A 115,343-nucleotide genomic window follows, 5' to 3' on the forward strand; every position below is an offset into this window, starting at 1 on the left:
TACTTCCGATGGTTCTGTATCATTTGGATCTGTTTCCAAAATAGCTACTTTAGATTGTTTTGGATAATAGCCAACTTGTGAAACTTGAACAATAGGCTTGTAAGTCCAATTCGGGATGACATTTGGAGAAACAACAATATCAATAACCCTTTTTCCAGAAGTAGCAGCAATAGGAGCACGGATAATAAACCATCCATTATTATGATTGATTCTTCCATCCCATAAAGCAATATCTTCTAAATTAGACTGAATACTTACTCTTGACAAATCGCTTTCGGGCGCAATTGTAATTTTTTTTCCTTTATATAAAGGGGCTCCAAGATTCTGTCCATCCATTTGTGATTGAAGGGGTCCATAAGGAGAATGAGTAAAAATGCCGAAATTTCCATCACATATATAAGATTTTCCAAACAGATCGCCCGGAAACAATTCAATGTTGAAACCAATTTTCCCTAACCATTTTGCATCAACCTCATTATCCAAATCAACTGTAATTCGGAAATTATTTCCTTCTGTAGGCGTTACATTTACTTTATATTTCAACTTCAAATCCGGATAATCTATCGGATTAAAACCAATACGATTTTTAGATTCGTCCGGATAAGATAAAGTCTGAGAAATTGTATTTGAACCCGAATCTATCTTTTTTTCAACTTCTTTAGGTACAGGTGACCATTGTCCAGGCGAAATTTCTAAACGCAAATCTCCATTTGCCATAACGCGTTCACCATGCTGAATCATTGTAACACCGGTTTGATGGCCGTCGGGATAAATATCATCAAAGACGGTTACATCCAGGCCGCGAGCAGAAAAATAACCTTTTGGATGAAGCTTTAAGTTTTGTGCCTCCATTTTTATTTGAAGCATTACAGTCAGTAATATAAAAACAACAAGAGTTTTGTTTTTCATTATTCTTTTAGATTATTTTGATTCGTATTTTATAGTGAGTGTAAATGATTGAATGTTAATTTTTTGAAGGGTAAAATGATAACATTGAACTTGTAAATGTAGTTTGATACTAATAATCAGAATAACAAATTTGAAGCATAATATAGTACAAATGGTGTCTTATTCATCTTCGAAGATTGAATTATAAAAAGATCAACTTTTCATTAACTATTTTATTGAAGAGTACTTTATTTAGATTTTAATTTTATGATGATTTGGTAAAATTTAAATAAATTTTATCTTTGACTTTGAAATGCTCCAACAAACACTAAAAAAATGGTTGAACCAATTTAAGCAGTACTTTTTTACGTACAGCAACGGCTTCTATCATCTTCCTTACAGCAGTAAAACTCCAGAAGATCTTGTGGAGAGTTTAGCTAATTACCCCTTTATGAAGCATGATAGAGTAAAACAGAGTGTTTACGCTAATACGCCATTTTGTTCGGGAGGCTTCAATTATCAAAAATTAGAAGAAGGACTTTGGGTTATTTATTCTAAAATGAAATATAAAACTAATGTAGCTTTTGACCTCGTTTATGATGACCCGGCAGAAATGAAAATTGAGGATAAAGGCTACTATATGCTTAGTCTTAATAATGTTACAAGTCAGCCAATAATCGATCTGAAAATTTGTGAAAAGCAATTATGTTTTGCAAATTATAGCTGGACATTCTTTAAGCCAAAAGAACGCAATTGCGATGTAAATTTTAAAGGAGCAAATAACAAATACATCACTTTGTATTTTAATGAAGAATGGCTGCAAAAAAACTTGCTTCAAAATAGTTTGTTCTCAGAAGCTGGATTGGATAAATTTATAAGGTCTGATCAGCCTTATATTGCCTGGCCTGTTGATGAGAAGGATGAGCTGGTGAAAAACTTTGGTATTTTTGATGAGGTTATGAATATGAATAATGAAGCCAGTCATATTGATTTTCTTCAGTTTAAACTCTGTACTTTAAATCTTATTTTCGGTTTTTTAAGAACTTGTAGAGATCAGCAAGTGTTTGAAAAACATTTTGCAATTGATTATGAAAATAAATTCAGCATCAATAAAGTTGAAAATTATTTGACGAGCAATCTGTATGATAAATTTCCTGGAATTGATTTCCTGGCTGAAAAATTTAAAATTTCAGAAAGCAAGCTTAAGTCTGAATTTAAGCAGTTTTTTGGAAAACCAATCTACAAATATTTCCAGGAAAAACAGATGATACTGGCTAAAGAACTTATTATCGAAAACAAACTTTTGATAAAAGAGATTTCGTATAAGTTTGGTTACGAAAACACCAGTAAATTTACTGCAGCGTTTAAAAAATGTAACGGTATTCTGCCATCTGAACTGCAAAAACAGGAATTTGATATTGCAGTTTAAAATCTAATTTTTTCTTTTCTTATTTTTTTCTTCCCAAAAAAAACTTTTTGGGCTATAGATTTTCTTGATCAAAACTTTTTGGAGTGCTTTTGAGCTTGTTCGCTTATCTAATTTTGTGTACAAATTAAACTAACCCCAAAATATGAAGAAAAAATTACTTTTAATTTTCACATTTTCAATTATTATTTTTGTTTCATCCAGTATGTTTGGACAAATGAGAGTTGATTTAACTAAGACAGACATAACTTCTCTTTCGTCAACTGGTTCGATTACTGCTAATATAGTTGATGGACTTTATCCTCCTTACACTTATTCTTGGTCAAATGGAGAAGCTACTCAAACAATATCTAATTTAAGTGCAGGATATTATTCAGTAACTGTAACAGATTCACATTATAATATTGCTTATGCAAATATATCCATAGGACAATGTTCTGGGAAAGAAAAAGCAATAGCAGTACAAACAAATGCCTCTTGCGCAGGAGCAGCAACTGGCTCGGCAACTGTCGCAGTTAAAGGAGGTTCAGGGAATTATAGTTATAGTTGGAACACACCAACAGTAAAAACTACACAATCGGTAACTGGGCTCTTGGCAGGAACCTATACGGTAACTGTAACAGACAATCAAACACATTGCACAACGACAGGCAGTGTTGATATTATTTTAGGTGCTACAACTCCGGTAGGTGATGCTTCCGTTTATGGTAATAATATTTGGAATGTGTATGCTTGGAATAGGGGAGTTGTTAGTAGAAGTGCATGGGGACAGGATTATTCGGGTTATTTTACAGCTAATACTTTAAGTTTTAATTCTGAAGATTATTTTGAAGATTATGATGTCCCATCTTCAGTTGCGGGTTATCAAGGATGTAGGGTAAATGGTGATGATCATTCTTGGAGTGCAAAAAGGCAAGGATTTCCATGCGGATATTATAAAATCGATATACCAATGCATGATGATTGGGTGAGATTATATATTGATGGTGTTTTAGTTTTTGGTGATGACAATTGTTGTGAATCGCATGCAAAGGTTTGGGAAGGTTTTTTAGATAGTAACAGTAGAGTTGAATTCCAAATTGCTGAAGATAAAGGTCAGTCTAGAGGAAATATTCAATTCACTATGATTCAGCCTACAGCAGTCATTACCAATGTATCATGCAATGGTGGAAGTAATGGCGCGATCACTTTACCAAGTCAAACAAATGGAACATATACCTATAATTGGGGTGACGGCATAACAACAAAAGATAGAACAGGACTAGTAGCAGGAGATTATACGTTAACTATTACCAGTCCAAATGGTTGCGCAAAAACTAATACATATACAATTTCGCAGCCCGATCCTATTACCATTGTTCCATCGCAATCTGATATATCTTACATTGGTGGAAGAGAAGGTTATGCTCGTGCGGTGGTAACCGGAGGAAAGGGACCATATTCTTATTCATGGTCACCATCTGTACCAATTGCAATTGGTGGAGAAGCTTATTATCTTGGCGCAGGAACGTATACAGTAACCGTCACGGATACAAATAATTGTACAGCCACACATAGTTTTACTATTACAGAACCAGAAGTACTTGAAGCAACATTAGTTTCGCAACATAATATTGACTGTAATGGAGCAAATACAGGATCAATAACAATAAACGCAACTGGTGGAACAGCCCCATATTCATATTATTGGTATCATTCAGGCGCAAATAGTGCAACAGCTTCTGGTCTTTATGCTGGAACCTACACAGTATTTGTTTACGATGCAAATTCTAATTCAGTAACTAAAAGCTTTACAATTACAGAACCAAATCTTCTAACTGCAACATCAGTAGCTCAAACAAATGTTGCTTGTCATGGAGCATTGACGGGATCAGCAACTGTAAGTGCAAGCGGAGGAACAGGAACTTACAGATATTCATGGTCGCCTTCTGGTGGAAGTGATGCAACAGCTTCAGGACTTTCTGCGGGGAATTATACCGTAACCGTGACTGATGATAACAATTGTACAGCTATGCAGAGTTTTACTATTACAGAACCTGATGCTATCGTTATTACTCCGTCACAAACAAATTTAAGTTGCAAAGGGAGTGCTAATGGTTCAGCTAGTGCAATTATAACAGGAGGTGCAGGAAGCTATACCTATCAATGGTCTCCTTCGGGTGGAACAAATGCCTCAGCAACAGGGCTTACTGCAGGAACCTACACGGTTACAGTGACCGATAGAAATGCATGTACTGCTACGCAAAGTTTTACTATCACAGAACCAGATGTACTTGTAGCGTCAAAAGGTTCTCAGACAAATATTGCTAGTCGTGGAACAGCGACAGGATCGGCAACAGTAAATGTGATCGGAGGAACAGGCCCATATTATTATTCATGGGCTCCATCTGGCGGAACTTCAGCAACAGCAACGGGGCTTACTGCAGGAACTTATACAGTAACAGTGACCGATGATAATACATGTACTGCAACACAGAGTTTTACTATTACAGAACCAGATGAACTTATAGCATCGAAAGTCTCTCAGACAAATATTGCCTGTCATGGAGCGGCGACAGGATCAGCAACAGTGAGTGTAACTGGAGGAACAGGTTTATATTCTTATTCTTGGTCACCTTCTGGCGGAACTTCAGCAACAGCCACAGGTCTTAGTGTTGGAATTTATACAGTTACAGTGACCGATGCCAATGCATCTACAGCAACGCAAAGTTTTACTATCATAGAACCAGACGCACTTGTAATATCGCAAGGTTTTCAGACTAATATTGCCTGTCATGGAGCAAATAATGGATCAGCAACAGTAAGTATTAGTGGAGGAACAGGAGCATATACTTATTCTTGGTCACCATCTGGAGGAACTTCAGCAACAGCAACAGGGCTTGGAGCAGGAACCTACACGGTAACCGTTACTGATGCAAATTTGTGCACAGCAACACAGAGTTTTACAATTACAGAACCAACCAAGCTTACAGCAACAGCAGGAGCTCAGACAAATATTGCCTGCAATGGAGCAAAAACAGGATCAGCGACAGTGAGCGTAAGCGGAGGAACAGGAGCATACACTTATTCTTGGTCACCTTCTGGCGGAACTTCAGCGACTGCAACAGGGCTTGGGGCAGGAACTTATACAGTGACTATAACTGATGCAAATTTATGTACAGCAACACAGAGTTTTACAATCATAGAACCAAATATCCTTGCAGCGACAGCAGTTGCCCAAACAAATGTTGGTTGTCACGGAGCTGCCACAGGATCAGCAACAGTGAGCGCGACTGGAGGAACAGGAGTATATTCTTATTCATGGTCTCCATCTGGTGGAACTTCTGCAACAGCTTCAGGGCTTAGTGCAGGAACATACACAGTAACAGTAACCGATGCAAATAATTGCACAGTGACTCAAAGTTTTATTATCACAGAACCTACCAACATATTAACAGCTTCTCAAGGAACAATTGTCAATGTAAATTGTCACGGAGAAGCAACCGGCTCAGCTACTGTAAATGTAACTGGAGGAACTGGTTCTTACTCTTATTCTTGGTCACCTTCTGGAGGAACAGGAGCTACAGCTTCAGGATTAGCTTTCGGAACTTATACAGTAACGGTAACCGACAGTAATGGATGTACAACAACTCAAGGTTTTACTATCACAGAACCAGCATCAAGTCTTTCAGCGACAACAGCATCAGTTGGAGTTAGTTGTTTTGGCGGAGGAAATGGCAGCGCAAGTGTAAGCGTATCAGGAGGAAGTCCAAATTATACATACTCATGGTCTCCCTTTGGCGGAACTTCAGCAACGGCAACAGGACTTAGTGCCGGAGATTATACTTGTACAATAACAGACTCAAAAGGGTGTACATTGACAAAAACTGTTACTGTTGCAACTCCGGCTAAAATATCTGGTACGATAACAAAAGTAGATGTTTCGTGTAATGGAGGAACAAATGGTTCTGCAACTGTAACTGCTTCTGGTGGAGCTGGTTCATATTCTTATTCTTGGTCACCTACTGGAGGTAATGCTGCTACTGCATCAGGACTTTCTAAAGGAAATTATACCGTAACAATTCAGGATGGAAATACATGTGTATACATAGCTAGCGTCACGATAGACGAGCCATCTGTTTTAACAGCATCAATTTCTCATACAGATATATTATGTAATGGTGGAGCAACCGGAACAGCAACAGTAGTTCCTTCAGGCGGTACAGGTACATATTCTTATTTATGGTCACCTTCGGGCGGTACTGCAGCAACTGCAACTGGTCTGGCAACAGGAACCTACAGCTGTAAAATTACCGATTCTAATGGTTGTTTCGTAACTAGATCAATCAGAATTGATGAGCCTGCAGTCTTAAGTGCTACAACAAGTCAAATAGATGCAACCTGCATGTCGGCTGGACAAGCAGCTGTTAATGTTAGTGGAGGTGTAGGTCCTTATACTTATTTATGGTCACCTTCTGGCCAAACAACAGCAATAGTAACGGGATTAAATAATGGCAGCCATTCATGCCTAATTACAGATAGTAATGGATGTACAATTACTAAAACCTTTTTAATTAATACAACCAACACCTTAACTGCTACAGCAAGTAAAAACGATATTTTATGTAATGGCACCAACACGGGTTCTGCTTCGGTAGTTCCATCTGGAGCACCAGGTCCTTTTACTTATGTTTGGGCACCAACTGGTGGTTCAAGCAATACTGCAAGCAATCTAGCAGCAGGTAATTATAGTGTTACGATAACTTCTGCGAATGGCTGTTCGATTGTAAAAAACTTTATAATTACAGAATCTTCTGCATTAACAGTTACTCCATCTCAAACTAACTTATTATGTAATGGAGCAAATACAGGATCAGCAAGCGTAAGTGTAAGCGGAGGAACGGGATCTTATACTTATGCGTGGGCTCCTTCTGGCGGAACTGCAGCAACAGCAACAGGTCTTAGCGCCGGAACTTATACAGTAACCGTTACCGATACAAATTCTTGTACAGCAACGCAGAGTTTTACAATTACAGAGTCAAATGTTCTTACAGCAACAGCAGTTTCTCAAACAAATATTGCTTGTAACGGAGCAAATACAGGATCAGCTACAGTTAGCGTAAGTGGAGGAAAAGCGGGATACAGTTATTCTTGGGCTCCATCTGGAGGAAATTCAGCAACGGCAACAGGGCTTAGCGCCGGAACTTATACAGTAACCGTTACCGATACAAATTCTTGTACAGCAACGCAGAGTTTTACAATTACAGAGCCAAATGTTCTTACAGCAACAGCAGTTTCTCAAACAAATATTGCTTGTAACGGAGCAAATACAGGATCAGCTACAGTTGGCGTAAGCGGAGGAAAACCAGGATATAGTTATTCTTGGTCCCCATCTGGAGGAAATTCGGAAACAGCAACAGGACTTAGTGCAGGAACTTATATAGTAACTGTTACCGATGCAAATTCTTGCACCGCAACTCAAAGTTTTACAATTACAGAGCCAAATGTTCTTACAGCAACAGCCGTTTCTCAAACAAATATCGCTTGTCACGGAGCAAATACAGGATCAGCTACAGTTGGCGTAAGCGGAGGAAAATCAGGATATACTTATGCGTGGGCTCCATTTGGTGGAAATTCTGCAACAGCAACAGGACTTAGTGCTGGAACTTATACAGTAACCGTTACCGATGCAAATTCTTGTACAGCAACGCAGAGTTTTACTATAACTGAACCAGCATTACTTGAAGCTATTACTTCAAAAACGAATGTATCTTGCTATAGTGGAAATGATGGAACCGCATCTGTAAATGTCAGCGGAGGAAAAGGAGTTTATACTTACTTATGGTCGCCGAAAGGAGGAAATGAATCCACTGCAAGCGGACTTACAGCAGGAACCTATTCTGTAACCATTACTGATGCAAATTCTTGCTCAATCTCAAAAACAGTAGTAATTGAAGAACCTGCGCCTTTTGTAGTAAATACTTTGGCTGCAAGAAATATAACGGTTTCCGGAGCGGTAATTTCTGGAACAATTTCTTCGGAAAATAATGATGGAAAATGTTTGACAGAAACAGGATTTGTTTATTCGCTTAAATCAAATCCGCTGCTAACAGATAATAAAATTATTGCTGGCAGTTCATTAGGATCAATTACCTCAACGCTGACTAATTTAAAAGGAAATACAATTTATTATGTAAGGACTTATGCGATAAACAGTAATGGATTTGTTGCTTACGGAAATGAAGTTAGTTTTACTACAGATAAATACACTCTTTTCATTACTGCATCGGCTGAACATAAAAAGGTATTTGGTACAACTGACCCAGTTTTTAAATATACGGTATCAGGATTTGCAAATGGCGATACAAATGATATTATAACAGGAAATCTTTCAAGAGAAATTGGTGAAAATGCTGGAAAATACAAAATTAATGCGGGAACAATTGATGCTGGCAAAAATTATAAAATTGTTTTTGAAAACGCGGTTTTTGAAATCACTAAAGCAGATCAGATAATATCTTGGAATCAAGATTTACAATTTGGTTGTGAAAGCGAAAACAACATAAATCTTAATGCAGAATCAAACAGTGGATTGCCAATAACTTATTCGGTCGCGAATAGTAATATCGCTGAGGTTTCAGGCAATAATTTAGCGATAAAAAATTCGGGAAGTACTTCAATTACAGCATTTCAGATTGGAGATCAAAATCATAATCCAGCTGTGGCGGTTATAAAATCTATAGAAGTTACACAGGGCGGACTTATAACGCAGCATTGGTCTGATGTTCTTTTCTTTGATAATAAAAATAAAGATTTTGTTTCTTGGCAATGGTATAAAAACGGAACAGCGATCTCGGGTGCGACTCGACAGTATTTCAACGAAAATCAAGCTTTAAATGGCGCTTATTATGTTATTGCTACAGATAAAGATGGAAACAAAATTAAATCTTGTTTGTTTGAAATAACTGGGAAAGTGTTTTCAAATAATATCAAAATATATCCTAATCCGGTAAAAGCGTCTACTGAATTTACTTTAGAATGTAATTTTAGTGAAGCACAACTTAAAAGTGCTACTATTGATATTTTTGATATAAACGGAAAATTGATTCAGACTGTTTCTAATATAAAAACTCAGAATCAGATAATTGCGCCTTCACAAACTGCGATTTATGTTGTTGCGCTTACTTTATCAAATGGTGAGCAAAAAACAATTAATCTGTTGGTAAAGTAAAGTGAGTTTTAATTTATAATCAATGAAAATGAAAATCAAAATAGCAGCCGGGATATTCTTATTATATAGTTCTATACAAGCGCAAGAAATTAATATGAAACTTAGCGGAGGCCCATCGGGAATTCTTTATGAAAGCTCTGCAGGAAATGGCGATATAAAAGTCGGTGGGGGTTTAGGTGTTGGATATACTTATTTCCTTAATAAGCATTGGGGAATCAATACAGGTGTTGAGGTTCTTTACAATCAAAATAGTTTTAAATTGAATGAAGGAACAACAATCAATTCGAATGAAATTGATGATCAGATGTCGGCATTCGAATATAGAGTGACGCCAAAAAATTATCAGGAAAAACAGCATTTTATTTCTTTGGCAATTCCAGTTCTTTTACAATACAGAACTCTAATTTCAAGCCAATCACAATGGTATTTGGGTTTTGGTGGAAAAGTTTTATTTCCAGGAAAACAAACCATAAAAGCTTCTGCTGATGAATTACAGTTAAGTGGTTATTATCCAGATATGGATCTTCTTGTTGAAAATTTGCCTTCACACGGATTTGGAAAAGTCAACAATTGGCAGGATAAAACATCAGCAGATCTTAAAACTTCATTGTTAGTAAGTTTAGAAACAGGTTTAACTTTCAAACTAAAAGAAAATCTACAGCTTTATACTGGTATTTTTGCTGATTACGGCTTTTCTGATTTAGCAAAAAATACTGAAAATACGAACATCGTTTTGTATGACCCAAACGGAATTGAAAATACGCAAGCAAATGGTGTTTCAGGAAATAAAACATTAGTGCAAAAGAGTAATTATTTTTCTGCTGGACTACAAGTCAAATTCGGGTTTTCATTTAAAAAAGCGAAAGAGAATTAGAAATAAGAAATTAGTAATAAATACTTGAAAAATAAAAGGTGCTGTTTCGTAATGAAACGCACCTTTTGTTTTTATTATAAAAGTATTTTTTACATAGGAGTTAATAATATGCCATTGGCGAAAGTTTTCTATTTTTCAGATTATATAGCACTAATCTTTATAGAACTCGTTTTATCGTTAAAACTTCCCAAACAGCTATTGTTCCCTGTTATTACAACAGATTCTCCTCCAAAATTATCATTCTGATACATTGTAATTTTGTATCCACTTTCTAAACGAACAGAAGACAAATCATCATTTACAATACCGTATGATTTTAGCTGAGCCAATGTATAATTCCCTGCAGGCAAAGCAATCGCATAACCTGTGTAATTACAATTTTGGTAAACAGTTACAATACCTCCCGCCGAAGTATTATATTTATTATCAGTGTAAATACGTGATAAATTGCCAACACCATCAAAATAATTATCCGCTAATTTTGCAGGATCCGTTGCAAATTCTCCACCTTGTACAATGGCATCATTTCCATCGTCCCATGCCCACGGAGCATTAGCTCCACCAGTTTTAAAATCATTTCCTTTAAATCCTCCAGCCGGGCTTGAAAATAATTCTGTATTAAATCGCTGGTCCCATAATCCTCCGTTTTCAAAAATATCGACAAGTTTGTATTCTACATAATTATCATAATTATCAGCAGGTATTTGCGCGACTCCGCTTGCTGAAGGATAATATATAATTCCATCTCCATCTATATCATGTTGTGGCCACGCTTTAAGACTATGTCCTTTAGAATCTTGTGCTGTAATAGGATGTAATTCACCATTATAATCTCTCATTTGTAAAGTTCCATCAACACTTTCCAATCCGCTAACGTAAGCACTTCCAGATGGTACATAAGAAAAGAAATCGGAATGACTTACAGTAACTGCTCCTTTTAAGGCACCATAAGTTGAACCATTTTTTTCAATAATCATCAATACACCTTCTAAATCATTTTCATGTTGGTCTAATGAGTATAAAAATGGATTATCTGTCCAGTCACGCGGGTGAAAGAAAGCATAAGTAATAAACCAGTGAGTATTTGATTCTACTACAGAATAATAGCAATGAGCAGCTAATGAATTGGCATAAGCAGGAAGATTGTTCCAGTTGTTTTCGCCATTCCAGTCATTATCATAAGTAATAGCAGTCAGGTAATCAGATTTTCCGCCTTCGGCATAAGTTCCTGTAGCGTCTACATCTTGGTAATGAATTGGAGCCCATCTTCTGGCCAAATCAGAACTTGCTGCTGTACTTAGTTTTTTTGTAAAGTTTTGCTGTTGTTTTACCACAGCAGTAGTTTCTGTTTCATTTAATGTCGTTTCCTCACAGGAGAACGTAATAGCCGACAGCATAATAGCTAAAGCTGTACTTAACATCTTTTTTGGATTCTGTTTTTTCATAATTCTAGTTTTAATTGTTTATAACATATTTAAATTCATGGATTTTGATAAATCATTTAATAGCAATAATCAACTGAGAAATAAAAATAATCACCAGCAGAAGGAACTTTATTTTCTGAAAAATTTATCGATAGAATGTCTTGTTTTGAATTATAATTCTTACTACTTGTAAGTACTATAAAAGAGAAATCGTACTATTTGAGTTGTATTATAATACCATTAACAAAAAGTTAATAAGAAAAAGAAGAATGTTGTTGCTGAGATAACCCAAAAGAAGTAGATGTGTATGGTTATATCTTTGATATTGTAGTGATTAAGATATGTTATGAATAAATTAAATTATAGTTAACTGCTTGTCTGCCTTTACATTTTAAATTATTAATTCTCAAATTTACAACTGTATTAAAAGCAGCAATCAATTTATATTTATTCAACGTGCAAAACTATCTTATACCTTCAGAAATCTCCTGGCTTTCTTTCAATGACTGTATTTTGGGTGAGGCAGATGATCCAAGTAATTCATTATATGAAAGAATAAAATTTTTAGCCATTCATTCGTCTAATTTGGATGAATTTTTCAGAGTAAAAATCAGAAAACTGCTAATCAAAAATTCAAAAAAGAATAAAGAGCTTCTCGCTAAAATCTTAACTGAAGTAAATCTCCAACAGAATAGATTCGGAGCAATCTGGAATACTTCGATATTACCAGAATTAGAAGCTAATAATATTATCTATTATGAAAATCAAGAACTCTTAAGTGAACATTTACAGGAGATTGAATATTATTTTAAAAGTATTATTTTGTCTTATATTCAGGTAATTTATATTTCAGTAAATCAGCCTAAAACTTATTTTTTAAATAATCGAAGTTTATACTTTTTAGTAAAATTAAAAGATACTTCGGGTAATGATAATTATGCTTATTTAAATATTCCTTCGGATAAACTCGATCGCTATAAACAATTGCAAAGTCAGGGAGACACGCATTATATTATTTCGATTGACACTATAATAAAACATTGTTTGTCGCTCATATTTCCTACTGGAAAAGTTATTTCCTGTAATGCAATTAAATTAAACCGCGATGAAAATTATCTGATAGAAGACGAAAACTCAGGAGATTTAATAGCAAAGATTGAAGCAAAAATTGAAGAACGAAAACGTGGTTCATCGACAAGATTTTTGTACGATTCGAATATGGATACTGAAACAATTTCAGTATGCAAAAAAGCTTTCCGACTTAAAAAAGAGGAAATGATACAAGGAGGAAGTCATCATAATCTTTATGATTTATTCAAGTTTCCAAATCCAGTTAAACCGAATCTTCAAGGCGCAAACTATCCGGGTCTTAAACATCTTCCTTTTGAAAGCAGCAAATCTATTTTTGAAATTATTAATAAAGAAAATCAATTGTTACACTTTCCGTATCAATCGTATTATTGTGTACTTCAGTTTTTTAATCAGGCGGCAATCAATAGAAATGTTCTTGAGATAAAAATTACTTTATATCGCATCTCATCAGATTCGTTAATTGCAAATGCCTTGATAAGTGCGGCAAAAAATGGTAAAAAAGTTACTGTTTTTGTTGAAGTAAAAGCGCGTTTTGATGAATATAATAATTTATTCTGGTCCCGAGAAATGAAAAATGCTGGCATAAAAATCATTCAGAGTATGCCGAATTTAAAAGTTCATGCTAAAGTTGCAATGGTTACAATGAAGGATAAATACGGAAATAAAAAACACTTTAGTTATTTGTCGACCGGAAATTTTAATGAAAGTACAGCAAATATTTATTCGGATTTTGGATTCTTTACAGCAGAAAAAAAATACGCAGATGATTTAAAGACAGTCTTTGCATTTTTGAAATCCAAGAAAAAAACAGCTGCACCAAAACATATTTTAGCCGCAGGTTTTAATATGAAAGATAAATTAATAGAATTAATAGATAACGAAATCAACAATAAAAAAGAAGGCAAAGAAGCTTATATCTTTTTAAAGGTAAATGGAGTTGATGAAAAAGATATTATTGATAAACTTATTGAAGCAAGCAAAGCAGGTGTAGATGTTATAATGATAGTGCGCGGAATTTGCACGTTATTACCGGGAATTAAAAATGTATCAGAAAATATAGAAATCTATCGCATTGTAGATATGTTTTTAGAACATTCGAGAATCTACAAATTTGCCAATAATGGCGATGAAAAAATATATTTATCATCTGCAGATATGTTAAGTCGAAACTTAAACCGAAGAATAGAGGTTGCTTTTCCTTTATCTGATGAAAAACACATTGCTGCAATTAATACTATAATTCGATTACAATTAGAAGACAATACAAAAAGGAGAATTATAAACAGCGAAGGAAAAAATGAAATGGATATTCAAAATTTAGATGAGCCGAGGCGCGCACAGACCGAAATTTATAATTGGATTGCTGAGGCCAATAATGAATAACGCCAAGAGAATATTTAAGCTTAATTTCTGCAGAAGCATTAGCTCTCTAAAAGGATTTTACGGTTTCTTTGAGAATTAAATCTTCTGGTGCGAATTTTTATTCTTTTTATCTGAATTAGGCAGTCGCTAATAAGATTTTTTATTTCAGCATAAGAAACATTATGAACTGAAGCGATATTATTTTTTATTCCGTCAACATAATTTTCTGCGGTTAACAAATCTCTTTCAAGATTTTTTAAAATATTGCTTTTTATGTTTTTACTTTTCTTATAGTAGTAAATGCAATTATGAAGATCTTCTATTTGTCCTTAAAGATCAAATACGGCATTTTTTGAAATAGCGCGTCTGTAATAATTTAAAAATTTCAGAGGATTATCTTCAATTACTTTGTCAAAATCTTCAATTGCTTTGTAGTGATAATCTAATTTTTGAAAGCATTTAGCCCTAAGTTCATATACCGAAATATCGAATCCGGAGCTTACGGCAATATCAAGATGGAGTATGGCATCATGAAATTTGCTGGCTAAATAAAGTTGTCTTCCCTTTTTTAAATCAATCAGATCTTGAGTAGGATTTGACTTTGATAATTTACTTTTAAACTGCATTCCTAAATTGACAAACCATTTCATATACTAACATTTTAGATGGTTGAAGCGCTCAGATCGTAAATCAAAGCTGAAGATTAGGGGGGAGCTAAAGTTAAATAAAATTTTGATATACAGTTGTTTATAATGTATTTTGTTGATAAAAAATTAGTCGGAATATTGCCCAGTCCAGTTTTTTAAAGGGATTATGAGGATAATTAATTGTCAAAAAAATAACATTTATCTACTTGCAGTTTGTACTTTTGCGTTTATGAATGATAATTTTATAAATGAATATTTTGGCATAGGAATACAAAATGGTAAAACACCTGAAAACTTGGGTGTTTTGTGGAGATCGGCCCAAAATTTAGGTGCTACTTTTATATTTACCATAGGTAATCGGTATGCTAAACAAGCTTGCGATACTCATGATGCGGTAAAGGCAATTCCTTATTTCCATTATGAAACTTTTGAAGCTTTTTTCGAAAATTTGCCAAAGGGAGCACGTTTGGTTGGTGTTGAATTATCTGAAAATGCGTCTGATTTAGAAACCTTTGAACATCCAAGACGTTGCGTTTATTTATTAGGAGCAGAAGATCATGGTTTGTCTAAAAAAGCAATGGATAAATGTCATCATTTAGTAAAATTTAAATCTGAAAAAAGTTTAAATGTGGCTGTGGCGGGAACGATTATTATGTATGACAGAAATTTGCCTAAACCTCGTTCTTAGAATAAAACAATCTAGAAATCATCTTTGATCTAGAAAAACGAGCAATTAAAGAAAGATTATTTACTTCCTGATGCAGAACAGATAAAATAGTATATGATTATGAAGGAATCTATTGCTTTGTGCTGAATATTTTATAGAGTTATTTTTGAATAAAAATAACTCTAAAATTGCCATTTTTATTTTAAGGAGTTTCTGCCATACGTTTAGATAGTATTATAGTTGTTCTTCTGCTCTCATCGTTAGAAGAAACTTTTTTTAATGGATGTCCAGCATACAATTCATATTCAGGAATAGTGTTTCTTGTAAATTGTACTTTTTCTACACTAATAATCTGATCGGGAATATTTGCGCCATACCATAGTGAATCTCCTTTTTGTTTCCAGGTAACTTCATATAAAACAGCTCCGTTAGGATAAGAACTGTCTGCTTTTATTTTTGCATGCTGAAAAGCAATTTTATTGCCATATAAAGTTGACATAGTTGCTTTATTCGGATTTATAGAAAATGTAATGGGTGATAATAATAAAGGGTTTTCAGGCAGCGCATCTAATGCAGATACAGAAGCTTTTTCATTGAGATTATCTTTATTGTTTCCTTTACATCCAGAAAGTAAAATAATAAGTGCGATTATGATAGAATGAATTGGTTTCATAATTATTTGTTTTTGTTGTAGATATTGAATTTATTGATATCAAGATGCAGTGGAGTAGTAAAAACGTAATCATTGTTTTTAACAGGATTATGACAAGAAATGCATTCCTGATCAAAGTTGGCGTTATGGCCGTACGGTTTTAAGTCATTTCCTTTCCATCTTGCCCATCCCCATCCTTTTGTAGTTTCATATTTTTTTGCATCTTTTATCATAAATTCAACCTGAATGAATGCCCCGGCAGATACAGTTCCATCGGCTTCTGTTTTTTGTTTCCAGGCTGTTTTTGCAAAAATTGCACCATCGGGCCAAGGATTAGTTTGATGTTCTGCTATAGCTTTTACGGCAATTTCGTTTCCATAAATGATGCGCATACTGCCATTATCAAAGCGATCTGATGTACTAACAGCTTTCCAGTTTCTAAAATCGGGTATGTATTGAATTTTATTTAGTGTAGGTTTAACTTTAGTATAATCTGTTATTTTTTTATTTGGAAGTATTTTTTCAACATCTTTTGGAGTAGAAATAGGCAGAATTTCCTGATTTGGTTTTCGGGCTGCTATCGTTGTTAAATAATTCTTCAGAACTTCAATGGAACTATCGTCTAATTTGGCAGAAGGATGAAGAGCCGTATAACTTTTGATTGGCATTTCACCCGATAGTATTTTATTAAAAGCGTAATAAAGTGTAGCACTTTGCTTTGGCTTTTCTAATTTATCCCAATCCGAAAAATTCAACGCTTTTCGACCATCTTTAATATGAGAAGCTACTATAAAATTTGCAGGCGTAATTTTATCAAACCAGGCAAGATTTACGGTGTTAGAATGACAGTCAAAACAAGAGTTTCTTAAAATAGTATTTACTTCTGCAGGAACGTTAGTTAAGTCCTTTGTTGGTGTACTATATTCAATTTTTTCAGGTTTCCAAAATTGTAAAGCAATAAATACTAGCAGTAAAATTGCGAAGATTTTAAGTCCTTTTTTCATTTGTTTTATTTTTAGATGAAATAAATAATCAATTCAAAATTAGGCCTAATCCCAGTGCTTAAAAGATTTAATTGGTTCAAAGGGGATTTTTTGATCTTGAAGCCGAAATAGTAAAAGCTAAATAAATTGCTTATTTTAGCCTAAGTAAAATTTTCTAAACAGGTTTCATTTTAAGGACTATAAATTTACATGAAAAAAGCACGCCTTTATACTTTGACACTTACAGGCATTAGTATTGTTGTTCTAATTATTAGTTTGATTTCTTCCAGTTATCTTTATTTGTCTGCCAAAGAAAAGTTGTGTAATAGTAAATTAGAATCGGGCGAGAGGGAAGTTCGGGAAATTTCACGTCTTTTAGAACAGCAACTTCGCAGCGGATTGTCTAAAGATCAGGTAATTCATAATCTTCAGTTAAGTATTGAAAATACAGATATAAAGAGTGATTTCATTTGTATGTACAATCAAAAAGGAATTGAACTCTGCCATCCTAATCCGGCGTTAATTGGGATTAAAATCCAAGAGAATAATTCTCAGGTAAATGGAATAAGCAATCAAGAGTTTAAACCGTTAAGTACCGTTTTGGAACAAGGAGAAAAAATAGGAGGGATACGTACATTTCCAAATGATCCAAAAAGAAAATCGGAAATAATAAATATAAATCCCGTTGCAGGAACAGACTGGATGGTGGCTTCGCATGCTAACCTGGCTGTTTTAGAAGAAGAATTATCAGATTTGTATCTGCAGTTTGTTGTGAGTCTGTTTTTAAGTACAATATTTATAAGTGTTTGCTGCTACTTAATGATTCGACTTATTTATAGAAAATATGAAAGAGTTTTTGATCTTGAAAAAGAGGATTTGAATTACAAGGTAAATGAGCTCCAGATCTTGAATTTACAGTTAAATTCAAATCAGCAGAAATTACAAAATCTCGCAGATAACACTATTATAAATGATACATCAAAAGAGTCTGAAATTCCAAAGAAAAGAATTCTTACTTATCATAAAGATGAATTGATAAAATTAGATATAGAAGAGATTGCTTATATTTTACTGGATACCGGAATTACTTATATCTATACTTTTGACAATCGTCAGTTTAACAGCAATAACAGCCTTGATGAAGTTATGAAATGGCTTGATCAAACTACTTTTTACAGAGCAAACAGGCAGTTTATAGTCAATATAGGCTCTATTAGCAGTATATTACTTTATGGAAAAAATCAGTTGAAACTAATTATAAAACCAGATCCCAAAATAGACATTATCATCAGTAAAAATAAAGTATCGGAATTTAAAAACTGGCTCGATCAATAAATTGTATAAACTAATTCTATTCAGATATATTTAAATTTCTTCTTTGTTGGCTGATGCTGGAAATTTTTTAATAATTAACTTCCTAAGCCTTTCTTGGTTTTCATCTCCCCAATTACCTAACAGGCTATTTCACAGGAGCAGAATATGTAATCGATGGTGGCACAATTCCAACAATTTAATTAATTGAATTTTTAGTTTAAAGCCAATTAGTTTGAGGGCGATACAATTTTATGAGCCGATTTAAATCAGATTTAGTTTTACAGATAAACTTTTTAAATCCTGTTCTAAAGAGCGAATAGTGGCCTGCAGTTCATTTAGCATATTAGCTCTGGAATATAAATCGTCAGCGTTGTAAATTCCGCCATCATAAAAGAAAAGTTTTTCGGTTTCAGCATCTATTTTTCCATCAAAATTGTATTGCAGCCATCTGTTTTTAATACTTTCCTGCAAATCATTTTTTCCAGAATTACTAAATTGTTTTTCGTTTAGTATCGCCCAAATAGATCTAGGATATGCACCGTTAGAATTGTCATTGAACCAAATATTTCTTAGCAGATTTCTCTGCAGTTTTAAGTTGATTTTTTTTCCTTTAGGAGAAATAGTCATTGCTCCTAATCCTGCGCTTAATAATCCGCCACTTACACCTACAATATTACTGGAATTATTGTTTTTTATTAAAACAGTTGCTACAGTTGTCAATGCGCCTATTGTAACTGAAGCTACAGTAAGATTTTTGGTTTTTTTGTTATTGATACTGTTAACATAATCGGCTAATTTATTGATGCGCTCGCCATTACAGTCTAATTCTGAAGCGAGCGCATTTATTTCGATACCGGTAAGAATTAAGCGGTCAGTAATTTTTTGTTTTAAAACCAGTTTTTTTAAAGTATCTTTTTTTATTTGGAGATATTCTGTCAAATAAGTTTCAATACCAATAGCATTGCTGATTAGGATATCATGTTGGGATAGATTAGCATTTAATATACTGTCTTGTTTGGGTAATTTATTTTGAGAAACTTCTAGTTTAGAATAATCATAATCAATTGTAGGCTGGCAGTAATTGCTAGTCAGATATTCAATTTTTGGGCTATTTAAAACAGTTGAACAAGAACAGGCAAGAGCGGTTACAAACAATACAATAAATATTTTTAGTTGTTTCATGTTGACTTTGTTTTAACCCTAAAAATACGAATTAACTTTTTATTGCTGTCAGTCAAATTCTGAAGATATTCAAACCCTAGCGGGTAGGCAATTTCTCCAACTGAATTATTAGTATTTTAAAGTATATTCTTAGCTTCTTCAATCAAAAAATAACGAATATGATCGTGTGCATTCATTCCAGTTTCTTTTGTCACGATTTTATCCCAAGTTCACTTTCTGGCTTGTCTGTATTTTATAAAATTTATTGGAAGACAATAAAAACAAACAATAAAATGTGTTGACTGATTTCTTGAACTACATTAACTTTTTGATGTACGCCACCGGTTAGCTTTGCAGAAAATTAAACACATGAAAAAAATATTAGTAATTAACTCAAGTCCTCGTGATGGAAGATCACGCAGCAGAAAACTTGCGAATACGTTTGTTGAAATCTGGAAAAAGCAAGCACCTTATACGTCAATAACCTATAGAGATTTAGCATCGACTAATGTTCCACATGTCAGTGAAACTTGGATTGCTGCAGCATTTAGACCAGAGAACGATAGAACAGAAGCTGAAATTGAAGCATTAAAATTAAGTAAGGAACTTATTATTGAGTTAAAAGAGGCTGATGTAATTGTTCTTGCAGCTCCAATGTATAATTGGACAATTACCAGCTCTCTCAAAGCTTATATTGATCAGGTTTTAAGAGTAAACGAAACATGGAAACTTAATACCGAAGATCTCTCAAATCCTTACATTGGTTTGTTAAAAAATAAAACCGTATTCTTATTAACCTCTAGAGGAGCTCAAGGATACGAAAAAGGGGAGTACAATGAGCATATGAATTTTCAAACTCCTTATCTGAAGATGGTTTTCAACATTATTGGAATAACAGATATTCAGGAAATTACAGTTGATGGCGAAGCATATGGCCCAGAAGCAATTGAACTTGCAATCGAAAAATCAAATGCAAAGGTTACAAGTTTAATAGAAAGATATTTTTACAGCCATTAAGATTCATTCGGTATTTTCAATTTAATCAAAACACCGCCTAATATTCAAAATTATAAGCAATTAAAAAAACGAGTTGAAGCATTGTTTATAAAAGCTTTAACTCGTTTTTTTGTTTTCAATTATTTTGTTACTCTATTTTCCTGATACAGATAAGCTTTAATAGCTTGTTACAAGGAGTAGGCTTGTAATGTCTTTCTTGCCCATTTTCCCCAGTCTTTCAAAGCATCCAAAAGTATTTTGTTTAGTCCTTTATTGTCAGCAGGTTTGCCTTTAATTGGTGGAGCTAAATCTTTGTCAGAAACTGGGATTTCTGTAACTTTTGTAGCAAACCATGTCATATTTTCATGTGGCATGGCCAATCCTAAAATTGTTCCGGGTAAGCCTGTAAAAGATTCAGGGCCACCAGCAAATGGAATTTGAATTGTGTAATAGGCAACAACATAAACAGAATCAAGAACTATAGCATTTGCTCTGCGACATTCATAACCTGCAATTTCTCTTGTTTCATCGGTAATTTTCCAGTCAATTTTTCGTAAACTATCTTTAACTAAGTATAAATCATCGTAAACGTTTTTTTGGGTTATGCTGGTTTGGGTATCTAAATCTGTGGCGATAATATTTTTTAAATTAGCCATAGCATCATCTGCAATCCAACTGTTGTTGCTTGGTGATTCATTGGTTTCAGCCCATTTGTATAAACTTTTGTTTTTTGAAAAGGTGAGTGTACTTTTTGTAGTTTTAAATTGTGGATTGTTTTTTTTATAACTTTCAAAAGCTAGTTTATAATAACTCTCTGTTTCTCCTTTTATTTTTTTTGTAATCAAAGCATACGTATTTGATTTTTTCTCAAATTCGATTACGCCATTTTGTACAAAGTGGTCATTTTGTGCAAAAGTATTGCAGCTTGTCAATACAATTATTAAAATTAAGATGTGATTTATTAGTGTTTTCATGGTTTTAGTTTTGTTTAATTTCTCCTCCGCCCATTTTGCTGAAATCCCAGCTTACAGAGAACATAAAGTATCTTTGGATAGTTGTATAAGTGCTTTGGCTGATATTTCCATTGAATGCAGTTCGATTAAATCCTACATTTTGGTTCAAAAGATCTCGTCCCGTTATAGAAACTCTTAAATTATCTGATTTTAAGAACTTTTTGGTGATAGATGCATTCCAAATAAAACGTTCAAAACTTTCCTTAATCACTTGCGTTTTTCCATTGTATTGATAATTACCATCTGAGCTAATTTCTAATTTGAAAGGCAATTGTACGCTGGTCCAAAAATTTCCATTAAAGCCCCAACCATTACTATCGCTATTTTCGTTGATGCTTGCATCAGCAACATTGTAAGTAGGTCCGAAGCTAGCATTCAAATTATATTTTTTTTCTTTATTTTTTGATAAGTCTAAATGAAAGGAATAAGTTGAATTTTTAGTCTGATTCAGTTTTGTATTGATGTAATTATAGTTTACATTTTTGTTGGCGCTTAAACCAATTCCTGCGTTCAAGTCGATGGCTTTGATTGTTCTGCCAAAATTACCATTCAAATAATAACTTGTTGAAGCTTTGTCTTTTAGGTTTACAAATTGAGAAATACTTTGTCCTCTGTCATTTGTAATCACATTACTTATTATTGGATTCAGCGTAAAATTATACGATCCGTTAATCGAAAAATATTGATTGCTAAGTACTTTATACGAATAATAATTTCCTCTAAAACTGTTTTTAAAAGAAGGATCTAAATTTGGATTACCCAAAATCGTATTTAATGGGTTTTGATTATTTGGTATCGGTTGTATTTGTTCTAATGTTGGCTGATCGTTGTTTCCGTTATACGACAAACGTAGTGATTCCCTTTGTTTAAAATTATATTGATAGCTTATTTGAGGCATATAGTTGACAAATTTTCGATCAAAAGAACTATCTCTATAAACATCATATTGCTTAAAGTTTACACCACTAAATTTAGAACCAATAGTAAAAACAGTTTTGTTTTTTTTGTAATTAAAAATCGCTCCAAGTTGGTTTATCGTTTGGTCTAATTGATAATTATTACTAAAGATGGAATCCAGAACATTATAATCGCCATTTGGAGATTGATTAAAAGATTTACGATCAGATTTTCCGTTACTGATGTTGAATCCATAATTAAGAATTAGAGATAGACTTTTGGATAACGGTTCGGTATAGATTAAATTTGATTTAAAAGCTGTATTCTTAATATTATTGACTTTGTTTTGATCGACTACTTTAGTGCTATCTGGACTAATTACGGCTGGTGTAAAAAATTCAGCTCTGGAATTTAAATAACCATCACTTTTGCTATCTGTACTTGATTGACTTAAATTAAGAGATAATGTTCGGCCTTTTTTCTTTAATCTTTTGGTTAATAAAGTGTTGAAATTAAATGTTTTATCATCAACATCGTTTGTAGTTGTCTGTTTCAAATTATTCAATTGGTTACCTTGTTCGTCAGTACCTTTTCGCATTTCTGCTTCACTTGAATTACTCTTTTTAAATAATCCATCTACATTTAATTTTAAAGTTAAAGTAGTATCAATTTTAATTTCATACGCTAGATCAAGTTTATTTTTAGTCATGTTTTTCTCAAAATTCTTGTCTGAAGTATTATAAATACTGCTATTACTTAAATTTTGCTGGTTAATATCATTGCGATTTCCTGAAAGTTTGATATCGCCAATTTTATAATTTACATTGATAGATTCTTTATCGTTGTTCCATTTATTGTCAAAATGTATTCCGCCAGTTTGAGCTACTGGAATTCCTTCACCATTAAATTGTCCATCCCAACTGTCAAATTCGTCATTTCCGGTGTTTGTAAAGTAAATACCGCCGTCATCACTTACTTGATAACTATTTTGACCATATTTATCTTTATCTCCCCATCCTAATCCTACTTGTCCTGTGTTGCCTAAAATACCATAAGCGGCTAATTTTTTCTTATCCCAAAACTTATTAAACATGGCTTGACCTTTGTAAAAATTATCAGTTCCTCCTCCGAGTTCTACTTTCCCGAAATAACCATTTTTTTTGTCTTCTTTAAGTTTAACATTCAGGGTTTTGGTTTTCTGACCATCATCAATTCCTGTAAAAGCGGCTTGATCACTTTTTTTGTCGTACAATTGTACTTTATCAACCATATCTGCACGTAGATTTTTTGTAACTAAAGTGGGATCATCACCAAAAAATTCTTCCCCATCAACTAAAACTTTGGTCACAGTTTCGCCTTGAGCGGTAATTTTTCCATCCTTATCAATTTGTATTCCGGGGAATTGTTTTATCAGATCTTCCACTTTTGCATTAGGTTCTATTTTAAATGCTCTTGGATCAAATTCTAACGTATCTCCTTTGATTTTCATGGCGGCTCTGTTGCCTTTGATGATTATTTCGGATAGTATTTTTCCTCTATCTTCCAAATTAATTTTACCATAATCCTTGATTAGCTTTGTGGAATCAATAGAAAATTGATCTACAAAATCAGCATATTTAGGATAAGAAACCAGTAAAATAAACTTACCGGCTTTAATATTATTCAACTCAAAATAGCCATTTTCTTTGGCTCGGGTAAATTTTACTAAAATGGAATCTTTTGCTCTTAACAAAGAGACTGATGCTTTCGTTAAAGTAGAATGGTTTATGGTATCGGTTACATATCCTTTAACTGTGCCTGATGTTTGTGCCTGTAAAATATTTGATAAAAATAGAAAGCAACATAATAATAGAATTGTTTGTCTCATTAATTGGTTATGGTTTTTTAAAAAAGAGGCATAATAATTCTAGTCTATTTTTTAAGAAATAGAAATAAAATGCACTTGTTTCGTGATTTGTTTTTGGTTATGGAGTTAGAAGATTGTAGATTCTATAATAGAAATTGAAATAGCACTTTTTTATAAAGGTTTGCTGAAGAATAGTGATTTGATTTTATGAAATTCATAATTTTTTTGTGAGGTTTTGATTGTTGATGGCTTAAATTTTAACGATTTTAATTGGCAATCGTTGGTATAATAGTTAAATGTTAACATGGTTCAAATCTAAATAAAAATAATACAATGTAAGAAAGGACTTCACTTTTTTTTAACATAATTAATTATTAACAATCTTGTTTTTTGCCAATATCTTTCAACGTTAGGCTGATTTTAAATTCTAGAGTGGAGATTCGTGTATGTTGATTATGATTACGTATTGATTATCTGCAGATTAAACATGTAAAAAGTCAAACAGGGTATTTCTAATTTTGCTGGATTTCTTGTTTGTAAAAGCTTCATGCACCACGAATTTGCAATAAAACTTTAAGTACTAAATTTTTAGGGCTACTTTATAAAATTCTTTTGATTAACGGCTCTAGGTGTACTTTTCAAGTAGTATCTCAAATGTATTTAGTGCGCTTAAAAAATGAAAAATTCATTTCTGGGAGTTAAATTAACTTCAGGTGAAATTATTTGTATTAAAAATAAAACATTTTAATTATCATTGTCATCAAACATTGTGTTTTTGTGTCCACGTTTAGGCATGAACTCCAGTGTCTCTATGTGCCATCATTTGGCCACGAAATAATATTTTTTGCATCTCAGTTTTTCGAGGTACAAACAAGGTACAAATTTAATCAAAACATCGCCCAATATCCAAAAGTAAAAGCAATTAAAAAACGAGTTAAAATATTGCTTATCAATATCTTAACTCGTTTTTTTATTCTTGTTTTGTGATGTTTTGTTGCTCTATTTGCCGATGCAGAAATTAGCAGTCCAGTGTTTTATGGGGGTTTACAGATTTCGAGGTACAAGAAAAATGCAAATCTGAACAAAATATCACGAAATAAAAACAAACAAATTTTTATCTATTATTTCCATTGAAAATAACTTTTATTAATTTGTTATAATTTTCTCTAAGAACACATTAATCCAGTGGTTGAAACAAATGTATAAAATATAAGATACATTAAAATATATAAACAACAGTTTATATATTTTAATGTATTCCTTCCACGATAATTTGTAGACTATCTTTATTATTTAATTCAACAATTACCTTCCTTTCAAGTATCAATCTGTATAATAGATAATTATTCTGTTCAAAGTTATCTTAATTCTTTCGTAAGATCTCCAACAATTGTTTTCTTGAAAAAGGAGATCATCAATCATATATTAAAAAACAATTTAAATTGTTAAGTTATTGATTTTATTGCTGTTAATATTTGAATTTCTTTTGGCAAATACTACTAAATATTATAAAATGAGGAAAACCGTAAAGATAAAATAAAATCCTTTTGTTTATTTGCGTCCGAATTTTAACGAAGCATTAACAACTGTTTATTACTGTCAAAATAGCATGCAAAATCAGATAAACAAATTAAATATGAATAAAATTACTTTTCTGCTTTCCTTTTTTATTATTCAACAGGCTTTTTCGCAAAATACATTTCCTCCAACAGGTAATGTTGGTATAGGTACAACAACCCCTGATGTTAAACTCAATGTAGTAGGAAATATAAATATTGATAATGTTGACTGGGCCACAGACAATGAATTAAGAATTCGTGAAGGAGGTAGTAATAGCTATGGGGCATTTTTCAAGTATGGCTTAAATGATATATTAGCAATTGGGACAAGACATATTGATATAGATTATCCAGCAATGCAAATTTCAAGAGGTTCATTGAATACATTATTTAATGGGAATGTCGGTATTGGAATAGCAAATCCTTCTATGAAACTTGAAGTAATTGGAAATGAAAATTTAAATTTTGATGCTGCTGGTTTTTTTAATGCAAAATCATTTGGTAACGTAAATGACAAATGTGAAACTAGAATTAATCTTGGTAAAATAGAAGGCAACATCAGACGATCGATGGGGGCAATTGGAGCATTTCCATCAAACAATACCGACTCTTCAAATGGTATTTTAGCATTTTACACCAGAGAATCCGCATCACTTTTGGAAAGACTTAGAATAATAGCTAATGGGAATGTTGGAATTGGCTTATCCAACCCAACAAACAAACTTGACGTCAACGGCACAATCCATTCCAAAGAAGTAAAAGTTGATATGAACGGCTGGTCAGATTTTGTTTTCAAAAAAGATTATGATTTACCAACACTAGAGGAAGTTGAAAAACATATTGCAGAAAAAGGTCATTTAGAAAATATTCCATCAGAGGAAGAAGTTTTGAAAAATGGAATTAATCTCGGAGAAATGAATACTAAGCTTTTACAGAAGATTGAGGAATTGACACTTTATATGATTGAATTAAAAAAAGAGAATATGGAATTAAAAAATCAAAATGAAAGTTTCAAAGTTGTGTTTGAAAGACTTTCAAAAATTGAAGAGAAATTAAAATAAAGATTTATATGAAACTTAGATTAGCCATTATTACAACATTATATTTTGCTTTAAATGCGAATGCCCAAATCTATACACCTACTGGAATTATTCAAGGAACATCTGGCAATAATAGTGTTGGCATTGGTACAAATACTCCAACATCGAAATTAGATGTTTTAGGTACTATTAAAAGTTACGAAGGGACTCAACTAGGACAGCCAATAGGATCATCACAATTGATCAATGAAATTGGAGGGAGTTGTGGAATAGCTAATAAGATGTTAAATAGATTATGGCTTTATAGAGATAATGCTTCGGATTCCAATTGGTGGACAACAAGATTTCATGACGGAATTTCTATTGATGGAACTTACTCAACACCACAAAACAATACAAAAACTTGGTGGGAAAGAGATCCATATGATAATATTCAATCATGGGGTGATGGAGCTAATACATATTTTACAATCAATAAAGGTAAAATGGGAGTAGGAACTTCCGCTCCTGAATCTAAATTAAGTATTTACTCAACTTATGCAGAAGGATGGAATTCAGGACTTGAATTACTCAGGGAAGATGGAGGTAAAGGTTGGATTGTAGTTGACTCTGATGGAATGAAATTTAGAACTCCTGTTGATGGAGATGGTTATTATTTTAGAGATAATGATAATAATACATCATTTTTTGTTGCTGATGGTGGGAGCGTTGGGATTGGAACAACAAGTCCATCACAGAAATTAGAAGTGAATGGTAATGGTTTATTTCAAGGAGCAATAATTAGCTCTAAAAGTAGTAATGAAGGAGGGCAAATACAAATTAAAAATCCTTCTAAAACTTTAAATGGGACTGCCAATACATGGACTATTTATAATATGACAGGAGTATATGGGAATAGTTTGCAATTTTATGCTTATGATAACATAGGTTGTGTCAGCGGAGGTTTATGTGCAAGTCGTTTTACTATAATGGATAGTGGCAATATTGGAATTGGGATAAATAATCCAACAAATAAACTAGACGTCAACGGAACAATTCATTCCAAAGAAGTAAAAGTTGATATGAACGGCTGGTCAGATTTTGTTTTCAAAAAAGATTATGATTTACCAACACTAGAGGAAGTTGAAAAACATATTGCAGAAAAAGGTCATTTAGAAAATATTCCATCAGAGGAAGAAGTTTTGAAAAATGGAATTAATCTCGGAGAAATGAATACTAAGCTTTTACAGAAGATTGAGGAATTGACATTGTACATGATTAAAATAAAAAAAGAGAATATGGAAATGAAAAGCAAGCAAACAGAATTAGAAAACACTATTAAGGAATTAAAATTTAAGATAAAATAATGAAAAAAATAGTAATTATTGCGGCTCTTTTGATTCTAAAAAATAGTTTCGCTCAACAGATTTTAGATGGTTTTTCTCCAATTATTAATGATTTTACCACTCCACTAAAATCTGGTGTTTATACTGGAGACAAGGTTGTAGGTAAAGTTCCCGATGTAACTAGCGATTGGAATCATTTGTTTGTCATAAGACATAGTAATCAAACAAATAATTATCAACTGCAGATAGGATCCTCTTATAGTGCAAACGACAGATTGTTTTTTAGAAAAATTGGTGTCAATAGTTTATCATCTCTAAACCCTTCTTGGACAGAATTGGCTACAAGAGGAGCCAATTTATTTAATGGAAATCAGACAATAAATGGGAATTTAGATTTTTTTAATTACACAAACAAAATTGTTGGGTTTGGTGATCCTAATAACTATTACATTGGTTATTTTCCTGTTACGGGGTCTGCAGGCTTAGATATACATTTTTATGGTGGTATAAGGTTTGGAGATGCTACAAGTAATAGTGTTGTGCAAATTGTTAACGGAAAAGTTGGGATAGGCATAACTAACCCTAATAATAAACTAGATGTCAACGGTACAATCCATTCCAAAGAAGTAAAAGTTGATATGAACGACTGGTCCGATTTTGTATTCAAAAAAGATTACGCTTTACCAACACTAGATGAAGTTGAAAAACATATAGCTGAAAAAGGTCATTTAGAGAATATTCCAAGTGAAGAAGAAGTTTTGAAAAATGGAATTAATCTGGGAGAAATGAATTCCAAACTTTTGCAGAAAATTGAGGAATTGACTTTATATATAATACAGCAAGAGAAGAAATATTCTTCACAATCTGAAGAAATCGAAGCATTGAAAAAGAAAAACAAAAATTTTGAAGAAATATTTGAACGTCTTTCTAAAATTGAATCTCATATAATTAAAACTACAAATTATGAAAAATAAGTTGATTTTTATTGTTTCACTAATTTTAACTGTATCAGTTAACGCACAAATTTACACTCCTTCAGGTACTATTCAAGGAGCATCGGGAAGTAATAACATAGGAATTGGAACTAGTACTCCATCTACTAAATTAGATGTTTTAGGGACAGTAAAAATTCAATCTTCAAATTCAAATTATGATGAAAATTTAAGATTGCTTCCATCTCTCACGAGTGATTATTCTAGTATTGTTTTAGGTGCTGTTAATGGTATTTCTGGAACAGGAATTGGACAATGGACTCTTATTAGATATCCTGCAGCAAATAATTACATGTTCAGTTTGCGATATAATTCAACTGACTTTTTGAATGTTTTAAATAATGGAAATGTTGGTATTGGTATAACAAATCCAAATGCAAAACTTGTGGTTTTGGGAAACTCTGCAGTTTATGGCGATTTTGAATCATATTCAGGCACAACTGTTAATAATGTTTTACCAAATGGCAAAGAACCCACACTTGTCATTAGCGAAAAGCCAACAGGTACACCTCCTACAGTTGGAGGCAAAGTTACCTATCGTGGGGGAATTAGTTTTGGCCGTGGAGGCCCTGGCATTTATTCTGTAAATTATAACCCGGCAGGTAGTGATTACTACGGAGATATTCGTTTTCAAACAACATACTGGAACGGTTCAGGTTACAACAATGCTGATCGAATGGTTATTAATATTGAGGGTAATGTGGGTATTGGGACAATAAACCCAGCAAACAAGCTAGACGTAAACGGAACCATTCATTCTAAAGAAGTAAAAATAGACATGAACGGCTGGTCAGATTTTGTATTCAAAAAGGATTATGATTTACCGACACTTCAAGAAGTTGAAAAGCATATTACAGAAAAAGGTCATTTAGAAAACATTCCAAGCGAAGAAGAAGTTTTGAAAAATGGAATTAATCTAGGAGAAATGAATTCCAAACTTCTTCAGAAAATCGAAGAGCTTACCTTATATATGATTGAACAGAATAAAACTATTGAAGAATTAAAACAAGAAATAAAAAATATTAAATCAAAAATTTAATGAAAAAAATAATTACTCTTCTATTGTTTGGAATTTGTTTTTTATCAAGCGCACAACAAAAAATAACTTTTGGGTATGATTCGGCCGGAAATCAATTGACTCGCACTCTATGTTTAAGCGGATGCACTTCAAAGCCTACCAAGGCAGTAAAGGAAATCGAGGCCCTTACAGATGAGGATATGCTGAAATTTTCACAAGAGGATGTCATTTCGTATTATCCAAATCCTGTAAAAGAGGAACTCTACTTAAAATGGCAGCTTACCAATGATAATTATGTAAGCTCGATTCAGATTTTTTCTGTATCGGGACAGCAGCTGAGAACTTATCAGTTGACCAACTATAATGAAAGCCAGAATATTCCTTTTCAGGAATTGCCATCTGGAGTTTATCTGGTAATGCTCAACTATAATAGCGGAGATCAAAAATCTATTAAAATTATTAAACAATAAGTTTGCATGAAGAAGTTATACATTTTTATATTGACTTTAATAAGTCATCTTTCTTTTTCTCAGAATTTTACCGACACAAAAGGAGAACTGCAGATTTCGGCTTCAGGTACTGCAACTTACACATTGCCTATTGCCACACCACCCAGTATAAAGAATGTTGCACCAATTATCAATCTTACTTACAATAGTGGTGTAAGAGGTGGAATTGCCGGACAGGGATGGAACATCAACAGCATTTCGACTATATCTAGAATTGCAACGCGTATGGATATCGATGGCTTTGTTGATGGAGTAGATTTTGACGACAATGATAAGTTGGCATTAGACGGCCAGCGCCTGCTTATTAAAACAGGAATATACTGGGCCAGCGGTTCTACATATGAAACAGAATATAAAAGCAATACCAAAATTGAGCTGAAAATAGAAGGAACGGCCACTTATTTTGTTGTTACAGCTCCAGACGGATCACGAAGTTGGTATGGGTCTGTGGGTCCTGGGAATTTGCAGAATTCGGTATCGGAGACTGCATGGTACATTGTACGTTATGAAGATACAAATGGTAATTTTATTAATTATGAATATGATTCGACAGGAGAAATACATATCAGATATATTTTATTTAGTGGTAATTCTGTGGCAGGAATACCAAATCAAAATAAAATTGAATTTAAATATAATAGTGCAAAACGTTATGAACGCGAGTATATAAAAGGAAATGCAGTTAATTCGGAACATATTTTAGAAAGCATTGTTGTTTACAGCAATAGTATAGTTTACCGAACGTATAAACTGACCCAAATTGCAGATAATCAACTTGGTTATGAAAGATTAGAAACTATAAGGGAGATAAATGCACAAAACGAGGAGTCAAATCCAGTAGTATTTAAATATGCGTCTAGCCCTACAGATCCGGAAAGAAAAGAAAAAACGTACACTAATAATCTTGATTTTAATAAAATTGATATATCGGGTGATTTTGATGGAGATGGCCGAATAGATTTTGCTGTTAAAAATAAGCTGTATACTAATTTATTTAATGGGGCTTCTGGGAGTGTACCTATTACAATGCCAGTTTATACTTCATCTGATCAATCTTTTGCCGCAACAACTTTGACTAACAATAAATTAAATCAGTTTAATACTATTATCAATGCAGAGGCTGATATTAATTCATTGACTTTTAAATATTTTAATTTAGCAGGAGGTGCTGTAAATCAGGTCTATGCAAAAACAGTTTCCATACCGAATGTCGTTTATAACGAGATACAATGCAGTACAGGTGGCGGCGGAGGAGAAGAGCAGAGTCGAGGCGTGGCGGCCACTGCTTCTAATGAATACCCAGATGCTGTTAATCTTAACAACCAATATATCGAAGGTGATTTTAATGGTGATGGTATTTCCGATGTTATCGTATTACAGTATCATCAAATTGACCATTATGGCATGGATGGTCCTTGTACTGGACCTCATGGAGAAGCTTTAAATTGTAATTGTATACTAAAGGAGTCCTCAATTGGAAATTGCGCAGAAAATGCTTATTTTATAAATTTGTCTCCAAATGCTTCTACCAGTTTAAATACGAAAGATTTCGTGCAACTAACAGACTTTAATTATTGTAAAGAATCAGAAAGTAGATATACTGCAGATTTTAATGGAGACGGGAAGACCGACATTCTGATTATTAATAAAATCACCAAAGCATATCGTATTCTTGGGATTAAACAGTTAGTGAATGCTCCTTGGCATGCTGTAGAAATTATTGGGACAGGAACTTTGGATGCATACTCTCCAACAAAACAAATTCTTTTTGGGGATTTTAACGGTGACGGCAAAGTCGATATTATGCTTCCGGATTCTGAAGGAGGAGAAGGCGAGATCTTGTGGCAGACTTATTTTAGCAATGTTAATCCTTTGGCGGGAGCATTTTTCAAAAGAGTTGGTTATAATATAGTTGAATATCGTCCAGATACCAGTAAAGAAGCAAATCCATATACAACACAAATTCATTATAGTGACTATTTTGCTTTGGATATTAATGGTGATGGAAAATCAGATATTGTACGTGTTTGGAGGAAATATTATAGTCCTGGTCTTTTAGATTTCAATAATCATAACACACAATGGCAAGTAACAGGTTTTGCTAATAATATTGGAAATCCAGCTAGTCAGGGATTTAATAAAACTTATGATTCCGGTTTGTTTGATTCTGGTTCACCAGATCTTCCTATTCCGATTGTATCAAATTACAGATATAAAGGAGCAAATACGGATCTTGTATTAGTCAGAGGACATTACAACAAGATTGAGTATTATCAGTTCAACAAAAATGTAGGCACAGAGAACAGACTTATAGAAGTATCTGAGGCTAATGGGAATATTAAACACAATATTGAATACAAATCAATGCAGGCTGATGATGGCAATACAGGAAACGCTGCAACTGATTTTTATTCCTCAGAAAATGCGATGACATATCCCAATGTTGATATTATTCGCGATTACAAAAGTTATTTTGTTTCTAAATTAACAAAAACGGTGAATGGTGTTTCTAAATATCAAGATTTTAGATACAGAGGTTATGTTTTCAATTTTAATTATGGTGCTGTTGGTTTTACCCGTACAACAAGAAGTAATTGGTATTTGCCTTCTTCAGACATAAAAATATGGAATACACAATTCAATGATCCAAATTTGAGAGGAATAAATACTATACAATGGACTAGTACTAATGGGGGGACGGTCTTTGATGCTGTACCTACAGATCTTCTGAGTACTACAACTAATGTATTTTTGGTTAATACAGTGGGAGGGGACCAGCCATGGAATACATATCAGAGCGAAATCAATATTGACACTCCAGTTACTGCTAGTCAAAACTATGTGGCAAATAATTTAATTACGGCAAAATCTGCCGTAAATGACAATCTGAATGTAAATTACCAGTCAGGGCAGGTTGTTTTGAAAGATGGATTCAGCGCCAAAGGAACAAGCGGAAGCAGTTTCAGAGCATATCCTTTGATACCAGCCGGAACTGCAGCACCTGCCAACAGCAGCGTCTTTAATATTCTGCTTACCAAACAGACCGTGATCGACCATTTGGCAGATACTAAAAAAGAAACATTATTTACCTATGATGGAACAGTCCAGAGTACAAATTACTTTGGATTGGAAACCAAAAGCGAAACCAAAATATTCAGCGGAACGACATTGCAGGGTACGACAATTGTTGATACACAGTACGAGAACAATGCTTCAGGAACAGGAAAGAATTATTATGTGGGAAGACCTAAAAAAATAAACAAATCTACGAACATCTATACTGGTGATACGCGTACATCGGAGGATGTGTATACCTATAGTGGGTCAAATTTGGTTAAAACGGAAAAGAAAGGACATAATACCTATGCTATTGTAGAAGAAATGTCGTATGATGCAGTGGGGAACTTATTGACGAAAACAGTAAGCGCTCCTGGAGCCCCAACTATTCCTCCATCGCGAACCATAAAAGACGAGTATGATGCTACAAAGCGTTTTATTGTTAAGAAAACTGATCATCAAAATTTTGCTACAAATTTTGAGTATAATTCACGTGGTCAAGTGACAAAGTCAACAGATTATATGGATATAGTAAATGATTTCACTTATGATAACTGGGGGAAATTGTTAACTACAACCGTAACCAATTCTTCAATCGTGCCGATTGTTGCCACTAATGTCTATACAAAGCTTTCGACAGGAGGATATACTTTAACAACTACAGACAATCTAGAAACAAAAACAATTACCGAATATGATGTTTTGGGAAGAATTGTAAAAAGCGCTACAAAAGGATTTGCGGCAAATTCCACGATTTCAAAACAGATAGTTTATGATGCCTTAGGACGAATAGAAAAAGAAAGCGAGCCTTATTTTTCGACACCAAGCTTATGGACCAGCTATGAATATGATTATTTAATGAGGCCAAAAACAATTACGGCTTCAACACAGAAAATCCAAAATATTACTTATTCCGGTTTGACGACCACCATTGATGATGACGGAAAAACCACAAAGACTACTATGGATGCATTAGGAAATAAAATTCAAATAGAAGATCCAGGAGGAACGATCAAATTTACTTATTTTGCAGATGGTCAATTACAAGAATCAGATTACCAAGGCCACAAAGTGCAAATGGGTATAGACGGCTGGGGGAATAAAATTACCATGTTCAACTCAAACGCAGGGACTTATTCTTATACTTATGATGCATATGGACAGCTGAAAACAGAAACAACTCCTAATGGAACGACATCTTTAACATATGACTCAGCAGGGAGGCTAACTGAAAAATCTATTGTTGGAACCAATAACAATACAAATAGCAAGACTACTTATGCCTATAACGGACTGAACCAAATGACAAGCAATACTTTTGCTGATAATTTAGAATCCAAAATAATTACAAATAGTTATGAATATGACAATCTTAAAAGATTGTCTAAAACGACTGAAACTACTCCTTACGCGGTTTTTGTAAAAGAACTTGCTTTTGATTCGCTCGGAAGACTTGACAAAGAGACATCAACTGCAACTGAAATTGCATCGAGTAAGACAAGTACAAGAACTATTAAAAGTAAATACCAGAACGGTTTTCCGTGGCAGATGGTTGACGATGTCACACAGCAGGTACTTTGGCAGACCAATTCAGCAGACGAGAGAGGACAACTTACAAGTGCAAGTTTAGGAAATGGTATTGCAATAAACCAATCATTCGACCCATATGGATATGCCACTCAGTCTAAATTTGACAGAACAGGAGCTAATCCGGGTAATGTGATGACATTGACGACTGCTTTTGAAGCCAAAAGAGGGAATTTGAAGAATAGAACCAATAACTTGTTCAACTGGAATGAAACTCCGGGTTATAATGGACTAGATCAGTTATTGACTTACAATAACGCTCAAGGCCAGCAAGAAACACAAGCTTATGATGAAAAAGGAAAAATTACTCAAAATAGCATAGGTACCTATGAATATGATGGAACAAAAACTTATCAGAATACTGCCATTACATTAAGTTCAAATGCTTTAGCTTATTATCAAAACAGAGGTACGGGTGCGAACTCTGCGCCAAAACTGAATTTAGATATTAGTTATAATGCCTTCAAAAGCCCATTTTCGATTAAAGAAAAAGGACGTGACGGTAATTACATTGATAACATTAGTTTTACTTACAATGACAATAATCACCGCAGTGCAATGTTTTATGGAGGACCACAGGATGATAAGTTGCTTCGCCCCTCTCGTAAATATTATTCGGCTGACGGGACAATGGAAATAAAACAAAATATTACAACTGGTGACTTAGAATTTTTGACCTACATTGGTGGCGATGGTTATGATGCACAAATAGTTTCAAAAAGCAATGGAAATGTTCAGAATTATCTATATTTACACCGTGATTATCAAGGCAGTATAATGGCCATTACTGATGCAAATGCCAATATAGTTGAAAAGAGACTATTTGATGCTTGGGGAAGTATTTTGAAAGTACAGGACGGCAATGGCAATTTATTGTCTGGATTGACTGTGTTAGATAGGGGCTACACAGGGCATGAGCATTTGCAAAGCATGGGATTGATTAATATGAATGCGAGGCTTTATGACCCCATACTTCATAGGTTTTTGCAGATAGACAATTATATACAAAATCCTGAAGATACTCAAAGTTATAATCAGTACGGATATGTGATGAACAATCCGTTGAAATATACAGATCCAAGTGGGGATATTTGTGAAGGATGCGGAGGAATGCCAGGAGTGCCAGGGGTTAACGGAGGAGGAGGTACAGGGATAATTACTGATGGGAATGAGTTCTGGCGAGATACTGGAATGAAGGAATGGTGGAGAAAGAATGTTAATATGAAGAGCATAGATAGTGGTCTACATTTTTTAGGCCAAAATTTTGAATCTTTTGGCGATAATATTTCTTCATTATTTAGAAAAAGCATTAAAAGTCCAGGAAAACCGTATAGTTATAAAGGATCTAATTTTACTTCCATTGCGGGTAATTATTTGAATAATAAGGTAGAGCAATCCACGAAAGTAAGAGGAAAAGGAGGACAAGCAATTGGCTGGGGAGCAACTGCTTCTATGGGAGGTGGAATTGGTTACGAAATTGGAATAGTTACAGATGATAATGGAGGAAGAGCGTTATATTTTACATTCAAAGGCAATGTTGGTTGGGGCGAAGATGTTGGTATGACTGTGACAAAAATAACCCCAACAAGTAAAAGAGATTTTTCAGTTGATGATTTTTATGGGAAGGCAATTAGTTACAGTGTATCTTACGGCTCATGGGGATACGAGAGAGGGGGAACCATGAGTAAGGCAGGTAAAGCAAAACTCAACCCTAATAATTTTGGAACGGGTAAAAACGGATATACTACGGATGCTGGTTCTAGAAGCCACTTACTGCCTATGTTAAGAGGGGGTATGGGAGTGTTATTCTCTGAATCAAAGACATGGATATTTAAATTTTAATACATTATTAAGCGAATAAAATTATTTATGAACTATGGGTAAAAAAGTCATTTTAAATATCTGTATCTTAATTTCTGCTATTTTTTTAATTCTTTTTTCTTTATTTCAGAAATCAGTTGAGAAAGTAAATTATGAAGACGAATTGAATGAAGAATACAGAGGTTTTGTTGTTAAAAAATTTATAGATTCTACAGATCATTCAATTTGTAAATTAGTTTTAAAATCTGGGGCAATAATTGATATTTGGGACAATTGTTATAAAAAAGTTGAAATTGGAGATTCAATTGTAAAAAACAAAGGAAGTCTCGATTTTTTGATTTATAAATTATCTGGACTCGAAGTAGTAAATATTAAAGAAAATTTAATAGCTCCTGATGACTTAAATAAATAAATTTGATATTGTTAACAAAATGTCTTTTTATTTTTCGATATTTTGGTAATGTTGCAAATTAGGAGTTTTTATAATGGAACGACATGACTAATTGAAAAAGAATGTTAAATTTAAATTATTGAATAGAAAAAGAGATGATCTGCTGGTCGTCTCTTTCGTTTTTTATCTTTTATAAACCTTAAAATGCTTTTGCTTTACAGAAGTAAATCGATTTTTAACTCGGGTAGAACAAAAAGAGATAGATTTAGTAAGTTAGTTAAATGATTGCAATGACATAGAACTCCTCTCCCCAAAGAGTTCTAATGAAAAGCTGCGCAAATGTCTCTGACTTTGCGCAGTTTTTTGTTTCTTAGAAATTATAATCTTCTCAAAAGTCTCCCGACTTTTAATTGTTTTATGTTTTCTTATTTCCCGATGCAAAAGTTAGCGAAAATATTCCCTAAGAGCTCGTCATTGCTGACCTGACCTGTAATAAGCCCGAATTGATATAAAGCTTCACGAATATCCAGTGCCATTAAGTCACTTGAAAGATTTGTTTCAAGACCAAACTTCACTTTTTGTATTTCATCCAAAGCTTTAAGTAAAGAATCATAATGTCTTGTATTTGTAACAATAGTTTCGTTATTTCTTAAAGCACCAGTATTGACAAATGAAAGTAGTTCATTCTTCAATTCATCAACACCAATTTTCTCTTTGGCAGAAATCAATAAAAGTTTTGCATTCAGATTTTCAAGTTTAGAGGTAATATTTGAAACTTCATCTTCAGATAAAATGTCTTTTTTATTAACGACAATCAAAAGTGGTTTTAATGGATATTTATTTTTGATTTGTTCAATCTCCGAAACAAATTCAGAGCTTGAAGTTTTGAATTTCAATCCATCAAACAAATACATCACAACTTGTGCCTGATCTATTTTTTCGAAAGTTTTTTTGATTCCAATGCTTTCTACAACATCTTTCGTTTCGCGAATTCCAGCAGTATCAATAAATCGGAAACCAATACCACCAATAACCAATTCATCTTCAATTGTGTCACGAGTTGTCCCGGCAATGTCCGAAACGATGGCGCGTTCTTCATTCAACAAAGCATTCAACAAAGTTGATTTTCCAACATTTGGTTCGCCAACAATTGCTACCGGAATTCCGTTTTTTATTACGTTTCCAACAGCAAATGAATCAATTAAACGTTTTAAAACAAATTCAATTCGGTTTAATAATTCGTGAAATTGAGTTCTGTCGGCAAATTCAACATCTTCTTCCGCAAAATCTAATTCTAGTTCAATTAAAGAAGCAAAATTCAAAAGTTCTTCACGGAGTTTTGCAATTTCGTTACTAAATCCACCTCGCATTTGCTGCATAGCAATTTGATGTGAAGCTTCGTTGTCAGATGAAATCAAATCGGCAACCGCTTCTGCCTGAGATAAATCAAGTTTTCCGTTTAAAAAAGCACGTAATGTAAATTCACCAGCATCGGCCATTCTACATCCTTTTCGCAATAATAACTGGATAATCTGCTGTTGAATATAAGTTGATCCGTGGCAAGAAATCTCAATAGTATTTTCGCCCGTATAAGAATTTGGTCCTTTAAAAATCGAAACCAAGACTTCATCAAGCGTTTTTTCATTATCAACAATATGACCTAAGTGAAGGGTATGTGTTTTCTGTTCGGTTAAATCTTTATTTTTTATCGATTTAAAAACAGAATTTCCGATTGTGATTGCTTCAGCACCTGAAATACGAATGATAGCAATAGCTCCAGCTCCAGACGGAGTCGCTAATGCAACTATAGAATCTTGATTTATCATGATGCAAAGGTATAAAAAATGCTCCAAATTTTAAATGTTGCATTGCTTGTAGAATATACAATTTGAAACTACTGAAAATTTGATTTTTAAGAAATTATTAAGTGTTAAAATACTGATAATTATCAGGTTGTTTTGTTTTTAGAATGATTAAATTTGAGAAAACAATACACTAATTCTAAACAAAATGAAAAAGATATTATTTCCCACAGATTTTTCTGAAGCAGCAACAAATGCGTTTGTTCATGCATTAGAATTTGCAAAAATAGTCAACGCCGAGCTTGTTTTACTTCATACTTTTGAGATTCCGGTGTATGACAGTCAGTTTTTTCCTGAGAATTATGCCTCAATTTACAGTTCAATTGAATTGGCTAAATTTGAGATGTTTAAAGATGAAATTCCAAAACTCAGAGCAATTGCTTCAGAACGAAAATTAGATGATATTGTAATCAAACACCGCTTAATGGATGGTGATTTGATTTTCAATCTAAAAAATGCTGTCGAAGAAGACGATATTGATTTTGTTATAATGGGAACTACTGGAGCTTCTGACTGGACAAAATTCTTCACAGGATCTAATACAAATTCGGTAATATCTGAAGTTAACGTGCCGGTATTATGTGTTCCCATTGATGCCAGATATAAAAAAGTGAAGATTATTGGTTTTACGACGAGATATCGTGAAAAAGATAAAGCGGTACTTCGCCGAATATTAAAAATTGCAAAGAAAACAGATGCAAAAGTGAAAAGTTTATATGTAAAAACTTCAAATTCTGATGTTTCTGATATGACAATTAAAGAATGGGAACAAGAGTTTGCAAACGATAATGTTGAGTTTTTAGTTTTACCAAGTGATGAAGTCAAAGAAACTATTCTTGATTTTATTTTATACAAAGACATTGACATTCTGACGACTATAACTCATAAGAGATCTTTTTTTGAAAGCATTTTTGAATCAAGTTTTTCTAAAAAAATCACCAAAGAAGTTTCTGTACCAGTTTTGGTCATGCATGAAAAGGAATAAAAAGATAAATAATTTTAATAGCAGTTTTGTAAGTGTAAAATATATATTTGTACTTCAATAAAATTTTAAAATGGAAGTATATCATAATAAAGTCGCACACTTTTCTAACATTTATAATAAAATCAATAAAAGATACAACAGCATCAGTATTTTACGTCTGTTAACAGTTTTTCTTTGTTTGTTTATGTTGTTTTATTACATCAAAACCAATGATTTGCTGTATGTCGTAGTCGTTTTTCTATCTTTTGTTGGTTTTATTTTTTTAATGAAAATCCACACTAAATTATCTTTTCAAAAACAACTCACATCAGCACTTTTAAAAATCAACGAAAATGAGATTTCGTATTTAAAAAGAGAAAAAACACCTTTTGAAAACGGAATAGAATTCAATGATTTTCATCATCCATACGCATATGATCTGGATATTTTTGGCGATCATTCTTTATTTCAAAATCTAAATAGAACTGCGACATTTATCGGAAAAAAGACATTGGCAAATCAATTGCTGCATCTTCTTCCAAATGAGATTATTTTAGAAAATCAAAAAGCTGTTGATGAACTTAAAACTAAGATCGACTGGCGCCAGGATTTTTTAGCATTGGCAACTGTCAGTTCTGACAGTAAGTATTCATACGATTCTATAATTCATTGGAGTTCATTTAAAAACAATTCATTGTCTAAAGCTTTAGTTTTACTGTCTTTTGCAATGCCTGCTTTATTTTTTGGAGTATTACTTGCTTATTTTGTTACTTCAAAAACAAATTTATTATCATATTTGACGTATATTTTTATTGCTAATATGATTGTTTTAGGACAGTCAATAAAGCGAATCAAATCAGAAATTGCTCAGGCGGATAATGTTGATAAAATAATTAAGCAATACGGTTTATTGGTTGAAAAAATTGAATCGGAAAAATTTGAGTCTAAGAAATTAATCGAATTACAGCAAAAACTGATTTCTAAAAATATTCCGGCTAGTGCACATTTAAAGCAATTGTCTGAATTATTTTCAAGAATGGACACCATTAATAATTTTGTTACAGCAACTGTTTTTAATGGAACTTTTTTGTTCAATCTTCATGTTCTGAAAGCACTTTTAAAATGGAAAGAAGATTATTCGCATGAACTTGAAAATTGGATTGCTATTATTGGTGAATTTGAAGCTTTAAATAGTTTGGCAAATTTGGCTTATAATAATCCTGATTTTGTTTTTCCAGAAATTAACTCGGAATATAAAATTGAATTTAAAAACTTAAGTCATCCGTTATTAAATCCAAATAATAGAGTAGGGAATGATACTTATTTTTATCCAGAATCGTATGTGATTTTAACAGGATCTAATATGTCTGGAAAAAGTACTTTTTTGAGAAGTTTGGGTGTCAATATGGTTTTAGGCGGAATTGGTTCAGTTGTTTGTGCTTCAGAAGCTAATATTCATCCACTTCCAGTTTTAGTTTCAATGCGATTATCAGATTCTTTGGCAGATAGCGAATCGTACTTTTTTGCAGAAATTAAGCGTTTAAAACAAATTATGGATGCGCTGGAAGAACGCCCGGCATTTGTTTTATTGGATGAAATTTTAAGAGGAACAAATTCTGATGACAAACGAAACGGAACGATTGAAGTGGTTAAAAAAATAATCGCGAAAAATGCAATAGGTGCAATTGCAACGCATGATATTGAAGTTTGTTTGACGACTAACGAATTTCCAAATATATTAAAAAACCAATGTTTTGAAGTTGAAATCCAAAACAATGAATTGCATTTTGATTACAAATTGAGAAACGGAATTTGCAAAAATAAAAGCGCGACTTTCCTAATGCAGAAAATGGGAGTTATTTAAGTCTCAGCAATTTTTGTATTTTGAAGTTTAATTATAATAAAAATGGCTAAAGAATGATTTCTTTAGCCATTTTCTGGTTTTATAAATGAGATTTTATATAGTCAATAATCTCTTGTATTATTTTGTCTATTTCGCTTTCTTCGGCATTAAATAATGTGCCGTCAAAATATCTGGCGTGAGTTCCTTCGCCAGTTGGAGATCCGTGATGCGCGTCGATTGATTTTCGCCAGTATTCGGCATGATTTTTCCATTCTTCGGTATTTACCAAAGCAGGTTCAACAAACCAAAGATTCCAAGATAATACATTTCCAGGCTGAAGCATATTCCCAGAAGCCAGGTTAAAGGCTTTCATAATTAATTCGTTGAAGCCATCGACAATTGAATCTTTAGTTTTTTTAATATCACCAATTTCTACCGCTATATATCCTGTTGTATAAGATTCAGCTTCGTGAAGTGCAAATGCCGGATTTTTGAATTCAGGTGAAATTCCTTTATTTACCGGAAAAATAGGTTGTTTAGGATTTCCGGGATCATAAGTGACTACACGAATGGCATTTTCCTTATCTAATGGGAATTTTGGAAGACTGTATCGTAGTAAAGGCCAAATTTCTTTTATTTTGTCACCCTGATGTTCACTTGGTGTAAACCAGATTTTGCCTTCAACAGTCATATCTAAGGCCAGTTCTTTGGTGTTTTCATCAACCCAGCCTCTTTGTCCAGTAACAGTTACTTCGACATTAAGGCAAATTTCATCTTTAAGCCAAATTCCTTGTTGCGGACAAATAACAGAATAAACTCTTCCTTCATCAGTATATCCCACTCGGGAAATGTATGGTGCAAACTGCTGATAACATCTTTTGGTATCTGGAAAGCCTTTTAAAGTTTCCCAGCTAAACTCTGGCCATTTTACCCCAAGCTGACGCTGAAGAAAATTAATATTGTCCATATTACCCAACATTGGCAAAGAGGATAAATCGCGGGTAGGGTATCTCATAGGAGAATTTGCAGGAGGTAACCCGCCAACCCATCCGTTTGGGATGCATGAATCTTGATTTTTTTCCATTGTTTTGTGGTTGTTTATATTTGATCTGGTAAAGCTAATATAATGTATAATCTTACAATAGAGTAGAACTGCCTGTTTTTAAATAATTGTAAATCAATTAAATAAGAAAAATGTTGTTCATTGCTGTTTAAAACTTTTTTGCAAAAAAAAATCCCGATTCTTAATGAATCGGGATTCTAAATAATTAACTATATGTAGGTTTGTTTAATAATTTGAAATAAACAAGTTAATAAACAATATTTCCGTTGTGAATAAGCATTTTTGGAGGTGATATTCTCGAAACAGCTTCCGCTGAACAACTGGCTTTTAAGAATACCAAATCTGCTTTGTCGCCTGCTTTTGGCCATTGCTGAGTTCCTTTGTCATCTAAAGGAATTGGTCCAGAAGTTGCTAGTTTCAGCATTCGCGATAAGTTAAATTCTGTCACTTGCCCATATAATTGTGCGGCAAGATTGGCTTTTTGTAAAACACTTCCTGTTCCAAATGTATTCCAATGATCAATTATGCTGTCGTTTCCGGTCATTACATTTACACCAGCTTTCATTAAAGTTGGAATTGGCATTACCAAACTTCCGAATGGAATTGTAGAAACAATACCAATTTGAGCAGCACTTAATTTTTCTGCCATTTCTTCCTGTTTGGCTTTTTCCAATTTTCCGAGAGCAAAGCAATGGCTTAAAAAAGTCTTTCCTTTTAAGTTTGTATTTTCGTTGACTTTCGCAATTAGATATTCTATTGTTTTTAATCCAGATTCTCCAGATTCATGTAAATGAATATCAATTCCTTTATTATTGTCTAATGCCAATTGTACTGTAAAATCAATTGTTTTTTCAATGGCTCCGTCAATCGAAAAAGGATCAAGTCCGCCAATGAAATCTATATCCATTTTCGCAGCTTCTTTCAAATAAGGAACGGAATCAGTATAAAAGACGCCATGTTGTGGAAAAGCAACTAATTCAGCGCCAAAAGTATTCTTTTTGTTTTCTAAAGCTTTTTGTAGATTTTTTAAAGATTGCAATTTTGAAGTTGGCTCAATATTTACGTGGCTTCGTGCAAATGAAGTTCCGTGCGATTGGAGTAACTCAATTAATTTCTCCGCTTTTTGAGTGGAGTTTTTTAGCATTTCAGGCAAAATTTGCTGTTCTAGCGCAATCATTCCTTTTACACCGCCAGTTCTCTTTTTTACGGCATGCCAGTCATCATAAAAAGTTTTGTCCAAATGAATGTGCATATCACGGAAGGCAGGAAGCATCAAAAAGCCTTTTGCATCAATAGCTTGTGCATTTGGTTTATTTGCTGAAATTGTTTTGATTTTTCCGTCGCTGATTTCAACGCAGAATAAGTCCGTTTTAGTACGAACGACTTCGTCTTCTTCGTATTCGAAACCAGTTTCTAACCTAACATTTTTTAAAGTAAAATTTTTGCCTGAAGCAATATTTATATTTGAATCTGTTTCAGAAATTGTAGAAGCTGCTGCAGAATTTATAAAACCTGAACCAACTGCAAGTCCGGCAACGCCTAAAACTGAATTTCTTAAAAAATCTTTACGAGTAATATCAGAGTTTTTCATACGAAGTAATTTGTATACAAAAGTAAACTTCATATAAATATCAAGAATAGAAAATTTATCTCAAGGCTTGAAAGATTTATAACTGCTCGCGGAAAAGAGTGGGTGTGATTCCGGTTTGAGTTTTAAAGAAATTTGAAAAGTAGGCGTGATCTACAAAACCTAATTCAAAGGCAATTTCTTTAATTGAAAGAGTTGTCGCTTTCAAATGTCGCTTAGATTCCAGAACAATTCGCTGCTGAATTAATTGTGTTGCTGAAATTTTTAAATGTTTCTTGCAGAGAATATTTAGATAGTTGGCTGAAATATGAAGTTTTGCAGCGTAAAAGGAAACTAATTTCTCTTCCTTGAAATGATTATCAATTAATTCCTCAAACTTTGCAATTCGAAGTTCTGTTTGATAAATATCATGACTCTGAAATACTTTTGCGGCTTCTTTGCTTATGATAGATGCAATAACGCCGGTACGTGAACTAATCAATTCCTGAAGGCAATTTTCATTTTCAAGTTCATTCTTTATTGCATCAAATTCGTAATGCAAAAGATTATAAGATTCCTGACTAAGTTCAATCACAGGATGATTGTGATATTGGGCAAATGAAAATCTAAAACTGCTAGAAAAGCTTTCAAAGAAATCTCTGCCAATCATTAGTTGGTAACCTGTAGTTTCAGGTTCGATATTCCATTTGTGCACTTGTCCAGGAAAAAGCAAATGAATTTGATGGTTGCCGATTTTATAATCTATAAAGTCAATATTGTGAACGCCTTTTGCCTGATCAAAAAGTACAATAATAAAAAAATCGTGCTGATGTGGTTTATGAATATGGCGTTCGCCATGCAATTCATTAAACAAGAGCTGATCGTTATATCTGCTTTGGTCTTTTTTGAATTCCTGAAGTCCAATAAGTGGAATATTTTGGTCTTTTTTGATTGGCATTGACAAGAAACAAAACAGTTATAAAGATTACTTCAAAACTTCATTAATCGTGTTTACAAAAGCTTCAACAGGCTGAGCGCCAGAAATAGCATATTTTCTATCAAAAACAAAAAACGGAACGCCTTGTACGCCAATTTCTTGTGCTTCTTTGATATCATGATGAACATCTTGTAGATATAAATCTTCGTTTTGTAAAACTTCCAGAATTTCCTCTTTTTTTAAACCAGCTTTTTCTCCAAGTTCCAATAAAGTTGGACCATCATTTAAGTCGCGGCCTTCGGTGAAATAAGCGCTGAAAAAGATTTCTTCCATTTCATCGCCAAGATTTTTGGTTTTAGCCAAATGTATAATACGATGCGCTTCAAGGGAATTTGAAATGATGGCTTTTTCAAAATGATAGTCTAAACCAACGCTTTTTGCGCGTTCTGTGACGCTTTTATGCATTTCGATAGATTGTTCAACTGACATGCCTTTTCGTTCGGCTAAAAACGTAAAAACATCTTTTCCGGATTGTGGTGTAATAGTTGGATCGAGCTGAAAGCTTTTCCATTCAATTTCAAACTCATTTTCTGGAAATTTTGCCAAAGCTGATTCCAATTGTCTTTTCCCGATATAACAAAACGGACACATGATGTCCGACCAAATTTCTATTTTCATGTTACAAAGTTACAGAAAAATTTGTTTCAGGTTTGAAGTTTCAGGTTTCAAGTTGAATGGCTTGTGTGTAGTTTAACCGCAAAGTACGCAAAGTTTTCTTTCTTCAATATTGTGTTCACAAACGCAAAGTTCGCAAAGCTTTATCTAAAACTTTGTGAACTTTGCGTAAACCTTAGCGTGCTTTGCGGTTAAACTTGAAACCTGGAACCTGAAACAAAATCTACTCCAAATAAAAAACCGCAAATCTTAAAAAAAGAATTGCGGTTTCTAGGTATAAAAAATGGTTGGTTAATAGCGATATTTTTTTTTACAATGATATGTCTTTAATTCGAAACTAAAAAAAATCCCTGTAACAAAAAGAAGTTTTGATGTTAACTATTTAACATTACAGGCATTACCAGCATTGTTACTGTTTCGCCTTCTTCAAGACCATCAACAGGAGTAAGGATTCCAGCTCTGTTTGGTAATGACATTTCTAACATAATCATGTCAGATTGTAAGTTAGTAAGCATCTCTGTTAAAAATCTTGAATTGAAACCAATTTGAAGATCATCTCCTTGATAATCACAAGTCAATCTTTCTTCAGCTTTGTTTGAGTAATCAATATCTTCGGCAGAAACATTTAATTCCGCTCCAGCGATTTTTAAACGAATTTGGTGTGTTGTTTTGTTTGAGAAAATTGCCACACGACGAACAGAACTTAAAAATAAAGAACGGTCAATCATTAATTTGTTTGGATTTTCTTTTGGAATTACCGCTTCGTAATTTGGGTATTTTCCATCGATCAAACGACACATTAGGATATAGTTATCAAATGAGAAAGTCGCATTTGAATCGTTGTATTCAATTTTTACTTCAGCATCAGAACTTCCTAAAATACTTTTTAAGATATTTAAAGGTTTCTTTGGCATAATAAAATCAGCAACCTGAGATGCTTTTACATCTGTACGTGCATATTTTACTAATTTGTGAGCATCTGTAGCAACAAAAGTTAATCCTTCCGGAGAAAATTGGAAGAATACTCCAGACATTACCGGACGTAAATCATCATTTCCGGCAGCAAAAATAGTTTTGCTTACAGCAGTAGCCAAAACATCAGCAGGAACTAATGTTACAGATGGATCTTCCAAACTAACAGATTTTGGGAATTCTTCTCCAGCAGCATAAGCTAATGCATATTTTCCTGAATTAGAACTGATTTCAACTGTATTGTTGTCTTCAACTGTAAAAGTTAAAGGCTGTTCTGGAAACGTTTTTAAAATTTCAAGTAAAAGTTTAGCTGGTACAGCAACGCTTCCTTTACTTTTAGAATCGATTGATAATGTAGCCGACATAGTAGTTTCAAGATCTGAAGCCGAAACTGTCAACGCATCATTGTCTAGTTCAAATAAAAAGTTGTCTAAAATAGGCAACGTGTTGTTACTATTGATTACACTACCTAAAACTTGTAATTGTTTTAATAAGTACGAACTCGATACTATAAATTTCATCTGTTATATTTTATTTTTTGATGTATTCTTTAGGATTTGGGGTCTAAAGATAAGGATTACAAATATATCGTAAACTATCTAAAGTATGACATTTTTTTATTAACATCTATTTACTGTACTTTCTTTTTCTGATGAAGGTAAAAGCCAGTCCGAAAACCAATAAAATTAGAATTGGAAGTCCGATAGTTATGAATTGAGTTACAGTGTAATTTTCATAAACTTTATCTTTATCCAATAATGGCAGTTCTACATCTTTGCTTCTAATGTTAATAAGTCCGGTATCGTCAAGCAAATAATTGATGCAATTCATCATGAAATCTTTGTTGTCGTATAGATTTCCGGTACGTTGATCATAGCCTAATTCTACTGGCATCATGTTTTTGTCCAATTGATTTCTTGTCAAATCTCCGTCGGCAATCACAATCATTTTATTTGGTTTTCCTTGCGCCTGAAATGAACTTTCTTTGAAAGGCAAAACACGGTTTTGAAATGCAGAATGGAAAGAACCTTCTAATAAAACAGCAAGCGGAAGATTTCCTTTGTTCAAATAATCTTGCGGAGAAGTTTTTTCTGTAACAATATTCAAATTGATCTCTGTTGGACTTCCAATTTTTTTAGAATATTGAGAAGATTGTAGTAAAACCGTTTTTTTGATTCCGTTTTTTAAAGTGTCAATTTGATTAGCAAAATCAAATTTGATTCCGCCTAAATTTTTTACAATCGGATGTTGGCTTGTTGGGATAACAATTGGAGCAAATTTCCAGATAAAATTCTGATACTGTGTTGCACTTCCTTGTTCTCCAGTTGCCAATTTTAATGGACTTCCTTGTTCATCTTTTACTAAATCAGGATTAATTCTAAATCCATATTTAAAGAACATGTCATTCAAATTCAAATCTCTTGGGTAAGCCAAAGTCGCACCAGATTGATTATATAAACTGTCCATATCAGCAGCAACTTGGTCGATTAACCAAATTGTTTTTCCGCCATTCATAACAAACTGATCCAAAACCTCTTTTTCTTCATCAGAAAAAGTTTGTGTCGGTTTGGCGATAATAGCCAAGTCATATTTTTTAAGAGCATTTAAAGTTCCATTTGGATCTTTTGCAACAGAATCCAATGTGAAAGGACCAATGTAATAGCTTTCTTTGATTTGACGTAGCAAGTTAGCAACATGAACTTCATTTAATTCTCCGTTTCCTTTTATGTAAGCAACTTTCTTTTGCTTGGCTTTTGTAATTTTATTGATTGCGTCAGCAATTGAATATTCTAAATGCTGAATCGATCCTTTTACTTTTTGCTCCGTATTAGCTCCCATAATGTTTTTCAACAATGGGATATTAACTTCTTTATTGTCGTAAACGGCAATTGCCCAAGGAAAAACCATAGCCTGAGATTGTTTTCCTTTATCGTCAACTGTAATGTTTACTGGTGTAAGGCCTTTTTGGTAAAGTGATTTTACTATTTCCATGCTTTCGTCTTCGTTTTCCATAGGGTTTACGAATTCGAAAACAATATTGCTGTTGTAAGCCTGAAATTCTTCTAGTAATTGTTTGGTTTCCTGCTGTAAACGTCTAAAGTCTGCAGGAAGTTCGCCTTGCATGTAAATTTTGATTGAAAGCGGGTTTTTAATCTGTTTTACAATATTTAAAGAAGTTTCAGACAAAGTATATCGTTTGTCTTTGGTTAAATCAAAACGATGGAAGAATAAAGTTCCGAGAACATTTAAAACAATTAAAATAAAAATTGTAATGCCTAATGTCTTTAAATTTAATTTATTAGATACTTTCATTACGCTTTAAAAGATTTTAATTGATAAACGGTAAAAGATAAAAATAATACGCTGATACTTAAAAAGTAAATTACATCACGAGTATCAATAACACCTCGACTCATACTTTTAAAATGATCCTGCATTCCAAAAGCCGAAATTAGCGTCGATTCTCCCGGAATTAAAGATGCAATACCTTCAAAACCAAAATAAAAGATAAAGCAAAGGAAAACTGCGATAATAAAAGCAACAATCTGATTTTCGGATAGAGTAGAAGTGAAAATTCCGATTGCAGAATAAGAAGCAATCAAAAATAGTAATCCGAAATAAGAACCAATTGTGCTTCCCATATCAATATTTCCTTCCGGATTTCCTAAATTAGAAATTACGAACACATAAATGAATGTTGGGATAATTGCTAAAATAATCAACAATAATGACCCGAAAAATTTTCCGTTTACAATTTCCCAAACAGATAGTGGTTTTGTTAAAAGCAATTCTAGCGTTCCTTGTTTTCTTTCGTCAGAGAAACTTCTCATAGTTACAGCCGGAATCAGGAAAATTAAAATCCAAGGTGCTAAAGTGAAAAATGGAGTCAAATCGGCATAACCAGAATTCAGTATATTGTAATCTCCTTCAAATACCCATAAAAATAGTCCGTTGCTGATTAAGAAAATCGCAATGACCAAATAGCCAATAGGAGAACCAAAAAAGGATTTTATTTCTCGTAAAATGATTGATTTCATGTATAACGTTTATTCGTTTATTTGTTTAATCGTGTAATTGTTTTTTTTGTTTCAAGTTTTACATTGCGAACTTTGCGTAAATCTTTGCGGCCTTTGCGGTTAAGTTAAAATGTAATTTAAAACTAATTCAAACTAACCAATTTATCCACACTCCAAGCTTCCGGCTTAGCATTGAATAGTTTCTTCGTAAAATCCCAAACAGTATTAAATAGTTCAGATTGTCTGTAATTTTCTAAATCTTGTTCGGTTTCCCAATAACTATAGGTAAAGAAAATACATTTATCATTTTTATCCTGATACAATTCTAAAAAACGATTTCCGTCTGCATTTCGTATTTTTTCTTTCACTGATTCAAAATTCTCCAAAAAATCAGGAATTTTTTCTTCGTGAAAACTCATTTTTACTATTCTTACGAACATATATACAATTTTAGATTTCTGATATTAGATTTTAGATTTGTTGAATATCTTAAGTCTTTTCAGGTGCGCAAAAATACCAAAATTGATTGTTCTTTTTATGAAATTTTAAAATATTATAAAGTCATGATTTCTCTTTGGTCGAAATGACAAAAAAATCAGTGTAAATCCGCTTAATCAGTTAAATCTGTGGGCTATTTCTATAAAAATTTAACCGTAATCACATCACGATAATTCAATCCCAACAAACTATTAGCAGAACCTACTTTAGAGGGATTGCTTCTAAAAATTGCAATTTCAAGGAAACCAGCTTCATTAAAAATAGCTAGTTTTTCTCCCTCATAAGTTTTGATTGGATATTTATCAGAAGTCGCAATAGCTGAATAATTAGGAAGAATGGTTTTGATGCTTTTTGGTTTCATCACAATTTCATACGGACGTCCGCGGGAAATTTCCAGAAACTGTTTTTTTGAAATATTTGTCACTACGTTCCCGAAATGATCAATATATATAACGTATCCTTTTAGGGAATTTCCATCGGCAGCAACAACGGCCTGAAGTTCTGTCACTTCTTTTACGGCTGGAATTTCTTTGCCAATAACATTCAGCAAACCGCCTTTTGCAATATGGCAGGCAACTTGTATGAAAATATCCAAATCGCTGAATTCGCTAGGAAAACGATCATGAATATTAATTTCGACAATTTTCTGCGGAACGATTTTCTGCGTAAGCATACTTAAAATTCCGTTATCGGCACAAATAAAGAAGTGATCGTTCCATTGCATAGCAATATGCTGATTCTCTTTATTGCGTTCAATGTCGACTCCAATTAAGTGAACAGTTCCTTTCGGGAAACTCAAATAGGATGCTCCTACAACGTAACTTGCTTCGGCTGTGTTGAATGGATCAATGTCATGTGAAATATCAATAATTTTTGCATCTGGAAGTTCAGAAATAATTTTACCCTTCAGCGAACCAACAAAGTGGTCTTTTAAGCCGTAATCAGTAGTAAGGGTAATTATTGACATCATTTTGTTTATAACTATTGATAGTATTTAAATCTAATTTTCATTAAATTTGAGAAATGCAAATCTAGTAATAGTAAATACAAATTGAAAGAAAGAAAAGACAATTTGCGTTTAAAGATATGAACATACCCGACAGCCATAGATTTACAAAACAAATTTATTTTTAATTTAAATTTATCTCATTTGAACGAAAGAATTATAGAGCTTATAGACATCGCTCCAAAAGACTTTTGGGGCGCGCAGGATTCTCATCTTGAAATAATCAAAAAGTACTACCCAAAGCTTAAAATAGTAGCACGAGGGACGACTTTGAAAGCCTTTGGCGAAAAAGAAGTTTTAGATGAATTCGAAAAGAGATTTCAGAGGCTGATGCTTCATTTTACCAGATACAACAACATTGATGATAATGTAATTGAACGTGTAATTATGAGCGATGGTCAGGAAGAAAAAAAAGCTTATGATCACGATAAAATACTAGTTCACGGAGTTGGCGGTAAAATTATCAAAGCCATGACGCCAAACCAGCAGTTACTGGTAGATACCATCAAAAAAAATGACATGGTATTTGCAATTGGCCCTGCTGGAACAGGAAAAACCTATACAGGCGTTGCAATGGCTGTTAAAGCGCTAAAAGACAAAGAAGTAAAAAGGATCATATTAACGCGTCCGGCGGTAGAAGCAGGGGAAAACCTTGGGTTTTTACCCGGAGATATGAAAGAAAAACTGGATCCTTATATGCAACCTCTTTATGACGCTTTGCGCGATATGCTTCCAAATGAAAAACTCGAAGATTACATCTTGAAAGGAATTATTCAGATTGCGCCTCTGGCATTTATGCGCGGACGCACACTTGATAATGCTTTTGTAATTCTAGATGAAGCGCAGAATACAACCCACTCACAAATGAAAATGTTTTTGACCCGTATGGGAAAAAATGCCAAGTTTATGATTACGGGTGATCCTGGTCAGGTCGATTTGCCACGAAGAACTATTTCTGGTCTTAAAGAAGCAATTTTGGTTCTGAAAGACATTGAAGGAATCGGAATTATTTATCTGGATGATAAAGATATCGTTCGCCATAGATTAGTGAAAAAGGTAATCGACGCTTACAAGCAAATAGAAAATCACGACTAAAGTTTAATTTTAGTGAAATGTTAAATGTAAATCGTAAAATGTGTTTTAACATTTATTAATATTCGTTTTGTGCTTATTTCTTTTTTGAAAGGTGCAAAACGAATATTTTTTTTTATCAATAATTAAGGACATTTAAATGAAAATTAGGGTATCGATTTTATTATTATTTGCGGTTTTGATTTCATGTCAAAAAAAAGAAATTCCAGAAAACAAATTTGTTGGAATTTGGTATGATACGGAGTATATAATTCCAGGAAAATCAAGTATTAAAATAAATGCTGACAGTACTTTTAATTATAGGGGTGCGGGTTGTGATTGGACAGTGTTTTCGAATGGTAAATGGAAGATGATAGGAGATTCTATCGAATTAAGCAGTATAAAAATAGATACATGTTATGTAATTTCTCCTTTTGTGGATTGTACTTTCTTTGACAGGAAAGGTAAAGCGCCATTACCCTTATTAACAATGCCAAATTGTGAACCAGATCAAGGGAAAAGTTTTTGTCTTTTTACAAAAGAAATTTTTTATATCAAAAATGACTCATTGTTTTATAAAATAAAGCCTGAATCAAAATGCTCTGACACTTTGAAAATTATGTTTGCTAAAACTAAAAAAATCAGAAAATGAAGCAATTAGATGATTTCTACCAAAATCAAGAAGAACCCATAAAAGGAACATTTCTTGCTTTACGTGATATTATCTTAAAACAAGACAAAGACATTACGCACGTTCTAAAATACGGAATGCCATTTTTCTGCTATAAAGGAAAAATGTTTTGCTATTTATGGATTCATAAAAAGTTCAAAAAACCTTATTTAAGTATTGTAGAGGGAAAGTATTTTGATGAACCATTCTTGCTTCAGGAAGATCGTTCTCGAATGAAAATAATGTTGTTTGATGCAGATCAAGATTTGCCTTTGGAACAAATTGAAACGGTTTTAGTAAAAGCATTAAATTTATATAAATCAGGAATTGTAAAGATTTGAATTTATTTAACGAAATAGTTAAATAAATAATAAACTTGCCGTATTTAAGCTTGCAAAAGCCTTTTAACTTTGGTCTTCTTGTCTTAAAACCTTAAATTTGCACATCAAAATATTTGATAATTAATATGACAAAACTTAAAAATATAAAAGTTGTAGTAAGTGATCTTGACGGAACTTTACTCAATCCTCAGCATAGAATTTCAGAATATACAAAATCCATTTTTCAAGAATTGCATAACCAAGGTTATCTTATTGTTGTAGCCACAGGCCGTCATCATTTGGATGCAATGGGAATTATTGACACGCTTGAAGTTCCGGTTTATTTAGTGAGCTCAAACGGCGCAAGAATTCATTCGCCAGAAAAAGAACAACTCTTTTCTTTTGATTTAGACAGCGATGTGGTAAAAGCAGCTTTAAATGTTGAAATCGATCCGGAAATTACAGTTGTCTTGTTCAAAGAAAATGTTTGGCAGACCAATAAATGGAACGAAAAACTTAATTCATTTCAGGCAGATTTAAAATACCGCCCAGAATTAGTTGATTATAAAACAATAGAAGATTTTGGCGCTATTAAAATTTTCTTTTCATGTGACAATCATGAAAAATTAGTAAAATTAAAAGATGCTATTCTGGCCAATTCATCAGAACATTTACATCACGCCTTTAGTTTGCCTACTTGTTTGGAATTTATGGACAAGTCTGTAGATAAAGCAGTTGCTATTGAACAAGTTCTTGAAAAGGAAGGTTTTACTTTAGCAGAAGCGATGACTTTTGGAGACGGATTTAATGATGTTCAAATGCTTGCATCAGCAGGAAAAGGATTGATTATGGGAAATGCTCCAGCTTTGTTGAAAGAAACTTTGCCAAATTTAGAAGTTATTAAAACAAATGCCGAAGATGGTGTTGCAAGATATATAGCATCAAAAATTCTAGATAAAGAGTTTGTGAGTTAATAAGGAATGTTTTGAATTTGGCTTTTGCCGAATAATAAATTATAGTTATTTTTATAAGAGCTAATTCGTTAATAATCAGCTCTTTTTTTTATAACCTTAATTTATTTAGTGATGAAAGAATTTTTAGGTCAAGTTGAGAGAAATTGCATTTCGGGAGCATTGTTATTATTACCGCTTCTTGTTTTTTTTGTATTGCTGGAAAAAGTTTGGAAATTTTTTCAGAATTACGGCGAAAAGTTCGCACATTTTCTTCGTTTAGATCTTGTGCTTGGAAAATATGCTACAGATGTCGCTGGCGGTGTTATTTTGGTACTTTTGATATATTTCAGCGGTTACTTAATGCGTTTGTCACTGCTTCGAAGATTCACAAAATGGGTCGATGATAAGTTGATGATATTTTTGCCAGGTTATGAAAAAAACAAAAAAGAAGCGGAAGAAAAATTAAAAGGAAGAAAGAAAAAACCAAGCTCTGATTTACCTATTTTATTGAAAAATGGAAATTATTGGCAGCCTGCACATTTGATAGAAGAAGATCAAAACGGAAATGCAGTTGTTTTTGTTCCGAATGCACCGGCAAAAGATCAAGGGCAAATTCTAATTGTAAAAGCAACCGATTTTAAAAAGCTATCTGAAACTACACTTGGAAATTTAGATAATTCAATTAAATCTTTTGGAAAAGGAATTTTGAGTTTTAAATAACACTTTTATTAGATTTTATATAAAATCCTCAATAGAAACAATTGAGGATTTATTTTTTATAAGATATTGATAACTAATGCAATATGTTTGATTGGATAAAAACAATTTTTTTAATAGTTTTCAAAGTGTATTTTTGTTTTCTCAAATGTAACTACCATGATAAAAAACAGTTTTATTCTTGCTTTTCTATTGCTTTCCATAACCGGAAATTCTCAGAAATTAAAATTAGAAGAAATAATGAAAGGAGAATCTTTCATTGGAAATCAACCCACTAACGGACGCTGGTCTTTAGACGGAAAAAAGGTTTATTTTGAATGGAATCCGAAGGATGAATTAGGAACAAGTACTTATTATTGGCAAAAAGGAATGACAAAGCCAGAAGTAGTTCAGCCAAAAGAAGCTATTTTTTCTCAAATGGATTTCAAAAGTAAACCGGGTTCTGATATTGTTTATTATGTAGATAAAGGAAGCTTGTATTCTTATTCAATTAAGTCACAAACAAGTAAAAAATTGATTCAGCAATCGGCAGCGATATCTAATTTGCAATTAGGATCTGAAGCTGGAATATTGTTCTTTTCTCAAAACGATAATATTTTCAAATACAATACTAAAGAAGGAACTGTTCTGCAGATTACGAATTTTAGTAAAGGAGCTAAAAAAGAAACAAAACCAGAAAAAGAGACTTTTTTAAACACACAACAAAAAGAATTATTCCAGTTTATTAGAGATAAGGAAGCTAAAAAACAATGGAATCTTGCTAAGTCAAAAGCGGTAAAATCTGATTTTGCTAAAGAATATTTTTATGGAAAAGACAGATTTACAAGTTTAAAAGTAAATCCGAATGGAAATTTTGCGACTTTCAGATTAGTTGAAGAAAATGAAGTGAAGCAAGAAAAAATGGAAGTTTTTATTACTTCTGACGGTTATAACCAAAATCCGGAAACGAAAGAAAAAGTTTCGACAAATAATTTTGTAAAAACGAAATTCGGAATTTATTCTGTTGCAAAAGATTCTGTTTATTATGTCAATTTTTCAACTTTAAGTCATATTCAGGATACGCCAAAGTATTTTCAGGATTATGAAAATCTAAAGAATAAGCCAAAAGAAGATAAACTGATTGTTGCTCAAGCGCCTGTTTATAATGAAAACGGATCTTTAGCAATTGTTGAAATTAGAAGTCAGGATAATAAAGACAGATGGCTTGTAAATTTAAATTTGGATAAAGGAACTTTTGAAGAAATTGAATACCAGCATGATGAAGCCTGGATTGGCGGTCCTGGAATTCCGTCGTATTCATTTGCATCAGGAAATTTGGAATTTTTAGCCGATAATGAAACGATTTATTTCCAGTCTGAAGCTACAGGATATTCTCATTTATATACTTATAATGTAAAGACAAAAAAGAAAACACAATTAACAAAAGGAAATTGGGAAGTTCGCGACGTGACTTTATCTAAGGATAAAAAAGTGTTTTACTTGAGTACAAATACAACACATCCTGGAAATAGAGAATTCTATAAATTAGTTCCTGCTGATGGAATTTTACAGCCAATTTTAACGAAAGATGGCGCACATGAAGTAGTGATTTCGCCAGACGAAAAATCACTTTTAGTTCGTTATTCTTATAAAAATATCCCATGGGATTTTTATGTTGCTGAAAATAAAAAGAATACTTCTTTGCAACAAATTTCGTCTTCGGTTACTGAAGATTTCAAGAAATACCAATGGAGAACACCTGAAGTAATTACGTTTAAAGCGCAAGACGGGACTTCAGTAAATGCGAGATTATATACACCAACTGCAGAAACTAAAAATAAAGCAGCTGTTATTTTTGTTCACGGAGCGGGTTATCTTCAAAATGCACATAATTTCTGGAGCAATTATTACAGAGAATATATGTTCCATAATTTGCTGACTGATTTAGGCTACACGGTTTTAGATATTGATTATAGAGGAAGTGACGGCTACGGACGTGATTTCAGAACTGGAATTTATCGTTTTATGGGCGGAAAAGATTTATCTGATCATTTAGATGGTAAAAAAGTATTAGTCGAAAAATACGGTATTGATGCTGACAGAGTTGGTATTTATGGTGGTTCATACGGAGGTTTCATTACTTTAATGGGAATGTTGACAACTCCAGGTGAATTTGCATCGGGTGCTGCGTTGCGTTCGGTTACGGATTGGGCACATTATAATCACGGTTATACCGGAAATATTTTGAATTTCCCTGAAACAGATCCACAAGCATACAAAAAAAGTTCTCCAATTTATTTTGCAGATAATTTAAAAGGAAATTTAGTGATGCTGCACGGAATGGTTGATGATAATGTTGAGTACAAAGATATTGTACGTTTGTCACAGCGTTTTATTGAATTAGAGAAAAAGAATTGGAGTTTGGCTTCTTTTCCAGTTGAATCTCATGGATTTAAAGAAACGTATTCATGGATTGATGAATATGGTAGAATCTTGAATTTATTTAATTCGACACTTTTGAAAAAATAATTGTTTAGTTGATGGTTTTTGGTTGATAGTTGATAGTGTGAAAAACACAAACCACAAACCATCAACTATCAACAATAAACATTTGCTTGCTCCTTTAATTAGTTTTAAATTTGCATTCATAAAAAACAACACAACGAATAATGAGCAATACAATCACAACTACAAATTTTAATTTTCCGAATCAAAAATCAGTTTACCGCGGAAAAGTTAGAGAAGTTTACAATATTAACGACGAGCTTTTAGTAATGGTAGCTACTGACAGACTTTCGGCTTTTGATGTAGTTTTGCCAAAAGGAATTCCATACAAAGGACAAATTTTGAATCAGATTGCAACAAAATTTATGGAGTTGACTCAGGATATTGTTCCAAATTGGTTAATCGCTACTCCAGATCCAAACGTTGCGGTTGGGCATTTATGCGAACCTTTTAAAGTAGAAATGGTTATCCGTGGTTATGTTTCAGGTCATGCGGCTCGTGAATACGCAGCAGGAAGAAGACAAATTTGCGGTGTAACAATGGCTGAAGGCTTAAAAGAAAACGACAAATTTCCTGAACCAATTATTACGCCAACTACAAAAGCAGATAATGGTTCTCATGATGAAGATATTTCTCGTGAAGACATTCTTTCAAAAGGAATTGTTTCTGAAGAAGATTATTTGATTTTAGAAAAATATACTCGTGCTTTGTTTCAAAGAGGAACTGAAATTGCTGCATCTCGCGGATTAATTTTAGTGGATACAAAATATGAATTTGGAAAAACGAAAGACGGTGTTATCGTTTTAATTGACGAAATTCATACACCAGATTCTTCACGTTATTTTTACGCTGATGGATATGCAGAGAGACAAGCAAAAGGCGAGGAGCAAAAACAATTATCAAAAGAATTCGTTCGCCGTTGGTTGATTGAAAATGGTTTTCAAGGTCAGGAAGGACAACAAATTCCGGATATGAATGATGCTTATATAGAATCTGTTTCTGAAAGATATATTGAATTGTACGAGAATATCTTAGGAGAAAAATTTGTAAAAGCTGATATTGACAATATTGACCAACGTATTGAAAAAAACGTATTAGATTATCTGAATGATATCTAATAATATGCTTCGAATCAATAACAAAGGTTGTTTGATCTTTGCGGTTATTGGCTTTATTTTTTTATACAAAGCATGTTCCTTTGAAAGTGATTTTGAAGATGCTTTAAAAGAAAATGGTTACAATATAATTGATAAAGAGAGTATAAAAGCAGAAGAGAAAAGATTTGAAGATTTACCCGTTGTTAAAGGAATAATCTTAGATAAAGATTCGGTTATAACACCATTTTCTAAGAAAAGTGCGAATGTCTGTTTTATGAATTTAGGTGTAACAACGGAACATACTAGAAGCAGAAGAGGTAAAAATGATATTTCTGACAGACGATATACAACTACTGATTATGCTAGAAAAAGTACTTTATATAATAAGCAACAAATTATTCTACTTATAAATGGAAAGAAGTATTTTATAAAATCAAAAAAAATTATTCTTGCAAATGTAAATTATGACAATGAGAAAAAACAAATTGGAATTGTTAGTGGAGGATTTTCGACCAAAGAAGATTTTGATAAGCTCTTTTTTTTAAAAGGTTACGAATATTACAGAAAAGAATATAACATTTCAAAGCAACAAGAAAAAGAATATCTGGAAAACATAAAAATTTTATGTTCTTTCAGAGACGAATATGATCTGATTAATTGTTATTACTTTTCGAGATTTGATCGAGAAAACACACCGGATAATTGTGATTTAATTTATAAGAATTATCATTTTAAGGAAATTATTTACAAAACTGGTGACACTATTTCTTTCAAGGGAAAAATTGTAAATAATGAAGTTGTTCCTCTATATTAATAAAAAAAAAAGATTGTGACAATATTGACCAACGTATTGAAAAAAATGTATTAGATTACCTTTCTTCAAAATAGTAATTTCGGGTTTAAACTAATTATTTAAACCATGAAATCAAAAATAATAAAAAATGCCCTTCTGTTTCTATTAATGATAGTTGGGCATTTTCTTTTTGCACAAATTGATAAAAAAGCCACAAAAGAAACCAAAATCTTATATCAGAATTTAAAATTAATTTCTAAAAATCATATTCTTTTTGGACATCAACATGCACTGGAATATGGGCACGGCTGGAAAAATGAACCGAATCGTTCTGATGTAAAATCGGTTACGGGATCACATCCGGCTGTCGTCGGAATTGATTTCAGCGATTTCTCTGGGCGCTCAAAAGATGTAATTGAAAAGACGAAAGAAATGCTCAGAAAAAATGTAATTGAAACGTATGAACGTGGCGGTATTACTACTGTTTCCTGGCATTTTAATAATCCGGTTTCTGAAAATGGATTTTATTGGAAAGATTCTGTTTCTTCGCCTGCAATTGCATTGATTAAACCCGGTGGTTCACATCATAAAAAATATAAAGAAATTCTAAAAACAATTGCTGATTTTGCGCATTCAGTCAGAGCTAAAGATGGCACTTTAGCACCAATGATTTTCAGACCTTATCATGAATTTGACGGCGATTGGTTTTGGTGGGGAAAAAAATATACTTCGCGCGAAGATTTTATTGCAGTTTGGCAATTTACAGTTTCTTATTTGAGAGATACTTTGGGCGTTCACAATTTTATTTATGCTTTTTCTCCGGATGTCAGATTTAATTCGGAAACAGAATATTTGGAACGTTATCCAGGTGATAATTTTGTAGATATGTTTGGAATGGATGATTATGCAGATTTTGGGCGTGACGGAAAATATAATCTTGAAGCAGGAGTAAAGAGGCTAAAAATAATTTCAGATTTGGCAATTAAAAAAGAAAAACTGGCCGCTTTTACAGAAACAGGCCTAGAATCAATTCCAAATGAAAAATGGTGGACAGAAATTTTACTAAAAACGCTGAAATCTCAAAATTTAGAATTGGCTTATGTTTTAGTTTGGAGAAACGATAGTACAAGTCCAACGCATTATTATGCGCCATTTCCGGGACAAGCAAGTGCGCCGGACTTTATTCAATTTTATGAAGATCCTTATACTTTATTTGAAAAGGATTTGAAAAATATTTACAGCAGTCAATTTAAAAATTAGTTCTCTATTAAATATTTAAAAAAAACGCGATTCTGCTAAAATGGGATTGCGCTTTTTCTTCTTTTATTATATTTTTTTAAATGATGCAACCTAATTGATTGTTTAGTCGTCTAAATAGAAAATCATCATCAATCAATTAATAAACAATCATCATGAAAAAAACAGTAATTATTTTAGGAGCAATTTTAATATTCGGAAATGTATTAAATGCATCAAATTTAAAATTTAGTATTAAAAATCAAATCGAGTTTTCTACTAATACAAAATCGCCGCTGCATCTTGCAATAAGCAAAGGTGATATTGAAAGTGTCAAAAGATTTATCCAATACGGTGCAGATCTTAATAAAATGGTGAATGATATGACACCATTAATGATTGCGGCACGATTTAATGAATTTGAAATCATAAAAATTCTGCTAAAAAATGGAGCAACACCTTCTGATAAAAATGAAAAAGGTTTTACGGCTTTAAATTATGCAGAATATGCAAAAGCAACTGAATCAATTGCTATTCTGAAAAACTTGAAATAATATAATTACGAAGTAATAAAAAAAGTGCAATTCAGATTTTATTTTGAATTGCACTTTTGCTTTATATTTTAATGAATATTATTCTAATTTCTTTTTCAGATTTTCCAACCCCTTTTGTAAATCATTTCCAATCATTTCATCCATTTTCATGAAGGGAAGCATAATATTCATTGGATATGGAATAACACCATTGATTCCCCATTTTACTTTTGTCTGATTTCCAGAAACAGTTTCTGTTGACATAAAACCTTCTGCGGTATCATTCATAGGCTCTTTAAAACGTAGGGCAAAGTCAATACGTTTTCCTTCCGTAATTTTTGTAATTTCTTGTTCACCGGATCCAACGTTTTCGACTTCACTTTCCCAAGCCGAAATCGATCCAACTTGTCCGTCTGTGCCAGAAAAAGTCGATTTCATTTTTGGATCTAAGTTTGCCCAAACACTAAAATCATTTTGATTTTTTAAGGATCTCACATAATTAAAAACCGAGTCAACGGGTTTATTAATCGTTATTTCTCTTTCTACAGCATAATTTTTAGGCATAAAAAAAGCTGCAATAAGTATAACAGCAAATATTAAAATTAAAACGATTAGAATTTTTTTGATGATTTTCATGGTTTTTTCGGTTTTAAGTTTGTTAGATGTTTTTTGTTCTATTAAATGTACATAAAATCTTTGAATAAAAGGTCTTACGTGTTGATTTTGAGTGTAATGAAAACAGCTTGAAATCATGGGATTATTTGGCTTTAAAAAAAAATCATAAGATTTTTTTATATTTTTTTAATTTAAACTGTAACATATTGACTTTTTGTGCGTCTATTAAGAAAGCAAATTATTAACGTTCAGTTTGATTTATAGCGCTTATATTAATTGAATGTTAAGAATTAGTTAAAACAAGGTACTTTGTTATACATAATACGTAAAAATAAATTACCTTTACATCGAAATTAAAAATCATCAATAATCAATCAATTTAACAATCAATCAACATGAAAAAGTCAGTAATTATTTTAGGAGTAGCTTTAGTAGCTTTTGCCAATGTTTCAATGGCAGCAAATCACACATCACTAGTTGGAAATCCAAAAATCGAAGTTTCTAGAAACTTCTCAGCGCCATTGCACGTAGCAGTAAGCAAAGGAGATTTAGAAGTAGTGAAAAAATTTATTGCTTATGGAGCAAATGTAAACGAACAATCTGAGGATATGACACCTTTGATGATCGCAGCACGTTATAACAAAGTTGAGATCCTTAAAGTTTTATTAGAAAATGGCGCACGTCCAGAAGATAAAAACGAACAAGGTTTTACAGCATTAAAATATGCACAATTGTCAAATGCAACTGAAGCAATTGCAATTTTAAAAGATTTAAAATAACAGTTTAAATCTAGTTTGAGTTAGAGTTAGTATACTTAACGGCCTTCCTTGAGCAGAGGGCCGTTTTTTATTTTATAATATTAAGAAGTTTTAAAAAATAATTTCTTTGATTTTCTTGTCCTGAAATCTGGAGAATAAAATCAAAGCTGTAATTGCACCAATAGTTGCAAACAGCATATCAGATTGTGTATCCCAAACATAACCCTGAGTTCCTAAAAAAGCATCTCCGCCGTCTCCGGTTGCCAGCGAAACAAACCATTCTATAAATTCATACGCGGCACTTATAGCCAAACAGATACTGACAATAATAAAATTGAAAAAGCTTTTATTATTGATAACTTCTTTGCGGATAAATAATTCTCTAATAATCATTGCAGGAACAAAACCTTGCGCAAAATGTCCAACTTTATCATAATTATTTCGGCTTTGATGAAATATTTCTTTTATGTAATCAAAAAGCGGAACTTCGGCATATGTATAATGACCTCCAATAAATAAAATAATACAATGAATTAAAATCAAAGTATAAGTAAAATTGGTAAAACGGAATTTTTTGAAAGTGAAAGCTAAAATCAGAAATCCTACTATAGCCGGAATGATTTCAAGAAAACAAGTAAATCCTTCTTTTGGATTTATTACCGAAGCCAATAAAGAAATTGAAAAAATGGTTATCAGAAAATAGATGTATTTCATAAATCAGTTTTATAGTTGTAATGCAAGATATTAAACTAATTTGAAGGAAATAACAAAAGCACCATTAAAATTAATGATGCTTTTGTTTGATTAAGTTTTATATTTTTTTATTCAATTGGAACATTCTTTTTGCGATTGAAAACCCAGAAAATAATTGGGAAAACTAATAGCGTCAGAATAGTTGCAGTGACTAAACCACCGATAATTACTATTGCAAGAGGTTTTTGCGATTCAGAACCAATTCCTGTTGAGATTGCTGCCGGCATCAATCCAATCGAAGCCATCAATGCTGTCATAACTACCGCTCTTGTTCTGGCTTTTACTCCCATAAAAATAGATTCTTCGAGCGTAAATTTTGCCTTGAGATTATGATGAAATTCGGATATCAAAATTACACCATTCTGAATACAGATTCCTAACAAAGCAATAAAACCAACGCCTGCCGAGATACCAAAATTCATACCCGTAATATGCAGCGCAATAATTCCTCCAATAACTGCAAACGGAACATTGGCTAAAACAAGCAATGAATCTTTGATATTTCCAAATAAAATAAAGAGCAAAACAAATATCCCAATTAAACTGATTGGCACTACTTGTGTCAAACGGGCACTCGCACGCACCTGGTTTTCAAATTCACCTGTCCATCCAGTTGTATAGCCAGTAGGCATTTTTAATTCGGCTACTTTTTTCTGTGCTTCAGCAATTGTACTTCCTAAATCTCGATCACGAACAGAGAATTTTACTCCAATAAAACGTTTTGTGTTGTCTCTGTAAATGAAAGCCGGTCCGGTTATGGTTTTGATGTCGCAGATTTCTTTCAGCGGAATTTTAACGCCGCTGATTGTTGGAACTTTTAGTTCAGCTAAATCTTCTTCATCTTTTCGATATTCTTTTGAAAAACGAACTCTGACATCAAATTTCTTTTCATCTTCATATTTTTCTGTAGCCGTTTTTCCTCCAAACGCCAATTCTAAAACGGCTTGTGCATCGCTTAATGTTACGCCATATGCGGCCATTTTTTCTCGGTCTAAAATTACACTGATTTCTGGCTGTCCAACATTTCGAAGAATTCCGACATCTTTTATTCCTGGAATATTTTTGATTTTATCCAAAACTTCATTTGACAATTCATCCAATTTATCAAGATCATCACCATAAATTTTTACAGCATTTGAAGCTTTAAAACCTGCAACAGATTCGGCTACGTTATCAATAACAGGTTGAGAATAATTATAAGTAATTCCTTGATGTACTTTCAGTTTCTCATCCATTTGATTAATCAAATCATCCATTGAAATTTTTCGTGTCCATTCTGATTTTGGTTTTAAATCAACTTGCAACTGAATAAAACCAAAACCGTTTGGATCTGTTCCGTCGTTGCTTCGTCCGGTTTGTGATAACACTTTTTTCACTTCAGGAAAAGTTTCCAGATCTTTTCGAATCATTGCTGCAGTTTGGACACTTTCAGGAAGTGACGAACTCATTGGCAATTCTGCTGTTACCCATAAGGCGCCTTCATTCAATTGAGGAAGGAATTCTGTTCCTAAAAAAGTTGCTGAAAAGAAAACAGTAACTAATATAGCCACAGAAGCAATCAGTGTTTGTACTTTATGCTTAAATGTCCATGCAAAACCTTTTCCAACAATTCTGTCCCAGAAATTCACAAAAGGATTGTGTTTTTCTTTTACATTTTTATTTAATAAAATGTGTGATAAAACCGGTACCAGCGTCAAAGTAAAAAGTAATGCTCCCATTAAAGCAAAACCTAAAGTGTAGGCTAGAGGAGAGAACATTTTTCCTTCTACTTTCTGGAATGAAAATATTGGCAATAATGCTGTGATGATGATTAATTTCGAAAAGAAGATGGCTTTTCCCATTTCAGTTCCAGTTTTTTTAATCAAGCTTCCTTTTGCAATTTTATTGTAAGCAGTCATTCCCAGTTGATGCGCTCGATGATCAAGTACAACAAACAATCCTTCAACCATAACTACCGCACCATCAATAATAATCCCGAAATCGACTGCACCCAAACTCAGTAAGTTAGCGCTCATTCCCATCATTTTAAGACATAAAAATGCAAATAATAATGATAGCGGAATTACGATAGAAACGGTGAATGTTGTTCGCCAGTCGGCCATGAATAAGAATACGACGCAGGTAACCAGAATAATTCCTTCAAATAAATTGTGCATTACCGTTTCGGTAGTGAAATTCATTAAATTATCACGATCATAGAAAGTTTCAATTTTAATGTCTTTCGGAAGGATATTATCATTTAAGTCCTTTATTTTATCTTTAATTAAAGCTAATGTTTCCTGTGCGTTTTCGCCTTTTCGCATTACGACAATTCCTTCAACGGCATCATCGTTTTTTCCAATTCCGGTTTGTCCAACCCTTGGCATTGCACTTTCATAAACATTTGCTACATTTTTTACCAAAATCGGATTTCCTGCAGCATCATCAACAATAATGTTTTCAATGTCCGAAATAGATTTTAAAAGCCCGACACCACGAACAACAAATGCCTGTCCGTTTTTTTCAATAATATCTCCACCAACATTTAAGTTGCCGCCATTTACTGCATTATAAACCTGCAAAGGTGTAATGTTATATTTAGCCAATTTAATTGGATCAACTCCAACTTCATATGTTTTTGTCTGACCACCAAAAACGTTCAAATCTGCTACACCAGGAACTGCACGAAGCTGTTTGTCAATAACCCAGTTTTGGTAAGTCAATAATTCACGGCTGTCTCTGCTGTCGCTTTTTACAATATATCGGAATATTTCTCCTGTTGGACCATACGGAGGCTGAACATCCGGCTCCACATCATCAGGAAGCGAAACGTTTTTTAATAAATTATTTACCTGCAAACGTGCAAAAGTATCGTCGACACCATCATCAAAAATGATTTTAATTACAGATAATCCAAACATCGTGATACTTCGAACGCTGGTCTTTTTCTGAACCGAGTTCATCGAAATCTCGATCGGAGAAGTTACAAATCGTTCTACTTCTTCGGCGCTTTTTCCATTCCATTGTGTAATGATGATAATCTGAGTATTTGTTACGTCTGGAAAGGCGTCAATTGGCATATTTTTGAAAGAAATAAATCCTGCAACTGCCAGTAATCCCACCCAAAAAAAGGTGAATGCTTTATTCTTAAGCGAAAAAGCAATTATATTTCTAATGAATTTGTTCATTCTAAAAAGTATTTTTAATGATGAATTTTTATTTTTTTAATTCTGTTGCTTCGTTTTAAGAATGCATATTTTATATAATTAGAACTCGGTATGAAAACGCAAGGCGAAAAATTGAATTGGACCTCTGTCTTTATTATAGGCTGGATTCATTGCAAATTGATAATCTGGTGATAATGTAATATGTGTATTAGGTACCAAAAAAGAATAAAATACTTCTACAATCTGTTCAACGCCATAATTTAAAGTTCCGTCACCAATCATAAAACCATTTCCTCCAAGTTTCTGATATTCTTTATGTGAATTCGACAATCCGTTTGCTACAAGAGCAATTCCGCCGAAATCATCAGTTCGATTCCACATTTTTCCGTTCAAATGAATTCCCAATTGCGCCGATCGGTCAATTTCTGTAAATGCCCAGGTTTCGTTTTTTCCATCATTATAGCTTATTCGCCCAAAAAGTCCCCAGCTATCATTGTGTGTATAATCCATATTTAACCCAATTCCGTATTTAGTGCGACCATTTTGTCTTGTGCTTTGAATATCAGGAGTTGTTATGAAATTGGAATTTGCTTCGTCATAATTACCCATTCCGGCCACATTTCTAAAACCTAATAATTTTATATTGGCACTATCATTATTTTTAAAGATGATTTTTTTCTCCACTTCTATGTTTATCGCATTCGAATTGGCGAAGCTAAATTCAACGTTTGGACCATTGGCATACGTAGGTAATGCAGTTAAGGAACCTCTAATTTGCCAGGTAGCAAATTGATAATTGGCATACAAACCATCTGTGTATCCTCTAGTATTTGCAGCGTAATCCCAAGCTCCGTAAGTCATTAGTGACCAATTTAAAAATTGTGTTCTGGGATCATGCGAATAAAGACTGTTATCGAAATAGTCTGATAATCCAAATTTCCCAAAAACCAACTGTAATGATTGATTATTTTTAAACTGAAATTTTTGTTCCAATAACATTCTTGCCACATAAACTACAGGTTTTGTATCTCCAATTCTGAAAGTTTCTCCGTTTGGAAAGCCTCCCAACCCTCTGGCTGACGATAATCCTTCTCCTCCGGACATTTCTGGATTAAAAGTCACTGTAGCACCTTTCCAAAGCGGAACATCAAGATATAATGTTGATGTCAATGATAATGCACCTTCATCTTCTGGATGCATACTATTTGTTCCTGAATAGTCTGCATGAAAAGCGGGATGATATTGATATATAGATGTCATTTGAAATTTCAGACTATATTTTCGGATCGAATCTGTTTCTTGAGAAAATGAAAGCGTTGAAACAAATAACGTAGCAAACCCCAGTATTCTTACAGATTTTTCCATTTTCTTACTCGTTTAAGGCGCGGTAAATGAATAGCTGATTGTTTGTAATAACTTTTTCATTTTCTTTCAAACCACTTGAAATGTAAGTTGTTTTTCCAACGACTCTGTAAACGTCAACTTGTCTGGTTTCGATATTATGACGATCTTTAAAAATCATTACGAAATTTTTACTTTTATCAAAAACAATGGCATCACTCGGAATCGCAATCATTGAATTATTTTCTTTGAAACATAATTTTATGTTGGCATTCATATCAGGTTTTAATAAATAATCTGAGTTTTGAAGTTTAATTCTGGCTTGCATTGCTTTAGTTTCAGGATCAATTACGTTGAAAATTTTATCAACTTTTCCTTTAAAAACTTTATCAGGATAACTTAAAGTTGTTACATCGGCATCAATTCCTAATTTTACTTTATTGATATCCATTTCGTTGATGTTTGCCATCGCCCAAACTTCGCTTATTTCTGCAATATCAAAAATGTTTTCAGAACGGTCGTTTCTTAAAAGCATATCTTGATTAATACTTTTTTGAATAATAAAACCGCTTATTGGCGCTGTTACTTCATATATGGAACCCGCTTTAATATTGTAAATTTTATAGGTTTCCTGGATTTTGCCTAATTGTGACTGTGCTTTAGTCACTTCAGATTTTGCCTGAAGTACATCGCTTTCAGAATTTAATTTACCGTCAAATAATTCCTGAGCAACTTTCAAATTGTTTTTGGCTACCAATAAATCACTTTTAGCATCTAAAGATTGTTTTTCAAAATCGGCTATATCTGTACTTCTTATGGTTGCTAGAACTTGTCCTTTACGAACATAATCTCCAAGTTCAACATTTACTTTTATTACATTTCCGCCCACTAAAGGATAAACATCAATCATTTTGTTATTGTCAGCGGTAATTTTTCCGTAAAAATTTAATTCGTTTGTTACGGGTTGTGTTTGCGCGACAGCAGTTGTAGTTGTTTTTAGCATTGAATCACTTAATGCAAAAGACGAATTGGTCTGTGGATTTTCTACCTCTTTTTTGCAGCTTGCTAGGGATAAACTCACGATTGCGATTCCTATAATTAGTTTATGTTTCATCTTTATATATTTTAGAATAAGTCTTTATTGATTGTACTATTTAGTTCTTCGCCTGAAAGGGCCAGTTTTTTCTTTAATTCATTTACTAGAATTGTAGCCTGATTATAACTTTCCATGAAATCGGTAAATTCTAATAAACTCACATTTCGTTTTTGGAAGTTGTTAAGCATTCCGTTGTAAACTGCTTCAAAGTCGGCATTCACGGTTGGTTTTATTACCGAATAATTTTTGCGTGATTCCTCCCATTTGTTCCAGGCCGAAGTAATTTCTGTTTGCAATTGCAGCTCAAAGTTTTGTTTTTCAACTTTAGACTGTTCTAAAATAGTTTGAGCATATTTGATATTTCCTTTGTTTTTGTTCCAAAGCGGCAACGGAATTCCTAATGTCAAATTAGCTTCTTTATTAAAAGCGCCACTTCTCTGATCATAATTTGCTCCTAAAGTAAGGTCAGGAACCGAAAGTGATTTTTGCCATTTTACATTCAGCTCATTTGCATCGATTTCTTTTTGTTTAGCCAAATAATCAGGTCTGTTAGCAATGGCTTGATCTTCTAATGATTTTAAATCAAAAGGCATTGTTTTTAAATATTTGTTGAATTCATCTTTCGAAACTTCTGGAACTATATTTTCTGCTGAATTCAAGAGTAATCTTAAATTACCTTGTTCTTCAATATTGTCATTTACAACTTCCATTCGTTCATTTTTAAAATTAAGATACAATGACTGCAAACGAACAACATCTTTTAAAGGAACGTTTCCTTTTTGTGCCTGAATAGAATAGGAGTTGATTAGATCTTCAATATGTGCAAGCTGTTGATCTGTTGTTTCCAAACTTTTTGTATTGTAGTAAACCGTGTAAAAACTTTTTCGTAATTGAAGCTTCAAAGTTCTTAAAAGATCATTAAACTGTAGTTCTGCTAGTTGTTCATTGGTCTGAGCCAGTTTAACTTCATTACGTTTTTTTCCACCTAAATAAATTAGCTGTTCAATACCAAATGCTTTTTGTCCATCTTTCCCAATGTCAAAGTAGCGATTAGCTTCAGGATTATAAGCATTTAATTCTGCAGTTAAAGCTGGATTTTCCCAAATTTTCGCCTGAATTGTCAGCGCTTTCGAAGCATCAATATTATATTGAGAGGCCAGCAAAAAAAGATTTTTTTTAAGAAATTGACTTTCACAATCTTGAAGAGTGATTGTTTTTTGAGCCATTACTGCTTGATTCAGAACAACAAGCAGAAAAAATGCATATGCTTTTTTCATTGTATCAATTTTAAGTTGTACAAATATGCTATCGACAGACTTTAAGTAACCTTAAAATCTACCTTAAAAATACCTTAAAAAAGAATATTAATGAAAGAAAAGTTGAAATAAATTTATATTATCAGTTGGAACACTGTAGGTTATAGTTGTGTTGTGCAGAGAAAGTATTCGCTGAACAATACGCAGACCAAGCCCAAAGCCTGAAGTTCCTTTTGAGTTTTTACCTCGCATAAAAGGCTGGAAAAGATTTTTTTGCTCGTCTTCACTTAAGGTCTTTCCGTTATTCGAAATTGAAATTACAAGATGATTATTCTTTTCGCTGATTTTTACTTTTGCTTGTTTGTCATCAGAATACACGCAAGCATTTTTTAAAATATTGCCGAGCGCAATTTCTAAAAGATTTTTATTTCCTTTTACTTCTAAAACAGAATCCAGATTATCGCTTTCTTCCATTTCAAAAAGAATTACGAAATCAGGAAAGCTTTTATTTAAATTTTCTATGGCCGAAAATAAGATTTCGTCCATGCGTTGAACTTCTGTGTTTTCGTGATTCTTATTGTCAATTTTCGAAAGAATCAATAAAGAATTGATTAATTCTGTTAATTGGTTTACGTCTGATAAAATGGTTTTTAAAAATGATTTGCCTTTTTCTGATGTTGTAGGATCTGCAGCAACATTTTCAATCTGCGAAGTGATTCTGGATAAAGGTGTTCGCAATTCGTGCGATGCGTGTGCGGTAAATTCTTTTTGTTTTTGATATGAAATCTCAATTCGGTCCATCATGAAATTGAATTCGTTTGCAATCAAATCAATTTCATTTTTATTGCTTTTGGATTCTACACGCGTATCAAGATTATTTTCGTTTATGTTTTTTATTTTTTGATGAAATACACTCAACGGATTCATTGCTTTTTTGACCATGAAAGATGTCAAAACCCAGCAAATACAAGTAAAAAATATATAAGACACGACTAAAGTATAGCGAAGAAAAAGAAGTTTTCGTTTTCCATAATCATCTGTAGCCGAAATTAAAGCATAAAAATCTTTGTCTTTAGTATCATAAAAAACGCCGTAAACTTCATAATCGCCTTGTTGTTTAAAAAAGGTTTTATGTTTTTTTAGATATTTTAAATCTTCAATCGACCAATTTATCTTTGCATCATCAATACTGCTGTAAATCAGTTTGAAATGAGAGTCAAAAACTAAAGTCTTTTCATCATACAATTTGTTGATTGAATTTTGATCGATAATTTTCAGAAGCTGATCATCAACTTCTTTTACATTTACCAAAAGTTTGATGTTCGAAAGCGCTTTAATTTCTAAACGATCACGGAATTCTTCTTTTCGAAAATTGGAATACAAAACAAATATCACAGTTGAAGCCAATCCAAAAAGGATTGTAAACAGCAAACTTACCAAAAGTGATATTCTGTTTTTTAATGTCATTCCTGATTGCTTAAATAATAGCCATAGCCGACTTTGGTTCGAATAAGTTTTGTTTCGTGGTCTTTATCGATTTTTTTTCGAAGAAAATTAATATAGACTTCAATCGTATTTTGATTGGTTTCAATATGATAATCCCAGAGTTTTTCGGCAATAAATTGTTTTGAAAGGACTTTTCCTTTGGCATGAGCCAAAATCATAATCAGCTTGAACTCTTTTGGAGTAAGTTTGATTTCTTCGCCTGAGCGGAATACTTTCATTTCTTCTTCCAAAATTTCCAAATCTTCGATTGTGATTTTTTTCTCAATTTGCTGTGGAATCTCTTTTCGTCTTAATAAAGAAGAAATTCGGGCAAACAATTCTTCGAAATGAAAAGGCTTTACTAAATAGTCATCGGCGCCATTGTCAAAAGAAGCAAGTTTGTCGTCAATTTCACTGAAAGCCGTCAACATAATTATTGGCGTTTTTTTATCATTTTCACGAATACCTTTGCAAACATCAATACCATTTGTACCTGGAACATTAATATCAAGAATGATTAAATCATATTCATGAGGAGTATATTTTTTCAACAATAACGCGCCATCATAATAAGGAATGCACTCAAAGCCTTTCGAAGAAAAAAATGCGGAGATTTCTTTCGATAAAGTAAAATCGTCTTCGAGCAATAAAATTTTCATATATGACCTATTTATAAATTAGGCCGTTTTAAAAACAGCCTAATTTATGTTTATACCTTGTTATTATTTAAAATAAGAAAAAGTTTCGTTGTTTTCAATTTTCAAAAGAGATTCATAGATAAGCTTGATAACATTTTCTACATCTTCTTTCTGAACCATTTCTACTGTAGTGTGCATGTAACGCAAAGGTAGTGAGATCAAAGCTGACGCTACGCCGCCATTGCTATATGCAAAAGCATCAGTATCAGTTCCTGTAGCATTTGATGTTGCATTTCGTTGAAACGGAATTTCTTTTTCTTCGGCTGTATCAACAATCAAATCTCGTAATTTATTTTGAACAGCAGGAGCATAAGCAATTACAGGCCCTTTGCCCATTTTTAGATCGCCTTCGACTTTTTTGTCGATCATCGGAGTTGTAGTGTCATGGCAAACATCAGTTATAATAGCAACATTCGGCTTAATAGTTTGTGCAATCATCTCAGCACCGCGCAAACCAATTTCTTCCTGAACAGAATTTACTATATACAATCCAAACGGAACCTCTTTTTTATTCTCATGCAGAAGTCTTGCAACTTCAGCAATCATAAAGCCGCCCATTCTGTTGTCAATGGCACGACAAACAAATTTATTTTCGTTCAAAATCATGAATTCATCAGGATAAGTAATAACACATCCAACATGAACTCCCATAGCTTCAACTTGTTCTTTGGTTTCGCATCCTAAATCAATAAAGATATTGCTTAATTTCGGAGCTTCTTCTTTATCACGTAAACGAGTATGAATTGCTGGCCATCCAAAAACACCTTTTACAATTCCTTTTTTAGTATGTATATGAACTCTTTTTGAAGGTGCAATTTGATGATCAGATCCACCATTTCTAATTACGTATATTAATCCATCGTCTGTAATATAGTTTACAAACCATGAAATTTCATCGGCATGTCCTTCAATAACAACCTTATAAGGTGCGTCTGGATTAATAATTCCAACAGCAGTTCCATAAGTATCAGTGATAAAAGTGTCAACATAAGGTTTTAAATATTGCATCCAAAGTTTTTGTCCCTCGCTTTCATATCCAGTAGGCGATGCGTTATTTAGATAGCTTTCAAGGAAAGCAATTGAAGTATCTTTTAAGATAGAATTTGAACTCATAAAAATATTTTTTTGCTAAATTATAAATTTGGTATTAGAGTTGTGTATAAATATATAATTTTACATTTAAATTATGACTCAATGAGATTTACCAGCATTCTTTTATTCTTTATATTGTTTTCACTTTCAAGCCGAGCTCAGGTTACGCCAAAAGAGAATCAGCAAATGGGCTATACTTTAACAGAAAAAGATTCTATTTTAGGTGATACTATAGAACTGCCCGAGATAATCATTACAAAAGAAAAGCTCGATCCCGAGGCGCAAAAACAATTTTTGATTCTTCAAAACAGAGTTTACAAAGTCTATCCGTATGCAAAATTAGCAGCAGATAGATTGACGGCATTAAATAAAGGAATGGCGCGTTTGAACTCAAACCGTGAAAAAAAGAAATATTTTAAAATCGTTGAAGACTATCTTAACAATGAATTTGAAGATAGACTTAAAAAGCTTTCGCGAAAGCAAGGTCAGATTTTAGTAAAGCTGGTTCATCGCCAAACAGGAATTACAACATATGATTTAATAAAAACCCTTAAAAGCGGATTCAAAGCATTTGTTTCAAATACAACAGCCAATTTATTTGATATAAGTCTAAAAGCAGAATACAATCCTTATGAAGTCAATGAAGATTATTTAATTGAAACAATTCTTCAGCGTGCTTTTGAATCAGGAAGATTAGTAAATCAAAAAGCAGCAAATCCAATTAATTATAATGATTTAATGAATAAGTGGGAAGAAAAAGCAAAAGCTCCTGCGAATCAATAGAAGGATAGCCTAATCATCTATTATGATATATGTAATTAAAACCGTTAGATTTTAAAATCTAACGGTTTTGTTTTTTCTATACATATATATAAGGACGAAATTATTTTATACTATAATATATAAGTATAGCTTTTGCCAAGCTGAGTGTAGTGGAAGCTTTTCTAAGTTCAGACGATGGAGTTTTAAGATTATTATCTATAAGGAGCTATTTCCCGCTATCCGCTTCAATCTTTTTGTGGCGAACCCCGCCACAAAAAGGATTTCCGCTGCTATCGGGGCTAGGAGAGCTGTTTTCAGGAGAAATCCAGAGGAAGAATAGAGGATTCCGGGTAAAATGGAGCCTGAAAAGGGAAAACTTTGCGTCTTTGCTGTCTTTCCGGGATCAAAAGCGCCAGAGAATCCAGTTCAAAAGGTTGTTTTCTTATCAAAAAAGCGTGTCGAAGACTAAAAATTCAACAAAACGGAAAGCAGAAAAGACCCGAAAACGATGAAAACCGCACCTTGATTCAGAAAAACGCTACAAAGAATCAAAAAAAAATGATTTGTAAAGAATCCGTTATCAGTGAGTTAAGAAATAATCCGAAAAAAGATGAAAAAAAGAGGCTAAAAAAGATTGTATAACTGAATAAAGGTTCTACTTTTGCACCCGCAACAACGAAAGACGTTCACTGAAATACTGGCAAGCGAGACGATTTAAACTGAAAAATATTTTCAAAAAAAGATTTCGAAAAGCTTGTGAGATTTGAAAATGCTTTTTACATTTGCACCCCGCAAAACAGGGAAAGTTCATTGAGAGACTGAAGAGAGATTGAGAAAAAAGAGACGAAAAAAAAGTTTCAAATTTTTTTAAATTTTTCTTGCGAGAAACAAAAAGAATTTTTAGTTTTGCACCCGCTTTGAGAGACAAGCGAAGGAAACAAAATTACGTTCGTAGACATATTGAATTGACAGCCGTTCCGATGAGAATCGGAACAAATAGAATAAGAGTAATGGAATCGATAGATTCGAAAAGAACCACTAGAGGAAGCATCGACTATATAATATTAAAATATACGATGAAGAGTTTGATCCTGGCTCAGGATGAACGCTAGCGGCAGGCTTAACACATGCAAGTCGAGGGGTATAGTTCTTCGGAGCTAGAGACCGGCGCACGGGTGCGTAACGCGTATGCAATCTACCTTTCACAGAGGGATAGCCCAGAGAAATTTGGATTAATACCTCATAGTATAGTGAGTTGGCATCAACACACTATTAAAGTCACAACGGTGAAAGATGAGCATGCGTCCCATTAGCTAGTTGGTAAGGTAACGGCTTACCAAGGCAACGATGGGTAGGGGTCCTGAGAGGGAGATCCCCCACACTGGTACTGAGACACGGACCAGACTCCTACGGGAGGCAGCAGTGAGGAATATTGGTCAATGGGCGCAAGCCTGAACCAGCCATGCCGCGTGCAGGATGACGGTCCTATGGATTGTAAACTGCTTTTGTACGAGAAGAAACAACATTACGTGTAATGTCTTGACGGTATCGTAAGAATAAGGATCGGCTAACTCCGTGCCAGCAGCCGCGGTAATACGGAGGATCCAAGCGTTATCCGGAATCATTGGGTTTAAAGGGTCCGTAGGCGGTTTAGTAAGTCAGTGGTGAAAGCCCATCGCTCAACGGTGGAACGGCCATTGATACTGCTGAACTTGAATTATTAGGAAGTAACTAGAATATGTAGTGTAGCGGTGAAATGCTTAGAGATTACATGGAATACCAATTGCGAAGGCAGGTTACTACTAATGGATTGACGCTGATGGACGAAAGCGTGGGTAGCGAACAGGATTAGATACCCTGGTAGTCCACGCCGTAAACGATGGATACTAGCTGTTGGGGGCAACTTCAGTGGCTAAGCGAAAGTGATAAGTATCCCACCTGGGGAGTACGTTCGCAAGAATGAAACTCAAAGGAATTGACGGGGGCCCGCACAAGCGGTGGAGCATGTGGTTTAATTCGATGATACGCGAGGAACCTTACCAAGGCTTAAATGTAGATTGACCGTTTTGGAAACAGAACTTTCGCAAGACAATTTACAAGGTGCTGCATGGTTGTCGTCAGCTCGTGCCGTGAGGTGTCAGGTTAAGTCCTATAACGAGCGCAACCCCTGTTGTTAGTTGCCAGCGAGTCATGTCGGGAACTCTAACAAGACTGCCAGTGCAAACTGTGAGGAAGGTGGGGATGACGTCAAATCATCACGGCCCTTACGCCTTGGGCTACACACGTGCTACAATGGCCGGTACAGAGAGCAGCCACTGGGTGACCAGGAGCGAATCTACAAAGCCGGTCACAGTTCGGATCGGAGTCTGCAACTCGACTCCGTGAAGCTGGAATCGCTAGTAATCGGATATCAGCCATGATCCGGTGAATACGTTCCCGGGCCTTGTACACACCGCCCGTCAAGCCATGGAAGCTGGGGGTGCCTGAAGTCGGTGACCGCAAGGAGCTGCCTAGGGTAAAACTGGTAACTAGGGCTAAGTCGTAACAAGGTAGCCGTACCGGAAGGTGCGGCTGGAACACCTCCTTTCTAGAGCCTCGAATGTTAGTGCTTGCACACGTTGGGGAAAAAAGATGCGGATCGAAATGGGTCTGAATTGAGGATTTTATTACTCTTGCTGTTAATTTAAAAAAATGATAAAACTTAAGTAAAACAGAGTCTCGTAGCTCAGCTGGTTAGAGTACTACACTGATAATGTAGGGGTCGGCAGTTCGAGTCTGCCCGGGACTACTATTTGGCTTAAAAAAAAAGGAAATTCTAGAGTTGAGTTCTTATGAATATAAATTCATAATTCATAATTCACAATTCATAATTAGATTGGGGGATTAGCTCAGCTGGCTAGAGCGCCTGCCTTGCACGCAGGAGGTCAACGGTTCGACTCCGTTATTCTCCACGAATTTACTTGAAGAAGTAAATAAAAGTTCATTGACATATTGAGATAAGAAAATAATAAAAAGTAGAAAGCGTTTTTTACAATTTATTGTAGAAAACAAAAAAAAACGGTCTTGTTTTTAGGAACAAGATTGGTACAATAAGCAAAATAAGGGCGTATGGGGGATGCCTAGGCTCTCAGAGGCGAAGAAGGACGTGATAAGCTGCGAAAAGCTGCGGGGACGAGCACACATCGATTGATCCGCAGATATCCGAATGGGGCAACCCACTATGTTGAAGACATAGTACACCGATAGGTGGGCAAACCCGCTGAACTGAAACATCTAAGTAGGCGGAGGAGAAGAAAACAAAAGTGATTCCGTAAGTAGTGGCGAGCGAACGCGGATTAGCCCAAACCAATAATGTTACGGCATTGTTGGGGTTGTAGGACCACGACATTTCATGCATGCAGAACCGGAAGTTACTGGAAAGTGACGCCATAGAGGGTGATAGCCCCGTATGGGTAATAAATGTAATGAATAGTGGTATCCTGAGTAGGGCGGGGCACGTGAAACCCTGTCTGAATTTGGCGGGACCATCCGCTAAGGCTAAATACTCCTGAGAGACCGATAGTGAACCAGTACCGTGAGGGAAAGGTGAAAAGAACCGTGAATAACGGAGTGAAATAGATCCTGAAACCATACGCTTACAAGCGGTCGGAGCCCTTTAGTGGGGTGACGGCGTGCCTTTTGCATAATGAGCCTACGAGTTAACGTTGCTGGCAAGGATAAGTGGTTAAGCCATGGATCCGTAGCGAAAGCGAGTCTGAATAGGGCGCTTTAGTCAGTAGTGTTAGACGCGAAACCGTGTGATCTACCCATGGGCAGGTTGAAGCTGTGGTAACACACAGTGGAGGACCGAACCGGTTGACGTTGAAAAGTCTTCGGATGACCTGTGGGTAGGGGTGAAAGGCCAATCAAACTCGGAAATAGCTCGTACTCCCCGAAATGCATTTAGGTGCAGCGCTGATGATAGTTATATAGAGGTAGAGCTACTGATTGGATGCGGGGGCTTCACCGCCTACCAATTCCTGACAAACTCCGAATGCTATATAATGTTTCACAGCAGTGAGGGCTTGGGTGCTAAGGTCCAAGTCCGAGAGGGAAAGAACCCAGACCATCAGCTAAGGTCCCCAAATATATGTTAAGTTGAAAGAACGAGGTTTGTCTGCCCAGACAGCTAGGATGTTGGCTTGGAAGCAGCCATTCATTTAAAGAGTGCGTAACAGCTCACTAGTCGAGCGGACGAGCATGGATAATAATCGGGCATAAACATATTACCGAAGCTATGGATTTGCAAGCAATTGCAAGTGGTAGGGGAGCATTCTGACAGGGTTGAAGGTGTATCGTAAGGTATGCTGGACTGGTCAGAAAAGAAAATGTAGGCATAAGTAACGATAATGCGGGCGAGAAACCCGCACACCGAAAAACTAAGGTTTCCACAGCTATGCTAATCAGCTGTGGGTTAGTCTGGTCCTAAGGCGAACCCGAAAGGGACAGTCGATGGCCAACGGGTTAATATTCCCGTACTACTAATTACTGTGATGGGGTGACGGAGTGATGAAAGCGCCGCGAACTGACGGAATAGTTCGTTGAAGTACCTAGCTATAAGACCTGTAGGCAAATCCGCAGGTTTTGGTGAAATACGATAGTACTCGGAGTCTTCGGACAAAGAGATAGTGCGCCTAAGGGCTTCCAAGAAAAACCTCTAAACTTCAGGTAATTAGTACCAGTACCGTAAACCGACACAGGTAGTTGAGGAGAGAATCCTAAGGTGCTCGAGAGATTCATGGCTAAGGAATTAGGCAAAATAGACCTGTAACTTCGGGAGAAAGGTCGCCCCCAGCAATGGGGGCCGCAGTGAAGAGGTCCAGGCGACTGTTTATCAAAAACACAGGGCTCTGCAAAATCGTAAGATGAAGTATAGGGCCTGACACCTGCCCGGTGCTGGAAGGTTAAGAGGAGATGTTATCTTCGGAGAAGCATTGAATTGAAGCCCCAGTAAACGGCGGCCGTAACTATAACGGTCCTAAGGTAGCGAAATTCCTTGTCGGGTAAGTTCCGACCTGCACGAATGGTGTAACGATCTGGACACTGTCTCAGCCATGAGCTCGGTGAAATTGTAGTAACGGTGAAGATGCCGTTTACCCGCAGTGGGACGAAAAGACCCTGTGCACCTTTACTATAGCTTAGTATTGACCTTGGATAAATGATGTGTAGGATAGGTTGGAGACTGTGAAGCGGCGTCGCCAGGCGTTGTGGAGTCATTGTTGAAATACAACCCTTTGTTTATCTGAGGCCTAACCCCGTGTTGCGGGGGACAGTGCTTGGTGGGTAGTTTGACTGGGGTGGTCGCCTCCAAAAGAGTAACGGAGGCTTCTAAAGGTTCCCTCAGTACGCTTGGTAACCGTGCGTAGAGTGCAATGGCATAAGGGAGCTTGACTGAGAGACATACAGGTCGATCAGGTACGAAAGTAGAGCATAGTGATCCGGTGGTTCCGCATGGAAGGGCCATCGCTCAAAGGATAAAAGGTACGCCGGGGATAACAGGCTGATCTCCCCCAAGAGCTCATATCGACGGGGGGGTTTGGCACCTCGATGTCGGCTCGTCACATCCTGGGGCTGGAGAAGGTCCCAAGGGTTGGGCTGTTCGCCCATTAAAGTGGCACGCGAGCTGGGTTCAGAACGTCGTGAGACAGTTCGGTCTCTATCTACTGTGGGCGTTAGAAATTTGAGTGGATCTGATTCTAGTACGAGAGGACCGAATTGGACTAACCTCTAGTGTATCTGTTGTCCCGCCAGGGGCACCGCAGAGTAGCTACGTTGGGAAGGGATAAGCGCTGAAAGCATATAAGCGCGAAACCCACCACAAGATGAGATTTCTTTTAAGGATCGTGGAAGATGACCACGTTGATAGGCTATAGATGTAAAGGCAGTAATGTCATAGTCGAGTAGTACTAATAATCCGTAAGCTTATGTACACCCTTTTCCCTCCGAGCAATCGGAGGGAGGAAACTTTCTAAACAAATACTTCTTTTCTTTATCTCAGTATGTTAAAATATTAGCTCGACGCAGAGCAGTTGATGGTCAAGAGTTGATAGTTGATGGAGAAATCCGACAACCAAAAACCAACAACTAAAAACCTTAAGGTGGTTATTGCGGCGGGGCTCACCTCTTCCCATCCCGAACAGAGAAGTTAAGCCCGCCTGCGCAGATGGTACTGCAATTTTGTGGGAGAGTATGTCGTCGCCTTTATTTTGAGAATCCTTCCCGATTTATCGGGAGGGATTTTTTGTTTTATAACCACTTTGGAGAAATCTTCTGGAACTGAAACTTATCATTTACCCCGAAGCGCGTTAGTGATGGGAGCGGCATCCTTTTGCGGGAAACCAGCAGCTGCTCGATTTTCCTGAAACTGCTCCCGCAAAAGATACAGCGGACAGCACGGCCCAGAGGGAAACGCCCAAAATATTTTTATTTATTAAATATCTGTGTATTGTAAATCAAGGTGTTGTGCTTTTATTAATTTTAGATTTTTTTTGCTGTCAACGACATTAATTAAAATGATTGCAAAAATATATTTATTGCTAAATTTTATATTTTTGTTTTCTAATAGAATTTTAAGATATGCAAAATATATTTCAGAAAGAGGATTGTGATCAATTCATAAATAGAATAAGCGAGCTTACACCAGATTCAAAAGGACTTTGGGGTAAAATGAGTGTCGCTCAAATGCTTGCACATTGTAATGTTACTTACGAAATGGTTTATGATAATATCCATCCGAAACCTAATGGATTTATGAAATTTATTTTAAAATTGCTAGCTAAAAAAACAGTGGTAGGTGACAAACCTTATCCTAGAAATGTTGGTACAGCACCACAGTTTATAATTAAAAATGATCGTGATTTTGAAATTGAAAAAAGTCGATTAATTGCTTATGTTAATAAAACACAGGAATTAGGTGAAAAGGAATTTGAAGATAAAGAATCTCATTCTTTTGGAAAATTGACCTCTAAAGAATGGAATAATATGTTTGCCAAACATTTGGACCATCATCTTTCTCAATTTGGCGTTTAAAATTTTATGAATATGAGATTTTATATAGTTATATGCTTTCTGCTATCAGGGTTGTGTGCAAATGCTCAAAAACAAGAGGTTCAAAAAAGTATTGAAGTCTTTTTTGAAGGATTCCATCAAAAAGACACTTTGAAGATAAAATCGGTTTGTGCAGATAAAATGATTCTGCAATCTATCAGTGAGAGTGTTTCAAAAGGAAATAAGTTGTCTAATGAAACTGCAAAAGAATTTTACAAATCAATTGCATCAATTCCGTCAACTATGAAATTTCAGGAGAAAATTCTTAGTTATAATATTCAAATTGATGGAGCAATGGCTCATGTTTGGGCACCATATGAATTTTATTTGAACGATAACTTGAGTCATTCAGGTGTAAATACTTTTACTTTATTTAAAGAAAAAGATTCCTGGAAAATTATTTATTTAATCGATACTAGAAGAAAGTAGAGATTTTAAGCAACTTCTGTAGAATAATAAAAGCAAATATCTGCCATAATACATTCTTCACACTTAGGTTTTGGTCTGCAGGTTTCTCTTCCTAAAAAAGAAATTGCCATACCAATTTCAGACCAAATGCTTTTTGGCAATACCTTCATTAGGTCTTTTTCAACTTTATTTCCATCTTTTACTTCTTTTATTATTCCAATTCTGGGAGCTACGCGAATAACATGCAAATCGGCAATAATTCCTTCTGCGGGTTTTCCAGTTTCTCTTAATATAACATTGGCTGATTTTCTTCCAACTCCTTTTAAGGCTGTTAACTCCTTCATGTTTAACGGAATATTATCATCATTTTGAATTGTTTTAGCAATTTCTAATAACCAATTTGCTTTTGTTCCAAAGTTTCGAACTTTACTTATATAAGGTATGAGTGTTTCGAAATCGGTTTTAGACAAACTGTTAAGTGTTGGGAATTTTTCAAATAAAGAAGGTGCTATTTTATTAATATTTGCATCAGAATCTTGCGCAGACAAAATTACCATTACTAATAACTGATAAGTATTTTGATATTCTAGAGGGTGTGTTTTTCCTTTATATTTCTCTAAAATTGGTTTTAATTTTGTTTCCCAATCTGATGTTTCTCCAAATAAATCCATTTTGATATTATTTTAAGTTAGATATATAAAAGTGTAACTATCACAAAATTAATTAGTTTTGATGAAATTTGTGATTTTTTTGATAACATTTTGATTACCAAGTATTTTTCTGTGACCTAAACCATCAGTTAAATATAAACTTCCATTTTCGAGTTGTTCATGAATGTGAATTCCTGCTTTTACGGGAACTTCTGGATCATCATTATCATGAATTACTAAAACGGGTATTTTTACTTTTTGTGCTGCTCTGTACGCTGAAAAATCATCCATTTTTACTTGATATTTTTCTTCAAAAAGATTACGGAGACGCTCACTTATTTCTTGATTTAAACCTAATTTTGAGATAAACTCGTCTAAAATATCTTGTACAATATCACCGCTTCCTATAATAATTGCTTTGTTTGTCTGCAATCCGTCTTTTATAGCATTTAAAACTGACATTCCGCCTAAAGAATGTCCAATTGCAATTTCAAATGGCCCAAACTGCTTTTCGATTTCTAATATTGAAGCAATAAATTCAGACATAATAGTTGACTTTCCTTTAGATTTTCCATGTGCTGGCGCATCAAAACTTACAGTTGAATAACCATTTTTTAAAAGTTCATCAGCTATTTTGAATAATTGTGTACCTCTTCCAGACCACCCGTGAACTAATAAAATTTTATGATCACTTTTGCCATAAAGATAAGTGACAATATTTTTGTCTATTGCGGGAACGTTAATCGTTATTTGTTCACTTTTAGAATCCATCTCAAGTTCTCGTTTGGGAATCTTATGTTTTATTGGCGTAGTAAATAGTTTAGCAGCATATTTTGTAACCAATTTGGTTGAAATAAACGCGCAAATTTTACAGGATACAATAATAAACTGTGGAATTTTTAATGATTTAGTAGGATTACTTTCCTTTTTTGCCATATTAATAATTTTTTTTTGAAGGCTGGATTATGCTTATTTTTTCCTAAATTTAGGAAACATAAAAGTAGCATATTAATGATTGTTTCTAGAAAAAAATAAATCATAAATTAATATTGAATGCTGTAATTAATTTTAGGATGGAAATATTTCATTTAAGTGCAGAGTGTTATCCAATGGCAAAAGTTGGTGGATTGGCCGATGTTGTTGGAGCATTGCCAAAATATCAGACTAATGCTGGACATCAGGTAAGAGTTGTTGTTCCTTGTTATGATACAAAATTCAGAAAAGAAAATGATTTTGAGTGCGTTCATTGGGGAAATGTCAAATTGGGAAATTTTGAATTTCCTTTTAGTGTCTTAAAAGAGACTTCTAACAAGCTTGGGTATGAACTTTATTTGATTGAAATTAAGGAATTATTCGACAGACCAAATGTTTATGGTTATGAAGATGACATTGAGCGATTTTTATCTTTTCAAATTGCAAGTTTAGATTGGATTACCGCACGAAATAAAGTTCCAGATATTATAAATTGCCATGATCATCATACTGGAGTAGTTCCTTTTTTAGTAAAATATGCTTATAAATACGAAAGTTTAAGAAGCGTTAAAACTGTAATTACTATTCACAATGGTTTATATCAAGGCTGGTTTGGTTTTGATAAACTGCATTATTTGCCAGAATTTAATTTGATTCATGTTGGATTTTTGGAGTGGAATCATTCTATTAATTCTTTGGCAGTTGGTATAAAATGTGCACATGCTGTTACTACGGTTTCTCCTAGTTATTTAAATGAAATTAATTATGCTGCAAATGGATTAGAAGCATTGTTTAATTCGGTTAGAAATAAATCAAAAGGAATTTTAAATGGAATTGATATTGAAGTCTGGGATCCATTAAAAGATAAAATGATTGAACATCATTATTCGATTGAAACTTTTGAAATTGGTAAACAAAAAAATAAAGAGAAGCTTTGTGAACAATTTGATTTAGATCCAACAAAACCGTTATTCAGTTTTATTGGACGTTTATTTGAAGAAAAAGGGGGAGATTTATTACCACAAGCGTCTGCATTGGCATTATCCGAAAATTTCGAAAATATTAATATTCTGATTTTAGGATCTGGAAATGCTGAAATTGAAATGCAATTGACACAATTGCGAAATGATTATAAAGGCAATTACAATGTTTTTATTGGTTATAATGAAGAATTGGCACATTTAATTTATGCAGGTTCCGATTATATTTTGATGCCTTCGAGAGTTGAACCATGCGGTTTGAATCAAATGTATGCAATGCGATATGGTACAATTCCGATTGTGAGAAGAACCGGGGGATTGCGAGATACGGTTATTGATTTTGGAGATGAAGGAAATGGGGTTTGTCATGATCAGGCTTCCGTTGGAGATGTTTGTTATTCGATAAATCGTGCAGTTAAACTGTACGATGATAAAATAAGTTTTAATAAAGTATTAAAAAGAGGAATGTCAGCAGATCATTCCTGGGAAAGTGTGTGCCAAGAATATATCGAAATATACAACTTAATAATTCAGCAAAATGAAGTTTAAAAAGAAAAATGTAGTTGCCATTATTTTAGGAGGTGGACAGGGATCTCGTTTGTTCCCATTGACAGAAACAAGATCAAAACCTGCTGTTCCGATTGGAGGTAAATATCGTTTGGTTGATATTCCAATTTCAAATTGTATCAATTCAGATATTTTTAAAATATTTGTTTTGACACAATTTAATTCTGCATCTCTGAATGCTCACATTAAAAATACTTTCAACTTTAGTATTTTCAGCCAGTCGTTTGTTGATATTTTGGCGGCTGAACAAACACCAGACAACCCTACATGGTTTCAGGGAACTGCCGATGCTGTTAGACAATGTATGTCTCACTTTTTAAAACACGATTTTGATCATGCTTTAATTCTTTCTGGAGATCAATTATATCAAATGGATTTTAATGAAATGTTAGAAGCCCATATTGCTGCTGATGCTGAAATTTCTATTGCAACTTTACCTGTTAATGCCAAAGACGCTCCAGAATTTGGAATTCTAAAAACCAATCACGAAAGTGTTATTGAAGCTTTCATAGAAAAACCTGACGCTTCATTATTACCGCAATGGGAATCTGAGGTAAGTGAACAAATGCAGGAAAAAGGCAAAAAATATTTGGCTTCAATGGGAATTTATATTTTTAATAAATCATTGTTGGAGGAATTAATGGCGAATCCAGATACGAAAGATTTTGGAAAAGAAATTATTCCTCAAGCCGTTGGAAAACATAAAATATTGAGTTATCAGTACGAAGGATATTGGACAGATATTGGAAACATTGAATCATTTTTTGAAGCAAATATTGGCTTAACAGCAGATATTCCGGAATTTAATTTGTTTGATAACGACAATAAAATCTTTACAAGACCAAGATTACTTCCGCCATCAAAATTTAGAAATTCAATCATCAATCAATCATTGATTTCTGAAGGGTGCATTATCAATGCTAAAGAAATTAAAAGTTCGGTAATTGGAATTCGTTCCAGAATTGGTGTTGGAACTGTTCTTGAAAACTGTTATGTGATGGGGAATGATTTCTATCAAGATTTGGACGAACTCAATCATGAAGCAAGTGTAAACAAAATTCATGTTGGAATTGGTGAAAATTGCTTCATAAAAAATGCTTTAGTAGATAAAAATGTTCGCATTGGAAATAATGTTCATATTAGCGGAGGAAAACATTTAGATAATTTTACCAATGAATTATACAGCATAAAAGATGGTATTGTTGTCATTAAAAAAGGTGCGATTCTCGCTGATAATTTTAGAATTGAATAATATTAAAATTTCAAATCCAATAAAAAAAATCCAATTGTTGCCTTAAAAACCAAATATGACAAAAGTAATTACGCATTCTCTATTTACCGATTTTGATATTGATTTATTCAAAGCTGGCAAACATTTCAAATTGTATGAAAAGTTGGGAGCACATTTAATTGAAGTAAATGGAGTTAAGGGAGTTTATTTTGCTGTTTGGGCACCCACAGCCAAATCGGTTTCAGTGGTGGGTGATTTTAATTATTGGACACAAGATGAACATCAGCTTCAGGTTCGCTGGGATTCTTCTGGAATTTGGGAAGGCTTTATTCCTGATTTGTCTAAAGGTTCGCTTTATAAATACAAAATTCAATCTAATATAGACGGTGTAGTAACAGAAAAAGCAGATCCGTTTGCTTTATATTGTGAAAAACCGCCACATACGGCATCTGTTGTCTGGGATCTGGATTATAATTGGAAAGATAAGAATTGGATGGAATCTCGCCATGAGAAAAATGCCTTAGATAAACCATATTCAGTATATGAAGTGCATTTAGGATCTTGGAAACGAGCAGAGCATAACCGATTTTTGACTTATTTAGAATTGGCAGATGATTTAGTAAAATATGTAAAAGAAACAGGTTTTACACATGTTGAATTCATGCCAATTATGGAATATCCTTATGATCCTTCATGGGGATATCAGCTAACAGGATATTTTGCTCCGACTTCTCGTTTTGGAAAACCACAGGATTTTATGGTTTTGGTTGACAAACTGCATCAGGCTGGAATTGGTGTAATTTTAGATTGGGTTCCGTCTCATTTTCCTGATGATGCTCATGGTTTAGGTTTCTTTGATGGTTCACATTTATATGAGCATCCAGATCGAAGAAAAGGCTATCATCCGGATTGGAAAAGTTTGGTTTTTAATTACGGTCGCAATGAAGTTCGTGCTTTTTTAATAAGTAATGCTGTTTTTTGGCTTCAAAATTATCATGCTGACGGATTAAGAGTTGATGCAGTAGCTTCGATGCTATATCTCGATTATTCTAGAAATGAAGGTGAATGGGAACCTAATATTTATGGTGGAAGAGAAAATCTGGAAACTATAAGTTTTCTTAAAGAATTCAATGAAGTTATTTATGCTAATTTTGATGGAGTTCAGACAATTGCTGAAGAAAGCACATCTTTTTCGATGGTTTCGAGACCAACATCTTACGGAGGTTTAGGCTTTGGAATGAAATGGATGATGGGCTGGATGCACGATACTTTAAAGTACTTTCAGAAAGAAACTGTTTACAGAAAATATCATCAAAATGATTTGACATTTTCAATGACGTATGCTTTTACGGAAAATTTCATGCTTCCGTTTTCGCATGACGAAGTCGTTTATGGAAAAAAATCAATTGCTAATAAAATGCCTGGAGATGAATGGCAGAAATTTGCTAATTTAAGATTGCTTTATGGATATATGTTCACACATCCCGGAACAAAATTATTGTTTATGGGATCGGAGTTTGGACAAAGCGATGAATGGAATTTTGAAAAAAGTCTGGATTGGCATTTACTTCAATATGATTATCATTCAGGAATTAAAAAGGTAATTACAGATTTGAATCAGCTATACAAATATCAGCCAGCATTATACGAAAAACAATTCACAGGCGAAGGTTTTGAATGGATTAATTATTCCGATCATCAAAATGCTGTTGTTTCTTATATCCGAAAAGGAAATAATCCTGATGAAAATCTAATTGTGGTTTGCAATTTTACGCAAGTTATTAGGGAAAATTATAGAATTGGTATTTATCAAAAAGGAAAATTAAAAGAAGTTTTCAATACTGATGCTAAAATTTATGGTGGAAGTGGAGTTGGTAATTCTGAATCTTTAAAAATTGATAATTTACCTTATGACGGAAGAGATTATTCAGTCGAATTAATTTTACCTCCTTTGAGCGTAACGGTTTATTCTTTTGAATAGAAATTCAAGTATAATTTTCAATAATGTCGTTTTATCAATTTTGTGTTTTTAAATTATCGAATTATTGATTTTTTGTAAACTAATTTAGAACTCATTCAGAAAAAACGTTTTCGTGAATAAACCTTTTATTCATAGTGCTTTACCAAGTTTTTTTGTATGTTTGAAGTAAGGATTGAGTTATATAATTAAGACAATAGCGATATGATTACAAATACATCACTAGAACATAAAGGCAATTTATTTCCGTCAAAAATAGTTTCGTATGAACATGAGGGAGATTCCATTTCTTTTTACACTGACAACAATGTAATTTTAAAAGTCACGGTTCTTAGAGACAGTTTACTTCGTTTTCGTTTTACCACAAAAGGATATTTTAGCAATGATTTTTCGTATGCAATTGATAAAACGCAATTGCATGGCTATAATTTTTTGCAAGTTAGCGAAGACGAAAATTATTTTGAAATCAGAACCAGCAAAGTAATTTGTAAAATTAAAAAAGCTGATGTTCGCCTGTCAATTTATGATCTGGATAGCTGCTTAATTCTTCAGGATGAACTTGGGTTTCATTGGGAAGAAAGTTATGAGTATGGCGGAAACGTTGTGAAAATGAGCAAATCCTCAAAAGATGGAGAATGTTTTTACGGTCTTGGCGATAAAGCCACTCAGATGAACTTAAAAGGCAAAAGAGTAGAAAATTTTGCCACCGATCAATATGCGTATCAAAAAGATCAGGAGCCACTTTATAAAGTAGTTCCGTTTTATATTGGATTGCATAATCAAAAATCCTACGGAGTTTTCTTCGATAATACTTTCAGAACCTTTTTTGATTTTTGTCAGGAAAGAAGAAATGTAACTAGTTTTTGGGCTGAAGGAGGCGAAATGAATTATTATTTCATTTATGGTCCTCAAATGCAGGATGTTGTTACAACTTATACAGATTTGACAGGAAAACCTGAACTACCGCCACTTTGGGTTTTAGGCTATCATCAATGTAAATGGAGTTATTATCCAGAAAGCAAAGTAAAAGAAATTACGTCAAAATTTAGAGAACTTAAAATTCCGTGTGATGCCATTTATCTGGATATCGATTATATGGATGGTTTCCGATGTTTTACATGGAATAAAGAATATTTTCCTGATCCAAAAAAGATGGTTGCTGAATTAGCGGAAGACGGTTTTAAAACAATTGTTATCATCGATCCGGGAATTAAAATTGATAAAAATTATTGGGTTTATAAAGAAGCCTTAGAAAAAGATTATTTCTGTAAACGTGCCGATGGCCCTTATATGAAAGGAAAAGTTTGGCCGGGAGAATGTAATTTTCCAGATTACACAAATCCCGTAGTAAGAGAATGGTGGGCAGGATTATTTAAAGAGTTAATTTCGGATATTGGCGTCAAAGGAGTTTGGAATGACATGAATGAACCAGCTGTAATGGAGGTTCCGAATAAAACTTTCCCAATGGATGTTCGCCATGTTTACGACGGAAATCCATGCAGTCACAGAAAGGCTCATAATATTTATGGAACCCAAATGGCAAGAGCCACATATCATGGCGTAAAACGATTTGTTTATCCAAAACGTCCTTTTGTAATTACTAGATCGGCATATTCTGGTGCTCAGCGTTACACCTCTTCATGGACAGGGGATAATGTTGCAACCTGGGAACATTTATGGATTGCGAATATTCAGGTTCAGCGAATGTCAATTTCCGGAATGGGCTTTACAGGTTCTGATATTGGAGGTTTTGCGGAACAACCAACGGGCGAATTATATGCACGCTGGATTCAGTTAGGCGTTTTTCATCCTTTTTGCAGAACGCATTCTTCTGGAGATCATGGAAATCAGGAACCTTGGGCTTTTGATGAAGAAGTAATTAATATTACCCGAAAATTTGTGAATCTTCGTTACCAGTTGTTGCCGTATTTATATACAATGTTCTGGCAATATATTGAAGAGGGTATTCCGATGTTGAAACCTTTGGTTTATTACGATCAGGATGATACACAAACACATTATCGCAATGATGAATTTATCTTCGGAGATCAAATTTTAGTTTGTCCAATTCTTGAACCTAATGCTGTAGGTAGACGAATGTATATTCCTAGAGGTGAGTGGTATAATTTCTGGACAAATGAACTTTTCTTAGGGGGAAGAGAAATCTGGATTGACACCAAATTTGATGAGATTCCAGTTTTTATAAAAGCAGGCGCTATTATTCCTAAATATCCGGTTCAGCAATATGTTGGAGAATTAGAATTTGATGAATTGACATTAGACGTATATTTTAAAAAAGGCAAAGAAAAGTCCGTAGTTTATGAAGATGCACAAGACGGTTATGATTATAAAAAAGGACGCTATAGCTTTTTGTCTTTCAGAACTATTGGAAAAGAGAAAGAGTTAATTATTCAGCTTCATAAAGAAGGGAAATATGATACGCCGTACTCTAAGTACAAAATTAATTTAATCGGGCTTCCATTTAAAGTTACTGAAATTGAAATCGATAATGAAAAAATCGAATTTGATAAAATTAGCTTCGAACAAAATAATTGCTTAATTATTGATAAAGAGTTCAATGAACTTCATATTGTTGGTGAATAAGTAAATTGTGATATCGTTTTTGAAAATTATGTAAAAGTGAAATCAAATTTAGTTGTATTTTTGTTAGTGCTAAATTTGTAAAATCATGAAAAAATATCTAATCACAGGGCTTTTTACGGCAGTTTTAGTATGTAGCTGCGCGACAAATCCAATAACGGGAAAGCAGAATTTAAATTTTGTTTCAAATAGTGAATTATTTCCATCTTCTTTTCAGCAATACAATCAGTTTTTGACTGAAAATAAAGTTATTACAGGAACATCTGATGCAAAACTTGTTGAAACAGTAGGATATAAAATTAAATTGGCCGCTGAGAAATATCTAAACTATTTAGGGCAAACACAATATTTGAAAGATTATCGATGGGAATATAAACTTGTTGATAATAAAGAAGTTAATGCATGGTGTTTACCCGGAGGGAAAATTGTTGTTTATTCAGGTATTTTGCCTGTAACGCAAAATGAATCTGGTTTAGCAACAGTTATGGGACACGAAGTTTCACACGCATTAGCAAATCACGGAGCACAAAGAATGTCTGCAGCACAATTGCAACAAATTGGAGGAGCAGCTTTGGGAGCAGCAACAAGTGGAAAATCTGAAGCAACTCAACAAATTTTTGCGCAAGCGTACGGAATTGGATCAGAAGTAGGAGTGATGCTTCCTTTCAGCAGAAGTAACGAAAGTGAAGCAGATAAAATTGGTTTGACTTTAATGGCGATTGCAGGATATAATCCTGAAGATGCTGTTGCTTTCTGGAGCAGAATGTCTGCAAAATCTGGAGCGGCAGGAACTCCTGAATTTATGAGTACACACCCATCAGATGCAACAAGAATTGCTAATATAAAAGCACTGGTTCCTGAAGCTAAAGCAATTGCGCTTAAAGTGGGAACTATAAAATAAAATTCTGAATATCAGAATAAATCAAATCTTAGCTATTCGTTTTTCGAGTAGCTTTTTTTGTAGTTCATAATTTAATAATATATGAATCGAATAATTTGTATTTGATTATAATAAAAATTAGATAAATTCGTAGCGCATTAACAAAACCATTTCTATGAAAAACCTACCAAAAGGAGATAAGAAATTATTAAATGCCTGGGCATTTTATGATTGGGCAAATTCAGTTTATACACTGACTATTGCATCGGCGGTATTTCCAATATTTTATGAAGCATTATTTACGGATCGCGGTCATTATATTGATGTTTTCGGCATGCGTCTTAAAAATTCAGCTTTAATTAGTTTTACCACGGCGGCAGCATTTTTAGTTGTTTCGTTTATTTCACCATTTTTATCTGGAATTGCAGATTATGTGGGGAATAAAAAAGCTTTCATGAAGTTTTTTTGCTATTTAGGTGCTTTGTCATGCGTAGGATTATATTGGTTTGATCTTGGGAATATTTATGTTGGATTAGCTTTTTATTTCTTAGGATTGATAGGATATTGGGGAAGTTTGGTTTTTTATAATTCTTATCTACCGGATATCGCTTTTGAGGATCAGCAAGATAGAATCAGTGCAAAAGGTTATTCTTTGGGATATATTGGTAGTGTGATTTTATTGCTGATTAATCTTGGTATGATTATGTTTCCAAAAACTTTCCATATTACAGCAATGGAAGCAATGCGTTATTCTTTCATTATGGTTGGTATTTGGTGGATTCTTTTTAGCCAATATACGTATTATTATTTGCCAAAAGGAAGCAAAGAAAATGGTCAAAAGTTAACGAAAGATGTTGTCTTTAATGGTTTTAAAGAATTGAAAAAAGTATGGGGCTTATTGAAAGTTAATGTTCCCTTGAGGCGTTATTTAGGCGGATTTTTCGTTTCAAGTATGGCAGTGCAAACTGTAATGCTGGTAGCTACTTATTTTGGAGCACAAGAAATTCAATGGTCATCTAAAGAAGAGGGAACAATTGGTTTAATTATTTGTATTCTAATCATTCAGTTGGTTGCTGTAATTGGTGCAGTTGCCACTTCCAGAGCTTCTGCAAAATTTGGAAATATTCCAACTTTGATTTTTATTAATGCTATTTGGGCAGTATTTTGCGCATTAGCTTATTTTATTACTTTACCAATGCATTTTTACGTTATGGCAACAATTGCAGGATTTGTAATGGGTGGAGTTCAAGCACTTTCGCGATCAACCTATTCAAAATTATTGCCAGAAACAGAAGATACAGCTTCGTTTTTTAGTTTTTATGATGTTGCCGAGAAAATCGGAATTGTAATAGGGATGTGTATTTATGGAATAATTGACCAAAGAACAGGAAGCCCGCGTAAAGCAATTGTTGTTCTCGCAATTTTCTTCGTGACATCGATTTTCCTTTTAAGAAGAGTTCATAAAAAAGAGGCGCTTTAAGCGCCTCTTTTTTTATTTAATAAAGTATGAAGAAAATAAAAGCTCAATAATAAAAGAGGAATGATTAGTTCGTTTTTTGATTTGATGATTTAAAAAAATCTTTTATTATTGAGCTTTATTTAGAATTATGCTTTTGAAATACTTCCTGAACCCGAAACTTTTACATCACGTTTTTCAGGATTTCCAGTATATTTAATATCTCCTGAACCCGAAACTCTTGCTGTTAAACTTTCGTTGCAATTGATTTTGACATCACCAGAACCTGAAACCATTACATTAGCATTTTTAGATTTCAAATTCGCCGCTTCAATATCGCCAGATCCGGAAAGTTTAATAACTAAGTCATTTGAATTTCCTTTTAATTTGATATCTCCTGAACCGCTCAAACTGAAATCAAAAGAGTTTGCTGCAACATCTAAATCAATATCTCCTGAGCCAGATAATTTTGCTGAAAATTTATCATTTTTGATTTGAGATTTAGTAACAATATCACCTGAACCTGACAAATTAAGTTCAGATATTTTTTCAAACGGAACTGTAATTTCTACTTTTTTTCCTGTGCTCGGACGCAAATTGGTTCCTTTCTTCGCGTAAATTTTTAAAGCATTGCCTTCGACTTCAACAATAATTGCTGATAAGATATTTTGTTCTCCTTTAATCGTAATTTTTCCTTCTTTTCCAGCAACCAAATCAACATCAAAAAAGCCTGAGATTTTAATTGCATCATATTCTGAAGTTGTTCTTGTTTCTGTTACAACATTGCCATTTCCGTTGATTTTTTCTTGTGCATTAGCTGTAAAGCCAATTAAAAATGCTGCGCAAACTACTGATTGAATAATTTTTTTCATGGTTTTTGATTGTTTAAAATTATTGTTTTTTGATTAATGATACGTTTCCGTAAGTTGAATTAATTATTACCTTATTCTGACCTTTCTTTTTATGAAAGCCACTAATATTTTTTGAACTGTTTTTAGTTTCGTTCACATTGATTTCTAAATCATCGCCGTTTTTAATATTAGCATATTTAGTGTTGATGTTAAAGTCGAAAGCGTAATTGTAATTATAACCCACTGTAATATCGGTATATCCTGAATTAATGTTTACATTTTTTGCTTTTTCAGTCAATGTGCCAATGTTAACTTTGCTGTAATTGGTATCAATGCTCAAATTGTTTGAAACCTCTGCAACAGAAACGGTTAAATAATTTCCTGAACCTGTAAACGAATTTACTTTTTGAAATTTTAAATTTCCGTAACTACAGTCGTATTTAATGTTTTGAGAATCAGAAACAACTAAATCTGTATAATTAGCATCAAAATTTAAATTACCTGAATCGTTTACTTTTAATCCTGAATAACGCGCCTCAATTGTGCCGTTTTTGATATAATCGATTGATGAATTTTGGCAGTATTCAATATTAAGTCTGTTGGTTTGATTGTTTAGTTTTCCAATATTGACTTTTCCATATTTACAACTTATATCAGTTGAACCTTCTATAGTTAAGGTCGTAATATTTCCGTACTTGTTCATCAATTTTACGGTTCCGTTTTTAGGAATTTTAATTACGTAATTAATCTCAAAGCTGTTGCTGCTTCCTCTTCCTTTATTGGTTGAATTTCCAATTTTGGTAACAGCGGTAACCATTGATTTTAAGCCCGTAATATCAACATCGATCGTGTTAAGTTTTTCGTTTACCCAATTCTCATTTGAGCCGGTAACTTTGATTGTGATGTCAAGATCTATTTTATCCTCATCCCAGGTTGATACTGTAATGTTTCCGTATTTATTATCAATGTCAATTCCTGCATTCGAATTTACAATAAAGGTTTTCTTGATATTTTTTTGTTTTGAAATAGCAGTGTCATCATTTGAGAATCCCAGAAAAGGAATCAAGATGAACAGGATTAATATTTTATAATGTTTTTTCATGGCTTGTGTTTTTTAAATTTTCGTTTTCTTCAATTCTTTTCAAAACCGTCTGCAAAAAAGATATTCTGGTTTGCAGATTGCTTATCATGGCATAAATGATTTGTTTGTTTTCACCATTTTTTTGCAGTTCATTAATGATTTTTTGGTAGTCGGCATCAAAAACTTTCATCTGTTTTAATGCATCATTGATAATCTGCTCATTTTGAGGCGAACTTTTTTCCTTCAGTTTAACCAGTTCGTTATCAATTAGAATGTTGAAAATAGAATCAGTACGTTGTGTTTCTTTAGATGCAAATTTGAATTCCTTTGGTTTTTCATTTTTATAAAAAAGAGTTATTCCAAGCATTAAAACTATCGTTGCTGCAATTGATGCTGCAAACCAGTAATTTTTCTTTTTGGGTTGTTTCTTGTTTAATTTATTTAAAAAAACGTCCTGATGATCTGAATTTAATTCCTGAACATCCCATTGGTTTTCAAATTTGTTGAATAATTGATCTAAATTGTCATTTTCCTTTTTCATATCTCCTCTAATTTTTTTCGCAAACTTTCCTTTGCCCTGCTTAATGTAGTTCGGCAGTTTTGATAACTAATATTTAAAATTTCGCTTATTTCTTCCTGATCGTAACCTTCAATGTAAAAAAGTGTCAGAACCATTCGGTAGCTGTCTTTCAGCGCTAAAATAGTGTCTAAAACCTGTTTCACTTTTAAAGTGTTAAAATCAATGGCTTCCGAATAAAAATCATCGTTTTCTTCGATTTTATAAAGTGTTTTGCTCAGATCTTCGACCTGAAAAGCATTATTCTTTTTGTAAAAATCAATACTGTAATTGATGACAATTTTCTTCAGCCACGCGCCAAAAGCAACTTCTTGTTTGTAGTCGTTTATTTTTGTAAATGCTTTCAAAAAGCCTTCCTGCATGACGTCTTGTGCAAAATGTTCGTCTTTTACAATACGGTAAGCCACGTTGTACATAGCTTTACTGTAACGGTTGTAAATTTCAAATTGGGCTTTTTGATTATTCTCTTTACAAAGCGCGATTAATTCTTCGATATTTTGATTGGTTATACTCAAGTAATGGTTGCTAGTTTTTTATAATGACTTTGCTTTTTTTTATTTGTTACACTTTCTATAAAATTAATTTTATTTTTTTTCAAATTATTAGGTTGTGTAAGATTTTTATTTCTTCGTATAAAATCTATATTTGTACACAAATTAAAATTCATATGAAGAAAATTACTATTTTATTTCTCTTGCTTTTTGCAATAGGTAGTCTTTTTAGCTCTTGCAGTCCTTTTGATGATGGTCGTGATATTTCAGGTTCTGAGAATAACGGGAATGGAAATGGAGGCGGAAATGTGGAAGAAAAGGCTATCTTTAAGGCCAAAGTTGGCGGAGAAGAATTTATTGCAAATACCACAACTGCTGTCGTAACAAATGACTATGTATTAATAGCTGGTACTAGATCTTCAAAAGGAGATTTAATTCAAATAATTTTACCAAGCAATAAAATAGGAACATATACATGGGCGAACAGCAAAGAAAATGCAGATCGTTTTGTTTTAGCTTACGCAGAAAAAGTTGATGGATATGGATTTATTAGTGCTTCAAACGAAGATGCCGCATTTTTGGAAGTAAAAAATTATACTGATACTGCAATAATTAAAATTACTGCGGTAGATAAAACAAAAAAAACAATTTCAGGAACTTTTCAATTTACAGGATTTAGAGAGACAGATAATGGTTCAACTGAAACTAAAGTGGTTACAAATGGTACTTTTACAAATGTGCCTTACACAGAAGACATTCCTGCAGATGATTCAGATCAAATTTTGAAGGCAAAAGTAAATGGAGTTGATTTTATTAATGACAAAGTTGATGTAACTGCTGTAAGTGCATCTGGTAGTAATCCATATTATAGTATAGTTGGAAAAAAGAATGATGGTAGTGTAAGTGTTGGTTTGAGTATTAATAAATCATATGGAGCTGGAACTTATCAGGTTTCAACTAATTCATCGAATACGGGTGGCGCTCTGGTAAATGTTATTGCAGGTACTTTCAAAATAAATGATTATTTATATACATCTAAATCAGGTTCAATCACAATTGTTTCAAAAACAGCAACAAAACTAGTGGGGACTTTTGATTTGGTCGTTCAAAATTTTAGTATAAATGATGAAAAGACAATTACAGGATCTTTTGATATAGATATAGAAGGTTTATAATAATTTATGAACTCGCTTAAAATCCGCCTTGTGCGGATTTTTTTTGGTAATACAATTTGATTTTATTAGTTTGGCTAATTAAATAGATATTCTACATTCCATTCTTGGCATAGTGATTGTCTATTTTATAAGATGTATCTTGTAAATTAAGTTTTAGTTTGTTTTTATTAGAAAACAATGAATTTCAGGCTTTATTTACAAGTTGTATTAATCATTTAATGACAAAACGACTTATATATTATTATGTCAAATCATAAAATACTTACTATTGACAATCTGTCACTTCAGGAATTTGATTCTGAAGCAGAATTAATTCCTTTATTAACTCCCGAAGACGAAGAAGAAATGAATAATGAGGAACTTCCGGTTTCTCTGCCAATCTTACCTTTGCGTAATACTGTCTTATTTCCAGGTGTTGTTATTCCAATTTCAGCAGGAAGAGACAAGTCTATTAAACTGATTAATGATGCCAACGCTGGCGGAAAAATCATTGGAGTAGTTTCACAAATTAATGAAGAAGACGAAGATCCGTCTAAAGATGATATTCATAAAATTGGTACTGTAGCCCGAATTCTGCGCGTTTTAAAAATGCCTGACGGAAATGTTACGGTTATCTTGCAAGGAAAAAAACGTTTTGAAATAGACGAAGTAGTTTCTGAAGAGCCTTACATGACAGCTACCATTAAGGAAGTTTCAGAAGAACGTCCTGGTGAAAATGATACTGAATTTACAGCGATTTTAGATTCTGTTAAAGAACTAGCGATTCAGATTATTAAAGAAAGTCCAAATATTCCATCTGAAGCTACATTTGCTATTAAAAACATTGAAAGTCAATCGTTTTTAATCAATTTTGTTTCTTCAAATATGAATTTATCTGTAAAAGAAAAGCAAGGTCTTTTATCGATAAATGGTTTAAAAGAACGTGCTTTAGAAACTTTACGTTATATGAATGTCGAACTTCAAAAATTAGAGTTGAAGAACGATATTCAGTCAAAAGTTCGTTTTGATTTAGATCAGCAACAAAGAGAGTATTTCCTTCATCAGCAAATGAAAACCATTCAGGAAGAATTGGGTGGCGTTTCGCAAGAAGAGGAAATGGACGAAATGGGACAAAAGGCGAAAACCAAAAAATGGGACGAAAAAACGCAGAAACATTTCGAAAAAGAATTGTCTAAAATGCGCCGTATGAATCCGCAATCACCAGATTTCGGAATTCAGCGTAATTATTTAGAATTATTTTTAGAATTGCCTTGGGGCGAATATTCTAAAGATAAATTCGATTTGAAACATGCTCAGAAAATATTAGATAAAGATCATTTTGGACTTGATGAAGTTAAGAAAAGAATGATTGAACATTTGGCAGTTTTAAAATTGCGAAATGACATGAAATCGCCAATTATTTGTTTAACAGGACCTCCGGGAGTTGGTAAAACATCTATTGGTCGTTCTGTTGCTGAAGCTTTAGGGCGTGAATATGTACGTATTTCATTAGGAGGTTTACGTGATGAAGCAGAAATTCGCGGACACAGAAAGACATATATCGGTGCAATGCCAGGAAGAATTATTCAAAGTCTGAAAAAAGCGGGAACTTCAAATCCTGTTTTTATTTTAGATGAAATTGATAAACTTTCGAACGGAAACAGTGGTGATCCATCTTCTGCTTTATTAGAAGTTTTAGACCCGGAACAAAACAATGCTTTTTACGATAATTTCCTTGAAATGGGATATGATTTGTCTAAAGTAATGTTCATTGCGACATCAAATAATATGGCTGCTATTCAGCCAGCATTGCGTGACAGAATGGAAGTGATTAAAATGTCAGGTTATACAATTGAAGAGAAAGTTGAAATTGCAAAAAGACATTTATTTCCAAAACAACTTGAAGCACACGGATTAACTTCAAAAGATTTGACAATTGGTAAAAAACAATTAGAAAAAATTGTTGAAGGTTATACGCGTGAATCTGGTGTTCGTAATCTCGAAACAAAAATTGCTCAGGTAATTCGTAATGCAGCAAAAGCAGTAGCGATGGAAGAAGAGTACAATAAAAAAGTTACAGATGAAGATATTGTAACTGTTTTAGGTGTGCCAAGATTGGAGCGCGATAAATACGAAAATAATGATATTGCTGGAGTTGTAACAGGTTTAGCCTGGACAAGCGTTGGTGGTGATATTTTATTTATTGAATCATTAATTTCTGAAGGAAAAGGTTCATTGACAATTACAGGAAATCTTGGAAATGTCATGAAAGAATCAGCAACAATTGCGTTGGAATATATTAAAGCTAATGCGAAGAAATTAGGTTTAAGTACAGAAATTTTCCAAAAATACAATATCCACTTGCATGTACCGGAAGGAGCAACTCCAAAAGATGGGCCAAGTGCTGGTATTGCTATGCTTACTTCTTTGGTTTCTTTATTAACGCAGAAAAAAGTGAAGAAAAGCCTTGCCATGACTGGAGAAATTACACTTCGTGGAAAAGTTTTACCTGTAGGCGGAATTAAAGAAAAAATCCTAGCTGCAAAAAGAGCCGGTATCAAAGAAATTATTTTATGTCACGAAAACAAAAGCGATATTGATGAGATTAAAGCTGAATATTTAGAAGGGCTTACTTTTCATTATGTAAAAGAAATGAGCGAAGTTTTGGCGTTGGCTTTAACAGATCAAAGCGTAAAAAATGCTAAGCAATTGAAATAAACGTCAATTTAAAATTTCAATACTTTAAAATCCCAAATTCCAATTTTATTATTGGAGTTTGGGATTTTTTTTATGTACAAATATGATATATGGAATTAAAAATTGTGGTATAAATATTGATTAATAGGTAGTTATAAAAATTATTTTTTACGTTATATAATTTTATCTTTGTATTTGCGTTATTCCCATATAGGAATCGCCCCAAAAACATGTTCAAACGATTTGGTTCATTTTTAATGTTGTTACTCTGCTCGATTTCTTTCGGGCAAGTTGGAGGGCGCTACACCTATCAATTCCTCAATTTGACATCCTCGCCAAGGCAGGCAGCGTTAGGAGGAAAAAATATTACGATTTATGATGATGATGTAAATCAGGTGATGTTTAACCCGGCAGTATTAAATGAAGATATGGACAATCATCTTGCTATAAATTATGGAAGTTATTATGGAGAAGCATCTTATGGAACCGCTTCGTATGCTTATACGTATGACAGACATATTCAAACCTTTTATGCAGGCGTGAGTTATGTGAATTATGGCAGTTTTGAAGGTTACGATGAAAATGGCCAGGCAACATCAAATTTTACAGGAAGTGAAGGCGCTCTTACACTAGGATACGCATATAATATTCCTTACACAGATGTTCATATTGGAGTAAATGGGAAGCTAATAACTTCGACTTTAGAAAGTTATAATTCCATTGGTGGAGCAATTGATGTGGGAATTATGTATCAAATTGAAAAAAATAATGTAAATTTGGCCCTAGTATTTCGTAATATTGGAACTCAATTTACAACTTACTCAGGAATAAAGGAGAATTTGCCCTTTGAAATTATTGCTGGTATCTCGCAAGAATTAGAGCATGTACCGCTTCGCTGGCATCTTTCATTAGAAAATCTGCAGCAATGGAACATATCTTTTTCGAACCCCGTTCGTGGAGAAACCAATATTGATGGATCAACAACTAACGAGAAAATCTCGTTTGCAAATAATGCCTTAAGGCATGTCGTTTTTGGTGTGGAGCTTTTTCCACAAAGAGCATTTAATTTGCGTTTAGGATATAATTTTAGAAGAGGCGAAGAATTACGAATTGATGAACAACGCAATTTTTCGGGAGTTTCATTAGGATTTGGCTTAAGAATGAATAAATTAAAATTCAACTATTCTTATTCAAGGTATACATTGGCGGCTAATACAAGTCTTTTTGGTTTAACTTTAAATTTTCAGTAATAATATGAAAATATTTACTTTATTTTTGTTCATGACTGTGAGTGTTTTTACGGGAGCTAAACACTTTTTCAATGAAGATGAATCTACGATAACCAATGTCGAGATCGAAAGAATCAACAGCAGAATAACAGACATAAAAAACATGATTAATAATGATCCAAAATACAATTCTAAAATTGCATTTTTGATTGATATGAAAGTTCCTTCTGGAAAAAATCGTTTTTTTGTGTATGATTTAGAAAAGAACGAAGTTATAGATCAAGGTCTGGTAGCACACGGTTCTGGTTCTGAAACAGGTATTAAAGGCATGCTGAAATTCAGCAATATGCCAAATTCTAATTGTACAGCCTTAGGCAGATATTCAGTTGGAAAAACATATAAAGGAATTTTTGGAAAAGCTTATAGATTAGCAGGTTTAGATGAAACTAATAATAAAGCTTTAGAACGTGCTATTGTATTGCATGCTTATTCGGCAGTTCCATTGCAAGAACAGGATTATTATATCAGCAACAGCCATGGATGTCCAATGGTAAATGAAGAGTTTTTTAAAAGAATTCAAAAGTTAATTGATAATTCAAAAACAAATATCCTTATGGATATTTACTATTAAAAAACAGCAATAAATAAAATTAAAAGGATAAAACTTTTTATGATCGAGATGAATTTGATTTTCGATGATGAAAAGTTTTTTTTTGTTTAGAATTTATTGGATTAAATTAGTTTATAAGTGTTATAAATCTTCAGAATAAAGAGAAAGATAATTACATTTGCAGCGCTTAAAATTATTTAATTGTTATTGAAAACATTAGAATAATCAAGGCTTTCTAAGTAAATAACTGATTCTCAAAATGCTGTTTTGTGGAGTCTGAAATAATAAAATTTAAAAATACAAAATTGAAAAAAATTACAATTGCAATCGACGGATTTTCATCAACTGGAAAAAGTACTTTAGCAAAACAATTAGCAAAAGAGCTTGAATATGTGTATGTTGATACTGGTGCAATGTACCGCGCAGTGGCTTATTTCGCAATGAAAAATCAATTCATTGATGCTGATTCTTTTAATAAAAATGCTTTAATTGAGTCTTTACCGAAAATTCAATTAGAATTTAAATACAATGCTGATTTAGGTTTTGCTGAAATGTATTTGAATGGTGAAAATGTTGAAAAGCAAATTAGAACAATTGAGGTTTCTAATTTTGTTAGTGCGGTAGCTGCTGTTTCTGAAGTTCGTTCTAAGTTAGTTGAACAACAACAGGAAATGGGAAAAAATAAAGGTATTGTGATGGATGGAAGAGATATAGGAACTGTAGTTTTTCCAGATGCCGAACTTAAAATATTCATGACTGCTAGTGCCGAAACCCGCGCACAAAGACGTTTTGATGAATTGCAGCAAAAAGGTGATAACGTAACCTATGAAGAAGTTTTGAAAAATGTTGTTGACCGCGATCATATGGATACGCACCGTGAAGATTCTCCATTAGTAATTGCCGACGATGCAATTGAAATAGATAATTCTTACTTAAATAAAGAAGAACAGTTTGCTGCTGTTTTAGAATTAGTAAATGATGTTGTAAAAACGGCGTAATTTTTTGCAGATATTATTTTAAATGTTAGTTTTACCGCTTCATTTTTATTTTAAAGACAATTTTATCATATGGGGATTAAAAACAGATTGATTATAATGAGCTTTCTTCAATTTTTTGTTTGGGGAGCCTGGCTTATAACAATAGGAAATTATTGGTTTGGGACAAAAAACTGGGAAGGAACTCAATTTGGACTCGTTTTTGGAACCATGGGAATTGCTTCTCTTTTTATGCCTACACTTACAGGTATTATTGCAGATAGATGGATTAATGCTGAAAAATTATACGGCGCTCTTCATATTCTTTATGCAGCAGTTTTGTTTGGAATTGCACAGGTTACAACACCAGACACTTTTATTATTGTAATGCTTTTGGCAATGTGTTGTTATATGCCAACAATCGCTTTAAGTAATTCAATATCTTATACTTCACTAAAACTAAACAATAAAAATATCGTTAAAGATTTTCCGCCAATTCGTGTTTGGGGAACAATTGGTTTTATTGTTGCGATGTGGATTACAAACTTAAGTGGAAGTAAAGCAACAGAATATCAATTTTATATTGCAGGAATTGGTGCTTTAATTCTGGGAGTTTACGCTTTTACATTGCCAAAATGTGAGCCACAGCGATTGATTAAAGAAAATGCAACCTGGATTGAAACTTTTGGTTTAGAATCTTTTAAGTTATTTGCTAATTATAAAATGGCTTTGTTTTTTGTTTTTTCTATGTTTTTAGGAGGAGCACTTCAGTTGACAAATGCTTATGGAGATGTGTTTTTAGATGAATTTAAGCATTTTCCAAAATATGCCGATTCATTTGTAATCAAATATTCGACTATTATTATGTCGATTTCTCAGGTTTCTGAAACTTTGTTTATTCTTGCGATTCCGTTTTTCTTAAGACGTTTCGGAATTAAACAAGTTATGTTGATTAGTATGTTGGCTTGGGTTTTACGTTTCGGATTATTTGCTTTTGGTGATCCTGTTGGAGGATTATGGATGATTATTTTATCATGTATTGTTTATGGAATGGCATTTGACTTCTTTAATATTTCAGGTTCATTATTCGTAGAAAGCAATACTGATTCTAAAATTCGTTCTTCTGCGCAAGGATTATTTATGATGATGACGAATGGAGTAGGAGCTGTTTTAGGAAGTTTGACATCTGGCTGGGCTATTGATCGTTTCTTTACAAAATCATTTGCTAATACAACTGAATTGGCAGGATTTTTACAAACAGATACAACAAACTCTAAAATGTTAGAATTTGTAAAAGGTCAAGGGAATTCAGTTTCTGCAGACGGAATTTTTGCTAACCCAATTTTAATGAAGGACTGGCATACGATCTGGTTGTCGTTTGCGGCTTATGCTTTGGTCATTGCAATAGCTTTTGCTGTTTTATTTAAACATAAACATGATCCGAAGGAGATTGAGAATTTGAGTCATTAAGATTTTTAGATAATAATCGGAATTAAACCCGACAGGTTTTCAAAACCTGTCGGGTTTCGTTTTTCAAGGTTCTTATGAAAACGAGACTTTCTAATCTAGCCCCGATAGAAGTGGAAATCCTTTTGTGTCCGCCGCGGCGGACATAAAAGATTGCAACGGATAGCGGGACTTCACGTCTCGAAAAACCTAAAAAGTTCTGCTTCTAAACAATTCACTGATAATCAACTCGGAATTATTTTGTAAGTCCAAATATTTGTAGTAATTTTGCAAACCTTTTGGCAGAGAAGAGTTTCCTTTAGGTATCAACCATTTATGTAAAACAACTTCTGTATTTTCTATCGCATGGAGAAACTCGAGAAAAACAGAATACAAATTTTTTATCAGCATGTCTGAACAATTAAAATCACAAGAAGAGTTTTTAGCAAATTTTAACTGGCACAACTTCCAAGAAGGAATTGATGCAGTAGATGAGAAAAACTTACAAGAGTTTGAAGAACTAGTATCAAAAACTTTCATCGCTACAGATCAAGAAGAAGTAGTTGAAGGAGTTGTTGTTAGAATTACAGATAGAGACGTTATCGTTGATATCAATGCTAAATCTGAAGGTGTTATTTCTTTAAATGAATTCCGTTACAACCCAAACTTAAAAGTAGGTGACAAAGTTGAAGTATTAATCGACATCCGTGAGGACAAAACAGGTCAATTAGTATTATCTCACAGAAAAGCACGTACTATCAAATCTTGGGATAGAGTTATTGCAGCTAATGAAACTGGAGAAATCGTTAACGGTTTTGTTAAATGTAGAACTAAAGGAGGTATGATCGTTGACGTATTCGGTATCGAGGCGTTCTTACCAGGATCTCAAATTGACGTTAAGCCAATTAGAGACTACGATGTATATGTAAACAAAATGATGGAATTCAAAGTGGTAAAAATCAACCACGAATTCAAAAACGTTGTTGTATCTCATAAAGCGCTTATCGAGGCTGATATTGAAGTACAGAAAAAAGAAATCATCGGTCAATTACAAAAAGGACAAGTATTAGAAGGTGTTGTTAAAAACATTACTTCTTATGGTGTGTTCATTGACTTAGGTGGTGTTGACGGATTAATTCACATTACTGACCTTTCTTGGAGTAGAATCAACCACCCAAGTGAAGTTCTTGAATTAGACCAAAAATTAAACGTTGTAATCCTTGATTTCGATGATGAGAAAACAAGAATTCAATTAGGATTGAAACAATTAAACGCTCACCCATGGGATGCTTTAGATGCTAATTTAACTATTGGTGATAAAGTAAAAGGTAAAGTAGTTGTAATCGCTGATTACGGTGCTTTCATCGAAGTTGCTGAAGGTGTTGAAGGTTTAATCCACGTTTCTGAAATGTCATGGTCAACTCACTTACGTTCTGCTCAGGATTTCGTAAAAGTTGGAGATGTTGTTGAAGCTGTTATCTTAACTTTAGATAGAGATGACCGTAAAATGTCATTAGGTATCAAACAATTGACTCAAGATCCATGGACTGATATTACTTCTAAATACCCAGTAGGTTCTAAACATACAGGTATCGTTAGAAACTTTACAAACTTTGGTATTTTCGTAGAATTAGAAGAAGGAATTGATGGATTAATCTACATTTCTGACCTTTCTTGGACTAAGAAAATCAAACACCCATCTGAATTTGTAAATGTTGGTGAGAAACTTGATGTAGTTGTATTAGAATTAGATGTTGAAGGACGTAAATTATCTTTAGGTCACAAACAAACTACTGCTAATCCTTGGGATCAATACGAAGATTCTTTCGCTGTAGGAACTATCCACAATGGTGAAATTTCTGAAATCGTTGACAAAGGAGCTACTGTAGAATTCGGAGATGATATCGTTGCTTTCATTCCTACTCGTCACCTTGAAAAAGAAGACGGAAAGAAATTGAAAAAAGGTGATACTGCTGATTTCAAAGTAATCGAATTCAACAAAGAATTCAAAAGAGTAGTTGCTTCTCACACTGCTATCTTCCGTGAAGAAGAAGAGAAAAACGTGAAAGCTGCTGCTGAAACTACTGCATCTGCATCTACAAACGCACCAGCTGCGACTTTAGGTGACAACAATGATGTATTAGCTGCTTTAAAAGCTAAAATGGAAAAAACTGAGAAAAAATAATTCTTAGCTTTTTTATAAATAGAAAGTCCCACATTACTGTGGGACTTTTTTTGTGCGTTTTTGTTTCAGGTTTTCTTTGTTTCAAGTTTCAAGTTTGTCAGTTCAAGCGGAGTCGAGAACCTTGTTATAATTGGAATTTGGAATTTTTAAAATTGTTATTTCTATTTAAATTAGAAGCTATTTCCTGCTCTTCGCTATATCTTTTCCTGGCTAAAGAAGCCAGAAAAAGGATGCCGCTTCGATCAGGGCTAGGGCACAAGTTTTCAAAAGAAGATTTTGTGTCATTCTGAGGAACGAAGAATAACACAAGAATTTCCGCATGCAAGATCGTCAATCTTTGTTGAGTTACTGTTGTGATTCTTCGTTCCTCAGAATGACAAACATTTCGGAATTATTTTGAAGCTATTAATTTTGACTCTTCGGGACTAAATTCAGGTACAACTGAATAAGAATCTATATTGGCAATTTTCATTTCGTCTAACATGTCAACTAAATTTTTGAAGTTAGATTTTTTGGTTGGCTTTATAATTACTGAAATTCCTCTTCCATGTTTTCCTAAAGCAGCAGAATATTCAAGCATACTTTTATTTCTTTTTAGTAATTCTTGGCGAATTCCATCTTTACCATATTTAATTTCTTTAGGAGCAATTATGGGAGAACTTAAAATTCCCATATAATATATTAGTTTATCATTTTCACCTAACATAACGGTTATCGATCTATTTTCCTCATAGTGTGGAATAGGGCAATCACAACAATCATTTCTACTCAAATCCATACTTTTTGGTTTAGACAATTCTCCAACAACCATAAAAAATATAATCAGCAAAAATGAAACGCTGACCATTGCGGTTAAATCAACTCTTGAATTTAATTTTTTGCTTCTTACTTTTTTTGGTAGATTTTGCATAAGCATTAATTTATTAATTAGAGGCTAGCAGTTTCTCTTCTTCTGGTGTAAATTGGTCAACAATAGCGTAAGTGTCTATATTATTGATTTTCATTTCGTCCAATATATCAATCAAATTTTTCAAATTACTGCTTTTAGTGGGTTTTATGATAACAATTACACTGTTTTTAGGTTTTCCAACAGAAATCATTCTCTCGTCCACTGATTTTTTATGTATAAATATTTCTTTTCTAATTCCGTTTCTACCGTATTCAGATCTCTTTGGCGCTTCATCATTATATGGTAGTAGGCCAGAATAAGTAACTATTTTGTCGTTTTCATCTAGAAGAATTGTATATAATCTACTACTATCTATGCATCCGCGAGATTCTCCGCAACCACCTTCTTTATCAGGCAAACTCAAACCCATAGATTTCGGTTTCGATAATTCCCCAACAACCATAAAAAATATAATCAGCAAAAAAGACACGCTGACCATTGCGGTTAAATCAACTCTTGAATTTAATTTTTTGCTTCTTACTTTTCTTGGTAGATTTTGCATATGAATCCTATTTTGATTTTAAAGTTAATCAAAATTTTATTCAGAAAATCAATCTAGTTTAAATTAAAAATGTTTTTTAAAGGCTTATTTATTTGTACGAAATAATTACGGATGTTGCATTAGATTCTAACTTAACTTTTTTACCGAAAATCAGCGCATGATTGTTTCTGATATGTCCTGCCGGAAAATCGAAAATTACTGGATAATCATATTCTTTTACAGCATTTAGAATGATTTCACGATGTGTTCCGCCAAACAAAATATTTTCTTCCGTTTTATAATCAAAATCGCCAACGATAATTCCCTTTAAATCTTTCAAGAAGCCATTTCTTTTCAGCGTATACATCATTCTGTCTACTCGGTATAAATCTTCACCAACATCTTCGATAAATAAAATTTTGCCTTTTGGGTCAATGTCAGAATTACTACCTAACATCGACATAATAATCGAAAGATTTCCGCCTATAAGAACACCTTTACTTGTACCTAATTTATTGAGTGGATTAGTAGTTACCTCATAACTTAAATCCTCACCAAACAAAGATTTATAAAGTGTTTCTTTGGCTTCAGGTGTAGCTCGTCTCATTCCGCCGGGCATTGTAGCGTGGATAGATGCAAATCCCAATCTATGAACTTGTTCGTGAAGAGTAGTAATATCTGAATAACCAATAATCCATTTTGGATTTTTCTTAAAAGCTGAAAAGTTTAATTGATCAACAATTCTAACAGTTCCATAGCCTCCTCTGGAGCACCAGATCGCTTTAATGTTTTTATTATCTAAAGCTTCTTGCATATCATTTTGTCTTTCAAGGTCTGTTCCAGCAAAATGGTTGTGCCTTTTGAAAAGATTTTTGCCTAATTTAATATTAAGCCCCCAACTTTTTGCAAGCTCGATTCCCTGATCAATTTCTGTTGAGTCGGTTAGAAAACCCGCTGGAGCAACAATCATTATTGAATCACCTTTTTTAAGATAAGGTGGAATTGTATATTGTTTAATTGCTTTATCTGCTTCCGAAAGATAATTTTCTTGGTAATTCATTTTATAAGCCGGGGATTTACATTGAATAAAAGTTAGTAAAATTAAAATAGAAAAAATCGTTTTTGTGTGGTTATTAATTATCATTTTGAGGTTAAATTATGGAATGTTTTTAGCTTTAGTTTCGTGTTTTTTTAAGTCGATTTTATATAATAAATATGTTTTGAATTTAATAATAAAAAGATGTGAAATCTATCACAGCTTAAAAATAATCAAAAATAATTGTAATTATTAATTGCTTGTTTTACAGTGTATTTTGAGAATATTTCAATGTTTTTTGAAATTATTTTAATTTTTGTTAAAACCAAAACCAATATTCCAGCGTAAATGAGCTTATAACTTAAAATATTAATTATGAAAACTAGAAAATTTTTAGCGACAGCAATTTTAGCTTTAACATTCGGATTTGCATCATTTGCCCAAAAAACTGTAATGGTGGGCGGTGCAGCAATGTATCCGAGTAAAAATATTATTGAAAATGCAGTAAATTCAAAAGATCACACTACGTTAGTAGCCGCTGTAAAAGCTGCTGATTTAGTAGAAACATTACAAGGCAAAGGACCGTTTACTGTTTTTGCTCCAACAAATGCAGCATTTGATAAATTACCAGCAGGAACTGTTGAAACTTTATTGAAACCAGAGAACAAAAAGATGCTTCAAAATATCTTAACGTATCATGTTGCCGCTGGAAAATGGAATGCATCAGATATTGCAAAAGCAATTAAATCTGGTAAAGGAAAAGCAACTATAAAAGCTGTTAACGGTGGAACTCTTAATGCTTGGATGGATGGAAAAGATTTGTATATAACAGATGAAAACGGAAATAAATCAAAAGTAACAATTGCAGATGTGAACCAATCAAATGGTGTGATTCATGTTGTCGATGCTGTTTTGCTTCCGAAAAAATAATATTTAATCAAATTCCAATCTTTAAAATTCCAAATCCCAATTTAAAAGTTGGAATTTGGAATTTTAAAAATTAGATTTTTTTATTTTTTAGTTGTTAAAGTTGATCCGGCAGAAGCGACTACAACACAAACAACAGCCAAAATTTCATAGAAACTTAAGTTTTCTTCTAGAAAAATAAAAGCACAAATTGAAGCTGCAGCCGGTTCTAAGCTCATTAAAATACTGAAAGTACGAGGAGGAAGTTTTCCTAAAGCTTTCATTTCTAAAGTGAACGGAATTGCACTTGACAATAATGCAAGAGCAACACCCATTCCGAAAAGCCTTGGAGTAAGATTAACAAGTCCGTTTTCGAAAATTCCAAAAGGTAAAACCAGAATTGCGGCCAACAACATTCCCGTTGAAACAGCTGTGCCTTCATTCATAATTTTTGAAATTCTTCCCCCAAAAACGATATAAGCTGCCCATAAAGCTCCAGCAATTAAGGCAAAAAGAACACCTAAAGTATCTAAACGTTCATTTGTCCAGGGAGCAATTAATAAAATACCTATTGCAGCTAATAAAACCCATAAATAATCAATCAGACGTTTTGATCCAATAATCGCAAGCAATAACGGACCAATAAATTCTAAAGTAACCGCAAGTCCAATTGGGATTCTTTCGATTGCAAAATAAAAAATCAAATTCATAGCACCTAAAGAAAGCCCATACGGAATGACAACTTTCCATTGCGTTTTTGTAATTGCTTTTAAATTTGGCCTATAAACCAATAAAAGAATGATTGCAGAAACACCAATTCTGATAGATGCTGTACCTGCTGCTCCAAGTGTTGGGAATAAAGTTTTAGCAATTGCTGCACCACATTGTACGCTAATAATTGCAAGCAATACAGCCTGAACAGGAGGAAGGTTGATTTTTTTGTTTTTCATGAATCGAAGAAGCAGAAAAGCATAAAACATTTTCTGCTTAAAAGTATTTAATTTTAATTGCCTAATGCTTTTTTGGTAACATAAGCACGATATCCGATAATTGCCATTTGCCATTTTTTGGCTTTTGAAATATCTAGACCTTGTTTTGTAAAACTAGGTAGAAGCATTTTGTTTAATTTGGCTAGAAATTTATACATAGTAGGTTTGTTTCTTCAAAGATATGAAAAAAGACTTTGCGTTAAAACAAAGTCTTTTAGGGTATAAAGAATGAAAGTTTAAATTTTTAGAATAAGATTTTGATCTCCTTCTGTTTCTTTATTTATGGCGTTTTTTGGCGCTTCCATCCAGCCACTTTTGTTGATTACAAACTTAAATAAATGCGTTTTGTTTTTTTCAAACTGAGATATAGGAACAGCTAATTCAAACGTATTTTTGTTTTTTCGAATCATTTGAAAATTTTTATCATCGGGATTCCAATTGTCGAATGAACCTGCAATTGAAACGCTTTTTACTAAGTCGGCATTTAAAGCTTTATCGTGTATATAGCTAAAAACTACATTATCATTGACTATTTTATATCCGTAAATTCCGGATTGCTTTTTGTATTCATTCAATAAATCATTTGAAAGACTCACAATGGCTTCACCTAAAGCATTTCCCGTATTTTCATCGCTTATATTTACAATGATCGAAAGCCCTAATTGTCGTTCTGGATAAACAACAAGCATATTTTGAGTTCCAAAAGCGCCGCCGTGTTTCCAGCAGTTTTTTCCATTGTCGTCAACTTCAATATGATCCCAAAAATAGCCATTCCAGATTGTAGAACTATTTAAGAGATTTCGCTGTGATTCCTGAACAATTTTATCTTTTGTATTTAATTCATAAGCAATGAATTTGGTTAAATCACCTAAAGTAGATTTTAAGCGTCCGGCAGCTCCCCAAAGATTATCTGAAATTTGTGGCATTAAAACGCCTTTTAGATTATAACCATTTGCAACAACAACATTTGGACTTAAATTTATTCCGGTTGATGTCATTTTTAGCTTTGAAAGAATATGTTCATTTAAAAGTGTTTCGTAATTTTTATGGTAAACATTCTCTAAAATATGAGCTGTCAGATTTAAGCTTCCGTTGCTGTATTTGAATTTTGTTCCAGGTAAAGTATCCAATTGAATTGTTTTTAAATCTTCAAAGAATTTTTCCCGACTATAGGATTCGTCTAATTTTTTGAAAGCTAAATAACTGCTATCGTTTCTGTTTTTCCGCAATTCTGCTGTGTCTGGAAGATCTTTGTTGAAACCAGTTTTAAAAGAAACTAAATCTTTAATGGTAATTGGTGTTCCATAATATTCCAAATTAGGATAAGAACCAGTAATGTATTTTCGGATATCATCGTCTGGATTAAGTTTTCCTTCTAAAACTGCTTGAGCGGCAAGCAAACCTGTAAACAATTTAGTTATTGATGCAACTTCAAAAACAGTATTGTTATTAGCAATATTCTCTTTTCCTTTATCAATTTCACCATAATGACGAGTGTAGGTTTCACCATTTTTTACAACTCCAATAGAAATAGAATTTGCTTTTGATTTTTGCATTAAAATTGAAGCCGCTTTGTCCATTGCTATGAAGATATTTTTTTCAGCTGTATTTTTCTGTGCCAAAATTGATAGCGAAAAGTGTAAAAACAGAACTAAATAATATTTTTTCATTTTACGATTTTAAAATTAAATATTAATAGAAAAACCAGTGTTTTTGCACTGGTTTTTACATTGTTATTTGAAAATATTAAGCTTTCTTATCTGCTTTCTCTGCTGCTCTTCTGTCTCTTTCTTGCATCTTCATATCTTTAGCATGCTGTTTCATTTGTTTTGCATGTTCCTTCATATCTTTTTCATGCTGTTTCATGTCAAGTTCATATCGTCTCATGTCTAACTCATATTGCTTCATGTTATTTTCGTAATCTGAGTCATTGCCAAATTTCATTTTCATGTCGATATTGAATTTATCCATGTTCATATTGAATTTTTGCATGGCAATTTCATATTGTTCCATTTGTTTTTCAAAAATGGCTTCACGTTTAGACATGATTTCTTCTACTGCGTCACCATATGCAGACATAGCATCGATGTTAGGTTGAAATTTTTCCATTTTTTTCTCAAATTCAGCCATTTCTTTTTCAAACTGAGCCATTGAAACTTTATCTTTTGGATCTCTTGGTGCTCTAGGAGGTTTTGGCATTTTCGACATATCAATTGCTGGAGCTGGAGGAAGTGCTCCTGCAGGGAATACTGGTGGTGTAGGAGGAACTGGCGCAACCATACCTGGAGCACTTGGCGGAGCAGGTGCGTCTGGAGCTTCTGGAGCATCAGCTGAATTCTTAAAATCTGTTATAACTACATTTTGAGTTTTAACCATTGTTGGCGCTTCAGGGCTTTCTTCAGTAGTTAAAGTGACGTTTTTAGCACCATTATCATTAGTGTCTAACACAATACTGCAATCTTTTATTGCTTTTGTGCTGTTTACTTGTATAATTTGTTTTTTGCCGTTTTCTTTAACAATCTGAATTTTGATACTTGTAATTTCGTTGTTGCTGTTTCTTTTTAAATCTGAAATTACTACATCAATATTGTGTTCTGATTTTAATTTTGTTGTTAAGTCTTTTAATTCCTGATCTGTAGTCGATTTAGTAATTTTAAAAACTTGAGTATCCTCATTTTTTACTGAAGCAGTTTTTTCTGCCAAAGCCTTTTTCTCCTGAGCAATCGTTTTTATTTGGAATAAAAATACAAAAGCTGCGAGGGCCGGAATTACAGCGTAATATTTCCAGTAATTCCATTTTTTTGATTGATTTTTGTTTAACATGACAATTCGTTTTTTGATTAATGATTGATAAAAGTGATTGGTGATTGCAACACAAGTTTCATGTGTTGTTATTTTTAAAAGCGTATACTGATACGCTTTTTTGTCTGATAATTTTTTTGATGCTTCGTTATCGGCAATAAATTCTAAATTTTGCAAAATTGCTTTTTTGTAAAGCCAGATAATTGGATTGAACCAAAAAAGAATGCAGAAAATTCTAGAAATTATTACATCAATAGTATGATGTTGATCGCTGTGCACTTTTTCATGTTCTAAAATACTTTGCAGTTCTGTTTCGCTGTACAGTGATGAGTTGTAAACGATATAATCGAAATAAGAAAAAGGAGCAATGTTTTCAGTAACATCAACAAACTTGAAATCTTCTTGCTGTTTTATTTTTTTTCCTTTTAAAACCGAATTTAAACTGTAGAAATCAATTGCGAATTTTAGCATAAAAGCAGCAAATCCTATTGCATAAATTGCGAGTGAAACCAGATTCCAGTTTATTTCAAAAGGTTCTTCTTCGACAACCGGCAAATGATTATATGTTGAAACATAATTATGACTAACAGAAGCAGTAGCATTCTGAACAACCGGTGAATAAAGTATAGGAGCGGGATCAACCCAAACTACTTTAGTATAAATCACAAAAGGCAAAACAACTGAAGTGATTAATCCGGCCAATAAAAAATATCGGTTACTGGTGAAAAAAGTTTCTTTACGCAGTAAAAAATAATAAGCAAAATAGAATAAAGCTATTAAACTGCCAGACTTGATGATAAAGGTGAAAAGTGCTTCCATAACGATTATTTTTCTTCTTTTGGATTTTCAATCATTGCTAAGATTTCTCGTAATTCGTTTGCCGAAATTTTCTCTTCTTTGGCAAAAAACGAAACCATGCTTTTATAAGAGCTGTTGAAATAATTATCAATTGCGGTGCTCATAAAACCTTTTCGGTATTCTTCAATACTCACAATTGGATAATATTGATGCGTATTTCCAAAAGCATTATGACTGACATATCCTT

General features: G+C 33.5%; 85 protein-coding genes, 2 tRNA genes and 3 rRNA genes (2 of these 90 cut by a window edge). 49 read left to right on the forward strand and 41 right to left on the reverse strand.

Annotated elements, in window-relative coordinates; genetic code table 11:
• Nucleotides 1-909, reverse strand: partial view of a glycoside hydrolase family 9 protein gene (locus ACNFIH_RS00140; protein WP_426484960.1) — the start only. It extends 1,545 nt beyond the left edge of the window; only the first 909 of its 2,454 coding nucleotides appear in the window; the start codon lies at nt 907-909; the stop codon falls past the left edge of the window.
• Nucleotides 910-1,339: 430 nt separating this feature from the next.
• Between ACNFIH_RS00140 and ACNFIH_RS00145 the strand changes: the two genes are divergently transcribed.
• From ACNFIH_RS00145 to ACNFIH_RS00155, 3 genes are all read left to right on the forward strand, one after another.
• Nucleotides 1,340-2,317: a helix-turn-helix domain-containing protein gene (locus ACNFIH_RS00145; RefSeq protein ID WP_426484961.1), complete on the forward strand. Its 978-nt coding sequence runs from the start codon at nt 1,340-1,342 to the stop codon at nt 2,315-2,317.
• Nucleotides 2,318-2,459: 142 nt separating this feature from the next.
• Nucleotides 2,460-9,524, forward strand: a complete 7,065-nt coding sequence (locus ACNFIH_RS00150; RefSeq protein WP_426484962.1) for an MBG domain-containing protein — start codon at nt 2,460-2,462, stop codon at nt 9,522-9,524.
• 28 nt (nt 9,525-9,552) lie between these two features.
• The gene (locus ACNFIH_RS00155; protein WP_426484963.1) at nt 9,553-10,398 is read left to right on the forward strand and encodes an outer membrane beta-barrel protein; all 846 of its coding nucleotides are present in this window, start codon (nt 9,553-9,555) and stop codon (nt 10,396-10,398) included.
• A 140-nt stretch (nt 10,399-10,538) separates the two neighbouring features.
• On the opposite strand, the gene ACNFIH_RS00160 is transcribed toward ACNFIH_RS00155, so the two are convergent.
• A complete protein-coding gene (locus ACNFIH_RS00160) occupies nt 10,539-11,843 on the reverse strand; it encodes a hypothetical protein (protein ID WP_426484964.1) in 1,305 nt (434 codons plus the stop codon).
• A gap of 435 nt (nt 11,844-12,278) precedes the next feature.
• Between ACNFIH_RS00160 and ppk1 the strand changes: the two genes are divergently transcribed.
• A complete protein-coding gene (gene ppk1, locus ACNFIH_RS00165; protein WP_426484965.1) occupies nt 12,279-14,297 on the forward strand; it encodes a polyphosphate kinase 1 in 2,019 nt (672 codons plus the stop codon).
• A gap of 308 nt (nt 14,298-14,605) precedes the next feature.
• Here the strand turns inward: ppk1 and ACNFIH_RS00170 are convergent, their stop codons facing one another.
• On the reverse strand, nt 14,606-14,926 hold the full coding sequence (locus ACNFIH_RS00170) for a hypothetical protein (protein WP_426484966.1): 321 nt from the start codon (nt 14,924-14,926) through the stop codon (nt 14,606-14,608).
• A gap of 226 nt (nt 14,927-15,152) precedes the next feature.
• Between ACNFIH_RS00170 and ACNFIH_RS00175 the strand changes: the two genes are divergently transcribed.
• Nucleotides 15,153-15,611: an RNA methyltransferase gene (locus tag ACNFIH_RS00175; protein WP_035652171.1), complete on the forward strand. Its 459-nt coding sequence runs from the start codon at nt 15,153-15,155 to the stop codon at nt 15,609-15,611.
• A gap of 181 nt (nt 15,612-15,792) precedes the next feature.
• On the opposite strand, the gene ACNFIH_RS00180 is transcribed toward ACNFIH_RS00175, so the two are convergent.
• Both ACNFIH_RS00180 and ACNFIH_RS00185 read right to left on the reverse strand, forming a co-directional pair.
• The gene (locus ACNFIH_RS00180; protein WP_426484967.1) at nt 15,793-16,263 is read right to left on the reverse strand and encodes a hypothetical protein; all 471 of its coding nucleotides are present in this window, start codon (nt 16,261-16,263) and stop codon (nt 15,793-15,795) included.
• A 2-nt stretch (nt 16,264-16,265) separates the two neighbouring features.
• Entirely contained in the window at nt 16,266-17,246 is a 981-nt protein-coding gene (locus ACNFIH_RS00185; RefSeq protein WP_426484968.1) for a heme-binding domain-containing protein, read from the reverse strand.
• 189 nt (nt 17,247-17,435) lie between these two features.
• Here ACNFIH_RS00185 and ACNFIH_RS00190 point away from each other — a divergent pair, with 189 nt between their 5' ends.
• Nucleotides 17,436-18,560 carry a LytR/AlgR family response regulator transcription factor gene (locus tag ACNFIH_RS00190; RefSeq protein ID WP_426484969.1) on the forward strand — a complete coding sequence of 375 codons (1,125 nt, stop codon included), beginning with the start codon at nt 17,436-17,438 and terminating at the stop codon, nt 18,558-18,560.
• 240 nt (nt 18,561-18,800) lie between these two features.
• Here the strand turns inward: ACNFIH_RS00190 and ACNFIH_RS00195 are convergent, their stop codons facing one another.
• Nucleotides 18,801-19,721 carry a hypothetical protein gene (locus ACNFIH_RS00195; RefSeq protein ID WP_426484970.1) on the reverse strand — a complete coding sequence of 307 codons (921 nt, stop codon included), beginning with the start codon at nt 19,719-19,721 and terminating at the stop codon, nt 18,801-18,803.
• 348 nt (nt 19,722-20,069) lie between these two features.
• Between ACNFIH_RS00195 and ACNFIH_RS00200 the strand changes: the two genes are divergently transcribed.
• Nucleotides 20,070-20,717: an FMN-dependent NADH-azoreductase gene (locus ACNFIH_RS00200; RefSeq protein WP_426484971.1), complete on the forward strand. Its 648-nt coding sequence runs from the start codon at nt 20,070-20,072 to the stop codon at nt 20,715-20,717.
• Nucleotides 20,718-20,884: 167 nt separating this feature from the next.
• Here ACNFIH_RS00200 and ACNFIH_RS00205 read toward each other — a convergent pair whose 3' ends face one another.
• Together ACNFIH_RS00205 and ACNFIH_RS00210 are read right to left on the reverse strand one after the other, a co-directional pair.
• Nucleotides 20,885-21,670: a GLPGLI family protein gene (locus ACNFIH_RS00205; protein WP_426484972.1), complete on the reverse strand. Its 786-nt coding sequence runs from the start codon at nt 21,668-21,670 to the stop codon at nt 20,885-20,887.
• Between the two features lie 4 nt (nt 21,671-21,674).
• Entirely contained in the window at nt 21,675-24,473 is a 2,799-nt protein-coding gene (locus tag ACNFIH_RS00210) for an outer membrane beta-barrel family protein (RefSeq protein WP_426484973.1), read from the reverse strand.
• Between the two features lie 1,615 nt (nt 24,474-26,088).
• Here ACNFIH_RS00210 and ACNFIH_RS00215 point away from each other — a divergent pair.
• The 7 genes from ACNFIH_RS00215 to ACNFIH_RS00245 are packed head-to-tail and all read left to right on the forward strand — an operon-like array spanning nt 26,089 to nt 37,772.
• Complete coding sequence (locus ACNFIH_RS00215; RefSeq protein ID WP_426484974.1) at nt 26,089-27,072, forward strand: hypothetical protein; 984 nt, start codon at nt 26,089-26,091, stop codon at nt 27,070-27,072.
• 8 nt (nt 27,073-27,080) lie between these two features.
• Nucleotides 27,081-28,397 carry a hypothetical protein gene (locus tag ACNFIH_RS00220; RefSeq protein WP_426484975.1) on the forward strand — a complete coding sequence of 439 codons (1,317 nt, stop codon included), beginning with the start codon at nt 27,081-27,083 and terminating at the stop codon, nt 28,395-28,397.
• Nucleotides 28,397-29,350: a hypothetical protein gene (locus ACNFIH_RS00225; RefSeq protein ID WP_426484976.1), complete on the forward strand. Its 954-nt coding sequence runs from the start codon at nt 28,397-28,399 to the stop codon at nt 29,348-29,350. Before ACNFIH_RS00220 ends, ACNFIH_RS00225 begins: the two co-directional genes overlap by 1 nt.
• The gene (locus ACNFIH_RS00230; protein WP_426484977.1) at nt 29,340-30,407 is read left to right on the forward strand and encodes a hypothetical protein; all 1,068 of its coding nucleotides are present in this window, start codon (nt 29,340-29,342) and stop codon (nt 30,405-30,407) included. Before ACNFIH_RS00225 ends, ACNFIH_RS00230 begins: the two co-directional genes overlap by 11 nt.
• The gene (locus tag ACNFIH_RS00235; RefSeq protein WP_426484978.1) at nt 30,407-30,856 is read left to right on the forward strand and encodes a T9SS type A sorting domain-containing protein; all 450 of its coding nucleotides are present in this window, start codon (nt 30,407-30,409) and stop codon (nt 30,854-30,856) included. Before ACNFIH_RS00230 ends, ACNFIH_RS00235 begins: the two co-directional genes overlap by 1 nt.
• Nucleotides 30,857-30,862: 6 nt before the next feature.
• Complete coding sequence (locus ACNFIH_RS00240) at nt 30,863-37,381, forward strand: RHS repeat-associated core domain-containing protein (protein ID WP_426484979.1); 6,519 nt, start codon at nt 30,863-30,865, stop codon at nt 37,379-37,381.
• 34 nt (nt 37,382-37,415) lie between these two features.
• Entirely contained in the window at nt 37,416-37,772 is a 357-nt protein-coding gene (locus ACNFIH_RS00245) for a hypothetical protein (protein ID WP_426484980.1), read from the forward strand.
• 404 nt (nt 37,773-38,176) lie between these two features.
• On the opposite strand, the gene mnmE is transcribed toward ACNFIH_RS00245, so the two are convergent.
• The gene (gene mnmE, locus ACNFIH_RS00250) at nt 38,177-39,577 is read right to left on the reverse strand and encodes a tRNA uridine-5-carboxymethylaminomethyl(34) synthesis GTPase MnmE (protein ID WP_426484981.1); all 1,401 of its coding nucleotides are present in this window, start codon (nt 39,575-39,577) and stop codon (nt 38,177-38,179) included.
• 184 nt (nt 39,578-39,761) lie between these two features.
• On the opposite strand from mnmE, the gene ACNFIH_RS00255 reads away from it, so the two are divergent.
• Nucleotides 39,762-40,598 carry a universal stress protein gene (locus ACNFIH_RS00255; RefSeq protein ID WP_035652391.1) on the forward strand — a complete coding sequence of 279 codons (837 nt, stop codon included), beginning with the start codon at nt 39,762-39,764 and terminating at the stop codon, nt 40,596-40,598.
• A gap of 70 nt (nt 40,599-40,668) precedes the next feature.
• The gene (locus tag ACNFIH_RS00260) at nt 40,669-42,441 is read left to right on the forward strand and encodes a MutS-related protein (RefSeq protein WP_426484982.1); all 1,773 of its coding nucleotides are present in this window, start codon (nt 40,669-40,671) and stop codon (nt 42,439-42,441) included.
• 79 nt (nt 42,442-42,520) lie between these two features.
• Here the strand turns inward: ACNFIH_RS00260 and ACNFIH_RS00265 are convergent, their stop codons facing one another.
• The 9 genes from ACNFIH_RS00265 to ACNFIH_RS00305 all read right to left on the reverse strand — a co-directional run bounded on the left by ACNFIH_RS00265 (nt 42,521) and on the right by ACNFIH_RS00305 (nt 52,116).
• Nucleotides 42,521-43,504: a hypothetical protein gene (locus ACNFIH_RS00265; protein WP_426484983.1), complete on the reverse strand. Its 984-nt coding sequence runs from the start codon at nt 43,502-43,504 to the stop codon at nt 42,521-42,523.
• A gap of 226 nt (nt 43,505-43,730) precedes the next feature.
• On the reverse strand, nt 43,731-45,074 hold the full coding sequence (locus ACNFIH_RS00270; RefSeq protein ID WP_426484984.1) for an amidohydrolase: 1,344 nt from the start codon (nt 45,072-45,074) through the stop codon (nt 43,731-43,733).
• Nucleotides 45,075-45,150: 76 nt separating this feature from the next.
• Nucleotides 45,151-46,008: an AraC family transcriptional regulator gene (locus ACNFIH_RS00275; protein WP_426484985.1), complete on the reverse strand. Its 858-nt coding sequence runs from the start codon at nt 46,006-46,008 to the stop codon at nt 45,151-45,153.
• 27 nt (nt 46,009-46,035) lie between these two features.
• Nucleotides 46,036-46,665 (reverse strand): DsbA family oxidoreductase, encoded by a 630-nt coding sequence (locus tag ACNFIH_RS00280; protein ID WP_035652405.1) that lies wholly within the window; start codon nt 46,663-46,665, stop codon nt 46,036-46,038.
• A gap of 371 nt (nt 46,666-47,036) precedes the next feature.
• Nucleotides 47,037-48,155: a DNA polymerase III subunit beta gene (gene dnaN / locus ACNFIH_RS00285; protein ID WP_026730732.1), complete on the reverse strand. Its 1,119-nt coding sequence runs from the start codon at nt 48,153-48,155 to the stop codon at nt 47,037-47,039.
• Nucleotides 48,156-48,261: 106 nt separating this feature from the next.
• On the reverse strand, nt 48,262-49,947 hold the full coding sequence (gene gldG, locus ACNFIH_RS00290; protein ID WP_426484986.1) for a gliding motility-associated ABC transporter substrate-binding protein GldG: 1,686 nt from the start codon (nt 49,945-49,947) through the stop codon (nt 48,262-48,264).
• On the reverse strand, nt 49,947-50,672 hold the full coding sequence (gene gldF / locus ACNFIH_RS00295) for a gliding motility-associated ABC transporter permease subunit GldF (protein WP_142452349.1): 726 nt from the start codon (nt 50,670-50,672) through the stop codon (nt 49,947-49,949). The genes gldG and gldF overlap by 1 nt, the downstream gene beginning before the upstream one ends.
• A gap of 122 nt (nt 50,673-50,794) precedes the next feature.
• Entirely contained in the window at nt 50,795-51,091 is a 297-nt protein-coding gene (locus ACNFIH_RS00300; RefSeq protein ID WP_426484987.1) for a putative quinol monooxygenase, read from the reverse strand.
• 197 nt (nt 51,092-51,288) lie between these two features.
• Nucleotides 51,289-52,116, reverse strand: coding sequence for an SAM hydrolase/SAM-dependent halogenase family protein (locus ACNFIH_RS00305; protein WP_035652415.1), 828 nt, complete (start codon nt 52,114-52,116; stop codon nt 51,289-51,291).
• A gap of 183 nt (nt 52,117-52,299) precedes the next feature.
• Between ACNFIH_RS00305 and ACNFIH_RS00310 the strand changes: the two genes are divergently transcribed.
• The 10 genes from ACNFIH_RS00310 (at nt 52,300) to ACNFIH_RS00355 (ending at nt 62,050) form a co-directional block, all read left to right on the forward strand.
• Nucleotides 52,300-53,250, forward strand: coding sequence for a PhoH family protein (locus ACNFIH_RS00310; protein WP_035652417.1), 951 nt, complete (start codon nt 52,300-52,302; stop codon nt 53,248-53,250).
• A gap of 136 nt (nt 53,251-53,386) precedes the next feature.
• Entirely contained in the window at nt 53,387-53,878 is a 492-nt protein-coding gene (locus ACNFIH_RS00315) for a hypothetical protein (protein ID WP_426484988.1), read from the forward strand.
• The gene (locus ACNFIH_RS00320) at nt 53,875-54,237 is read left to right on the forward strand and encodes a DUF1801 domain-containing protein (protein WP_426484989.1); all 363 of its coding nucleotides are present in this window, start codon (nt 53,875-53,877) and stop codon (nt 54,235-54,237) included. Before ACNFIH_RS00315 ends, ACNFIH_RS00320 begins: the two co-directional genes overlap by 4 nt.
• Nucleotides 54,238-54,362: 125 nt before the next feature.
• Complete coding sequence (locus ACNFIH_RS00325; RefSeq protein ID WP_426484990.1) at nt 54,363-55,190, forward strand: Cof-type HAD-IIB family hydrolase; 828 nt, start codon at nt 54,363-54,365, stop codon at nt 55,188-55,190.
• Between the two features lie 111 nt (nt 55,191-55,301).
• Complete coding sequence (locus ACNFIH_RS00330) at nt 55,302-55,889, forward strand: hypothetical protein (RefSeq protein WP_426484991.1); 588 nt, start codon at nt 55,302-55,304, stop codon at nt 55,887-55,889.
• 156 nt (nt 55,890-56,045) lie between these two features.
• Nucleotides 56,046-58,394: a prolyl oligopeptidase family serine peptidase gene (locus tag ACNFIH_RS00335; protein WP_426484992.1), complete on the forward strand. Its 2,349-nt coding sequence runs from the start codon at nt 56,046-56,048 to the stop codon at nt 58,392-58,394.
• A 140-nt stretch (nt 58,395-58,534) separates the two neighbouring features.
• A complete protein-coding gene (locus ACNFIH_RS00340) occupies nt 58,535-59,488 on the forward strand; it encodes a phosphoribosylaminoimidazolesuccinocarboxamide synthase (protein ID WP_426484993.1) in 954 nt (317 codons plus the stop codon).
• Nucleotides 59,478-60,281: a hypothetical protein gene (locus ACNFIH_RS00345; protein ID WP_426484994.1), complete on the forward strand. Its 804-nt coding sequence runs from the start codon at nt 59,478-59,480 to the stop codon at nt 60,279-60,281. The genes ACNFIH_RS00340 and ACNFIH_RS00345 overlap by 11 nt, the downstream gene beginning before the upstream one ends.
• Nucleotides 60,282-60,386: 105 nt before the next feature.
• Nucleotides 60,387-61,520, forward strand: a complete 1,134-nt coding sequence (locus tag ACNFIH_RS00350) for a glycoside hydrolase family 26 protein (protein ID WP_426484995.1) — start codon at nt 60,387-60,389, stop codon at nt 61,518-61,520.
• Nucleotides 61,521-61,672: 152 nt separating this feature from the next.
• A complete protein-coding gene (locus ACNFIH_RS00355) occupies nt 61,673-62,050 on the forward strand; it encodes an ankyrin repeat domain-containing protein (protein WP_426484996.1) in 378 nt (125 codons plus the stop codon).
• Between the two features lie 78 nt (nt 62,051-62,128).
• On the opposite strand, the gene ACNFIH_RS00360 is transcribed toward ACNFIH_RS00355, so the two are convergent.
• A complete protein-coding gene (locus tag ACNFIH_RS00360; protein ID WP_426484997.1) occupies nt 62,129-62,665 on the reverse strand; it encodes an SRPBCC family protein in 537 nt (178 codons plus the stop codon).
• Nucleotides 62,666-63,039: 374 nt separating this feature from the next.
• Here ACNFIH_RS00360 and ACNFIH_RS00365 point away from each other — a divergent pair, with 374 nt between their 5' ends.
• A complete protein-coding gene (locus ACNFIH_RS00365) occupies nt 63,040-63,423 on the forward strand; it encodes an ankyrin repeat domain-containing protein (protein WP_035652445.1) in 384 nt (127 codons plus the stop codon).
• A gap of 90 nt (nt 63,424-63,513) precedes the next feature.
• Here ACNFIH_RS00365 and ACNFIH_RS00370 read toward each other — a convergent pair whose 3' ends face one another.
• The 8 genes from ACNFIH_RS00370 to ACNFIH_RS00405 all read right to left on the reverse strand — a co-directional run bounded on the left by ACNFIH_RS00370 (nt 63,514) and on the right by ACNFIH_RS00405 (nt 74,290).
• Nucleotides 63,514-64,116 carry a DUF2238 domain-containing protein gene (locus ACNFIH_RS00370; protein ID WP_426484998.1) on the reverse strand — a complete coding sequence of 201 codons (603 nt, stop codon included), beginning with the start codon at nt 64,114-64,116 and terminating at the stop codon, nt 63,514-63,516.
• Nucleotides 64,117-64,223: 107 nt separating this feature from the next.
• A complete protein-coding gene (locus ACNFIH_RS00375; protein ID WP_426484999.1) occupies nt 64,224-67,322 on the reverse strand; it encodes an efflux RND transporter permease subunit in 3,099 nt (1,032 codons plus the stop codon).
• Nucleotides 67,323-67,400: 78 nt separating this feature from the next.
• Nucleotides 67,401-68,666 (reverse strand): carbohydrate porin, encoded by a 1,266-nt coding sequence (locus ACNFIH_RS00380; protein WP_426485000.1) that lies wholly within the window; start codon nt 68,664-68,666, stop codon nt 67,401-67,403.
• 4 nt (nt 68,667-68,670) lie between these two features.
• Nucleotides 68,671-69,756, reverse strand: coding sequence for an efflux RND transporter periplasmic adaptor subunit (locus tag ACNFIH_RS00385; protein WP_035652452.1), 1,086 nt, complete (start codon nt 69,754-69,756; stop codon nt 68,671-68,673).
• Nucleotides 69,757-69,767: 11 nt separating this feature from the next.
• Entirely contained in the window at nt 69,768-71,015 is a 1,248-nt protein-coding gene (locus ACNFIH_RS00390; protein WP_426485001.1) for a TolC family protein, read from the reverse strand.
• Nucleotides 71,016-71,102: 87 nt separating this feature from the next.
• Nucleotides 71,103-72,461 (reverse strand): ATP-binding protein, encoded by a 1,359-nt coding sequence (locus tag ACNFIH_RS00395; RefSeq protein ID WP_426485002.1) that lies wholly within the window; start codon nt 72,459-72,461, stop codon nt 71,103-71,105.
• Nucleotides 72,458-73,138: a response regulator transcription factor gene (locus ACNFIH_RS00400; protein ID WP_426485003.1), complete on the reverse strand. Its 681-nt coding sequence runs from the start codon at nt 73,136-73,138 to the stop codon at nt 72,458-72,460. Before ACNFIH_RS00400 ends, ACNFIH_RS00395 begins: the two co-directional genes overlap by 4 nt.
• A gap of 63 nt (nt 73,139-73,201) precedes the next feature.
• Nucleotides 73,202-74,290, reverse strand: coding sequence for a M42 family metallopeptidase (locus ACNFIH_RS00405; protein ID WP_426485004.1), 1,089 nt, complete (start codon nt 74,288-74,290; stop codon nt 73,202-73,204).
• 81 nt (nt 74,291-74,371) lie between these two features.
• Between ACNFIH_RS00405 and ACNFIH_RS00410 the strand changes: the two genes are divergently transcribed.
• From ACNFIH_RS00410 to ACNFIH_RS00445, 8 genes are all read left to right on the forward strand, one after another.
• The gene (locus ACNFIH_RS00410; protein ID WP_426485005.1) at nt 74,372-75,052 is read left to right on the forward strand and encodes a DUF4294 domain-containing protein; all 681 of its coding nucleotides are present in this window, start codon (nt 74,372-74,374) and stop codon (nt 75,050-75,052) included.
• 1,052 nt (nt 75,053-76,104) lie between these two features.
• Nucleotides 76,105-77,618: ribosomal RNA gene (locus tag ACNFIH_RS00415) — 16S ribosomal RNA — on the forward strand.
• A gap of 127 nt (nt 77,619-77,745) precedes the next feature.
• A tRNA-Ile gene (locus tag ACNFIH_RS00420) sits at nt 77,746-77,819 on the forward strand.
• 89 nt (nt 77,820-77,908) lie between these two features.
• Nucleotides 77,909-77,982, forward strand: a tRNA-Ala gene (locus tag ACNFIH_RS00425).
• Nucleotides 77,983-78,118: 136 nt separating this feature from the next.
• Nucleotides 78,119-81,000 (forward strand): 23S ribosomal RNA (locus ACNFIH_RS00430).
• A 164-nt stretch (nt 81,001-81,164) separates the two neighbouring features.
• Nucleotides 81,165-81,274: ribosomal RNA gene (gene rrf, locus ACNFIH_RS00435) — 5S ribosomal RNA — on the forward strand.
• The 16S, 23S and 5S rRNA genes sit together here with 2 tRNA genes alongside, the layout of an rRNA operon.
• Before the next feature lie 372 nt (nt 81,275-81,646).
• The gene (locus ACNFIH_RS00440; protein ID WP_426485006.1) at nt 81,647-82,099 is read left to right on the forward strand and encodes a DUF1569 domain-containing protein; all 453 of its coding nucleotides are present in this window, start codon (nt 81,647-81,649) and stop codon (nt 82,097-82,099) included.
• 12 nt (nt 82,100-82,111) lie between these two features.
• On the forward strand, nt 82,112-82,546 hold the full coding sequence (locus ACNFIH_RS00445) for a nuclear transport factor 2 family protein (protein ID WP_426485007.1): 435 nt from the start codon (nt 82,112-82,114) through the stop codon (nt 82,544-82,546).
• A gap of 5 nt (nt 82,547-82,551) precedes the next feature.
• On the opposite strand, the gene ACNFIH_RS00450 is transcribed toward ACNFIH_RS00445, so the two are convergent.
• Both ACNFIH_RS00450 and ACNFIH_RS00455 read right to left on the reverse strand, forming a co-directional pair.
• Nucleotides 82,552-83,196, reverse strand: a complete 645-nt coding sequence (locus tag ACNFIH_RS00450) for an endonuclease III domain-containing protein (RefSeq protein WP_426485008.1) — start codon at nt 83,194-83,196, stop codon at nt 82,552-82,554.
• Nucleotides 83,197-83,244: 48 nt separating this feature from the next.
• On the reverse strand, nt 83,245-84,111 hold the full coding sequence (locus ACNFIH_RS00455; RefSeq protein ID WP_426485009.1) for an alpha/beta hydrolase: 867 nt from the start codon (nt 84,109-84,111) through the stop codon (nt 83,245-83,247).
• 137 nt (nt 84,112-84,248) lie between these two features.
• Between ACNFIH_RS00455 and ACNFIH_RS00460 the strand changes: the two genes are divergently transcribed.
• The 6 genes from ACNFIH_RS00460 (at nt 84,249) to ACNFIH_RS00485 (ending at nt 93,864) form a co-directional block, all read left to right on the forward strand.
• Complete coding sequence (locus ACNFIH_RS00460) at nt 84,249-85,676, forward strand: glycogen synthase (protein WP_426485010.1); 1,428 nt, start codon at nt 84,249-84,251, stop codon at nt 85,674-85,676.
• Entirely contained in the window at nt 85,666-86,946 is a 1,281-nt protein-coding gene (locus ACNFIH_RS00465) for a glucose-1-phosphate adenylyltransferase (RefSeq protein WP_035643426.1), read from the forward strand. The genes ACNFIH_RS00460 and ACNFIH_RS00465 overlap by 11 nt, the downstream gene beginning before the upstream one ends.
• 55 nt (nt 86,947-87,001) lie before the next feature.
• Nucleotides 87,002-88,906 carry a 1,4-alpha-glucan branching protein GlgB gene (gene glgB, locus ACNFIH_RS00470; RefSeq protein WP_426485011.1) on the forward strand — a complete coding sequence of 635 codons (1,905 nt, stop codon included), beginning with the start codon at nt 87,002-87,004 and terminating at the stop codon, nt 88,904-88,906.
• Nucleotides 88,907-89,107: 201 nt separating this feature from the next.
• Entirely contained in the window at nt 89,108-91,507 is a 2,400-nt protein-coding gene (locus ACNFIH_RS00475) for a glycoside hydrolase family 31 protein (RefSeq protein WP_426485012.1), read from the forward strand.
• Nucleotides 91,508-91,592: 85 nt separating this feature from the next.
• Nucleotides 91,593-92,405: a M48 family metallopeptidase gene (locus ACNFIH_RS00480; protein ID WP_426485013.1), complete on the forward strand. Its 813-nt coding sequence runs from the start codon at nt 91,593-91,595 to the stop codon at nt 92,403-92,405.
• A 154-nt stretch (nt 92,406-92,559) separates the two neighbouring features.
• Entirely contained in the window at nt 92,560-93,864 is a 1,305-nt protein-coding gene (locus tag ACNFIH_RS00485) for an MFS transporter (RefSeq protein ID WP_426485014.1), read from the forward strand.
• 125 nt (nt 93,865-93,989) lie between these two features.
• Here the strand turns inward: ACNFIH_RS00485 and ACNFIH_RS00490 are convergent, their stop codons facing one another.
• Genes ACNFIH_RS00490 through ACNFIH_RS00505 form a run of 4 tightly spaced genes read right to left on the reverse strand, consistent with a single transcriptional unit; the run spans nt 93,990 to nt 96,864 of the window.
• Nucleotides 93,990-94,712 carry a head GIN domain-containing protein gene (locus tag ACNFIH_RS00490; RefSeq protein ID WP_426485015.1) on the reverse strand — a complete coding sequence of 241 codons (723 nt, stop codon included), beginning with the start codon at nt 94,710-94,712 and terminating at the stop codon, nt 93,990-93,992.
• 19 nt (nt 94,713-94,731) lie between these two features.
• The gene (locus ACNFIH_RS00495) at nt 94,732-95,793 is read right to left on the reverse strand and encodes a hypothetical protein (protein ID WP_426485016.1); all 1,062 of its coding nucleotides are present in this window, start codon (nt 95,791-95,793) and stop codon (nt 94,732-94,734) included.
• Complete coding sequence (locus ACNFIH_RS00500; protein ID WP_035643441.1) at nt 95,777-96,313, reverse strand: anti ECF-type sigma factor; 537 nt, start codon at nt 96,311-96,313, stop codon at nt 95,777-95,779. Before ACNFIH_RS00500 ends, ACNFIH_RS00495 begins: the two co-directional genes overlap by 17 nt.
• Nucleotides 96,310-96,864, reverse strand: a complete 555-nt coding sequence (locus ACNFIH_RS00505) for an RNA polymerase sigma factor (RefSeq protein ID WP_426485017.1) — start codon at nt 96,862-96,864, stop codon at nt 96,310-96,312. The genes ACNFIH_RS00500 and ACNFIH_RS00505 overlap by 4 nt, the downstream gene beginning before the upstream one ends.
• Before the next feature lie 152 nt (nt 96,865-97,016).
• Here ACNFIH_RS00505 and ACNFIH_RS00510 point away from each other — a divergent pair, with 152 nt between their 5' ends.
• The 7 genes from ACNFIH_RS00510 to rpsA all read left to right on the forward strand — a co-directional run bounded on the left by ACNFIH_RS00510 (nt 97,017) and on the right by rpsA (nt 107,135).
• Complete coding sequence (locus ACNFIH_RS00510) at nt 97,017-98,015, forward strand: DUF6252 family protein (RefSeq protein ID WP_426485018.1); 999 nt, start codon at nt 97,017-97,019, stop codon at nt 98,013-98,015.
• 243 nt (nt 98,016-98,258) lie between these two features.
• Nucleotides 98,259-100,712 (forward strand): endopeptidase La, encoded by a 2,454-nt coding sequence (lon, locus tag ACNFIH_RS00515; protein ID WP_426485019.1) that lies wholly within the window; start codon nt 98,259-98,261, stop codon nt 100,710-100,712.
• Nucleotides 100,713-100,921: 209 nt separating this feature from the next.
• A complete protein-coding gene (porQ, locus tag ACNFIH_RS00520; RefSeq protein WP_426485020.1) occupies nt 100,922-101,941 on the forward strand; it encodes a type IX secretion system protein PorQ in 1,020 nt (339 codons plus the stop codon).
• 4 nt (nt 101,942-101,945) lie between these two features.
• Nucleotides 101,946-102,551 carry a murein L,D-transpeptidase catalytic domain-containing protein gene (locus ACNFIH_RS00525; RefSeq protein ID WP_426485021.1) on the forward strand — a complete coding sequence of 202 codons (606 nt, stop codon included), beginning with the start codon at nt 101,946-101,948 and terminating at the stop codon, nt 102,549-102,551.
• Nucleotides 102,552-102,835: 284 nt separating this feature from the next.
• A complete protein-coding gene (gene cmk / locus ACNFIH_RS00530; RefSeq protein WP_426485022.1) occupies nt 102,836-103,528 on the forward strand; it encodes a (d)CMP kinase in 693 nt (230 codons plus the stop codon).
• A gap of 69 nt (nt 103,529-103,597) precedes the next feature.
• Complete coding sequence (locus ACNFIH_RS00535; protein WP_426485023.1) at nt 103,598-104,974, forward strand: nucleoside permease; 1,377 nt, start codon at nt 103,598-103,600, stop codon at nt 104,972-104,974.
• A gap of 385 nt (nt 104,975-105,359) precedes the next feature.
• A complete protein-coding gene (gene rpsA, locus ACNFIH_RS00540; RefSeq protein WP_426485024.1) occupies nt 105,360-107,135 on the forward strand; it encodes a 30S ribosomal protein S1 in 1,776 nt (591 codons plus the stop codon).
• A gap of 391 nt (nt 107,136-107,526) precedes the next feature.
• Here the strand turns inward: rpsA and ACNFIH_RS00545 are convergent, their stop codons facing one another.
• The 3 genes from ACNFIH_RS00545 to ACNFIH_RS00555 form a co-directional block, all read right to left on the reverse strand.
• Nucleotides 107,527-108,045: an ExbD/TolR family protein gene (locus ACNFIH_RS00545; protein ID WP_426485025.1), complete on the reverse strand. Its 519-nt coding sequence runs from the start codon at nt 108,043-108,045 to the stop codon at nt 107,527-107,529.
• Nucleotides 108,046-108,058: 13 nt separating this feature from the next.
• Nucleotides 108,059-108,586, reverse strand: a complete 528-nt coding sequence (locus ACNFIH_RS00550) for an ExbD/TolR family protein (RefSeq protein ID WP_426485026.1) — start codon at nt 108,584-108,586, stop codon at nt 108,059-108,061.
• Nucleotides 108,587-108,674: 88 nt separating this feature from the next.
• Entirely contained in the window at nt 108,675-109,625 is a 951-nt protein-coding gene (locus ACNFIH_RS00555) for a S66 peptidase family protein (protein ID WP_426485027.1), read from the reverse strand.
• A 351-nt stretch (nt 109,626-109,976) separates the two neighbouring features.
• Here ACNFIH_RS00555 and ACNFIH_RS00560 point away from each other — a divergent pair, with 351 nt between their 5' ends.
• Nucleotides 109,977-110,531 carry a fasciclin domain-containing protein gene (locus tag ACNFIH_RS00560; RefSeq protein ID WP_426485028.1) on the forward strand — a complete coding sequence of 185 codons (555 nt, stop codon included), beginning with the start codon at nt 109,977-109,979 and terminating at the stop codon, nt 110,529-110,531.
• 80 nt (nt 110,532-110,611) lie between these two features.
• Here the strand turns inward: ACNFIH_RS00560 and ACNFIH_RS00565 are convergent, their stop codons facing one another.
• From ACNFIH_RS00565 to ACNFIH_RS00585, 5 genes are all read right to left on the reverse strand, one after another.
• Nucleotides 110,612-111,457, reverse strand: coding sequence for an EamA family transporter (locus ACNFIH_RS00565; protein WP_426485029.1), 846 nt, complete (start codon nt 111,455-111,457; stop codon nt 110,612-110,614).
• Nucleotides 111,458-111,510: 53 nt separating this feature from the next.
• Nucleotides 111,511-111,654 carry an SsrA-binding protein gene (locus ACNFIH_RS00570; RefSeq protein WP_142448713.1) on the reverse strand — a complete coding sequence of 48 codons (144 nt, stop codon included), beginning with the start codon at nt 111,652-111,654 and terminating at the stop codon, nt 111,511-111,513.
• 78 nt (nt 111,655-111,732) lie between these two features.
• Entirely contained in the window at nt 111,733-113,166 is a 1,434-nt protein-coding gene (locus tag ACNFIH_RS00575) for a serine hydrolase (RefSeq protein ID WP_426485030.1), read from the reverse strand.
• Between the two features lie 76 nt (nt 113,167-113,242).
• Nucleotides 113,243-115,117, reverse strand: a complete 1,875-nt coding sequence (locus tag ACNFIH_RS00580; protein ID WP_426485031.1) for a M56 family metallopeptidase — start codon at nt 115,115-115,117, stop codon at nt 113,243-113,245.
• 5 nt (nt 115,118-115,122) lie between these two features.
• Nucleotides 115,123-115,343, reverse strand: partial view of a BlaI/MecI/CopY family transcriptional regulator gene (locus ACNFIH_RS00585; protein WP_132990905.1) — the 3' portion only. It continues 148 nt past the right edge of the window; 221 of the gene's 369 nt are visible here — the last part of the coding sequence; its start codon lies off the right edge, out of view; it ends in the stop codon at nt 115,123-115,125.

This window comes from Flavobacterium sp. 2, from assembly GCF_049949195.1.
Taxonomy (GTDB): Bacteria; Bacteroidota; Bacteroidia; order Flavobacteriales; family Flavobacteriaceae; genus Flavobacterium.

Excerpts from the sequence above, each read along its gene's own strand:
- ACNFIH_RS00145 (WP_426484961.1), top strand. The coding sequence starts at position 1,340 with ATGAAGCATGATAGAGTAAAACAGAGTGTTTACGCTAATACGCCATTT.
- ACNFIH_RS00150 (WP_426484962.1), top strand. The coding sequence starts at position 2,460 with ATGAAGAAAAAATTACTTTTAATTTTCACATTTTCAATTATTATTTTT.
- ACNFIH_RS00155 (WP_426484963.1), top strand. The coding sequence starts at position 9,553 with ATGAAAATCAAAATAGCAGCCGGGATATTCTTATTATATAGTTCTATA.
- ACNFIH_RS00160 (WP_426484964.1), bottom strand. The coding sequence starts at position 11,843 with ATGAAAAAACAGAATCCAAAAAAGATGTTAAGTACAGCTTTAGCTATT.
- ACNFIH_RS00170 (WP_426484966.1), bottom strand. The coding sequence starts at position 14,926 with ATGAAATGGTTTGTCAATTTAGGAATGCAGTTTAAAAGTAAATTATCA.
- ACNFIH_RS00175 (WP_035652171.1), top strand. The coding sequence starts at position 15,153 with ATGAATGATAATTTTATAAATGAATATTTTGGCATAGGAATACAAAAT.
- ACNFIH_RS00180 (WP_426484967.1), bottom strand. The coding sequence starts at position 16,263 with ATGAAACCAATTCATTCTATCATAATCGCACTTATTATTTTACTTTCT.
- ACNFIH_RS00185 (WP_426484968.1), bottom strand. The coding sequence starts at position 17,246 with ATGAAAAAAGGACTTAAAATCTTCGCAATTTTACTGCTAGTATTTATT.
- ACNFIH_RS00190 (WP_426484969.1), top strand. The coding sequence starts at position 17,436 with ATGAAAAAAGCACGCCTTTATACTTTGACACTTACAGGCATTAGTATT.
- ACNFIH_RS00195 (WP_426484970.1), bottom strand. The coding sequence starts at position 19,721 with ATGAAACAACTAAAAATATTTATTGTATTGTTTGTAACCGCTCTTGCC.
- ACNFIH_RS00200 (WP_426484971.1), top strand. The coding sequence starts at position 20,070 with ATGAAAAAAATATTAGTAATTAACTCAAGTCCTCGTGATGGAAGATCA.
- ACNFIH_RS00205 (WP_426484972.1), bottom strand. The coding sequence starts at position 21,670 with ATGAAAACACTAATAAATCACATCTTAATTTTAATAATTGTATTGACA.
- ACNFIH_RS00210 (WP_426484973.1), bottom strand. The coding sequence starts at position 24,473 with ATGAGACAAACAATTCTATTATTATGTTGCTTTCTATTTTTATCAAAT.
- ACNFIH_RS00215 (WP_426484974.1), top strand. The coding sequence starts at position 26,089 with ATGAATAAAATTACTTTTCTGCTTTCCTTTTTTATTATTCAACAGGCT.
- ACNFIH_RS00220 (WP_426484975.1), top strand. The coding sequence starts at position 27,081 with ATGAAACTTAGATTAGCCATTATTACAACATTATATTTTGCTTTAAAT.
- ACNFIH_RS00225 (WP_426484976.1), top strand. The coding sequence starts at position 28,397 with ATGAAAAAAATAGTAATTATTGCGGCTCTTTTGATTCTAAAAAATAGT.
- ACNFIH_RS00230 (WP_426484977.1), top strand. The coding sequence starts at position 29,340 with ATGAAAAATAAGTTGATTTTTATTGTTTCACTAATTTTAACTGTATCA.
- ACNFIH_RS00235 (WP_426484978.1), top strand. The coding sequence starts at position 30,407 with ATGAAAAAAATAATTACTCTTCTATTGTTTGGAATTTGTTTTTTATCA.
- ACNFIH_RS00240 (WP_426484979.1), top strand. The coding sequence starts at position 30,863 with ATGAAGAAGTTATACATTTTTATATTGACTTTAATAAGTCATCTTTCT.
- ACNFIH_RS00245 (WP_426484980.1), top strand. The coding sequence starts at position 37,416 with ATGGGTAAAAAAGTCATTTTAAATATCTGTATCTTAATTTCTGCTATT.
- mnmE (WP_426484981.1), bottom strand. The coding sequence starts at position 39,577 with ATGATAAATCAAGATTCTATAGTTGCATTAGCGACTCCGTCTGGAGCT.
- ACNFIH_RS00255 (WP_035652391.1), top strand. The coding sequence starts at position 39,762 with ATGAAAAAGATATTATTTCCCACAGATTTTTCTGAAGCAGCAACAAAT.
- ACNFIH_RS00260 (WP_426484982.1), top strand. The coding sequence starts at position 40,669 with ATGGAAGTATATCATAATAAAGTCGCACACTTTTCTAACATTTATAAT.
- ACNFIH_RS00265 (WP_426484983.1), bottom strand. The coding sequence starts at position 43,504 with ATGGAAAAAAATCAAGATTCATGCATCCCAAACGGATGGGTTGGCGGG.
- ACNFIH_RS00270 (WP_426484984.1), bottom strand. The coding sequence starts at position 45,074 with ATGAAAAACTCTGATATTACTCGTAAAGATTTTTTAAGAAATTCAGTT.
- ACNFIH_RS00275 (WP_426484985.1), bottom strand. The coding sequence starts at position 46,008 with ATGCCAATCAAAAAAGACCAAAATATTCCACTTATTGGACTTCAGGAA.
- ACNFIH_RS00280 (WP_035652405.1), bottom strand. The coding sequence starts at position 46,665 with ATGAAAATAGAAATTTGGTCGGACATCATGTGTCCGTTTTGTTATATC.
- dnaN (WP_026730732.1), bottom strand. The coding sequence starts at position 48,155 with ATGAAATTTATAGTATCGAGTTCGTACTTATTAAAACAATTACAAGTT.
- gldG (WP_426484986.1), bottom strand. The coding sequence starts at position 49,947 with ATGAAAGTATCTAATAAATTAAATTTAAAGACATTAGGCATTACAATT.
- gldF (WP_142452349.1), bottom strand. The coding sequence starts at position 50,672 with ATGAAATCAATCATTTTACGAGAAATAAAATCCTTTTTTGGTTCTCCT.
- ACNFIH_RS00300 (WP_426484987.1), bottom strand. The coding sequence starts at position 51,091 with ATGTTCGTAAGAATAGTAAAAATGAGTTTTCACGAAGAAAAAATTCCT.
- ACNFIH_RS00305 (WP_035652415.1), bottom strand. The coding sequence starts at position 52,116 with ATGTCAATAATTACCCTTACTACTGATTACGGCTTAAAAGACCACTTT.
- ACNFIH_RS00315 (WP_426484988.1), top strand. The coding sequence starts at position 53,387 with ATGAAAATTAGGGTATCGATTTTATTATTATTTGCGGTTTTGATTTCA.
- ACNFIH_RS00320 (WP_426484989.1), top strand. The coding sequence starts at position 53,875 with ATGAAGCAATTAGATGATTTCTACCAAAATCAAGAAGAACCCATAAAA.
- ACNFIH_RS00325 (WP_426484990.1), top strand. The coding sequence starts at position 54,363 with ATGACAAAACTTAAAAATATAAAAGTTGTAGTAAGTGATCTTGACGGA.
- ACNFIH_RS00330 (WP_426484991.1), top strand. The coding sequence starts at position 55,302 with ATGAAAGAATTTTTAGGTCAAGTTGAGAGAAATTGCATTTCGGGAGCA.
- ACNFIH_RS00335 (WP_426484992.1), top strand. The coding sequence starts at position 56,046 with ATGATAAAAAACAGTTTTATTCTTGCTTTTCTATTGCTTTCCATAACC.
- ACNFIH_RS00340 (WP_426484993.1), top strand. The coding sequence starts at position 58,535 with ATGAGCAATACAATCACAACTACAAATTTTAATTTTCCGAATCAAAAA.
- ACNFIH_RS00345 (WP_426484994.1), top strand. The coding sequence starts at position 59,478 with ATGATATCTAATAATATGCTTCGAATCAATAACAAAGGTTGTTTGATC.
- ACNFIH_RS00350 (WP_426484995.1), top strand. The coding sequence starts at position 60,387 with ATGAAATCAAAAATAATAAAAAATGCCCTTCTGTTTCTATTAATGATA.
- ACNFIH_RS00355 (WP_426484996.1), top strand. The coding sequence starts at position 61,673 with ATGAAAAAAACAGTAATTATTTTAGGAGCAATTTTAATATTCGGAAAT.
- ACNFIH_RS00360 (WP_426484997.1), bottom strand. The coding sequence starts at position 62,665 with ATGAAAATCATCAAAAAAATTCTAATCGTTTTAATTTTAATATTTGCT.
- ACNFIH_RS00365 (WP_035652445.1), top strand. The coding sequence starts at position 63,040 with ATGAAAAAGTCAGTAATTATTTTAGGAGTAGCTTTAGTAGCTTTTGCC.
- ACNFIH_RS00370 (WP_426484998.1), bottom strand. The coding sequence starts at position 64,116 with ATGAAATACATCTATTTTCTGATAACCATTTTTTCAATTTCTTTATTG.
- ACNFIH_RS00375 (WP_426484999.1), bottom strand. The coding sequence starts at position 67,322 with ATGAACAAATTCATTAGAAATATAATTGCTTTTTCGCTTAAGAATAAA.
- ACNFIH_RS00380 (WP_426485000.1), bottom strand. The coding sequence starts at position 68,666 with ATGGAAAAATCTGTAAGAATACTGGGGTTTGCTACGTTATTTGTTTCA.
- ACNFIH_RS00385 (WP_035652452.1), bottom strand. The coding sequence starts at position 69,756 with ATGAAACATAAACTAATTATAGGAATCGCAATCGTGAGTTTATCCCTA.
- ACNFIH_RS00390 (WP_426485001.1), bottom strand. The coding sequence starts at position 71,015 with ATGAAAAAAGCATATGCATTTTTTCTGCTTGTTGTTCTGAATCAAGCA.
- ACNFIH_RS00395 (WP_426485002.1), bottom strand. The coding sequence starts at position 72,461 with ATGACATTAAAAAACAGAATATCACTTTTGGTAAGTTTGCTGTTTACA.
- ACNFIH_RS00400 (WP_426485003.1), bottom strand. The coding sequence starts at position 73,138 with ATGAAAATTTTATTGCTCGAAGACGATTTTACTTTATCGAAAGAAATC.
- ACNFIH_RS00405 (WP_426485004.1), bottom strand. The coding sequence starts at position 74,290 with ATGAGTTCAAATTCTATCTTAAAAGATACTTCAATTGCTTTCCTTGAA.
- ACNFIH_RS00410 (WP_426485005.1), top strand. The coding sequence starts at position 74,372 with ATGAGATTTACCAGCATTCTTTTATTCTTTATATTGTTTTCACTTTCA.
- ACNFIH_RS00440 (WP_426485006.1), top strand. The coding sequence starts at position 81,647 with ATGCAAAATATATTTCAGAAAGAGGATTGTGATCAATTCATAAATAGA.
- ACNFIH_RS00445 (WP_426485007.1), top strand. The coding sequence starts at position 82,112 with ATGAGATTTTATATAGTTATATGCTTTCTGCTATCAGGGTTGTGTGCA.
- ACNFIH_RS00450 (WP_426485008.1), bottom strand. The coding sequence starts at position 83,196 with ATGGATTTATTTGGAGAAACATCAGATTGGGAAACAAAATTAAAACCA.
- ACNFIH_RS00455 (WP_426485009.1), bottom strand. The coding sequence starts at position 84,111 with ATGGCAAAAAAGGAAAGTAATCCTACTAAATCATTAAAAATTCCACAG.
- ACNFIH_RS00460 (WP_426485010.1), top strand. The coding sequence starts at position 84,249 with ATGGAAATATTTCATTTAAGTGCAGAGTGTTATCCAATGGCAAAAGTT.
- ACNFIH_RS00465 (WP_035643426.1), top strand. The coding sequence starts at position 85,666 with ATGAAGTTTAAAAAGAAAAATGTAGTTGCCATTATTTTAGGAGGTGGA.
- glgB (WP_426485011.1), top strand. The coding sequence starts at position 87,002 with ATGACAAAAGTAATTACGCATTCTCTATTTACCGATTTTGATATTGAT.
- ACNFIH_RS00475 (WP_426485012.1), top strand. The coding sequence starts at position 89,108 with ATGATTACAAATACATCACTAGAACATAAAGGCAATTTATTTCCGTCA.
- ACNFIH_RS00480 (WP_426485013.1), top strand. The coding sequence starts at position 91,593 with ATGAAAAAATATCTAATCACAGGGCTTTTTACGGCAGTTTTAGTATGT.
- ACNFIH_RS00485 (WP_426485014.1), top strand. The coding sequence starts at position 92,560 with ATGAAAAACCTACCAAAAGGAGATAAGAAATTATTAAATGCCTGGGCA.
- ACNFIH_RS00490 (WP_426485015.1), bottom strand. The coding sequence starts at position 94,712 with ATGAAAAAAATTATTCAATCAGTAGTTTGCGCAGCATTTTTAATTGGC.
- ACNFIH_RS00495 (WP_426485016.1), bottom strand. The coding sequence starts at position 95,793 with ATGAAAAAACATTATAAAATATTAATCCTGTTCATCTTGATTCCTTTT.
- ACNFIH_RS00500 (WP_035643441.1), bottom strand. The coding sequence starts at position 96,313 with ATGAAAAAGGAAAATGACAATTTAGATCAATTATTCAACAAATTTGAA.
- ACNFIH_RS00510 (WP_426485018.1), top strand. The coding sequence starts at position 97,017 with ATGAAGAAAATTACTATTTTATTTCTCTTGCTTTTTGCAATAGGTAGT.
- lon (WP_426485019.1), top strand. The coding sequence starts at position 98,259 with ATGTCAAATCATAAAATACTTACTATTGACAATCTGTCACTTCAGGAA.
- porQ (WP_426485020.1), top strand. The coding sequence starts at position 100,922 with ATGTTCAAACGATTTGGTTCATTTTTAATGTTGTTACTCTGCTCGATT.
- ACNFIH_RS00525 (WP_426485021.1), top strand. The coding sequence starts at position 101,946 with ATGAAAATATTTACTTTATTTTTGTTCATGACTGTGAGTGTTTTTACG.
- ACNFIH_RS00535 (WP_426485023.1), top strand. The coding sequence starts at position 103,598 with ATGGGGATTAAAAACAGATTGATTATAATGAGCTTTCTTCAATTTTTT.
- rpsA (WP_426485024.1), top strand. The coding sequence starts at position 105,360 with ATGTCTGAACAATTAAAATCACAAGAAGAGTTTTTAGCAAATTTTAAC.
- ACNFIH_RS00545 (WP_426485025.1), bottom strand. The coding sequence starts at position 108,045 with ATGCAAAATCTACCAAAAAAAGTAAGAAGCAAAAAATTAAATTCAAGA.
- ACNFIH_RS00550 (WP_426485026.1), bottom strand. The coding sequence starts at position 108,586 with ATGCAAAATCTACCAAGAAAAGTAAGAAGCAAAAAATTAAATTCAAGA.
- ACNFIH_RS00555 (WP_426485027.1), bottom strand. The coding sequence starts at position 109,625 with ATGAATTACCAAGAAAATTATCTTTCGGAAGCAGATAAAGCAATTAAA.
- ACNFIH_RS00560 (WP_426485028.1), top strand. The coding sequence starts at position 109,977 with ATGAAAACTAGAAAATTTTTAGCGACAGCAATTTTAGCTTTAACATTC.
- ACNFIH_RS00565 (WP_426485029.1), bottom strand. The coding sequence starts at position 111,457 with ATGAAAAACAAAAAAATCAACCTTCCTCCTGTTCAGGCTGTATTGCTT.
- ACNFIH_RS00570 (WP_142448713.1), bottom strand. The coding sequence starts at position 111,654 with ATGTATAAATTTCTAGCCAAATTAAACAAAATGCTTCTACCTAGTTTT.
- ACNFIH_RS00575 (WP_426485030.1), bottom strand. The coding sequence starts at position 113,166 with ATGAAAAAATATTATTTAGTTCTGTTTTTACACTTTTCGCTATCAATT.
- ACNFIH_RS00580 (WP_426485031.1), bottom strand. The coding sequence starts at position 115,117 with ATGGAAGCACTTTTCACCTTTATCATCAAGTCTGGCAGTTTAATAGCT.